This is a genomic window from Oceanobacillus longus, from assembly GCF_042650085.1.
GTDB classification, from domain to species: domain Bacteria; phylum Bacillota; class Bacilli; order Bacillales; family Amphibacillaceae; genus Oceanobacillus; species Oceanobacillus longus.
In genome coordinates, this window is the sequence record NZ_JBHSAO010000011.1 from 97,975 (window position 1) to 213,317 (window position 115,343).

The 115,343-nt window shown below is 37.6% G+C and carries 89 protein-coding genes (2 of these 89 only partly in view); 80 read left to right on the forward strand and 9 right to left on the reverse strand.

From position 1 onward, the window contains the following. The 3 genes from ACFOUV_RS14540 to ACFOUV_RS14550 form a co-directional block, all read left to right on the forward strand. Nucleotides 1-329, forward strand: the final stretch of a protein-coding gene (locus ACFOUV_RS14540; protein ID WP_379497509.1) for a S8 family serine peptidase. Its footprint begins 2,791 nt before the window's first position; 329 of the gene's 3,120 nt are visible here — the last part of the coding sequence; its start codon lies beyond the left edge, outside the window; it ends in the stop codon at nt 327-329. A gap of 143 nt (nt 330-472) precedes the next feature. Then, complete coding sequence (locus ACFOUV_RS14545) at nt 473-2,161, forward strand: choice-of-anchor I family protein (protein ID WP_379497510.1); 1,689 nt, start codon at nt 473-475, stop codon at nt 2,159-2,161. Nucleotides 2,162-2,713: 552 nt separating this feature from the next. Beyond that, a complete protein-coding gene (locus ACFOUV_RS14550) occupies nt 2,714-3,445 on the forward strand; it encodes a glycerophosphodiester phosphodiesterase (protein WP_379497511.1) in 732 nt (243 codons plus the stop codon). A gap of 167 nt (nt 3,446-3,612) precedes the next feature. On the opposite strand, the gene ACFOUV_RS14555 is transcribed toward ACFOUV_RS14550, so the two are convergent. Continuing rightward, nucleotides 3,613-3,975, reverse strand: coding sequence for a hypothetical protein (locus tag ACFOUV_RS14555; protein ID WP_379497512.1), 363 nt, complete (start codon nt 3,973-3,975; stop codon nt 3,613-3,615). A 195-nt stretch (nt 3,976-4,170) separates the two neighbouring features. Continuing rightward, nucleotides 4,171-5,484: a nucleotide sugar dehydrogenase gene (locus tag ACFOUV_RS14560; RefSeq protein ID WP_379497513.1), complete on the reverse strand. Its 1,314-nt coding sequence runs from the start codon at nt 5,482-5,484 to the stop codon at nt 4,171-4,173. 197 nt (nt 5,485-5,681) lie between these two features. Here ACFOUV_RS14560 and galU point away from each other — a divergent pair, with 197 nt between their 5' ends. The 22 genes from galU to ACFOUV_RS14670 all read left to right on the forward strand — a co-directional run bounded on the left by galU (nt 5,682) and on the right by ACFOUV_RS14670 (nt 40,371). Next, a complete protein-coding gene (gene galU, locus ACFOUV_RS14565; protein ID WP_379497514.1) occupies nt 5,682-6,566 on the forward strand; it encodes a UTP--glucose-1-phosphate uridylyltransferase GalU in 885 nt (294 codons plus the stop codon). Nucleotides 6,567-6,584: 18 nt separating this feature from the next. After that, nucleotides 6,585-7,892, forward strand: a complete 1,308-nt coding sequence (locus tag ACFOUV_RS14570) for a UDP-glucose dehydrogenase family protein (RefSeq protein ID WP_379497515.1) — start codon at nt 6,585-6,587, stop codon at nt 7,890-7,892. Between the two features lie 148 nt (nt 7,893-8,040). Next, nucleotides 8,041-9,159 (forward strand): glycosyltransferase, encoded by a 1,119-nt coding sequence (locus tag ACFOUV_RS14575; RefSeq protein WP_379497516.1) that lies wholly within the window; start codon nt 8,041-8,043, stop codon nt 9,157-9,159. A 29-nt stretch (nt 9,160-9,188) separates the two neighbouring features. Beyond that, nucleotides 9,189-10,349, forward strand: a complete 1,161-nt coding sequence (locus ACFOUV_RS14580; protein ID WP_379497517.1) for a glycosyltransferase — start codon at nt 9,189-9,191, stop codon at nt 10,347-10,349. Beyond that, nucleotides 10,350-11,123 carry a glycosyltransferase family 2 protein gene (locus tag ACFOUV_RS14585; RefSeq protein WP_379497518.1) on the forward strand — a complete coding sequence of 258 codons (774 nt, stop codon included), beginning with the start codon at nt 10,350-10,352 and terminating at the stop codon, nt 11,121-11,123. Between the two features lie 109 nt (nt 11,124-11,232). Further along, nucleotides 11,233-12,027 (forward strand): ABC transporter permease, encoded by a 795-nt coding sequence (locus ACFOUV_RS14590; RefSeq protein ID WP_379497519.1) that lies wholly within the window; start codon nt 11,233-11,235, stop codon nt 12,025-12,027. Nucleotides 12,028-12,359: 332 nt separating this feature from the next. Further along, a complete protein-coding gene (locus ACFOUV_RS14595) occupies nt 12,360-13,928 on the forward strand; it encodes an ABC transporter ATP-binding protein (protein ID WP_379497520.1) in 1,569 nt (522 codons plus the stop codon). 24 nt (nt 13,929-13,952) lie between these two features. Next, the gene (locus ACFOUV_RS14600; protein ID WP_379497521.1) at nt 13,953-15,908 is read left to right on the forward strand and encodes a glycosyltransferase family 2 protein; all 1,956 of its coding nucleotides are present in this window, start codon (nt 13,953-13,955) and stop codon (nt 15,906-15,908) included. Further along, nucleotides 15,898-18,057, forward strand: coding sequence for a glycosyltransferase family 2 protein (locus tag ACFOUV_RS14605; RefSeq protein WP_379497522.1), 2,160 nt, complete (start codon nt 15,898-15,900; stop codon nt 18,055-18,057). Before ACFOUV_RS14600 ends, ACFOUV_RS14605 begins: the two co-directional genes overlap by 11 nt. Before the next feature lie 52 nt (nt 18,058-18,109). After that, on the forward strand, nt 18,110-19,504 hold the full coding sequence (locus ACFOUV_RS14610) for an ATP-grasp fold amidoligase family protein (RefSeq protein ID WP_379497523.1): 1,395 nt from the start codon (nt 18,110-18,112) through the stop codon (nt 19,502-19,504). A 36-nt stretch (nt 19,505-19,540) separates the two neighbouring features. Beyond that, nucleotides 19,541-21,157, forward strand: coding sequence for an acylphosphatase (locus ACFOUV_RS14615; RefSeq protein ID WP_379497524.1), 1,617 nt, complete (start codon nt 19,541-19,543; stop codon nt 21,155-21,157). Between the two features lie 38 nt (nt 21,158-21,195). Then, the gene (locus ACFOUV_RS14620) at nt 21,196-22,839 is read left to right on the forward strand and encodes an acylphosphatase (protein WP_379497800.1); all 1,644 of its coding nucleotides are present in this window, start codon (nt 21,196-21,198) and stop codon (nt 22,837-22,839) included. Between the two features lie 39 nt (nt 22,840-22,878). Then, a complete protein-coding gene (locus ACFOUV_RS14625) occupies nt 22,879-24,309 on the forward strand; it encodes an acylphosphatase (protein ID WP_379497525.1) in 1,431 nt (476 codons plus the stop codon). A 52-nt stretch (nt 24,310-24,361) separates the two neighbouring features. Beyond that, complete coding sequence (locus ACFOUV_RS14630; RefSeq protein WP_379497526.1) at nt 24,362-25,411, forward strand: CapA family protein; 1,050 nt, start codon at nt 24,362-24,364, stop codon at nt 25,409-25,411. A 108-nt stretch (nt 25,412-25,519) separates the two neighbouring features. Next, the gene (locus tag ACFOUV_RS14635; RefSeq protein WP_379497527.1) at nt 25,520-26,245 is read left to right on the forward strand and encodes an aspartate/glutamate racemase family protein; all 726 of its coding nucleotides are present in this window, start codon (nt 25,520-25,522) and stop codon (nt 26,243-26,245) included. Continuing rightward, entirely contained in the window at nt 26,226-27,902 is a 1,677-nt protein-coding gene (locus tag ACFOUV_RS14640) for an acylphosphatase (protein ID WP_379497528.1), read from the forward strand. Before ACFOUV_RS14635 ends, ACFOUV_RS14640 begins: the two co-directional genes overlap by 20 nt. Nucleotides 27,903-28,047: 145 nt before the next feature. After that, nucleotides 28,048-29,586, forward strand: coding sequence for a hypothetical protein (locus ACFOUV_RS14645; protein ID WP_379497529.1), 1,539 nt, complete (start codon nt 28,048-28,050; stop codon nt 29,584-29,586). A 22-nt stretch (nt 29,587-29,608) separates the two neighbouring features. Then, nucleotides 29,609-30,712 (forward strand): UDP-N-acetylmuramoyl-tripeptide--D-alanyl-D-alanine ligase, encoded by a 1,104-nt coding sequence (locus ACFOUV_RS14650; protein WP_379497530.1) that lies wholly within the window; start codon nt 29,609-29,611, stop codon nt 30,710-30,712. A 311-nt stretch (nt 30,713-31,023) separates the two neighbouring features. Further along, on the forward strand, nt 31,024-31,962 hold the full coding sequence (locus ACFOUV_RS14655) for a D-alanine--D-alanine ligase family protein (protein WP_379497531.1): 939 nt from the start codon (nt 31,024-31,026) through the stop codon (nt 31,960-31,962). 32 nt (nt 31,963-31,994) lie between these two features. Beyond that, nucleotides 31,995-35,126: a peptidoglycan-binding protein gene (locus ACFOUV_RS14660; protein ID WP_379497532.1), complete on the forward strand. Its 3,132-nt coding sequence runs from the start codon at nt 31,995-31,997 to the stop codon at nt 35,124-35,126. Nucleotides 35,127-35,311: 185 nt separating this feature from the next. Continuing rightward, nucleotides 35,312-38,860, forward strand: a complete 3,549-nt coding sequence (locus tag ACFOUV_RS14665) for a peptidoglycan-binding protein (protein ID WP_379497533.1) — start codon at nt 35,312-35,314, stop codon at nt 38,858-38,860. 422 nt (nt 38,861-39,282) lie between these two features. Beyond that, complete coding sequence (locus ACFOUV_RS14670; RefSeq protein ID WP_379497534.1) at nt 39,283-40,371, forward strand: glycosyltransferase family 4 protein; 1,089 nt, start codon at nt 39,283-39,285, stop codon at nt 40,369-40,371. 44 nt (nt 40,372-40,415) lie between these two features. Here ACFOUV_RS14670 and ACFOUV_RS14675 read toward each other — a convergent pair whose 3' ends face one another. The 3 genes from ACFOUV_RS14675 to ACFOUV_RS14685 all read right to left on the reverse strand — a co-directional run bounded on the left by ACFOUV_RS14675 (nt 40,416) and on the right by ACFOUV_RS14685 (nt 43,160). Then, nucleotides 40,416-41,456, reverse strand: coding sequence for an LCP family protein (locus tag ACFOUV_RS14675; RefSeq protein WP_379497535.1), 1,041 nt, complete (start codon nt 41,454-41,456; stop codon nt 40,416-40,418). Between the two features lie 175 nt (nt 41,457-41,631). Beyond that, complete coding sequence (gene tagD, locus ACFOUV_RS14680; protein ID WP_379497801.1) at nt 41,632-42,027, reverse strand: glycerol-3-phosphate cytidylyltransferase; 396 nt, start codon at nt 42,025-42,027, stop codon at nt 41,632-41,634. 119 nt (nt 42,028-42,146) lie between these two features. Further along, complete coding sequence (locus ACFOUV_RS14685; protein WP_379497536.1) at nt 42,147-43,160, reverse strand: LCP family protein; 1,014 nt, start codon at nt 43,158-43,160, stop codon at nt 42,147-42,149. Nucleotides 43,161-43,449: 289 nt separating this feature from the next. On the opposite strand from ACFOUV_RS14685, the gene ACFOUV_RS14690 reads away from it, so the two are divergent. The 23 genes from ACFOUV_RS14690 to ACFOUV_RS14800 all read left to right on the forward strand — a co-directional run bounded on the left by ACFOUV_RS14690 (nt 43,450) and on the right by ACFOUV_RS14800 (nt 69,045). Continuing rightward, nucleotides 43,450-43,674, forward strand: a complete 225-nt coding sequence (locus ACFOUV_RS14690; protein ID WP_379497537.1) for a DUF1659 domain-containing protein — start codon at nt 43,450-43,452, stop codon at nt 43,672-43,674. A gap of 42 nt (nt 43,675-43,716) precedes the next feature. After that, entirely contained in the window at nt 43,717-43,932 is a 216-nt protein-coding gene (locus ACFOUV_RS14695) for a DUF2922 domain-containing protein (protein WP_379497538.1), read from the forward strand. Between the two features lie 284 nt (nt 43,933-44,216). Next, entirely contained in the window at nt 44,217-45,515 is a 1,299-nt protein-coding gene (locus ACFOUV_RS14700) for a hypothetical protein (RefSeq protein ID WP_379497539.1), read from the forward strand. Nucleotides 45,516-45,824: 309 nt separating this feature from the next. After that, on the forward strand, nt 45,825-45,959 hold the full coding sequence (locus tag ACFOUV_RS14705; RefSeq protein ID WP_379497540.1) for a YvrJ family protein: 135 nt from the start codon (nt 45,825-45,827) through the stop codon (nt 45,957-45,959). 288 nt (nt 45,960-46,247) lie between these two features. Continuing rightward, a complete protein-coding gene (locus ACFOUV_RS14710; protein ID WP_379497802.1) occupies nt 46,248-48,512 on the forward strand; it encodes a helix-turn-helix domain-containing protein in 2,265 nt (754 codons plus the stop codon). A 439-nt stretch (nt 48,513-48,951) separates the two neighbouring features. Continuing rightward, on the forward strand, nt 48,952-50,580 hold the full coding sequence (locus ACFOUV_RS14715; RefSeq protein WP_379497541.1) for an extracellular solute-binding protein: 1,629 nt from the start codon (nt 48,952-48,954) through the stop codon (nt 50,578-50,580). Nucleotides 50,581-50,721: 141 nt separating this feature from the next. Then, nucleotides 50,722-51,654 (forward strand): ABC transporter permease, encoded by a 933-nt coding sequence (locus ACFOUV_RS14720; RefSeq protein WP_379497803.1) that lies wholly within the window; start codon nt 50,722-50,724, stop codon nt 51,652-51,654. 11 nt (nt 51,655-51,665) lie between these two features. Further along, a complete protein-coding gene (locus ACFOUV_RS14725; RefSeq protein ID WP_379497542.1) occupies nt 51,666-52,556 on the forward strand; it encodes a carbohydrate ABC transporter permease in 891 nt (296 codons plus the stop codon). A 33-nt stretch (nt 52,557-52,589) separates the two neighbouring features. After that, a complete protein-coding gene (locus ACFOUV_RS14730; RefSeq protein ID WP_379497543.1) occupies nt 52,590-53,237 on the forward strand; it encodes a YesL family protein in 648 nt (215 codons plus the stop codon). Next, nucleotides 53,215-53,964 carry a glycerophosphodiester phosphodiesterase gene (locus ACFOUV_RS14735; RefSeq protein WP_379497544.1) on the forward strand — a complete coding sequence of 250 codons (750 nt, stop codon included), beginning with the start codon at nt 53,215-53,217 and terminating at the stop codon, nt 53,962-53,964. The genes ACFOUV_RS14730 and ACFOUV_RS14735 overlap by 23 nt, the downstream gene beginning before the upstream one ends. Next, nucleotides 53,958-55,013, forward strand: coding sequence for a Gfo/Idh/MocA family protein (locus tag ACFOUV_RS14740; protein WP_379497545.1), 1,056 nt, complete (start codon nt 53,958-53,960; stop codon nt 55,011-55,013). Before ACFOUV_RS14735 ends, ACFOUV_RS14740 begins: the two co-directional genes overlap by 7 nt. Before the next feature lie 12 nt (nt 55,014-55,025). Continuing rightward, the gene (locus ACFOUV_RS14745; RefSeq protein ID WP_379497546.1) at nt 55,026-55,676 is read left to right on the forward strand and encodes a hypothetical protein; all 651 of its coding nucleotides are present in this window, start codon (nt 55,026-55,028) and stop codon (nt 55,674-55,676) included. Then, nucleotides 55,673-56,647, forward strand: coding sequence for a Gfo/Idh/MocA family protein (locus tag ACFOUV_RS14750; RefSeq protein WP_379497547.1), 975 nt, complete (start codon nt 55,673-55,675; stop codon nt 56,645-56,647). Before ACFOUV_RS14745 ends, ACFOUV_RS14750 begins: the two co-directional genes overlap by 4 nt. 543 nt (nt 56,648-57,190) lie before the next feature. Then, nucleotides 57,191-58,039, forward strand: coding sequence for a MurR/RpiR family transcriptional regulator (locus tag ACFOUV_RS14755; RefSeq protein ID WP_379497548.1), 849 nt, complete (start codon nt 57,191-57,193; stop codon nt 58,037-58,039). Between the two features lie 28 nt (nt 58,040-58,067). Beyond that, nucleotides 58,068-59,102 (forward strand): serine hydrolase domain-containing protein, encoded by a 1,035-nt coding sequence (locus ACFOUV_RS14760; protein WP_379497804.1) that lies wholly within the window; start codon nt 58,068-58,070, stop codon nt 59,100-59,102. 20 nt (nt 59,103-59,122) lie between these two features. Beyond that, a complete protein-coding gene (locus ACFOUV_RS14765) occupies nt 59,123-60,691 on the forward strand; it encodes an ABC transporter substrate-binding protein (protein WP_379497549.1) in 1,569 nt (522 codons plus the stop codon). Nucleotides 60,692-60,751: 60 nt separating this feature from the next. Next, nucleotides 60,752-61,696 (forward strand): ABC transporter permease, encoded by a 945-nt coding sequence (locus ACFOUV_RS14770; protein ID WP_379497550.1) that lies wholly within the window; start codon nt 60,752-60,754, stop codon nt 61,694-61,696. Between the two features lie 34 nt (nt 61,697-61,730). Next, on the forward strand, nt 61,731-62,558 hold the full coding sequence (locus ACFOUV_RS14775; protein ID WP_379497551.1) for an ABC transporter permease: 828 nt from the start codon (nt 61,731-61,733) through the stop codon (nt 62,556-62,558). Nucleotides 62,559-62,579: 21 nt separating this feature from the next. Beyond that, nucleotides 62,580-63,788, forward strand: a complete 1,209-nt coding sequence (locus ACFOUV_RS14780) for an anhydro-N-acetylmuramic acid kinase (RefSeq protein ID WP_379497552.1) — start codon at nt 62,580-62,582, stop codon at nt 63,786-63,788. Further along, complete coding sequence (locus ACFOUV_RS14785) at nt 63,785-64,780, forward strand: ABC transporter ATP-binding protein (RefSeq protein WP_379497553.1); 996 nt, start codon at nt 63,785-63,787, stop codon at nt 64,778-64,780. The genes ACFOUV_RS14780 and ACFOUV_RS14785 overlap by 4 nt, the downstream gene beginning before the upstream one ends. Then, nucleotides 64,767-65,789: an ABC transporter ATP-binding protein gene (locus tag ACFOUV_RS14790; protein WP_379497554.1), complete on the forward strand. Its 1,023-nt coding sequence runs from the start codon at nt 64,767-64,769 to the stop codon at nt 65,787-65,789. The genes ACFOUV_RS14785 and ACFOUV_RS14790 overlap by 14 nt, the downstream gene beginning before the upstream one ends. A gap of 29 nt (nt 65,790-65,818) precedes the next feature. Next, nucleotides 65,819-66,727: an N-acetylmuramic acid 6-phosphate etherase gene (gene murQ / locus ACFOUV_RS14795; protein WP_379497555.1), complete on the forward strand. Its 909-nt coding sequence runs from the start codon at nt 65,819-65,821 to the stop codon at nt 66,725-66,727. A 728-nt stretch (nt 66,728-67,455) separates the two neighbouring features. After that, nucleotides 67,456-69,045 (forward strand): FAD-dependent oxidoreductase, encoded by a 1,590-nt coding sequence (locus ACFOUV_RS14800; protein ID WP_379497556.1) that lies wholly within the window; start codon nt 67,456-67,458, stop codon nt 69,043-69,045. Between the two features lie 247 nt (nt 69,046-69,292). On the opposite strand, the gene ACFOUV_RS14805 is transcribed toward ACFOUV_RS14800, so the two are convergent. From ACFOUV_RS14805 to ACFOUV_RS14815, 3 genes are all read right to left on the reverse strand, one after another. Beyond that, complete coding sequence (locus ACFOUV_RS14805; protein WP_379497557.1) at nt 69,293-72,346, reverse strand: FIMAH domain-containing protein; 3,054 nt, start codon at nt 72,344-72,346, stop codon at nt 69,293-69,295. A 58-nt stretch (nt 72,347-72,404) separates the two neighbouring features. Further along, nucleotides 72,405-74,645, reverse strand: coding sequence for an FIMAH domain-containing protein (locus tag ACFOUV_RS14810; protein WP_379497558.1), 2,241 nt, complete (start codon nt 74,643-74,645; stop codon nt 72,405-72,407). A 320-nt stretch (nt 74,646-74,965) separates the two neighbouring features. Continuing rightward, nucleotides 74,966-75,577: a YesL family protein gene (locus tag ACFOUV_RS14815; RefSeq protein ID WP_379497805.1), complete on the reverse strand. Its 612-nt coding sequence runs from the start codon at nt 75,575-75,577 to the stop codon at nt 74,966-74,968. A gap of 321 nt (nt 75,578-75,898) precedes the next feature. Here ACFOUV_RS14815 and ACFOUV_RS14820 point away from each other — a divergent pair, with 321 nt between their 5' ends. The 6 genes from ACFOUV_RS14820 (at nt 75,899) to ACFOUV_RS14845 (ending at nt 82,220) form a co-directional block, all read left to right on the forward strand. Continuing rightward, nucleotides 75,899-77,164, forward strand: coding sequence for a sugar ABC transporter substrate-binding protein (locus tag ACFOUV_RS14820; protein ID WP_379497559.1), 1,266 nt, complete (start codon nt 75,899-75,901; stop codon nt 77,162-77,164). 150 nt (nt 77,165-77,314) lie between these two features. Then, nucleotides 77,315-78,211: a carbohydrate ABC transporter permease gene (locus ACFOUV_RS14825; RefSeq protein WP_379497560.1), complete on the forward strand. Its 897-nt coding sequence runs from the start codon at nt 77,315-77,317 to the stop codon at nt 78,209-78,211. 33 nt (nt 78,212-78,244) lie between these two features. Continuing rightward, the gene (locus ACFOUV_RS14830; protein WP_379497561.1) at nt 78,245-79,051 is read left to right on the forward strand and encodes a carbohydrate ABC transporter permease; all 807 of its coding nucleotides are present in this window, start codon (nt 78,245-78,247) and stop codon (nt 79,049-79,051) included. A 19-nt stretch (nt 79,052-79,070) separates the two neighbouring features. Beyond that, complete coding sequence (locus tag ACFOUV_RS14835; RefSeq protein ID WP_379497562.1) at nt 79,071-79,976, forward strand: Gfo/Idh/MocA family protein; 906 nt, start codon at nt 79,071-79,073, stop codon at nt 79,974-79,976. Nucleotides 79,977-80,001: 25 nt separating this feature from the next. Beyond that, on the forward strand, nt 80,002-81,039 hold the full coding sequence (locus ACFOUV_RS14840) for a Gfo/Idh/MocA family protein (protein ID WP_379497563.1): 1,038 nt from the start codon (nt 80,002-80,004) through the stop codon (nt 81,037-81,039). A gap of 56 nt (nt 81,040-81,095) precedes the next feature. Then, nucleotides 81,096-82,220: a mandelate racemase/muconate lactonizing enzyme family protein gene (locus ACFOUV_RS14845; RefSeq protein WP_379497564.1), complete on the forward strand. Its 1,125-nt coding sequence runs from the start codon at nt 81,096-81,098 to the stop codon at nt 82,218-82,220. A 69-nt stretch (nt 82,221-82,289) separates the two neighbouring features. Here the strand turns inward: ACFOUV_RS14845 and ACFOUV_RS14850 are convergent, their stop codons facing one another. Further along, on the reverse strand, nt 82,290-83,645 hold the full coding sequence (locus ACFOUV_RS14850; RefSeq protein WP_379497565.1) for a hypothetical protein: 1,356 nt from the start codon (nt 83,643-83,645) through the stop codon (nt 82,290-82,292). Nucleotides 83,646-83,905: 260 nt separating this feature from the next. Between ACFOUV_RS14850 and ACFOUV_RS14855 the strand changes: the two genes are divergently transcribed. The 26 genes from ACFOUV_RS14855 to ACFOUV_RS14980 form a co-directional block, all read left to right on the forward strand. Further along, nucleotides 83,906-84,922, forward strand: coding sequence for an NAD-dependent epimerase/dehydratase family protein (locus ACFOUV_RS14855; protein WP_379497566.1), 1,017 nt, complete (start codon nt 83,906-83,908; stop codon nt 84,920-84,922). Further along, nucleotides 84,923-85,984: a dihydrodipicolinate synthase family protein gene (locus ACFOUV_RS14860; RefSeq protein WP_379497567.1), complete on the forward strand. Its 1,062-nt coding sequence runs from the start codon at nt 84,923-84,925 to the stop codon at nt 85,982-85,984. Between the two features lie 17 nt (nt 85,985-86,001). Further along, the gene (locus tag ACFOUV_RS14865) at nt 86,002-87,000 is read left to right on the forward strand and encodes a zinc-dependent alcohol dehydrogenase (RefSeq protein WP_379497568.1); all 999 of its coding nucleotides are present in this window, start codon (nt 86,002-86,004) and stop codon (nt 86,998-87,000) included. Nucleotides 87,001-87,086: 86 nt separating this feature from the next. Next, a complete protein-coding gene (locus ACFOUV_RS14870; protein WP_379497569.1) occupies nt 87,087-88,145 on the forward strand; it encodes a Gfo/Idh/MocA family protein in 1,059 nt (352 codons plus the stop codon). A gap of 16 nt (nt 88,146-88,161) precedes the next feature. Beyond that, nucleotides 88,162-89,214 (forward strand): Gfo/Idh/MocA family protein, encoded by a 1,053-nt coding sequence (locus ACFOUV_RS14875; protein ID WP_379497570.1) that lies wholly within the window; start codon nt 88,162-88,164, stop codon nt 89,212-89,214. After that, complete coding sequence (locus tag ACFOUV_RS14880) at nt 89,215-90,774, forward strand: FAD-dependent oxidoreductase (RefSeq protein WP_379497571.1); 1,560 nt, start codon at nt 89,215-89,217, stop codon at nt 90,772-90,774. A gap of 23 nt (nt 90,775-90,797) precedes the next feature. Further along, nucleotides 90,798-91,778, forward strand: coding sequence for an acetylxylan esterase (locus ACFOUV_RS14885; protein WP_379497572.1), 981 nt, complete (start codon nt 90,798-90,800; stop codon nt 91,776-91,778). 13 nt (nt 91,779-91,791) lie between these two features. Then, nucleotides 91,792-92,631, forward strand: a complete 840-nt coding sequence (locus tag ACFOUV_RS14890) for a sugar phosphate isomerase/epimerase family protein (RefSeq protein ID WP_379497573.1) — start codon at nt 91,792-91,794, stop codon at nt 92,629-92,631. 916 nt (nt 92,632-93,547) lie between these two features. Further along, complete coding sequence (locus ACFOUV_RS14895; RefSeq protein WP_379497574.1) at nt 93,548-94,255, forward strand: hypothetical protein; 708 nt, start codon at nt 93,548-93,550, stop codon at nt 94,253-94,255. Next, nucleotides 94,252-95,229: a Gfo/Idh/MocA family protein gene (locus tag ACFOUV_RS14900; protein WP_379497575.1), complete on the forward strand. Its 978-nt coding sequence runs from the start codon at nt 94,252-94,254 to the stop codon at nt 95,227-95,229. Before ACFOUV_RS14895 ends, ACFOUV_RS14900 begins: the two co-directional genes overlap by 4 nt. Before the next feature lie 52 nt (nt 95,230-95,281). Next, nucleotides 95,282-96,154, forward strand: coding sequence for an ROK family protein (locus ACFOUV_RS14905; protein ID WP_379497576.1), 873 nt, complete (start codon nt 95,282-95,284; stop codon nt 96,152-96,154). 9 nt (nt 96,155-96,163) lie between these two features. Continuing rightward, the gene (gene nagA / locus ACFOUV_RS14910) at nt 96,164-97,300 is read left to right on the forward strand and encodes an N-acetylglucosamine-6-phosphate deacetylase (protein ID WP_379497577.1); all 1,137 of its coding nucleotides are present in this window, start codon (nt 96,164-96,166) and stop codon (nt 97,298-97,300) included. 4 nt (nt 97,301-97,304) lie between these two features. After that, a complete protein-coding gene (locus ACFOUV_RS14915) occupies nt 97,305-97,466 on the forward strand; it encodes a hypothetical protein (RefSeq protein ID WP_379497578.1) in 162 nt (53 codons plus the stop codon). 29 nt (nt 97,467-97,495) lie between these two features. After that, nucleotides 97,496-98,278 carry a GNAT family N-acetyltransferase gene (locus tag ACFOUV_RS14920; protein ID WP_379497806.1) on the forward strand — a complete coding sequence of 261 codons (783 nt, stop codon included), beginning with the start codon at nt 97,496-97,498 and terminating at the stop codon, nt 98,276-98,278. 288 nt (nt 98,279-98,566) lie between these two features. Next, complete coding sequence (locus ACFOUV_RS14925) at nt 98,567-101,449, forward strand: family 10 glycosylhydrolase (protein ID WP_379497579.1); 2,883 nt, start codon at nt 98,567-98,569, stop codon at nt 101,447-101,449. 128 nt (nt 101,450-101,577) lie between these two features. Further along, nucleotides 101,578-104,226, forward strand: a complete 2,649-nt coding sequence (locus ACFOUV_RS14930) for a beta-N-acetylglucosaminidase domain-containing protein (RefSeq protein WP_379497580.1) — start codon at nt 101,578-101,580, stop codon at nt 104,224-104,226. Between the two features lie 276 nt (nt 104,227-104,502). Beyond that, nucleotides 104,503-105,462, forward strand: a complete 960-nt coding sequence (locus ACFOUV_RS14935; protein ID WP_379497581.1) for an ROK family protein — start codon at nt 104,503-104,505, stop codon at nt 105,460-105,462. Between the two features lie 16 nt (nt 105,463-105,478). Further along, entirely contained in the window at nt 105,479-106,693 is a 1,215-nt protein-coding gene (locus tag ACFOUV_RS14940; RefSeq protein ID WP_379497582.1) for an alpha amylase family protein, read from the forward strand. Nucleotides 106,694-106,705: 12 nt separating this feature from the next. Next, nucleotides 106,706-108,229: a DUF4127 family protein gene (locus ACFOUV_RS14945; protein WP_379497583.1), complete on the forward strand. Its 1,524-nt coding sequence runs from the start codon at nt 106,706-106,708 to the stop codon at nt 108,227-108,229. Next, nucleotides 108,226-109,788 (forward strand): FAD-dependent oxidoreductase, encoded by a 1,563-nt coding sequence (locus ACFOUV_RS14950; protein WP_379497584.1) that lies wholly within the window; start codon nt 108,226-108,228, stop codon nt 109,786-109,788. The genes ACFOUV_RS14945 and ACFOUV_RS14950 overlap by 4 nt, the downstream gene beginning before the upstream one ends. 175 nt (nt 109,789-109,963) lie before the next feature. Beyond that, on the forward strand, nt 109,964-111,298 hold the full coding sequence (locus tag ACFOUV_RS14955) for an ABC transporter substrate-binding protein (protein ID WP_379497585.1): 1,335 nt from the start codon (nt 109,964-109,966) through the stop codon (nt 111,296-111,298). A 54-nt stretch (nt 111,299-111,352) separates the two neighbouring features. Further along, nucleotides 111,353-112,210, forward strand: a complete 858-nt coding sequence (locus ACFOUV_RS14960) for a carbohydrate ABC transporter permease (RefSeq protein ID WP_379497586.1) — start codon at nt 111,353-111,355, stop codon at nt 112,208-112,210. Nucleotides 112,211-112,224: 14 nt separating this feature from the next. Further along, entirely contained in the window at nt 112,225-113,145 is a 921-nt protein-coding gene (locus ACFOUV_RS14965) for a carbohydrate ABC transporter permease (protein WP_379497587.1), read from the forward strand. 7 nt (nt 113,146-113,152) lie between these two features. After that, a complete protein-coding gene (locus ACFOUV_RS14970; protein ID WP_379497588.1) occupies nt 113,153-113,812 on the forward strand; it encodes a YesL family protein in 660 nt (219 codons plus the stop codon). Between the two features lie 13 nt (nt 113,813-113,825). Further along, the gene (locus ACFOUV_RS14975) at nt 113,826-114,635 is read left to right on the forward strand and encodes an MBL fold metallo-hydrolase (RefSeq protein WP_379497589.1); all 810 of its coding nucleotides are present in this window, start codon (nt 113,826-113,828) and stop codon (nt 114,633-114,635) included. Between the two features lie 46 nt (nt 114,636-114,681). Beyond that, nucleotides 114,682-115,343: the 5' portion of an N-acetylmannosamine-6-phosphate 2-epimerase gene (locus tag ACFOUV_RS14980; RefSeq protein ID WP_379497590.1), read on the forward strand. Its footprint extends 34 nt past the window's final position; the window shows 662 of its 696 coding nt (coding positions 1-662); it begins with the start codon at nt 114,682-114,684; its stop codon lies beyond the right edge, outside the window.

Sequence of the window (115,343 nt, forward strand, 5' to 3'; positions counted from 1 at the left end):
AGTGGCAATCGTTCCAACTACCGGTATTCGTAGATAAGACGGCACCGGAAGTAGAAGCAGATATCAACCGTGGTCAAAGAGAAGTTTCATTACAAGTAATCGATGAAGACGGAAGTGGTGTTGCATCATGGGAAGTTTCCGTCGATGGCGAACCAGTATCTGAAGAACCAATTATTGGTGAAACAGAGCTGGAATTAACGGATATCCACCCAAGCCAAGTGGTAAAGGTAACCGTTATCGACTACGCTGGTAATGTAACGGAAGATGTCGTGATGGGACCTCAAGGAAAAGCAAAAGGAAAGAATAAAAATAAAAATAAAAATAAATAAGTCATAGAAAGATAGTCGGTACCCATACTAATGGTGCCGGCTATTTTTAAGTTAGTTTACTGAAAAATCACAGAAAAGCAACAGACAGTTTACATCCATCACGTATGATTGCCTTAAGGATAAAATTGGGGAGGTTATACATAATGACGATGAAGAAAAAATTTGTAGCAGGTGCAGCAGCAACGATGTTATTTACGAGTGCAGTACCTTTCAATGTATTTGCAGAACAAGCATCTTTATTCCAGTATGGAGCAGAGGACTTGACCGTTTCGCAAGTAGGTCAATATGACAGCGGATTAGGAGAAGGCGGCACGGAAATCATGACATATGATTCTGAACTCGAACGTGCATTTGTTACAAATGGCGTAGCAGCCGGGTTTGATATTCTTTCTTTTAAGAAACTCAAGTCAGGTAAATTTTCAGATGTTAAAACGGAGAAACGTATTTTATTAGCTGATTATGGAATTGAAAATGTAGAAGATATTACAAGTATTGCTTCCCATCCAACAAAAGACTTAATTGCCATATCTGTAGTAAGTAATCCAAAGACAGATCCTGGATACATCGTATTTACTACAAAAGCTGGTGACTATATGAATCATGTACAAGTTGGCTCTTTACCGGATATGGTTACATTTACTCCAGACGGCACAAAAGCAGTAGTAGCAAATGAAGGGGAGCCCAATGATGATTATTCTGTCGACCCTGAAGGATCTATCTCGATTATTGATGTAACAGGTAATCCAGATGGCTTTAGAGCAAACACGCTTTCTTTTGATGGTGTAGAACTGGATGAGAAAGTTCGTGTTCAGTCAAAAGGTACAACCTTACAACAGCTTGAACCGGAATTTGTAGCAGTCTCTGAAGACAGCTCTCAAGCATTTGTATCCATGCAGGAAAACAATGCAATCGCAACGGTTGATCTGGAAACAGAGGAAATTTTGAATGTGAAAGGTTTGGGAATGAAAGATCACTCTGTAACGGCTAATGAAATCGATGCAAAAGATAACAATGAAACAACTATTGAAAAACAACCGCTCCTCGGATTTTATATGCCTGATGCCATTGATACGTTTACAGCAGATGGAAAAACGTATATTCTAACTCCGAATGAAGGCGATGCACGGGATTATGATGCTTATTCGGAAGAAGCGAGCATTAAAGATATCAAGAATCAAATCCAACTCAACGCAGATTACTATGAAGGATACACACAGGAAGAGCTTGATCAGGCAGTAGAAGATGGACTGCTTGATGAATTGGGTAAAACAAACATAACGCTTGAATCAGGGAAAAATGAAGAAGGAATCTATGAATCGTTGCATACTTATGGAGCACGCAGCTTTTCTATTTTCGATGCAGAAACAATGGAACTTATCTATGACAGCGGGAGTGAATTTGAAAGAATTACAGCGGAAGCATTACCGGAACATTTTAATACAAATAATGACGAACTTAAATATGATGGGCGCAGTGATGCAAAAGGTCCAGAGCCAGAAACAATTGTGAGCGGAGAGATTGATGGAACAACTTACGCATTTATTGCGCTGGAACGGTTTAGTGGAATAATGATGTATGATTTATCCAATCCATTACAGCCGGAGTTCACTAAATTAATCTCCAGCCGTGATTTTAGTGAAGATGTTAAAGGAGATGTTTCTCCAGAAGGCCTGCAGTTTATCCCAGCGGCACAAAGCCCAACAGGATATGACCTGCTAGCAGCAACGCATGAGGTTTCAGGGACAGTCGCAGTCTATGAATTTAATGGGAAAATAAAAGGATCAAAAGAATGGAACCAAAGCGATAATAAGTATAAAAATAAGCAAAGATAAATAAATTTTCCAGATAAAGGTCCAGCCAATTAGGTATGGATCTTTATTATTTCCTAGACTTCATAGCTTTAAGTTAATTTATAAAGATTTGCGCTACTGCCGCCGTCCGGGATTGCTCTGGGCGGATGCTTTCCGCGGGCACGGCCTCAGCCCCGAAGAGAAAATCGCTCTTCAGGTCTTCGGACGCGTGCTTTTCCCGCAGGAGTCACCGCCCTCCGCTCACCCGGACTGGTGAGTTATAGGATGCTATTTCAGCTACCCGTGATTGTAATAATAGTCAGCAACCCTTCTAACAAGCTCTGGGAAATACACGTAGACTTCTGCGGGAGGCTCACCAGCCGCCCGCGAAAAGCGCAGTGTATTTCCCAGAGCGATCGCCGAAGTTCCCTATAGTAGTTCGCATTTTATATCTAATGCGGCACAGACAATAAACTTTTGAAACCAGACTAACTTTACAAACAATATACATTGCATTCACAGGTCGTTAATAATAATCCATTATAATAAATATAAAGTAGAAGTTCTAAAGTAGAAAAAAGAAGGGATGATTGAATGACGATACGAGGTATAGCCCATCAAGGTTATTCACTTAAACTTCCGGAAAACACATTATCTTCTTTTCAGGCAGCAATCGACTTAGGATTCACACATACAAAACTGGATGTGCATTTGAGTAAAGATGGCGTTCCAATTGTTATGCACGATTCTACCATCGACCGAATGACAGACGGGTACGGGGAAATAAAGGATTTTACCTACCTGGAACTTCAGCAATTTACGATTAATTACGAGGAAAAAATCCCATCGCTTGAAGAAGTATTGCAATTGACGAAGGATCGTATCAAGGTCTTTATCGAATTAAAACAGACCGGATTTTATCATGGCCTCGAAGAAAAAGTATATGAAATTATCGGAAAGATAGATGTCTTTAATCAGGTATATCTCATATCGGTTAATCACTTTTCCCTCGCACGACTTCGAATTATCTCAAGGAAATTGCAAATAGGACCATTGGCAAATGAATTACTACCGAAAGAATGTGAACATCTTAAACAGTTAGATTTATCCTTTTACGCAGTTCAATGCAGTAAATTGAATAAAGATCATGTGAAACGGTTTGAAGAAATGGGTGTCCCAATTGCAGTCTGGCCGGTAAATACGATGGAAGAAATGAAATATATGCAGCAGTTTACAAATGTATTAATTGGTACCGACGAACTGGAAAAATACCAGGCCATTTATTATCCGGAGACGGTTACGAACTGGCAGAGGGTGGGAATGTAGATGAGGAAGTACAGATGGATATATATGTTCTTTCCAGCTGTTGCATTTTTAGCTGTTAAGCTACTTCGGGCAGAAGAGAAGTATGTGCGAATTGCTTAAAAGGTCATTATAAACCCCTAATCTGTAAGGCTATGGACCACCATAGATTAAGGGTTTATATAAAAGAGTTATTCTTCAAATAGTTGATCAATTTCAATTTTAAGCTCCTCTAGGATGCGGTCGGCTTCAGCTTGAATTTCAGCAGTATGTTCATTCATACGACCTTGTTGTTGCTCGTTTAATTTTTGATTCAAATAGCTTTCCGCTTCCTCCATGATGCGTTGTCTTTCCGTTTCGACTACCATCACCATATCATGTTGAATCTGTTCTCCCATTTCGGCTTGACGGACCTCGTAAACTTCCTCTACTTCTTGCTTTATTTGCTCCTTCTGACCAGCAAGCAGGTCTGCATAATAATTCGTACCTGCAAACGTAACGGTTGCTCCAGCAAGGAAAGTAAGAATGGTTAAAGTGATTGTTTTCTTTTTCATTGGAAATCACTCCTTATAGCATTTTATGAATGCGCTTACAATTTTGTTCTTATAAATATGTTTTTCACCTCCTTAGAGGGTGTTTCTTTACTTATAGTATACATGGTTTTATATGAAACAGATAATATACAAAGCAATAAAAGGTGGAATTTCCATAAAAAAAGATCCCTTCCTAGCTGGAAAGGATCGACAGCTTTATAAACTCCAATAGTTGTAACCTTTGGATTCATAATCTTTTTTATTTAATATGCTCTTAATATCAATGATAACTTTTGTGTCATTTTTGTACATTTCATCAAGCATTTCAATCGTGTAGTCTTCTTTGAATACTTTATGAGGGACAGCTAAAACAATAGCATCAAGATTCGTTAAGTCTTCTCTTTCAGATAATGTAATACCAAATACGTTTGATACTTCATCTTTCTCAGCAAGAGGGTCATGGACAATAACTTCTACACCATACTCTTCCAATTCATTAATAATATCGATTACTTTTGTGTTTCTCACGTCGGATACATTTTCTTTGAAGGTAAGGCCCATAATGGCTACTCTTGCTCCATCAATTTCCTGCTTTGCTTTAATCATTTTCTTGATAATGTTACTTGCAATATATTTTCCCATATCATCATTGATTTTTCTTCCTGAGAGAATGATTTGTGAATGATATCCAAGTTGTTCTGCTTTATAGGTGAAATAATACGGATCTACTCCTATACAGTGACCCCCTACTAATCCAGGTGTGAAATTAAGGAAATTCCATTTTGTGCCCGCAGCTTCAAGAACTGCCTTTGTATCAATATCCATCTTATTAAAGACCATGGAAAGTTCATTCATAAATGCGATATTGATATCCCGTTGCGAATTCTCAATCACTTTTGCTGCTTCAGCAACTTTAATCGATTCAGCTTCAAATACTCCTGCTTCAATAATAGAAGCATACACTTCTGATATTTCCTTGAGTGATTCCTCATCAGAGCCTGATACGATTTTTGTGATTTTTGTTAACGTATTAACTTTATCACCCGGGTTAATTCTTTCAGGTGAATAACCTACTTTAAAATCTACTCCGTACTCAAGGCCGGATACTTTCTCGAGAATAGGAATACATATCTCTTCTGTTGTTCCTGGATAAACGGTTGATTCATATACAACGATAGAGCCCTTTGTTAAGTTACGGCCCACAGTCTCACTTGCGCCGATTACTGGATTTAGATTCGGTGTTTTATCCGAATTAATTGGGGTAGGTACTGCTACGATATGAAATTTACAGTTTTTCAATTCACTTTCATCATCTGTGAACATCATGGTCGTATTTTTGACCATTTCATCTCCGACTTCACTTGTAACATCTACACCGCTCATATATTGATTTAACTTCTGATTATTTAAGTCATAGCCAACGACATCATATTTTTTTGCGAATTCTACAGCGAGTGGAAGACCAACATAGCCAAGTCCAATAACAGCAATTCTTTCTTCCTTCGCTTGAATTTTACTAAATAAACTCATGTTTTTTGCCTGCCTTTTGTTAGTTAGTTTATTTTTATCTATGCTCAATATTATACAATTATATGTTTCGCTTGTATAGCAGATCAATTTCGATAGGATAGTTAGGTACTCTATTCTTCATGATTTTATTGGATATATGGTAAAATTAAACGTATAATCACCCTCATAACCATTAGCATTTAAGGAGAGCAGAGTAGATGAAAGTAAAAAAAGCGATAATACCAGCAGCGGGCTTAGGGACGCGTTTTTTGCCGGCTACAAAAGCCCAGCCGAAAGAAATGCTCCCAATTGTAGATAAACCGACAATTCAATATATAGTAGAAGAAGCAGTTGCATCAGGAATAGAGGACATCATCATTATTTCAGGTCGCGGGAAAAGAGCGATAGAAGATCATTTCGATAAATCCTATGAACTTGAAGAAAAACTGACTGCAAAGGGTAAACTGGAGATGCTCGAAATGGTCCAGTCCATTTCCAATCTGGCTAATATCCATTATATCAGACAGAAAGAACCTAAGGGTCTTGGACATGCTATTGCATGTGCACACAGCTTTATCGGTAATGAACCGTTTGCAGTTTTATTGGGTGACGATATTGTCGTTTCCGAGGAACCTTGTTTGAAACAATTGATCAATGTGTATGATAACTATAATCATTCCGTAATCGGTGTTCACGATGTACCCTGGGATGATGTTTCCAAATACGGGATTATCAATCCTTCGGCAAACGAACAGTATGGCAATTCTATTCAAGCTATTGAGTCCTTGGTGGAAAAGCCATCCAATGCTGAAGCTCCTTCCAATTTGGCAATTATGGGTCGCTACGTGCTTTCACCTGAAATATTTGCTATTCTGGAAAATCAACAACCTGGAAAAGACGGCGAGATCCAGTTAACAGATGCTTTAACCCAATTAAATGAACAGGAGCAGATCCTAGCTTATAACTTTGATGGCCAACGTTATGATATTGGCGGTAAACTTGGGTTTGTGCAGGCAACCATTGATTTTGCATTAAATCGTCCAGACTTGCATGAAGATATTAAAGCATATATGGAAAAGAAATTGGATAGCTTAAGAAGTTAATAGGAGTGAAATACATCTATGGAAATTTCAGTTATTGGAACAGGCTATGTCGGTCTTGTAACAGGGGTCTGTCTAGCTCATATAGGAAATAAAGTAACCTGTATCGATATTGATGAAGAAAAAATAAATACCCTGAAAAGCGGTATTAGTCCCATATATGAAGAGGGACTAACAGAACTTCTTCAAGAAAATATAAATAATGGAAATCTTGACTTTACATCGGATTATAAAGAAGGTCTTGCTGGCAAGAAATTTGTCTACATCGCAGTGGGTACTCCACAGGGCGAGGATGGATCAGCTGACTTAACGTATATCGATAAAGCTTGTGAATCCATTGCCCAACATCTTGAGGAAAATACAGTAATTGTGACGAAAAGCACAGTACCTGTTGGCACCAACGAGTATATTAAGGGAAAAATAGAATCAAATCTTATAAACGAAGTAACCATTAAAATAGCTTCCAACCCTGAATTTCTTCGTCAGGGATCAGCAGTGTACGACACCTTTAACGGTGACAGAATTGTTGTTGGATCTGATGATGAAGAAACATTGAATCTATTGGAAAAAATAAATGAGGGCTTTAAACTTCCTATTGTAAGAACAGACCTTCGAAGTGCGGAAATGATTAAGTATGCATCCAATGCATTTTTAGCAACGAAGATTAGTTTTATCAATGAAATGGCAAATCTTTCTGAAAAAATAGGAGCAAACATTGATCACGTAGCTAAAGGGATGGGAATGGACAAGCGGATCGGAAATAGTTTTCTAAATGCAGGAATAGGCTATGGCGGATCCTGTTTTCCAAAAGATACAAGAGCTATTATCTCCATCGGCAAGAAGGCTCAATATGACATGCCGATATTGGAAAATGTCGTCGATGCAAATGAACGCCAAAGGGACATTCTCGTTGATAAAGTACTAAAAAAATATAAAGATATAAGTGGTAAGAAAGTTGCCGTATTAGGGCTTGCTTTTAAACCGAACACGGATGATATGCGTGAAGCGCCATCCATATCTGTTACGAATAAGCTTCTTGCCAATGGAGCAATTGTTACTGCATACGATCCAGTAGCAACAGACAACGCAAAAGAAGTCCTATCAAGTCAGGTGAAATTTGCAAAAAGTATAGAGGATGCTATCGATGGGGCAGATATAGCAATGATTCTCACGGAATGGGCAGAAATTAAAGCTTATCCATTGGAAAGTTATAAGAACTATATGAATCAAGCCGTAATTTTCGATGGAAGAAACTGTCATTCTCTGGAATTAGCCAAGGAAAGTGGCGCAGTTTATCATTCGATAGGAAGACCATCGATGAACGATTAATGAAGCAATGAAAAGGGATCTGAATGACACGTCAGGTCCCTTTTGTAATCATATCGAAATTTATTTATTGAATATGCTGTGGTATAATTCGTTCAGTATATTTTTGATTTGTTACGAAGGAATGCTTAAAAAGAAGGATGACTATTTAGTGAAAAAAAAGCGTGTACTATTTTTTATTTACCAAATGGGTGCAGGTGGAGCAGCTCGAACATTGCTGAACATCTTAAATAATATGGATCAATCGAAGTTCACTCCTGTTTTGGTTACATTAGATTATAATGGGAACTATGAACAATATCTGAATCCTGAAATAAAATTCATTAAACTAAAGACAAAGCGACTGAGGTCTGCTATTTTCCCATTAGCAAAGGTGATCAGAGAGGAAAAAGCAGATATTGTGTTTAGTACGATTCCAAACTATAATACAATCGCTATCCTCGGGAATCTTTTTTCGTTTACTGGTGCGAAAAATATTGTTCGTGAAGCAGCCTATTTAGGTGGGACCACTTCTGCAGACCTGAAATTAAGGTTATATGGTTTGCTATATAAATTCTCTAGTAAAGTAATCGCACTTTCCAATGGGGTTAAAGGAAATATCGTACATCGTTATAAAGTAAAACCTGAGAAAATAGAGGTAATCTACAATCCAGTAGATATCGAGAGTATACAGCGAAATATAAATGAAGGAACGATACCTGAAGAACACGCCGTAATTTTTACCGGGGCTGAAAAAGTTATGATAACAGCTGGTAGACTTGTGAATGATAAAGATCAAAAGACATTAATTAAAGCCTTTGCCGAAGTAAATCGTCGGATAGATACCAAACTTGTTATTCTTGGCGAAGGGAAACTAGAAAAAGAATTAAAGAGCCTGGCTGAAGAATTGAATATTGTAGAGCAAGTTTACTTTCTTGGATTTCAGGAAAATCCTTATATTTATTTCACTAAGGCGGATGTTTTTGTCCTGTCCTCGAAACGTGAAGGCTTTGGGCATGTACTTGCAGAAGCTTTGGCTACAGGTACACCTGTCGTTTCAACGAATGCACAGCCTGGAGCACAAGAGGTATTAAATAATGGTGAATACGGTCTAATGTGTGAGGTAGGGGATGTAAAAGCATTGGCCGAAAAAATATATGAAACTCTAACATGGGATGAAAAGCAAATCAATCACGCAATTCAAAAAGGATTGGAACGTGCGAACACATTCCATGCCAAAACGATTGTTAAACAATACGAGAATATATTTGATCAAACGTTTGATCAATAGAATAAAATGTGAACGGGAGATGAAGGAGTATGGCTACTCCAAAGCGTGTTGTTCAGTTAACAACTGTCCATCATCCATACGATCCACGGATCTATCATAAAGAATGCAAGTCACTTCAACAAGCTGGTTTTGATGTGACGTTAATTGCGCAGGAAAGCGTTAAAGAAGGAACAAAAGAAAAGCCGATTAAACATATACCGTTAAAAACGTATAAAAGCAGATTAAAGAGGATGACTCTAGGGGCATTTGCTGCATATAAAGAAGCAAAAAAATTAAATGCAGATGTGTATCATTTTCATGACCCGGAACTATTACCAGTTGCTTGGCTATTGAAAAATAAAAAGAATGTCGTCATATATGATATTCATGAAGATTACATCACCAGTATTTTACAAAAGGATTATATGCCTATGCCCGTTAGAAAAATAATTGCTTCAACGTATAAGTTTACAGAGAAGTTTTTTACGCGTCATTTCGAATTATGTCTTGCAGAAAAATACTATAAAGATATCTATCCAAGCGGGAAATGCATTCTAAACTACCCTACAATAAATGAGAACTTCCTAAATAGTAAACGTCATGGACCTGTAGAAAGTAAATTATTGTATACTGGAAATGTATCTGTTGTACGAGGTGCAATGCTTCACTCCAAAATTCCGTTAATCGATGAAAATATTCAAATGCATTTTGTAGGTAAATGTCCAAGTGATTTGGCGGAAAAAATGTATGCTGTTGCAGGCGATAAGAAAGATAATCTTGTGATTGAAGGAATAGATCAGTTTATTGAGAAGGAAGTCATTGAAGATAGATACTTGAACACGAACTGGTTAGCAGGAATCGCCCTCTTTCCACCTACAGAACATTATATGAAAAAGGAACTCACGAAATTTTTTGAGTATATGAATGCTGGACTTCCAGTTATATGCTCTGATTTTCCTGTATGGAAAAATTTTATCGAAACTTATAAATGTGGAATTGCAGTAGACCCTAACAATGATTATGAAATCAATCAGGCAATTTCCTATCTCCGTAATCATCCCGAAGAAGCAAGGGAAATGGGAGAAAACGGAAAAAGAGCGGTAACGGAAGAATTGAATTGGCATACCGAGGAACAAAAATTGGTTTCCTGGTACCGTGAACTGCTAAAACTTGGGAAAACTGGTAATATACAAGAAGGAATGGGTGTTTAAATGGAACATAACCCACTTATTTCAGTAATTACTCCTTCGTATAATGCAGAGAAATTTATTGGGAACACGATCGAGTCCGTTTTGAATCAGACCTACCCAACTTGGGAAATGGTCATTGTGGATGATCGCTCCACTGATAATACGCCCTCTATTGTGAAAGAATATATGAAGCGGGATAATAGAATTAAGTTGATTATCTTAGAAGAAAATAGTGGTTCCGCAGTAGCTCGGAATACGGCAATGGAAAATGCAAAAGGGCAATATATTGCCTTTCTGGATAGTGATGACCTCTGGTTACCGGAAAAGCTGGACAAGCAATTACAGTTTATGAGGGAGAAAGATATCGCGTTTTCCTTTACAAAATATGTTCGCATATTGGAAGACGGCACAAAAACAAACGCGGTAAGTGATGCTCCGGAATCCGTCAATTATGATGATTTAATGAAAAGATGTGTGATTGGTTGCCTGACAGTGATGCTTGATCGGGATAAAATCGGTGATTTGAAAATGGTTAACATACGAACAAGGCAAGATTATGTATATTGGCTTACCATAACTAAAAATGGATTCCTTGCTTATGGAATTCCTGAGGTTTTGGCCGAGTACAGGCTTGTTGATAACTCCATCTCTAGCAACAAGTGGAAAGCGGCAAAACGGAACTGGTATGTATTCAGGCATATAGAAAAACAGAGCCTGATGAAAAGCATCTGGTACTTTTCCAATTATGTAGTAAGGTCGTTGAGGGATCTTGTTAAATGGAGAACAAAGCGTTAATTTTTTAATGAATAAAATTATAATAATGTTTTTTTATAATAAAAGTTTTTACTAAATGAACATAATTTCTATTGGTTCATGTTTATAAATTAGGCGGTGTCATTGTATTATGAAAAATTACATTCAGGAAATGTTGAAAAGGAAAGATTTATTATTTTATCTGGTGAAATCCGGATTAAAAGCCGAACACCGAAACAGTTATCTAGGTTATTTCTGGTGGCTGCTTGATCCATTACTAAATGTAATGGTCTATTATTTCTTGGTTGTTATTGTACTCGGGCGTGGTGGAGAAAACTATCCGCTCTTTCTCGTAGTCGGACTAGTCGTTTGGCGTTGGATCAGCACAAGTATCAACTCTTCATCAAAGTCAATTTTAAGATATAGCTCCATCATTAATCAGGTTTACTTGCCAAAGTCTTTATTTCCAATATCTTTTACACTTACGCAACTGTTTAATTTTTCTTTTGGGTTAATTGTAATCGCATTGTTCCTAGCGATTTATGGTGTCATGCCTGACTGGCATATTATTTATTTGCCACTGATTATCTTTATCCAAATAATAGCTCATCTGGCGTTGGGATTGTTCCTCGCCTATATTACGATATTTGTAAGAGACATCGAGAATTTGCTTACTTATGTAACGCGTATCTTTTTCTATGCATCACCAATTATATGGGAAGGTGCAAGGTTATTGAGAAGTGATCGCATTCCCGATGGCCTTAAAGCATTAATAGAACTTAATCCTGTTGCCATTTTGGTGACATCCTATAGAGATATCTTAATCGATCATCAGGCTCCGAACTTGATGGCATTATTCGCTATTTTCATCATTTCACTTGCTCTAGGTATATTCATGCTCTATTACTACAGTAAAAATGAACATAAGATCATTAAGGCTTTATAATAAAGGCTGCTTTCTAAAAGTAAGGGACTGCGGTTACGCGTCCCACTGAAAAGCTTTGTTGTTTATAACAATCACTAATGCAGTTAATTGTTTGTAAGCTTAAAACCAGCTCTGGGAAATACACGGAGACTCCTGCGGGAGGAAAGGCATAGGTGAGACTCTGAAATGCGTCAGCATCAAGAGGCTCACCAGCCGCCTTAGGATGCGCGCAGTGTATTTCCCAGAGCGGTCGCCGAAGTTACTTATATTATGTCACTTCACTTATCAATTGAAGGTTTAAGTCTGAAAAGCAACAAAACTTACGAAAGAGCCATAACAAAAGAGGTTTTAATATGTCGAATAAAAACAATCAAACAGAAGCTTCAGTGGAAAATGACGTTATCAGGGCCGAAAATATAGGCGTATCCTTCGAAGATAGTAAATACCGTGATGATATTAAATCACTTGCTTTTAGTATATTTAAAGGAAGAAAAGAAAAGAAAGAAAAGGTCTGGCCACTAAAAGACATAGAATTTACAGGTCACCAAGGTGAAATTCTGGGAATTATCGGTTCAAACGGAGCCGGAAAAACAACATTAAGTAAAATCATTGCAGGTATCCTCCAACAAGATAAAGGGAATATAAAAGTCGACGGAAAAGTGACTGCATTGTTTTCGTTTGGTATGGGGTTTAATAAAGAACTGACTGGACGGGAGAATGTATACCTGAACGGAATGATGCTTGGAATCAATAAAGAACTGATTAATCACTATATTAATGATATCCATGAGTTCTCTGATATTGGTGACTTTATGGATCAGCCAATGAAGTACTATTCAAGTGGTATGAAGGCAAGGCTTGGATTCAGTGTTGCTTCCCATTTGCAGCCGGAAGTGCTCATTCTGGACGAAGCACTCAATACTGGAGATGCGAAATTCAGTAGAAAAGCAGCGGAGAAAATGAAAGAATTGGTCAAACAAGCGAAAATGGTTATTATTGTGACCCATAGCCTTCGATATGCAGAACGAAATTGTGACAGACTGATGTGGATTGACGGGGGACATGTAAGAGAAATCGGAGATCCAAAAGAAGTTGTGAATAATTATAAAGCAACCGTTCCTCCAGCCCCACCAAGGAAAAAGAGAAGTCTAGAACTGAAGAAAACCGAAACAATTGTCAAAAATAAAACAATCGTTCATGCTCAAAATATTGGCGTTTCATATGAACTGAATACCGGCACATTTTGGGCATTAAAGGATGTCAGCTTTGAAATAAAAGAAGGAGAAGTTGTCGGGATTATCGGTCATAATGGCGCAGGAAAAAGTACCATTTGTAAAGTATTAACCAATATATTAAAACCTGATGAGGGACAGATTGAATTAAATGGTGAAACCTCTTCACTGCTTGGGTATGGTACGGGGTTTAATGCGCAGTTGTCAGGGACAGATAATATTTTTCTTAATGCAATGCTACTAGGAATTCCTAAAAGAAGAGTTCAAGATAAATATGATGAAATTGTAGAATTCTCTGGTTTAAGAAAATCGATTGATAAACCGGTTAAGCAATACTCATCTGGTATGAAATCCAGACTTGGCTTCAGCATCGCAGCCATTCTGAAGCCGGATATATTTATTATTGATGAAGCACTGTCAACCGGTGATATGGCTTTTCAGCAAAAGGCAAGTGAACGAATACAGGACATGATGGAACATGCGAAGGCAGTAATCATTGTTTCTCATAGCATGAGTTTCGTCGAAAAAATATGTACAAGAGGAATCTGGATGGAAAGAGGCCAGGTCCGATTTGATGGGACAGCAGAAGAGGCTGTCGCAAAGTATAGGGAATCCCTTGGTATAAATAAAAAAGGGAAAAATCCCAGAAGTAAAGTGATCAATAAAGGAAAAGTAAATGAAAAAAACTAATGGACATGACGGTGGTGTCGATAAATGAGTAGCAATCTAAAAAAATTAATTACAGGTCCTGTTGATTGGTTATTGTATACGGTTTTGAATGAAAAACAAAGAAAGGCTCTAGTCGATATTCTTACTGATGAACAGAAGAAAAAAATAAAGCAACGGTTATCAGGAAGAAAGCAGGAGCAAAGACAGCAGCTGAAACAAATCAAGTACCACCTGTACAATTTGGGTTTTACGGAAAGAGCACTTGTGGAGCTGGAACACTTTTTTGAGACTACCAAGGATCCCCAACTCAGAAGACTTGCTGCATGGGAGCTGACATTATGGCACACCAATCAATATACAAAAGCTAGCGCAGAGAAAGCGTTACAATATATTGATGCAGCAGGACATGGTGAAAAGGAAGCCAACCAGCTGAGGCGGATTGCAATTATTCGTGCCGAGCTGTATGACACTTGTGGTGTACAAGACAAAGCCAAAAAAATAATCGATGAGATGCTAAGTCGTCAGGAACATGCTGATTTATATCTTGCAGCAGCTAATCTGGAAGATGATATAGAAAAACGCGTACATTGGATTAATCGTGCGATGGATTACTATCATCTTCAGTCTATAGAGTTTTCATCATCGGACCGAAATCCAGAGTATGACGATCTAAGGACGGTTTCGATGAGTAGAAAAGTGACGGAAGGTCCGAAAGTTTCTGTGATTCTTCCTGCCTTTAAAGCTGAAGAGGGAATCAGGGTTGCAATCGAATCCATCCTTTCGCAAACGTGGGCGAATATTGAACTGTTAGCGGTAGATGATTGTAGTCCCGATAATACGGCAGCAGTTATCAAGGAATATGTGGAGAAGGACTCCAGAGTTAAATTACTGTCTACTCCTGTAAATAGTGGTCCATATGTTGCCCGAAATATTGCGTTACGAGAAGCAACAGGCGAGTTTGTGACGATTAATGATTCAGACGACTGGTCTCATGCAGAAAAAATAGAGATCCAGGTTAACCATTTGATGAAAAATGAGCATGTTATTGCCAATACATCTGAACATGCACGATTGACGGAAAGCTTAAAACTGTATCGTCGTGGCACACCAGGAAGATATATTTTCTCGAATATGTCATCGATTATGTTCAGACGCAAACCGATACTTGAGAAGGTTGGGTATTGGGATAGTGTTCGATTTGCTGCAGACGGCGAGTTTAAGCGGCGTCTTATTAAAGTTTTCGGAAAAAACAGCTATGTTGATTTGAAGTCAGGTCCCTTATCATTGCCAAGGCAATCTGTTACGTCGCTTACTGGTAGTTCTGCATTTGGTTATGATGGGTTTTTCATGGGGGTCCGTAAAGAGTACGTGGAAAGCTTGGAATATCATCACAAAATAGCAGAAACACTTCGCTATCCTTTTCCAATGGAGGTCAGGCCGTTTCAAGTACCTGAACCAATGTGGCCAATGAGAGAAGAAAAGGTATCAGGGAAACGTGTGTTTGACGTAGTAATTGCAACAGATTTCAGAACAATAGATGAGACGGAGACACGTATTATTAAGGAATTGTCCATGAATAGGCATATCCGGATAGGTTTCGTTCAAATAAACCAGTATAAATTAACAGCAGAAAAGCAAATGAAACCAACGATTAGACAGATGCTGGACGGCAACCGAGTACAAATGCTTGTATACGGTGAACAGGTCCAAACAGATAAACTCATTATTGTTAATCCAATTGTGCTCGAGGAATATCAACGTTATATTCCGGAAGTTATCACGGATTCGGTACACATAATTATGAGTCAATCACCTGATAGCGAAGGATACAATGTGGCAAATTCTCAAAGAAACTTGATCGACTATTTTAATCACACTGGAGAATGGTATCCGGCTACACGGGAGATAAAGAATCACTTGAGTGAAAATTATTCATCTATGAAAAGTGAAGTCAATTATCATGATCAAGTCTGGGAGAAAAGATGGGTCTATGATGAATAAACAGACTGAAATAAAAGAACAACAAAAAATAAATTCCGAATTAAAGGCTCAGCTTTTAGAACTCGATCGTGTCCTCGAGGAAAAAAAGATAGAGAGGGAAAAAATGAAAAGAAGTCTTGATTTCTATAAAAAGGAATTTATTAAAGTGCAGGATACGATAGAGAAACTATCTAAATCGAAAAAGGAAGGAATAGCCACGATAAAGGCTATTCCTGCTTATGCTTTAGGTAGAAGAAATGTAAAACAGCTTTACAGTAGGAAATATAAACAAAAGAATGCTGCAAATAAAATAAAAAAGTATAAATTATATTTATATAACTTAGGTTTTACAGATAAAGCTTTATCTGATTTGCAGTCTATGTTTCTTGATACAAAGGATCTGTATGTGAAAAGAGCAATAGCTTGGGAACTTGGGTTGTGGTATGCCAATAAGCTGACAAAAGATGCAGCAAGGATGGCACTTGTATATATGGATATATCGATATATAAGGAGAAAGAGCCCGTTGCCCTTCGAAAAGCAGCAATATTAAAAGCAGAGGCATATGAACTCTTAAACGAACCGGTAAAAGGTATGGAAGTTATTACCGATGTAATGGAGAACCAAACACATGCAGACCTTTATTTAGCTGCTGCAAATCTAGAGGCCACGGTTGAAGGTAGAGTAAAATGGATTAATAAAGCACTGAGGCTATATGATTTGCAAGAGATAATGTTGGCTTCATCGGAAAACGTGGATGCCTACTATAATCTGAAATGCAAACCTGTTAAAAAACAGATAACAAACGGGCCAAAAGTATCGGTCATTATCCCTGCGTATAATTCAGAACTGGGGATTCGTGTGGCAATAGACTCTATTCTGTCTCAAACATGGAATAATCTTGAGGTTCTAGTAGTGGATGATTGCAGTACAGATGATACGGCGCAAATAATAGCACAATACACGTACAATGACACTAGAGTTAGATTATTAAAAACGCCCGTAAACAGTGGACCATATATAGCACGTAATATTGCTTTAAAAGAAGCAACTGGTGAATTTGTAACCATTAATGATGCAGATGACTGGTCACATCCTGAAAAGATTGAAAAGCAGGTTAACAATTTAATAGAACAACAAGATATTATAGCAAACACATCGGAACATGCAAGACTGACAGAAGCGCTTAAACTTTACCGAAGAGGCATGCCAGGTGAATATATATTTTCAAATATGTCATCCATAATGTTCAGACGAGAGCAAGTACTAGAAAAAATAGGGTATTGGGACAGTATACGATTCGCAGCTGATAGCGAATTTAAAAGACGTATCGAAGCTGTTTTTGGGAAGGATAAGATAACAGATTTAAAAACCGGTCCATTATCATTCCCGATGCAATCATCCGGTTCACTTACTGGAAATGCTGTTTTTGGGTACAGTGGATTTTTAATGGGGATACGTAAAGAATATGCAGAAACATATCGACGCTACCATCAAAAAGCAAAATCTTTATATGTTCCATTCCCACAGAACAAAAGGCCTTTTCCAGTTCCCGAACCAATGTGGCCGAAAAGAGAAGAGAAAAAATCTGGCAAGCGTCAATTTGATATTGTTTTGATTTCCGATTTTCGAAAAAAAGCAGATGATCATCTACTGAAGCAAATCAGTACTTTTAAGAAAATGGGAATGCGTACAGGACTGATTCAAATGGGGCAATATGATTTTCGAATAAAGAAGGAAATTAACCCCACTATCAGACAGGTTATCAATGGAGAAAGTGTGCAAATGCTTGTATATGGGGAGTCAATTACTTGTGATGTCTTAATCATAAACAATCCTGGTATATTCCAGGAAAGGCAAAAGTATGTACCGACAGTGAGTCCTAGAGTTGTCAGGGTGATTATAAATCAGCTTCCTAAATCTGATATCAAAAAGGCTTATAATCTAAGGCAATGTTCAAGAAGAATAGAGGAATACGTGAATCAGAAAGCAAAATGGTATCCAATTAACCAGCAAATACGTGACGATCTAATGGAAAATCATCGCCAGGAATTGAAGTCCATTCCATTATCCACCCAAAACTGGGTTGGTGCAGAGCAATGGAACGAAGCGTCATTTGTCTCTTTTATTGAGAATTGGTTGGTGGATGATAATCCATTAAAACTGAAATAACTCAAGAAGGGGGATGGTTACCATTAACGAAAATAACGATAAACATAGAAATGTGGAAGAATCTTCAGATAAAGGTACACTCCAGGTGGAGCAGCAAGAGGCAGACAAATTAATCCGAGAATTAATTAAAAAAGAAGCAGAAATTAAAAAGACCGATATGGAGATTAAAAATAGCGAAAAGCTAATAAAAAAAATAAAAAAGAGTAAAACATGGCAACGTTCTAATTCAGTTCGTAAATGGATCCCAAGTGGTAAAGCACAAAAAAAGTATATCTCACAATTGGAAAAGGAAATAACAAACACCAAAAATGAGTTAGTTGCTGCGCAAGAAATGATAAATGAGCTACGACTTGAAAATTCAACAATAGATTATAACAGTGTATGGAGAATGGCAAAAGAGCAGAAGGATGAAAGCAAGTTAGTCGACTTATTGGACAAGATAATCCAAAAGAAAAAAAGGAACGATGAGAACTATAATCATTTATTAAAATCCTCAGCCAGATTATTTGAAAAGGAAAAATTGGAATACAAACAATATGTATATTTAAAAATCCTATCAGGGCTAAAAGTGGAGGATATTCCAGAATTTATGATTAGATCTGGTCTTTCTGAGGAAAATATATCCTTAAAGCAAGCCTCTTCTTATCGTGCGAGTTTGAATATGAGAATGAGACAAAATCAGCTACTGGGAACGTTACCAGAAATGCTGTTGGATGATAAAAAAATGGCTTACAGCTTCATGAATAAGTTAAACATAAGAATCCCGCGCTTATCTGATCAAACTTATCGCCTCCAGGACATTCCTGAAAAAGAAGGGATTGTAATAAAACCTGTAGATGGAGCGGGGGGGCGCGGCGTTTATCTCGTTTATAGTAATCGTGATATAATAGACATAAAAAATGCAAAGACGCTTGCAAATTGGCAACTACTCCGAAAAAGTTTGGAGAGAGATATCACTTCAGGTCAAGTCAGCACCAATGAATGGTTTGTAGAAGAGTTTATTTTGGAGAATAAGCAGGAAAGAACGCCGGCACGTGATCTAAAATTTTATTGTTTTTACGGTAAAGTAAGCCTTATATTAGAAATAGTGCGTTACCCAGAATTGAAATACTGTTGGTGGACAACCACTGGTGAAAGAGTAGCAACCGGAAAATACGACTATAGTTCATTCAAAGGCATAGGTGTAACAAGGAATGAAATAGAAATGGCTGCTGCTATTAGCGCTGAAATACCAGCACCATTTATAAGGATTGATTTTTTAAGGTCTGAAGATGGGTTGGTGTTTGGTGAATTCACCCCAAAACCAGGGAACTATGATGATTTCGATGATGAAACCGATAAATGGCTTGGGGACTATTTTATAGAAGCGCAAGGACGGCTTGAGAATGATTTGATAGATGGTAAGCGATTTACGCATTATAAGGAATTGAAGGAAAATAGTAATTAATAAGCTTGTAATGGTGGAATCATAGGAGGATATTTGATGGAAGAGAATAACGCAGAATGGTTACCGCATCTTTCCAATGGAATCGTTTCTAATGCACATGGAAACTTACTGGATGCATATGTTGTTTCCCTTGAAGGTTGGAGAAGAGGACTTACACTTCGGTGGCATGTAAAGGACTCGGAGAAATTCAGTGAGATGAGAACTTGGTTTGTGGATAAACCAGGGCAATTATTCTCTCTAAGTTCTAAGGAAAGAACCCATTATTTTTTCAGAACCAGAGGAGATAAAGTAACGAATGAAGCTGTGGATATTGGCCGTGATAAGGAGAAAACAAAGCAGGCACTTCTGGAAAAAGGTGTTGCAGTACCAGAAGGCAAACAATTTACAGCAGAAGTATCGAATGAAGAAATTTTAGACTTCGCATCGAAATTAGGTTTTCCGGTTGTGTTGAAGCCAACTGATGGCAGCTTTGGGCGCGGTGTCGTATCCAACATTACAGGAGTTGGAGAACTAAAATTTTCACTCGAATATGTACGTGCCAATCTAAATTACCGCGATGTCATTGTTGAACAGTACATACCTGGCAATGAATATCGTTTGTATGTTGTTGGAGATGAGGTAGTAGGGGCAATGAATCGCATTCCTCCTAATGTAATAGGTGATGGAGTTCATTCCATTCAGGCATTGATTGAAAGAAAGAATGAAGAACGAAACCTTAACCCAAGGCTAGTAAGCTGCCCGATTCTTGTTAATGAGGAAGTAACAGATTTTATTGGACGAAGAGGATATACCTTGGATACCGTTCCGGAAAAAGGGGAAAAGATCGTTCTTAGTGATAAAACGAATATATCAATAGGCGGGGATCCTATAGATGTACTTGACACGTTGTCGGAGAATGTAAAGGAACAGGCAGTCAAAGCAATACAGGCTGTTCCCGGACTTTACCATGGTGCAGTGGATTTAATCGTACATGGAATCAGTTCCAACGTATATGTAATTGAGCTTAATCCAACAGCACAACTAGGTGGCCTACTCTATCCGATCAAGGGTAAATCAAGAGATATTCCAAAAGCGATTATTGATTATTACTTCCCGGAAACAATAGGTATTAATACAGCTGATGCAAACACATATTTTGATTTTCATGATGTGCTTGATCCATTGCAATCAAGGGATGCATCCGCTACTACGGTAACACCATGTCCACAGGAAAAACTATATACTAAAAAATATATTGTAAGTGGGAATGTGCAGGATATCGGCTACCATCGAGGACTTCGAAAACATGCTTTTGAACGTTATCTTCATGGATATATTATGACACTTGAAGATGGCGATATTGAAATCGTAGTCGGTGGTACGGATCCAGAGATGGTAGAGGATTTTAAGAATGGAATCTGGGAAGATGTAGAAAGAGCTCAAGTTATTGAAGTACAGGAAAAAAACTATGATGAACCGATTAAAGTTGGTTTTGAAATAAAAACAGATTTAAAGACGCAAATAGAGGAACTAAAATTAATGAAACAGGAAATGGAAGTTACCGAGCTTGCGATGAAGAAAGCTGAAGTCCAACGCAGGAAATTTCATGAAAGCATGTCATGGAAAGCGACAAAACCAATTAGAGTAGTTGGATCTATCTTTAAAAATAAATAAACTGAAAACTGGACGGTATTTATAGGAGGCAACAGATGATGAAAGAAGATCAGGGAATCAGTCTTCCTCAACTCACAAACGATATTGTAAGAAATGCTAGAAAGACAAGATTGGATGCTTTTGCGGTTGCGTTGGAAGGTTGGCGTAGGGGACTTAAGTTAAAGTGGTATACAAGGGATTCCGAACATTTTCAGGATATGATTATTTTTGGTGTTAATCCTCCAGGAAGATTGTTTTCTCTTACCTCTGATGAAAGAACACATTATTTCTTCAGAACAAGGGGAGATATTGTAGAAAATAAAGCTGTTGAAATCGCATCGGAAAAAGACGATACGAAGATGGTCCTGGACAATGCAGGAGTACCGGTACCAAAAGGAAAAGGTTTCGATGAAGAAGCAACGAATGAGGAAATTATAGCGTACAGTAAAACATTGGATTACCCATTAGTGTTAAAGCCAACAAATGCAAGCCTCGGTAATGGCGTGGTTACGAATATTAATAGTGACGGGGAGTTTATAAAGGCTCTTCATTATGTTCGTCATGAATTGGATTATAAAGAAGTCGTTGTTGAACAGCATGTTTCTGGAAAAGAATATCGTATATATGTTGTCAATGATAAAGTAATTGCAGCGTATAACAGAGTACCGGCAAATATCATCGGGGATGGTATGAGCGATATTGAACAATTGATTAGCATGAAAAATCATCAACGAAAGAAAAATGCTCGCTTGAACAGTTGCCTGATTCATATAGATAATGAGATTTTAGAATTTATTCAATCAGCAGGTTATACGTTAACTAGCATTCCTAAAAAAGGGGAACAAATATATTTAAGAGAAAAAACGAATGTATCTTCTGGTGGAGATCCAATTGATGTAACGGATACATTACCCGAAGTGTATAAAAAAATTGCAATTGATGCTACGAAGGCTGTCACAGGATTACATCATTGCGGTGTCGATATAATCATTAATGAAAATAGAGCCATCAAAGCACCTGCTGTTGTGATTGAATTAAACCCAACAGCACAAATAGGTGGAGCATTATTTCCACTTAAAGGAAAGTCACGTAATATTCCAGGTGCAATTATTGACTATTACTTCCCGGAAACGAAGGGAATGGACACAGCGCATTCTAAAGTATATTTCGATTTAATAAATATTCTTGAACCATTGGAAAATCGGTCTGCAGTTGAAGTTGAAGTAACACCTGCTCCAATGGGTGAATTATATGCCAAACAATTTATCGTTACTGGTCAAGTTCAACGCCATAGTTACCATCAATGGCTCAAAAAACAAGCATTGGACAGAAACTTGCACGGTTACGTAAAAAATATGGTATTTGATGAAATTGAAATTGTTGTGGCTGGGACGGGTAAAGCGGCTATAGCAGAATTTAAAAAGTTAATAGACAAATATCCGCAAGCTTCTAAAGTTGAAAAAATTAAAGAGGAAAACTGTAATGAACCAATTACTGTTGGATTTGAGATTACAGAAAGATATAATACATCGAGTAAAAAGTCTGTACAACATGCTTTAAGAAAAATGGACAAGGATTTAAAGTATATGACAAAACAAAAGAACAGAATAGAGAAAGACAATCAGCATATTCTGAACAGTACTTCTTGGAAGTATACAATGCCTCTTAGGAGAGTAAGAGCTATTGTCAAGAATAGAAAATGAGGATCTATCAAATTACAGAAATCCTGGGGAGGGAAATTCATGAACGAAGATTACCCTTATTGGTTGTCCAAACAAATGCTTAGCGGGGTACGTGGATTCAATTTATGCGCTAATTTAGTCGCATTAGAGGGTTGGAGACGCGGACTGAATCTCAATTGGTATTATAATGCTTCAGAGTTTACAGATTTAAAAACAATTGGATTTCAACCCATTGGAAAAACATTTTCTCTCAGCTCAACAGATGACACACATTTTTTCTTCAGATCTCGAGGAGATAAAGTTTCGAATGAAGCTGTAGATATAGGAACTAGTAAAGAGGAGACAAAAAAATATCTCTCAAAAGCTGGCGTGCCTACCCCAGAGGGTTTTAGATTTACAAGCGAAGAAAAAGAGGATGAAATTATTAATGTTGCCTTAAAAATAGGTTATCCGCTAGTGCTTAAACCGACATATGGTAGCCTTGGAAAGGGTGTTATAACAGACATTCAAACGGAAGAAGAATTACGACGTAGTTTAAAATATGTGCTTGAAGAATTCGATTATAGTGATTTCTTAATAGAGCGTTATATATTCGGTGAGGATTATCGTGTTTATGTAATAGAGGACAAGGTAATTGGAGCAATCAAGAGGATACCTGCAAATGTAGTTGGTAATGGAAAAAATACTGTGCAAGAACTTATAAATATTAAAAATCAGGCTAGAAAAGCTAATCCTCATCTATCAACAAGGTTAATAAAAATAGATCCGGAGGTAGAAGAGTTTCTTAAGAATCAACAATTATCACTTGATGACATACTAAAAAATGGTGATGTTATCTATCTGAAAGGTAAGAGTAATATTTCTTCAGGTGGTGATTCTATTGATTTCACCGAAGAGATAACTCCAGAGATGAAAAGTGTTGCAATTAATGCAGTTAAGGCTGTACCTGGATTAAATCACGCAGGTATAGATTTAATTGCTAACGATAACGAAATTGTGGTTATAGAGATAAACGCAACAGCAGTTATAGCATCACACTTATTCCCAATGTATGGAAAACCTCGAAATATACCTGAAGCTATTATTGATTATTATTTTCCAGAAACCATAGGAAAAGGTTCACAGAGCACAAAAATATATTTTGATTTTAAAAGCATATTTAATCTATTAAGAAGTAGTTCAATCACTCAAATAGAAGTTGCAGATGCTCCAGTGGGGGAACTATATGCTAAACGATATGTTATTTCCGGAAAAGTTCAAAATGTAGGATATAGAAACTGGATTCGAAACCAGGCGCTACAAAGGAATTTGCATGGTTATACTAGAAATTTAAAGAATGGAAAGGTAGTAGTTGTTGTTGGGAGTCAAGATAGGAAAATGGTTGAAGAATTCAAAGAAGTTTGCATGAAAGGTCCTTTGAAATCTAATGTTGTGGATGTTCAAGAGTATATTTGGGAAAGTCAGGTAAACATTGGGTTTGAAATTAGGTGAATTAATCCCACAGAACACAAATAGTTGTAAGCGAAATGAAGGAGATAAAATTATGGACAATAATACCAGAAAAGTTACGCTAGGCGCAACCGGCGATGTTTTACTTCACGAAAGACTTTATAATAAAGCAAAATTAAAAAACGGTGGTTATGATTTTACAGAAATGTTAGCTGAAGCAAAACCACTATTTAAAAAGGAACATTTAATTATAGTTAATCAGGAGTCTCTTATTGGTGGGGAAGAAATTGGGTTGTCAGATTTCCCTCATTTTAACAGTCCAATGGAAATTGGTTATACGTTTAAAGAGATGAACGTCGATATTGCAAATATGGCTAATAACCATATAATGGATCAAGGGGAAAAAGGTATCTTAAAAGCAATCGAGAATTGGGAAAAGATTGGGATACCTTATATAGGTGCTTATAAATCTCAGGAAGATAAAGAAACACTACGTATCTTCAATAGAAATGGATTGAAAATATGCTTTTTAGCTTTCACTAAGTCTATGGGAACTAAAGCAAGACCAAAAGGCAAAGAATATTTAGCGGGAAGTTTCAGCGATTTAGGTGTAAAGTGGGTAAGAAGATTAATTGCTCGCATTAAAAGTAGTGGAATAGCTGATGTAGTTGTACTATCCATGCATTACGGGAAAGAGTACCAGATGTTACCTACCTCATACCAATTGGAAACTTCGAATAGTTTATCAGATACAGGGGCAGACGTTATTATTGGTCACCATCCACATGTGCTCCAACCACCTGCTTATATAACAAATTCAAAAGGCGAAGAAACCTTTGCCGCTTATTCTTTAGGGAATTTTTTCTCTGGACAAAAAGGAATTTATCGACAAATTGGGGCTTATATGACAATTGATATTGAGAAGCCAGAAGGTAGTAAAATGGTTAAACTATCCAATCCAACTTATACTCTAACATACGTGGATAGTGCGGAAAAAGGAGACTATAAACTTCACCTATTAAAGGATGTAGTAGAGAGACAGGAAACGATAAAAACACATGTAGGTGAGTTTAGTTCCGCAGAAGTTTATGAGAGAATGATTACTCATATGAGAACTTATATCCCCGATTTGAAGATAACATAAAAAAATTAAAAATATTATTTTATAGTTCTCCATCTTAGGATTACATCTGAGGTGGAAAATATAATCAGTTAACCAGTCGAATTTTTATAAAGAAGGGTTTGAATTGTTTTGCCTCAAGAAGTAATTGGCATATTAGGTGGGATGGGGCCAGCGGCAACAGTAGAATTATTTAACCGAATAGTTAATAATACTGCGGCAAAATATGATAAAGAACATGTAAATACTATCATTATCAACGACCCACAGATTCCTGATAGAACAGAATACATTTTAGGTGAAGGAGAAAGTCCTATACCAAAACTAAAAGAGAATATTATGAAATTACACCTAGCTGGAGCTGAATATATAGCAATACCGTGTATGACAGCTCATACTTTTATAAGCGAACTTCAACAAAGCTCACCTATACCAATAATTAATGCTATAGAATTAATTGATAGGTATCTTGAGGAGACTTACCCTAATGTTCATACAGTTGGTCTTTTGGCAACTACAGGATCCATAAAATCTGGTGTATACGGAAAGCATTTAACTAAAACGAACATAATAACTCCTGATGGGATGCAACAGAGTAGATTAATGGATATTATTTACTCAAAAAACGGTATTAAAGCCGGGAATACTTCCCCAGAAATAGTTAATGAAATCAATAAGATTTTATACGAATTGCGAAAAGAAAACATTCAAGCGGTAATAGCAGGTTGTACAGAATTAGGCATTGTCATGAACAATACAAATATGGATATGCCGGTAATTGATCCAATAACACTTCTCGCTAAAGAAACAGTTAAATTAGGAAATAATTATATAAAGGATGAAAATAATGACTCATAATCGTGAATGGCTACCACATATTGAAAACTCTATCCCAGAAGAAGCAAGAGGCTATTCCGTATCAATGTATTCTATTGCCTTAGAAGGTTGGCGACGAGGACTAACATTAAAGTTTATTAATAAGAATAGAAGAAAGTCGGAATTATATTATTCATTGAGCAATCAAGAGAAAGAGCATATCTTCACAGTTTCTAGAGGAGATAAAATCTCGCAGGAAGCAATGAGGATTTGTAAAAATAAGCATTTAACGAAAGAATATTTAATAAAAGCTGGAGTTCCAACCCCCGAAGGCGAATTATTTGAAAAAAATGTTACTGCTGATGAAATGCTTAATTATGCAAAGAAGCTGGGCTATCCAGTTGTTGTTAAACCATTAGATGGGACAGGTGGAACGGGAGTAATTGCGAATATTAGAAGCGATAAGGAATTCAAAGAAGCGTTATCGTTTGTGAGAGATGACCTTAAATTTACTAAAGTGATTGTAGAAAAGCACTATGAAGGAAGAGGCTATCGTGTTTTTGCAATAGGAGATAAAGTGGTTGGTGCCTTTGATCGAATTCCTGCAAATGTAATAGGCGATGGAAAAAATACAGTAAGGGAACTATTAAGGTTGAAACTAGTAGAAAGAGACAAGAACCCAGCTCTCTTCAAACGCCCAATTAAAGAGGATAAAGAAATGTATGGACTCCTACGCCAAAAAGGGTATACGATGGATAGTGTCCCAAAAACTGGAGAAAGAGTATTTTTAAAAACAAGTAACAATGTATCATCTGGTGGAGATTCAATAGATGTAACAGATAAAATAACAGATGAAGTAAAAGATATAGCTGTAAGAGCTCTTAAGGCTATTCCAAATCTAGCGCATGCAGGAATAGATTTTATGGTAGACGAAGAAAATAATACAAGTGTAATACTTGAAATTAACACCACCGCTAGCATACGAAATCATTTGTTTCCTAATGAAGGAATAGCAAGGGATATACCAAAAGCAATTATCGATTACTATTTCCCTGAAACTAAAAATTATCAGTATGACCCTAATACGCTCTATTATTTTGATTTTGGAAGGGTATTTGAATTATTTAGTAGTGGCTATGCTAAAGAGGTCGTGGTACCAGAGCATCCTAAAGGTGAAGGAGAAGCAGTACGATTTGAAGTTTCTGGCGAAAATCTAAACAATGGATACTTTAGATGGATACGTCAACGTGCATTGAAATTACGGTTAAACGGCTATGTTAAAAAGATGAAAAATGGTAATGCACTAATAGTAATTTCAGGAAATACAGATAATGTTAATTTATTTAGAATGGTTATTAAAAAAGAAATGCCTAGTACAACAACTATATCAAATGTAGTAGAGAAAGAAAGAAAAACTCCTGTGAAAGTTGGTTTTGAAGTGCAAACTACAAACTCCAGTAGCTCTGTACCTAATAAAGCTACAAAGCCTGATGGCTACGCTCCAGTTTATTTAGAAAATTACCCTGGTAAAAAAAGCAGCAGCACAAGAAAAAGAAGAACAACGGGGACTTCTACATTAAGAAAAGAGAGAGACTTATATCGCAAAAAGTATAATGACATGATAAATAGTCGGAGTTGGAAAATAACGAAGCCAATTCGAAAAATAGGAAGCTTGATCAAGAACTCAAAAAATAATTAAAACTTTTAACAGTAGGTTAAGATTCATTTGATATAGTAGTATCAACCTTTGATGTTGGCTTAATTTTGCTTTTAAAAATAGCAATTTTTGTCTTTTTTGAAAGAATAATCAAGGGGAGAACGAAAAAAGTATAGGAGAAGATTATATGGGCAAAGAATATAACTGGTTACCAGAGCTAGAGAGCATTGTTCCATTTGAAGCTTACGGTTATGATGTTAGTATCTATTCTATTGCATATGAAGCATGGCGTAGAGGTCTGAATCTAAAGTTTGAACACATCTATCAAGGAACAAAATACTTGCTTCGTTATACAATTTATAACAAAGATAATAGAGTTAAGTTTAATCATACTAGACCCAATATCGTAACAAACGAAGCAGTGAAAATATGCAATAATAGTCAAACCACGAGAGAGATACTTGAAAAGGAAAGTATTCCTGTGCCAAGAGGGAAAGTTCTTAAAAATTTTCAAGCAGATAGTATTAGAAGAAATATTAAAGACTTAACATTCCCTTTATTGATTAAGCCTCTTAATGGAAAAAGCGGGAAAGACCTTATAGCAGGAATTTCGGATGTTGATGAATTAATAGAAAAAGTTGGGTATTTAAATAAAAAAATAAACAGCACCCCAATCGTAGTTGAAGAATATATCGCAGGAGAAAATTACAGTGCTTTTGTTATAGGAGATAAAGTCGTTGGTACGTTAAAGTGGTTACCATCCTATGTAATTGGAGATGGAAACAAAACAATCAGAAGGTTAATTAGAGAAAAGAATAGTGTCAGGATGAAAAATCCAGGAACATTTGATGAAAAAATAAAAATTAACAGGTCGTTAAATAAAGAACTTAAGGAACAAGGATATGATGTTCAATCTGTTCCAGCTGAAGGGAAAGTTATTGGATTACAAGCTAAAAATAGTTCCTTTTCTAAAGGAGATGCGATCGATGCAACAGATGAACTACCTGATCACTTAAATAACGACTTAGTTAAAGCGGTAAAAGCTATACCTGGATTGACACAGGCAGGAGTAGAGGTCGTTTACAACAAAGAAAAAGGAGATTATTTAATTTTAGGAATAAACACTAATCCTTCAATTAAAAACCATCTATTCCCTATAAAAGGTAATGCGCATCTAATACCAAAAGCCATAATTGATTACTATTTCCCTGAAACAAAAGATAACTACCTAAATCAAACTACGCCTAAGTATTATTTTGACTTTCACTTTGTAAAAGATTACTTATTAAACAATCGGTTAGAAATGTTCACTATACCGAGTTATCCTTATGAACCTAACTTGAATTCTAAAAAAATCAAATTCAATTCAGAAATAGATTTGTTAAAAATTGATCGAATGATACAGAATGTCTTTCATCAATACAATTTCAATGGAGAATTATCTTTAGTTAGTTTTAATGAATATGAACTTTCGGTGGCTGGGAATTACCAAGATATTGCTAACTTTATTGATGATTTAAGTTCAAAACAAGAAATAAGTAATCTTGCAAGTGAAGATTACAATGGGCCAATACGTATTGGATATACGTTTAATAATGAAGTAACTGATTCGAAAGATTTAGCTAAAGAGATTGCCAATTTAAAAAGAGAAAAAGAGATGCTTATCAATAGCAAATCCTGGAAGATCACTGCACCATTAAGAAAAATATTTAATAAGATTAAATAAGATAAAGAAAGGGATTTTTATTATGGAAAAAACTCTTTATCTTAGTATACCTACAATAGGCGTTACAGGTAGCTTTGGTAAAACAACTGTAAAAGAAATCACAGCAAAAATTTTATCAGTGAAATATGAAACTTTTAAATCATCTAAGAACTTTAACTTGGTAGGTGCAACTAAAAATCATATTAAAAAGATTAATGATTCACATGAAGCAGTCGTTATTGAAATGGCTATGAGCAAAAAAGGAAGAGGAAAAGGGCATTGTACTGTTATTCAACCTAATATTGGAGTAATAACTGCAGTAGGCCATGCTCACTTTGAACGTTTTTCTTCTATTAATGATGTAGCTTTGTCGAAGTCAGAGATGATGAGGTACATGAAACCAGAAGGAACATTATATTTAAGCAATGATGACGAAAATTCTAAGTTAATTGATACACAGTATTTCCCTGGCGAAATTATAAAGGTAGGATTGTCAGAAGGGTCGGATTACAGAGCCACTAACATTAGGTTCAATAAAAAGGGAATGGAATTTGAGGTAGTGCTGAATGGTAAGAGTGAAGCCATGTTTGTACCGCTTCTAGGTGAGCACAGTGTAGTGAATTCCTTATTTGCTATTGGAATAGCTGATAAGCTCGGCCTTACACCAGATGAAATTAGGGAAGGACTTGGGAGTGTAGAACTTCCGCGTGGGAGATTAACACTAGATTATTTAGAAGGGAATCGTACGATAATTGACGATTCTTATAATGCCAACCCAGTTTCAATGGTTTCTGGATTGAAGGTACTGAATAAGTATATAAACAGTCCAAAGAAAATTGCTTTGTTAGGCGACATGGTGGAAATGGGTTCATATACCCAAGAGGGGCATGGGAAAGTCGGTAAGTCATTAATAGATTTTAACTTGGATAAAGTCTTTTTATATGGCGACAGCAGTAAGTGGATATTAAAAGAGGCAGAAGAAACCGGATTCCCAAAGGAGAAATTGTTCCACTTTAGCGATATGGATCAATTAATTGAGGAAGTCGAGAAGTCATTTACTTCTGATACTGCGTTATTAATAAAGGCTTCTAGAGCTACGAAACTTGATCTTGTGGTTAAACACTTACTGTCTAAGTTTAGTAACTAATTGAACGCATTGAATGATGTAGGCGGTTTTGTCTCTGATTTTTAAACACATAGCTCTTCATAATCACGCTTCTTTTATCATAGTTCATCCATTGTATAGAAGTGTTCCAGTTAGCAATAAAATTGGGGATTGAAGGCCTCCTGCCCTCATGGTATCGTCAAACAGGCGGTATCAGAGGGCTTCATCACTAAATTAGTGATGATCACCAAACATTCATAGTAGTAATTATATTACCGAAAAAAGTCATGTGGTATACAACAAGCAGGTAATAAATTTGAAGTTTATTAAATCACAAGAGGTAGGTTAGACATATGAAAGTATTAGTAATATATGGTGGAGAATCAAGTGAGCGAGAAGTATCTTTAAAGACAGGACAAGGTGTACATGACGCTTTAAAGAGAAAAGGATATAACACGGAGCTGTTTGATTATAGCAGAGAGCGGATTTTAGAATTAGTAGATGAAATAAATAAGACGGATGCTATCTATATCGCACTCCATGGTAAGGACGGAGAGGATGGAAAACTCCAGGCACTCATTCACTTGTTGAATAAACCATATGTAGGATCAGATTTATCAGCTTCAAGTTTGGCTATGAATAAGTTTCTTACAAAACAAGTGGTAAGTACAGTTGGTATACCTACTGCGAAAAGTATAAAAATCTCAAGTGATGACAATATCACTGAAAAGATAAGTGGAATCGTTCATGATTTTACTTTCCCTTTGATCGTCAAACCAAATAGAGAAGGTTCGAGTTTTGGCTTTTCGCTGGTAAAGGGTTCATCAGAATTGGAAGAGGCAATTGGTACCGCACTTCGTTATGATAATGAAATCTTAGTAGAAGATTACCTCAAAGGCAGAGAGTTTACTGTTTCTATTATTGAGAAAGATGGGGAAACTGTGGCGCTTCCAGTCATAGAAATTATCCCGAAAAATGAGTATTATGATTATGAATCTAAATATTCAAAAGGCGGAAGTCTTCACGTTTGTCCTGCAGAAATAAGTGAAACCCTGGAACAAGAAATGAAAGATTATGCGGTACGTGCTTATCGTTTAATTGGTTGTAAGGACTATTCTAGAGTTGACTTTATTGTTGATGAAACTAGAGGTGCTTTCTTACTAGAAGTAAATACCTTACCAGGTATGACTCCAACAAGTCTCCTTCCAGATGCGGCCAAAGTATTTGGATATGATTATGACACCTTAGTAGAGCATTTGATTAAATTAGCGATGAGTAATCAAACGAAATAATAAAGACAAAGACAGTATTAGGGAGTCGGAAAATGAAAAAATATATACATGCAACAGTATTGCTTCTTTTGTTTCTTGCCATTCCAGTTGATGGTATAAATGCCGAAACTTCGAATGAGCCGGCGGAAATTCAAAAGAATGTATTAATGGTAAAGGAAGAGTTGCATAAGCTTGGGTTCTATCATGGAAATATAGACGATGTTTTTGGGGAAGAACTGCAATCTACAATCAAAGAATTTCAAGCGTATCACGGGTTATCGATTTCCGGAATGGTAGATGAGGAAACAGAGAAGAAGATTGAGTACGAATTACAGGAATCTTACTTTTTCGGTGATAGCGATCCAGAAATTTTAGAACTTCAACAAACTCTAATTACGTTAGGTTATGGAGAGTGGGAACCGTCTACTGAATTTGAACTTTCCACAGAGAGAGCCGTTCTCGTATTTCAAGAGGACTATACAGATTTAATAGTGACTGGGGTACTCGATACAAAAACAAAATCAAAAATTAAGTTAGAAATTGAAAAAACAACAGAGACTGCAGCGCCATTAGAACCTGAAGAAGAGGGTGAACCAGCTGCAGACTCGGTAGAACAAGCGGAAGAAACAGCTGCAACTAAAGATTCCACAGAACAGGAAGAAGCGGTAGAACAGGAAGAAACAGTAGAAACTTCAGGAGCAGCTGTACAAGAAGCAAGAGCAACTGCAGCTTTTGTGTTAATGGCAGAACCGGAAGACACACTACAAAGAGGTATGCGTTCCCAGGCAGTTAAGGAGCTTCAAGAAAACTTAGTGCGTCTAGGGTTCGGAGATTGGGATACAACTACCTATTTCGGATCAACAACTGAAGGTGCAGTTAAAGACTTCCAAAGCTATCATGGTTTAACTGTAAATGGAATCTATGACATTAATACGCAGGAAAAGCTAGAGTTCGAATTACAGAATACCTACTTTTACGGTAACAGGAGTACGGAAATCCTAGACCTCCAAAACCGTTTAATCATGTTAGGTTATGGAGATTGGAATCCGACCGTCCGATTCGGTCCGACCACAGAAAATGCTGTTCTCGCATTTCAAGAATCTTACTCCGATTTTGAAGTTACTGGAGTGCTTGACACAAAAACACAGGCTAAATTGAAACTGGAAACAGAAGTACTGAAAAAGGGTTTGCGCTCTCATGAAGTGAAAGAACTCCAAGAGAATTTAATTCGTCTAGGATTCGGAAACTGGAATCCAACAACCTATTTTGGCTCCACCACAGAAGGTGCACTCAAGGACTTCCAGGAGTATCACGGACTGTCTGTGACCGGAACTTTCGATGAATCCACAGAGAACAAACTAGAGTCCGAATTACAAGACTCCTATTTTTACGGTAATAGAGACAATGAAATCATCGAAATTCAAAACCGTTTAATCATGGTGGGCTTTGGAAATTGGGATCCGACTGTTCGGTTTGGACCAACTACTGAGAGAGCAATCCTAACGTTTCAAAAGTATCACGCAGACTTAAAGGTCACCGGAGTAATAGATACAAAAACACAAGCAAAATTGAATCAAGAAACAGAAGACTTACTACATAAAGGTGTACGTTCAGATGCGGTGAAAGAACTTCAACAGGAGTTGATTCGTTTAGGTTTTGGAAATTGGAACCCAACAACTTACTTTGGTTCTACAACCGAAAAGGCTGTTAAAGCATTTCAAAAATATTATGGCTTAAACGTAAATGGAATCTTCAATAGGATAACGCAAGACAGATTAGAGGAAATTGGAAGTTTACCTTTAGGTTCGGGTCTCAAGAGGCCGGATGTTAAAGGGTATCAGGAAACATTGATGCAGCTGGGCTTTGCTACCTGGACAAATGCGACAGAGTGCTTTTGCGCAAAAACGGAAAAAGCGACTAAAGAATTTCAGAAATACCACGGACTGCCGGTTACTGGAATTGTAGATGAAAATACAGAGAAAAAGCTAGAGTCCGAGTTACGAGATTCCTATTTTTACGATGATCGGGATGCGGAAATCGTTGAGCTTCAAAACAGTTTAATTGCGTTAGGGTTCGGAAATTGGAATTCTACTGTTCGGTTTGGGCCTACGACTGAGAGAGCAGTTATTGCATTTCAAAAGTACTATTCCGGTTTAAAGGTTACTGGAGTACTTGATACAAAAACGCAAGAAAGAATAAAGTTTGAAACAGAAAATGTTTTACACAAAGGTGTCCGTTCAAATGCGGTTAAAGAACTGCAAGAGAAGTTAATACACCTAGGATTAGGAAGTTGGAATCCAACTGCTTATTATGGATCTACGACTGAAGGTGCAGTAGAACGATTCCAAATGCATTACGGTTTAAATGTAAATGGAATTTATGATACTAGAACAGAAGAAAAGCTAGAGGAAGTTTTAAATAGTCCTTATCAGTATGGAAATAGAAGCAGTAATATTCGGGTTCTTCAGGAACAATTAATTGAGCTTGATTTTGGAAATTGGAACCCGACAACATTTTTTGGCAGTCAAACCGAACGTGCAGTTAAAGCATTTCAAAAACTATCTGGCCTTCCTGTCAGTGGAATAGCAGATGAGATTACGTTAAGAGAAATCGAAAAAGCAGTCAAAAATAAGGTAGTAAAGATTTTTCTGGATCCAGGCCATGGCGGTTCCCAGCCGGGTGCAACTGCGTATTTACTTCAAGAAAAGACGGTAGTGCTAGATATAGTATTGAAAACGAGAAATATATTAACAGCCAACTATCGCGGAGTAGAAGTTAAATTATCAAGAACGACTGACAAAGTTGTTTCATTAAGCGAAAGAGCGGAAATGGCAAATGAATGGGGTGCAGATTACTTTGTGAGCTTCCATGCTAATGCCTTTAACGGAAGTGCAAATGGTTTTGAAACTTTTATTTCCAATGGAAGTGTATCCAATGAAACAAAACAAAGACAGCGAGATATTCATAATTACCTTATTAACAGAATTAATGTAAATGATAGAGGGATGAAAAGTGCTGGCTTCGTTGTATTATTAGAAACTGATATGCCTGCTATATTATTAGAGTATATGTTTATAGATAATATTATAGAAAATAATCTATTAAAAAGTGCTAGTTACCGAACAACACTTGCACAGTATACTGCGGATGCAATAGCGCATTCATTTAATTTAAAGAGAAAATAAATAATATAATACTACATTAGCCGTATCACTTTCAAAAGGTGGTACGGCTAATTTTTCATTTCTAAACAAAACTTTTACAGTAATTTAACGAAAAGAATGGATTTTTTTGGCACATAACCTTGAAACATGATGATTTTTGTCCGATAATGTAATAGGAAAGAAATAATAAACTAAGGAGATGAAAAATGGGGAAATATGCAAAGGTAGTGCTGTTTTTTCTATTGTTTTTAATAATACCAGTTGGAGCTATGAATGCTGAGCCTTCGAATGAACCAGTAGAAGCGCCGGAAAACGTATTGATAGTTAAGGAGGATTTACATAAGCTAGGGTTCTATCATGGAAATCCTGATGATGTTATTGAGGAAGATCTACAATCTGCTATCAAACAATTTCAAAAGTATCATGGATTAGTAGATACCGGAATTGTAGATGAGGATACAGCGAAAAAACTAGAGTCCGAATTACAAGGATCCTATTTTTATGGTGACCAGGATGTAGAAATGGTAGAAATCCAACAAGATCTAATGACCTTAGGGTTTGGAGAATGGGTCCCGTCTGATGAATTTGAATCTTCCACAGAGGAAGCAGTTCTTGCATTTCAGGAATACCATTCTGATTTAAAAGTCACTGGGGTACTTGATACAAAAACTCAGGCTAAAATTAAAGTAGAAACAGAGAAGACAGAACAAACAGACGTCGTGGAAGAAACAAAGCCGAAGGAACAGGAAGAATCAGTAGAGACTTCCGAATTAACTGAACAGGAAGAATCAGTAGAAACTTCCGAATTAGCCGAGCAGGAAGAATCAGTAGAAACTTCCGAATTAGCTGAGCAGGAAGAATCAGTAGAAACTTCAGAAGCAGCTGTACAAGAAGCAAGAGCAACTACAGCTTTTGTGTTTATGGCAGAAACGGAAAACACACTACAAAAAGGTATGCGTTCAAATGCAGTTAAGGAACTTCAAGAAATTTTAATACGCCTAGGATTTGGAAATTGGAAAACAACTACCTATTTCGGTTCTACAACTGAAGGTGCGGTTGAAGACTTCCAAAGCTATCATGGTTTAACTGTAAATGGAATCTATGATACCAATACGCAGGAAAAGCTAGAGTCCGAATTACAGAATACCTACTTTTACGGTAACAGGAGTACAGAAATCTTAGAACTTCAAAACCGTTTAATCATGTTAGGTTATGGAAAATGGAATCCGACCGTCCGATTCGGTCCAACCACAGAGAGTGCTGTTCTAGCATTTCAAGAAACTTACTCCGATTTAAAAGTTACTGGGGTGCTTGATACAAAGACACAAGCAAAACTGAAACAGGAAACAGAAGTACTGAAAAAGGGTTTGCGTTCTGATGAAGTGAAAGAACTTCAAGAGGATTTAATCCGCCTAGGATTCGGAAACTGGAATCCAACAACTTATTTTGGTTCTACGACAGAAGGTGCACTCAAGGAATTCCAGGAGTATCATGGTCTGTCTGTGAACGGGACTTTCGATGAAAATACCAAGAGAAAGCTAGAGTCTGAATTAAAAGAAACTTACTTTTACGGTGATCGGGATTCGGAAATTGTAGATCTCCAAAACCGATTAATCATTTTAGGATTTGGAAATTGGGATCCGACTGTCCGCTTTGGACCAACCACTGAGAGAGCAGTTTTAGCACTCCAAGAGGCTTACTCTGATTTAAAGGTTACTGGAGTGCTAGACTCAAAAACGCAAGCAAAATTAAGACTTGAAACAGAAGGATTACTGCAAAAAGGTATGCGTTCAGATGCAGTGAAAGAACTTCAACAGGAGTTAATACGTCTAGGATTCGGAAACTGGGATCCAACAACCTACTATGGTTCTACAACCGAACGTGCAGTCAAAGATTTCCAGAAATATTATGGTTTAAACGTAAATGGAATCTATGACAAGAGAACGAAGGAGAAGCTTGAGGAAGTTGGAAATTTACCTCTTGGCCCAGGTTTAAAGAGGCCAGATGTAAAAACCTATCAGGAAAAACTGATGCGCCTAGGTTTTGCAACATGGACAAATGCTACAGATTGTTTCTGTACACAGACGACAAATGCAACTAGAGAATTTCAAGCGTATCACGGGCTGCAGGATACTGGAATTGTAGATCAGAATACAGCGAAAAAGCTAGAGTCCGAATTACAGGAATCTTACTTTTACAATGATCGGGATGAAGAAATTGTCGATCTTCAAAACCGTTTAATTAAGTTAGGGTTTGGGAATTGGGATCCGACCGTCCGCTTTGGACCTACGACTGAGAGAGCAGTTCTATCATTTCAAGAGTACTACTCTGGTCTAAAAGTTACGGGGGTACTTGATACAAGAACGCAAGCTAGAATTATACATGAAACAGAAGAAACACTGCAGAAAGAAATGCGTTCCGATGCGGTGAAAGAACTTCAGCAGAACTTAATACGTCTAGGTTTCGGAAGTTGGAGTCCAACTACTTATTATGGACCTACAACTGAGAATGCAGTCAAAGAATTTCAAGCGTATTTTAATTTAAATGTAAATGGAATCTTCGACACGAGAACACAGGAGAAGCTAGAAGAAGTTTTAAACAGTCCATATCAATATGGGAAAACTAGTGACGAGATTCGGGTTCTTCAAGAACAATTAATTGAACTAGGTTTTGGTAATTGGAGTCCAACAAACTTCTTTGGTAGCATAACCGAAGAAGCAGTAAGAACATTTCAAGAACATTACGGTCTTCCTGTCAGCGGAATAGCAGATGAGATAACGTTATCCAGAATAGCTAGTGCGCTTAAGGGAATTGATTACACAAGTTATGACTTATCACTTGAACAAGCAGCACAACTTCAACTTCAGTTGACAAATCCGCCACCTCAAACAGACAAGCATTATGCATATGTTTCTAAAGCATATATCGAAAATAATAAGGTCACTGCAGGTGTTTTAAATGTAAGAACAGGTGCCGGGACAGCTTATAAGGTAATAGGACAGCTTAGTGAAGGAACAAATGTAAATATATTAGAAGAAGTAAATGACTGGTATCGAATTGAATTTAGAAGTTCAGAATTTGTTAATGCTAGTAAAGATGATGTCTTGTACTACTTAGATCCAACAAACTTCTTGGATGAAGCTCAACAAAGATTTCAATTCCTTAATCTTTCAAGAGTGAGCAGTGCTTCAGAAATATTGCTGAATGAATACCTTCAAGGCAAAGGAATTCTTAGAGGACATGGACAAACGTTCATTGAAGCTAGTCTTCTGCATGGTGTAAATGATATTTACTTACTATCCCATGCGCTATTGGAAACGGGTCATGGACAATCTGAATTAGCTAATGGTGTGGAAGTTGGTAAGGATAAAAATGGTAACCTAGTCCTTGTCACATCTAGTAACAGAAGCAGCTTAACAGATATTAAAACCACATACAATATGTTTGGAATAGGGGCTAATGATGGAGTAGCTCTTCGAAACGGAGCAATACGCGCATATGAAGAAGGATGGTTCTCTCCAAGGGATGCAATAATTGGCGGAGCCGGATTCATAGGCAATAATTATGTAAAAGCGGGACAGAATACATTATACAAAATGCGTTGGAATCCAGCAGCGATGGCACTGAATAATAGAGCGAGTCATCAATATGCAACGGATATTGGCTGGGCCTCGAAGCAGACAAGAAATATGTATAATTTATACCAAGAAATAGGGATTACCGCTTTTTATTTGGATATTCCGGTATATAAATAAATTGAAATAAAAAAGCATCTAATCTCATGATTGATAGATTAGATGCTTTTTTTTGTGCATGCGTCCACGTTGGTCTAGGAATAAAATTGATAACATCTTCTTTTAATGCGTTGGTACTTGATGTTTATAAACTATTAGGGTCCGATCATTAGTATTGTGATATCACTTATTTTATTAGATGTTCCAAAATGAATCATAACTGCTTTAATTGCAAGGCTTTATAACAAGTTGTTTAGATTGAATCCGTTAATATGGTCTCAGAGTTTTTGTTTCGTAAAACTGGAACATATTGAGTGACCAAATGCTAGAGTAGAATAGAGGCTAGCAATTACTTTTTTAATACTAAATGGCGAGGAGCACTTTTTAATATTTTATGGTAGAATATATATGAATATATAAAACTACTAAGTAGGTGCACACTTATGTGGAACATAAGCGAATTGCTAATAGCATTTCTAATTTCCTGCGGGACAGCATTACTTGTCACACCTTTAATAATAAAACTATCATTTAAATTTAATATCGTTGACAAACCCGACAATAACAGAAAAATGCACAAACAAGCAAAACCTAGCATGGGTGGACTTGCTATATTTATAGGTGCTGCTGCGGGATTCATCTATTTACAGCCTGTATCTCCAGAAATGAATGCAATCATTCTAGGGGCGCTTATTATACTAATTACGGGCCTCATCGATGATATGTTTGAAATAAGGGCGTTGTACAAACTTTTTGGACAAATTGCTGCTGCAATTGTCGTTGTTTCATCTGGTTTGGTGATCGAGAAACTAACGATACCATTTATGGGAACTGTATATTTGGATGATTTTGTTGGAATTGCGCTTACCATATTTTGGATTCTAGCAGCGACTAATGCAATTAATCTGATAGATGGATTGGACGGACTGGCTGCTGGTGTTTCAGTAATCGCGCTTTCTAGTATTCTAGTAATGGCGGTCATGGATTATCGGGTAGTGGTAGTAGGTTTATGTATTATTTTAATTGGAAGCTCAGTTGGATTTCTGTTCCACAACTTTCATCCTTCAAAAATCTTTATGGGAGATACAGGGGCGCTATTTTTAGGTTACTCCATTGCAGTTGTATCGATGTTAGGTCTGTTTAAAAATGTAGCTTTCTTTAGTTTTATTATCCCTGTTATTGTATTAGCGATTCCTGTTTTCGATACGCTCCTTGCCATTATACGCCGGGCAGCAAATCATCAGGGGATAGCTACCGCTGATAAAAAGCATATTCATTACCGTTTAATGGATATGGGATACTCGCATCGGGCATCCGTGCTTATTATATATGCCTTTAGTCTCTTTTTCGGTATTATGGCCATCATCTTTAACAGTGTAACCTTATTAACATCTTTAGCTATTTTAGGTGTCATTATACTAGGAATTCAATTAATAGCCGAATTGGCAGGAATTACGCTTTATAATAGACAACCATTATTATCTGGATTCAGATGGCTACTAGGAACCAATAAAGATAAAATGATGAAATGAAAAAAAAGCTGCTAACCTAATTAAATTGGTTAGCAGCTTTTTTGTTAATATGGATTTGTTGAGTCGTCTTCAACTGCGTTTTGGCCGCCAGTATTAACTATCGGATTAGTAATCTCAAGATGATCTTTTAACAATATTTTCGTATCATTAAGTGCTACTTCATCTAATTGCCAATAATAGGTTCCTGCAGGTTGATAATCATAGCCTTCTAGAGTATAAGATTCAATATCCAGTCCACTAGTTCCATATGATATGAATGTTTTCATATCACTAAACGTCATGTTCGTTGTCATATTATCTCCAACTGCGGTGAGAATATCATCATAGTTTAAAATAGAATTTACAGAAGCAGCTTTCTTTGCTACGGATTTTATAATATCCATCTGTCTTTTTCCTCGCTGAATATCATTATCTAGTTTCCTAGTACGTGCCAATGCAAGTGCTTCCTCTCCATCTACTTCCTGCTCACCAGCATATAAGTGAATCGCATCACGTTGATCCATCGAATTTGATTCCTTGAATTCATATGGGACATCTACAGTGATTCCATTTAAAGCATCTACGACATCTACAAATGCATGAAAGTTAAGTTTTACATAGTAATCTACTGGTATATCGAGTAGATTTTCTACCGTGTCAATGGTAGCTTTTGGTCCGCCATATGCATGTGCATGGGTTATTTTATCTTCATATCCTACTTCAGGAATGTGAACATATGAATCCCGCGGAATACTAACTAAGTTGACAGTTTTTTCGTCTTTATTGAATGTTGCCAACATAAGAGCATCTGACCTTGCATTACTACCATTATCTCGATGCTTGTTTTCATCTACTCCAATAATTAATACCGAAACATTGTCTATTGAAGGATCTACTTCTGCATCTCTAAGTGGAGATTTCTCTCTTCCGCCATCTTCATAGGATTCAGACAACACGGTATCTGCTTTTGTATACAAGTAAGCTCCATAACCTAGTATACTTAGAAACGCAACTGCAATTGGGATTAAGATAAGATAAACTCTTTTACGCACTTTTCGTTTGCGTCTCTTGACGACCCGAGTTTGCGTAGTTTTATGATTACTCATTTTTATATCTCCTTTAGATGGGAAAAGGTAAATTTAAGGCTTTTCAGTTGACAAGCTATACTACATTGTACTATGAAATACATCATTCGTAAATCAAATTTTTATTACAAAGTTATTAAGCGGGTCTTACTTATATATTAGACGTATGACAATCAAAAAGGATTCACATTATTTATTACTCGTCTCTATTAGAAAAATTTCTCTTTATTAAGCTAGTTGAAATTCCTTCTGTACGTGATAAGTAAACAACTTCACAGTAATCCTTCAAAAAATCGAACTTTCCCTTCCAATCATCACCCATTACAAACATATCAGCGTTGTATTTCTTGATATCTTCAATTTTCTGTTCCCAGGAGTATTCGGGTATAACCTGATCGACATAGCGAATGGATTCCAAAATCAATTTACGATCCTCGAATGAATAAAATGCTTCTTTATGCTTTAATTTATTAAATTCATCTGTAGAAATACCAACAATTAAATAGTCTCCCATTTCCTTGGCGCGACGTAATATTTGTATATGACCTGCATGAATTAAATCAAATGTGCCATATGTGATGATTGTTTTAATGGTATTCTCCTCCAGTAATAGCCGTAATTATTTACTTTAATATTACCATATATACGATGATGTTAGATATGAAGCTAACTTGGATGAGATAGTGAAATTATGATTAAGAAAGAATGTGATTAATAATAACTTGGGTCATCAGCAACATTATTAGATTCTTCTAGTAGTTCTACCTCCAAATGATTCCGAAGTTCATTCTGGATCTGGATTCTACTTTCTTCCTCAACCTGGTAATACCAGCCACCATTTTCCATATAACCACCATTGCCATCCAAATTAATATTTTCAATTTGAACCTTTTCATTTAAGCCATAGGAGAGGAATCCTCTAATCTCAGCTAATGTTAAATTCGTTCGCATATTTGATCCGACTGCAGTAAGTACATCTTCTAGTTTAAAGAGAGAAGATGCAGAGGTTGCTTTATTTGCTATTTCTTTCAGAATTTCTTGTTGCCTTTTTCCCCTCTCCACGTCGCTATCATATTTTCGAGTGCGAGCTAATGCTAATGCACCCTCTCCATCCAACAACTGGTAACCGGGGTTCAAATGGATGGCATCTCGTTTGTCATTTGAATCTGATTCTTCCATTTCATAGGGCACATCGAACCAGATTCCATCGAGCGCATCTACAACTTCAACAAATGCATTAAAATTCATTCGCACATAATAATCGACGGGTACATGTAAAAAGTTCTCGATTGTTTCGATGGTCGCCCGAGGGCCGCCATGTGCATGAGCATGGTTAATCTTAGTTGAATAATTTAATGGAGGTATAAAAACAAAGGAATCACGAGGAATACTCAGCAATTTTACAGAGCCTTTATTCTTATTAAACGTAGCTAGAATTAAGGCATCGGAGCGACTGTTCTCACTATCGCGAAATTCACTATCATCGACACCTATAAATAATACAGATACATTATCTTCGACTGGATCAACCTTGCCATCTCGCAATGGAGAGGATTCATTTTCTCTACCAACGTCCTCATGGGACTCCGTAACAATAGATGATGTTTTATTATAGAGATAACCGGCATAACCAATTCCTGAACCAACTAAAAGAAGGAACAGAATGAAAACAGAAACTAATATTTTTTTCCTCTTCGTATATCTTTTTGGTTTATCCGTGTTCATAGAACTAACTCCTCACGACTAATGTAATACCATTTTACCTATAAAAAGGTTCCATGTGTAGCTAAATGAAGAAATTTGTAATAATTTATCTAAGGAAGCACGGGGACGGTTCTTTTGCTTCCATTTTTTCTGGCTATTAAAGAGGAAATCTTCTTATAGAAGACTTCTTATAATTACAATCGAAAAATATCTCACAAAAGGGGCAAAAATTTTCTGGAAAAGTTTCTGACTCCGCACCCCCTAATCCAATCTCCGCTTCGATTGTAGTTATGAAAGGGAGGTGAGACACATGGCAGTAGCAGATATGACAAAATCCACATTGCAGTTAGTGCTTACAGATGGAATTGATTCTGACTCCGGTTTGCCAATCATCAAGTACAAAAGCTTTAACAATGTAAAACCAGATGCAACAGCAGATCAATTATATGCAATCGCAACAGCTGTAGCAGAACTCCAGGAGCGTCCATTATACGAAATTAACCGTAGGGACACCTCAGATATTCGGGAAGGGTAGTTAGTCATTTGAAATTATAAATTGAGAAAGGAGTAGTAGTTAATGAAAAAACTCGAAATGAAGTTTACGAATCAGGATGGGAAAATTGTAACGTATTCACTGGATAAGCCGGTGGAACCAGTCAATATAGCTTCCGTACATGCAGCGATGGATGAGATCATTGCACAGAATGCCTTCACATCCACTGGCGGTGACCTCGTTGCTAAGAAGAGTGCACGCTTAGTAGAACGTATTGTGGAAGATATTGATTTAGGCTAATTAGAGTTGTGGAGCGATAAGGTGAGAGCACGATTACTAAAATGGAGAATTTCAGAATGTGACCAGTGGCATTGCCTCTGGTCTGTTTTGATAGGGAAGCTAGGTGACGGAATGTAGAAATGATCTACTTTGGTTGAAGTTTCTAGGGATTTAGGAATTCACAAAAGAGAATTCTAATTGCAATACCATGATGAATGTAATTTGATAAAAATTTAGTCTAGCTAACCTTTAAACTTTTGATATAATTTGATTAGTATCGGTAGAAAAGGAAGAAGGTTTTTTCAATGCCAAAGTCAAAATTATTCTCAATGTACTTGTTTATACTATGCGTATTTGCGGCAACAATTATTATATCAATAATTGTTCATCCAATTGAAACACTTGCCGACTTAGTAAATTTTGGTGTCACTACCATGTCTCTTGTAATTTCATTTATTGCTTTTATTATTGCTATGAAGACGTATATATCAATTGATAGTGTTAATCGAGTTACGCAGATGACAGGGAACGTACTGGAAAATGAAAATTACACAACCTCTATACCAGCATTATTGAGAGAGTATACAATGTCCGATTTAGAGGACGTGGGAGAAGCTATATTTCTTGACTTGGAGAAGAGGTTTTCAAAAAAATCCAAAACAGCTATTGAATTTGCTAACAACCTTCAACACTTTATTGACTTAATTATTGTATTCCCTGCACTATTCAATTCGGATGAAGTTAGAAAAAAATATATAGCCCGAATGGATAAATTATTTATCTTAATTGAGAGAAGAAGGGACACATTATTGGCTATCAGCACTGGAAATCTTACTCTATTCGATGAAACAGTGAAATTAATTAAAAGCGTGATAAAGTATCAGAAATTAATCAGTTCTAATGATTTTGATATTTCTTCTTCGTTGCTAGAGGTTCGGGGTACGATGTTAAAAAATGCTGTAACTCAAACGGTTTATTACAACTATCTGGGTCTGTACTATAATAAAAAGGCTATGCAATTACTCCGTAAAAAACTTGAAATGGAGAATAAGGATCTATTAGAAATAGAGTCTTTAAAGCAATTAAAAGATAGACTACATAAGTTGAGCAGTGATGATTTTGAACTAATATCCATATACCTGAAGCAGTCACTTCGATACTTCCGGGATGCATCTGAGTGTTGCAAGGAAGATATAATGTGGGAAGGCTTTATTAAGTATAATGAAGCAAGGACACTTTATTTCTCAACGTTACTTTTTGCTGAAGAGTATCATGTGGATTGGGATGAAGTTATGAATGAAGCGATTAATGCTAGAAAGAAAATGAATCTGTTAATTCGAGATATTCTCCCTCGTGAAGGGAATACCTACCTGCAACGTTATTTTATCTATCAAGAATTTCTAGTTTGTCTTGTTAAAATAAATATTCAAATAGCTGAGCAAAAAGATATCACAGACAGCAGAAATAGTGTTAGATATTTTACTCCCAATTATGACGGGCTCTTAGAGGATAAATATATGAATGCGTCTTATGGTAGGTTCTTTAGTAGTATAAATAGGTATCATGGCGGTATTAAAGGTGAATTAGAAAAGGAAAGAATATGAAAGGAAGCATGGGGACGGTTCTCTTGCTTCCTTTTTTGTTCCTTACCTTGGAATCCAGTTGTTTATAAATGCCTATTTTAAACGACGATTATCTAGACCTCTTTTCAACTATAATCAATATTGATTATACTATAACGGCAAGAATTATTTAAAAAATCGTCAAACTACACACCCCCTCATACAATTTCATTTCGATTGTAGTTGTGAAAGGGAGGTGAACACATGGCAGTAGCAGACATGCTACCAAAGGATTTCTTAATGTCCCTACATAAGTATATGCAAAGACAAATAAATTAGGAGGTAATTCACATGGAAACCTGGATAGCATTCATTACGGAAGTCGGCTTCCCAATTGCGGTAACATTTTACTTGCTTCATCGTATTGAGGGAAAACTGAACCAATTGATTGAATCAATTCATGCATTGCCGGAGAAAATGAAATAACAAAAGAGAGTTTCGTTATGAATCCGAAGTTTCTTTTAAATTGAGTAGCAATCAGTCTTCAACAAATTCATACAATTATCGAAAATATGTATCATTTCCTGGGAAATATCGACATACTGTTGAAGGCATAATTTAGTGGAAATATATATTTCTTCATTAATGAAAAGAAGTCTTTTCTCAGCATAACTGCCTATAGAAATATATGTAAATTATCTTAACAAAAAGAATACAGAAAATTTACCTTATTGTGATATAATTTAGGGTAAAGGTGGGGTTATTGTGGGAAAAATGAAGAAAAAGTCTTCTCTCTTTTATAAGTATTTACTCTCTTATATCGCCATATTTTTAATACCATTTATTCTTACAAGTACCTTTTTTTATCAGTTATCAGTTAACAATCTGAGAGAGGAAATAATTCGAACAAATATAGAGAAAATAGAGCAGGTACGTGATTTCTCAGATTCGCGAATGACGGAATTGGAAAATATCGCAAGTCGAATCGCATTAGATCACCGTTTAACCCCGTATATGATGAAGCAGCCATATGAAAGTAAACAAGCAATTAGGGAATTGAATTCGTATAAGGTAAACAGCTCCATTATAGATGATATATTATTATATTATCACGATGAAAAACATATATATTCAACAATGGGCAGTGGATCCATGGAGAATTTTACGAACACTATCTATCCATTTGTAGAAGAAGATAAGCAAAAGATTAATCATGATTTACGAACGTTATCAGAATCTGAAGTTTATCCTTTAACAATGGAATCAAAAAACGAGCAAAAAAACGTTATATCTTATTTATTTCCGATTAACCCTAATGGAAATGCTTCCTATGGAACGATATTTTTTTTAGTAAGGGAAAGCACATTATCCGGACTTATGCAAAATGTGTTAGGAGATTTTAATGGAAGTATTTTTGTATTCAATGGGGACAAGGAATTACTAGCATCAAAGTCCACTGGAGATTCCATTAGTCAAAATTACATAAAAGAAAATATGTCTGAAAAATCAGGGGTTAGTGAGTTAAAGGTAGTGAATGAGGAGTACTCTTTGGTGACTGTTGATTCTGATGTTAGTGATTGGACATTTATTACTGCCGTCCCAACAGATCAATTTTACAGCAAAATGTCTAATTTGAAGCAAAGTACACTACTTATATTGTTTGTCACGCTCGTTATTGGAATAAGCTTATCCATTTATTTGTCGAATAAGCAATATAAACCAATAGAGAGTATAACGCAACTACTCCATTTAAAAGCTAAAAAAACGTCAGGTAAAATAAAATTAAGGGATGATTTTGATCATATACGTGACTCCATTCAAGGAATATACAAAGATAAGGATCAACTCCAGAAGAAAGTGGATGAAAATAAGCAATATGTTCGTGAACAGTTTTTGTTGCAATTACTAAAGGGGAAGTCTAGTCATCGAGAAGAATGGGTACAGCTAGCAGAAGATGTAACGATTCCAATCCATCTTCCGTTTTTTGTCATTATCATTTCTTTCACTGAAAAGATCGAAGGAGAAAAAGCTTTCCTGAACAGGGAGCGACTGTTACATGACCTAAAAGAAATATCATTTCAAAAATGTACAGGATATGGTGTAGAGCTGGTGTCCGATCATGCTGTGGCTTTGATCGTTATGTTAACTGAAGATCAAATCGACGAACAGAGAAGAAAATTTACGGAGGCCATTTCTAGTAAATTGCAGGTTGAAGATGAATATATGCCTGCTGTAGGAGTTGGCACAATCTACAAAAATATAAATTTTGTTAATCGATCGTTCATTGAAGCTACAGCTACAATTGAATACGGTGTCGTCAAGAAATCCGCAGAGCCCATTTACTTTGAAAATATTTCAGAACAACAGAAAAGTGACGAATGGTATGCCATGAATGATCATATGAAGTATGTTCAGAGTCTAAAGCAAGGGGATCAAACGGTTGCAATAGAAACGGTTTCATTCATTTTACAAAGATTAAAGGAAAAAGATATATCGGTTCATATGCTGAAGTGTATGTGCTTTGACATCATTAATGTTGTGTTAAAGCGTATTTCCGAATTGGGAATGATTCATAGCGTTAATTCGGTAAAGGACTTAATTGAATTTCAATCGCTAGAGGATTTGGAAGAAAGATTGCACATTTGGATAGAAAAAATATGTAATGAAGTAGAGAAAGTCACTGAAAGTAAAACAAAGGACGTTGGCGATCAAATTCTATCCTATATTCGCGATGTGTATACAGCAAATGAGTTAAGCTTAGAAGCTACGGCAAAGCATTTTCAGTTGTCTGTATCCTATTTAAGTAGGCTTATAAAAGAACAAACGGGTAGTACTTTTACTCAATACATCTGGAAATTAAGGGTAGAAGAATGTAAAAGGCTATTAGTCGAGACAGACGAACCGATTAAAAATATCGTACAAAACATTGGATATATAGATGTCGCGAATTTTAGCCGCAAATTTAAAAAGAATGAAGGAATTACGCCTGGTCATTATCGTGAACAATATCGTTATTTAGTAAAGAACGTCAATCCGTAATCATCGTTCTAACCCATCATGTATTAAACATTTATCAAGAGACTATCTCCTTAATAGGGAATAGTCTCTTTTTCATTTTTCATTAGCAAAGAGTGTAATATTCTCGACTGCTAACAAGCTTGTAAATTTAAAACAGGACATTAGAATGCTTCGGGAAAATAGCTTTACATTATCTTTGCAAAATTAACAATCAATCACAAACCCTTTGTATAAATTAGGTTAATGTAAACGGTTTAGATTCAACATACTGAAACAAAATCTACATATTTCATTTATTTATGAATGGTGCTAGCTTTAGGACAAGGCAAACAGAGAAAATGATTGAACAAAAAATTCGGGAGGTGATGAACAGAAAACGTAAATGTAGATATTGTATATTCATACTGGTCTAGTAGGAAAGCTCAAACTAAAATAATAGGTAGCAAAGGGGAAATGAAGCGTGAGAAAGAATTGGTTATTGGTATTATTCGTGTCTATCTTATTGATGCTTGCTGCATGTAGTGATGATTCCGGAGCAGAAGAAAACGAAGAAGCTTCTGCGGGAACTGAGGAGGCAAGTAGTAATGTGAATCAATCAGGGTTTCCGATCGTCGATGATCCCATCTCTCTCCATTTCTTAGCAGGAAAGCATCCGACGACTGCGGATGATTATAATGAAGTACTCGTTTGGGAAAATTATGCAGAAATGACCAATATTGATATTGAGTGGGAATTAGTGCAATCTGCTGGATTAGAAGAGAAACGTAATCTTGCACTTGCAAGTGGAAGTTTACCAGATGTTTTCTATACATCTTATATGCCGAATTCAGATTTACTAAAATATGGTGAACAAGAAGTTTTCATCGAGTTAAATGATTTAATTGAAGCACATATGCCGAACTTAACAGCGGTATTGGAAGAATATCCTGAAATCAGAAAAGGATTAACATTTCCAAATGGAAATATATACGCATTGCCAACGATTTACTCACCGGATTTTCCATCTGTTTTAATTGGTTCAAAGCCATGGGTTAAACAAGATTGGTTAGAGCAATTGGACATGGAAGTTCCGTCAACGACAGACGATTATTATGAATTCTTAAAAGCAGTAAAAGAAACAGATCTTAATGGGAACGGAGAAAATGATGAAATTGCCTTTGGTGCCACAAATATCAGTGGGCTAGTCGGTTGGATGAAAGGTTCATTCGGAGTTGGAAATAGAGGGATTAAACATCCATTTATTGATGCAGATCCGAACTCAGGAGATGCACGTTTCTTCCCAATTAATGAAGGCTATAAGAACATGCTTGAATATATCAACAAGCTGTATAGTGAAGGGTTAATTCAAGAAAATATTTACACCATCGAAACGAATCAGAGTTACGCAAATGGTTCGGAAGGTCTTTATGGAAGCACAGTCATTACAAGTCCAGAAACAATTTATGGTGAAGAAGGCAAAAACTATGTGGCAATGCCAGCATTAGAAGGTCCTAATGGAGAGAAATCGTTTAATAAAGTAGGTTCTCCATTAGCGCATATGGGTGGTTTTGTTGTAACGAGTGAAAATGAAAATCCAGCTGCAACACTAAGATGGATGGATCATTTCTATAGTGACGAAGGAGCAACATTATATTTCATGGGCGAAGAAGGAGTAACCTATGAAAAAACAGAAGACGGTAGTTTGGAATACGTTGATGAAATTCAAAACAGCCCTGATGGATTAACGTTGGAACAAGAATTATCAAAATATATTACATGGCTTGGTGGAGGGTATCCAGGAATCGTTAAATCGGATTACTTTAACGGAGCAGAAAGTCTTCCATCTTCCCTTGAGGCAACAGAAATCATTGAACCCGACCTAACGGAAGAAGCATGGTCTGTATTTACTTATACGGATGAAGAAAATAATCGATTAACTGCATTACAAGCAGATATTCACACCTATGTAAATGAAATGCAAGATCAATTTATTACAGGTGACGTTCCGTTTTCAGAATGGGATTCTTATGTAGAAACGATAGAAAGCATGGGACTTGAAGAATATATGGAAATTCAACAAGCAGCTTTAGATCGATACGAAAGTAATTAAAAAAAGAAAAGTATTCTAGGAGGGAGAAACTATCTTCTCCCTCTCTTTCATTTAAACAGTGAAACATGGAGGTGTACTTAGATGCTGGGTAGGAAAGCAAAAGATTCAGATGCACCTAAAGGGATGCAAAATACAGCTGCAATGCCTATAACAACGCAAAGTAAGTTTAATTTTAATAAAACGAAAAAAAGTTTTTTGAGAAATTGGCAGTTATATGTGTTTATCGCACCTGCCGTCCTCTTCTTTTTAATCTTCCATTACGTACCAATGTATGGAGTTCAAATTGCATTTAAAGACTTCTACGCAAACCTTGGTATATTAGGTAGCCCATGGGTAGGATTTGACCATTTCGAGCGTTTTTTTGAGTCGTATTATTTTGGAAGATTATTGAAGAATACACTCATCATTAGTGTGTACCAGTTGCTATTATTTCCATTACCTATCATCTTTGCACTTGCACTGAATGAATTAAAGAATGGGATGTATAAAAAATGGACACAAACCCTTACATATGCACCACATTTTATTTCGACGGTAGTTGTTGTCGGAATGCTTGTCGCTTTTTTGGATCCAATTACAGGATTAATTAATCATGCGATTGTCTCGATTGGCGGCGATTCCATCCCATTTCTAACAAGTCCAGATTGGTTTCGTCATATTTATGTTTGGTCTGGTGAGTGGCAAACGTTAGGCTGGAGTTCTATTATTTATCTTGCTGCTTTAGCAGGTGTTAATCCAGAACTTCATGAAGCAGCTAGAGTAGATGGAGCTAGTCGATTGCAACGAATTTTTTATATTAATATTCCATCCATTCTTCCTACCATCGTTATTCTATTCATTTTAAATGTAGGAAGTTTCATGTCGGTCGGATTTGAAAAAGTACTATTAATGCAGAACTCGCTTAATGCCGAGACCTCAGATATTATTCAAACGTTTGTTTATGAAACTGGTTTGTTGGAAGGGCAATATAGTTATTCAGCTGCAGTCGGTTTGTTTGACTCCGTTATTAATATTATTTTACTTGTTACAGTAAACTACATGGCACGAAGAATAAGTAACAACAGTTTGTGGTAGGGGGAATCTAAATGAAAAATCAGAGCTTATCGGATAAATCATTTGATATTAGTAACAAATTATTTGTTTTTATTATAACGGCTATTATTATTTACCCAGTAATCTTTGTCATTAGTGCTTCGATTAGTGACCCTGCCAAGGTGAGTTCAGGGGAAATGTGGTTATGGCCAGTAGACATTACGTTTGAAGGATTTAAGGCGGTATTCCAAAACGAAGCGATATGGACGGGATACAAAAATACAATTATTTATACGACGGTAGGGACACTTTTTCATTTAATCATCTTGTTACCGTGTGCCTATGCACTTTCCCGAAAAGAACTAATAGGAAAGAAAATTTTATTATGGTTTATTCTTTTTACGATGTTATTTAATGGTGGTTTAATTCCGACTTATTTAGTCATAAAATCATTAGGAATGGTAGATACGATGTGGGCGATTGTTATCCCAGATGTTGTTGGTGCCTGGTCTATTTTGGTAGCACGTACCTTTTTTGAATCTAGTATTCCCGATCAACTTGTTGAAGCGGCTAAAATTGATGGAGCCTCTGATTTTTATATTTTTGGAAAAATCGTATTACCCTTGGCCCTCCCATTAATTGCCGTTATGGCGCTGTTTCACGCAGTAAGTTTATGGAATCAGTACTTCACAGCGCTGATTTATCTTTCTGATGCAGATATGTTCCCATTGCAACTAGTCCTTAGAGAAATTTTAATTGTGAATGAAATTGGTGGAGACATGGGTGGGGCTGGTGTTGTAGAGTCACTTGTTGCGCAAGTAGAGACGGCAGCACTTGTAAAATATGCGGTTATCATTGTTTCCGCATTACCGTTATTAATCGTCTATCCATTCTTACAGCGCTATTTTGTAAAAGGTGTATTAATTGGATCGGTGAAAGAATAGTAAGCAAACGAAAGAACTGTAGGAGGAAAGAGAATGAAGACATTTGTTAATGGATACTATCTATTTTCTGTATGGGCGATGAGATTGGCTTATCTGAATCTTTTGTGGATTGCTTTCACATTGATAGGGCTTATTCTTTTTGGGATCATGCCAGCGACTGCAGCGATGTTTTCTGTTGTACGGAAATGGGTGTTGGAAGAGCAGGATATTCCAGTAGTTAAAACCTTTTGGAGGTCTTATAAAAAGGAATTTATGCAAGCAAATGCAGTCGGATTAATTCTTGCAGTCATTGGCTACTTGTTAATCATAGGGTTCCAGATTCTACGGGCTCAGGAAAGTATTACGTACTTTATTGCCAGTTACGGTGTCGTAGCGTTAATGCTTTTATTTTGTATTATTTTTCTTTATATTTTTCCGTTGTTTGCTCATTTTAATCTTAAACGTCTGCAATATTTTAGATGGTCCATTATGATCGGTGTCATTCACCCGTTACTAACTATTTTTCTTGTTATAACACTAATTATCATGCATGTGGTTACATTTTATGCATTTCCGGCAATGCTCTTCTTCTTTGGTGGAAGTGTGAGTGCATATATTACGATGTGGGGTGTTTCCCGTACATTTGGAAAATATGAGAAACCAAGGGAGGACGTTATTCATGACGCAAATAATTGGGCATAGAGGAAGTGCTGGAACCCATCCGGAGAACACAATTGCTTCTTACCAGGAGGCAAAGCGGGTTGGTGCAGATGGGATAGAAATAGATATCCAACTTTCCCGAGATGAAGAGCTCGTAGTCATCCATGATGCAACAGTCAATCGGACAACAGATGGAAAAGGGAAAGTAAATTCGTTTACTGTTGGGGAATTAAAGAAGTTGGATGCGGGGTCATGGTTTGATAAAAGATTTGCAAATGAACGGATTCCTACCCTGGATGAAGTATTGGATTTTTTATTAGGTAATGACTTATCAATTAACATAGAAATGAAAAATGCGACTATCCCATATAATGGGATGGAAGAAAAACTACTATCCAAAATTCAAGAATATAAATTGGAGGAACGTGTTATTATTTCATCTTTTAATCACCAATCCATTTATCATATGAGGCAAATGAACCCAGATTTGCAATATGCCATCATCACATTAGATAAACTTTTCGAACCATGGAATTACTTAAATTTAATTGGAGTCTCCGGGATCCATCCACATGGCCCAAAGACAGATCTAGAGATGATAGAAAAACTAATAAAAAGAAATCATCCTATCAGAGTATATACGATTAATAAAAAAGGAGATATGGAAAAATTCATAAAAGCAAAATGTACAGCAATGATAACAGATTATCCGGAAAAAGCAGTGGAAATAAGAAAAAGCTTAAATATAAAGGAGAATATATCATGTTGAAAATTGGAGTAATCGGTTTGGGGTCCATTTCATATCAGCATATTCAAGCCTATCTTAATCATAATGATGTTGAATTAATTGCATTGTGTGATAATGATGAACATCGATTAATTGAAAAGGGATCGGTCTATAAAGTGACAAAGCTTTACACCGACTACAGTGCGCTACTGGAAAATAAAGAAATTGACGCCGTAAGTATTTGTACGTGGAATAATACCCATGCTGAAATTGCTGTTGCTGCATTAGAAGCTGGGAAAAATGTTTTGGTGGAAAAGCCGTTAAGCATGACGGTGGAAGAAGCATTGGCAGTCGAAGCGGCGGTAGAGAGAACAGGTAAAATTTTGCAGGTAGGATTTGTGCGCAGACATGGAGATAATGCAAAAGTTCTTAAAAAATTCATTGCTCAGAATGAACTCGGTGAAATCTATTATGCAAAAGCCTCCTGTATGAGAAGGTTAGGTAATCCTGGTGGCTGGTTTAGTGATCGTACAAAGTCAGGTGGCGGGCCGCTTATCGACTTAGGTGTCCATATGATTGACATTTGCTGGTATTTAATGGGGAAGCCTCGTCCAGTGTCAGTTAGTGGAAATAGCTATTCTTTACTTGGAAACCGCAATCATATTGAAAACCTCTCCTTCTACAAAGCAGCAGACTATGATCCGGTATTGAATGATGTAGAAGATTTAACAAATGCAATGATCCGATTTGAAAATGGAGCATCCATTATCGTTGATGTAAGTTTTACAGCGCATGCCAAGCAGGATGAACTAGCAGTGAAGTTATTTGGGGATAAGGGTGGTGCCGAGATTGAACCCGAGCTAACTGTTGTCACAGAAAAACATCATACGATTTTAAATGTAACACCGCAAATGGATCAACTTGACTTTAATTTTGTGAAGGCTTTTTCTAATGAAATTAACCATTTTGTAGAATGTTGTCGGGAAGGAAAAGAAAATATTGCACCTGTGTCTGATGGCGTTGAGATGATGAAGATGCTGACGGCGATTTATGAATCGGCAAAAACCGGTAAAGAAATCTATCTCGTATAGGAGGTTAAACACATGAAGAATATTATTATCTCAGGTTCAAAAAGAGTTGTTGTAAATTCCAAAGAAACAGTAGTTTTTCCTACTTTAGCGGAGGTAGATATTGAGAAAGATATAGTAGTTATTCCTACTAAATTACTCGATAAAGTCTCATCTGGAAGGAATGTAAAGCTCTATTTTGAATTAGAAAACGATGCCTTTTTTCAAAAGTTAAAAGATTTGTTAAGCAAAACTGAAAAACCAAAAGGTGTGTTTCGTTATCGTAGAATAACTGCTTCAGATAAAAATGAATCGTTGCTAGTGGAGGATATAATTATGATCACCTCCTTATTTGGTGAACCAGAAGCCATCTTTGTAAAAAGAAGCAACGATGATTTCACACCGAAACATGTCATTGTCACATTGAATTTTGGGGGAGGAACGATGGCACATGTGGAATATACGCTACTAGATAAGGAGCAGATTGAATTTGACTGGTGTGGAATACAGCAAATCATCGAATTTAATAGTGATGAAATGAGTGCTCTAATATCTGAAACCACACCTAGCAGTGCTTTAACAATGAGGACTGATACCATCCTGGAAAATGCACATACAGTGGATGAGAATGTACTGGCAAAGCTAGCAAAATACCGCAATCTATTGGACGGAGGGATGGAATCGTGAAGATAGGTATGATGAGTTTTGCACATATGCATGCACATAGCTATATAAACGGACTGAAGCAGATCCCGGGTGTTGAGATAACGGGGATTTTTGATGATAACCCGAAACGTGGATTAGAAGTAGCGGAAAAATACAAGACAACCTTTTACGCTGATCAAGATGCATTTTTAAGTTTGGAAATGGATGCTGTCATTATTTGCAGTGAAAATAATAAACACAAGGAAATGGTCGTCCGTGCAGCAAAAGCCAAAAAGCACATTTTATGCGAAAAGCCAATCGCAACAACGATTGAGGATGCAGAAGAAATGATACAAGCATGCGCTGAAAATAGTGTTACATTGCAAATTGCCTTTCCAGTCAGATTCAGCAGTCCAATCCAAGAGTTAAAACAAATGATTGATCAAGGGGAACTCGGTGAAATTGTTGCTTTCCGTACTACCAATCGTGGTCAAAATCCAGGGGGGTGGTTTATCGATAAAGAACAATCTGGCGGTGGCGCTGTATTAGATCACACCGTACATATGGTTGATATTATGCGCTGGTATTTAGGGAAAGAAATTACAGAAGTTTATGCGATTGTCGATTCCTATTTTCATGATATACCAATAGACGATGCGGGAATCTTAACATTGGAATTTGAAGACGGTGTAATTGCAACACATGATGCAAGCTGGTCCAAATTTAAAGCCTATCCTACATGGGGTGATGTAACCATCGAAGTAATTGGTACAAAGCAAACCGTTCGCGTAGATACACTGCAAGAACATATTCGAATGTACACGGATGGGAAGAAGCCTTTACAACATTCATTTTTTGGGAATAATATGGACGTTGAATTAATCAAAGACTTTGTCGATTGTATAGCGAAAAAGAGACAACCATCAATTACCGGATACGATGGATTAAAAGCACTAGAAGCAGCCCTAGCAGCCTACAAATCAAACAAATCACGAAAAACCGTAAAATTATAAGGAAGCGTGGGGCAGGTTCTTTTGCTTCCTTTTGTGGCAAGATACTTTAAAGGAAATAAAAAAAACGATTGTCTAGATATCTTACATTATGAGCCACAGGGCGTTGAATACTTCCTTAACTTCGTGTGAAAATTGCTTATAGTTTTTATTAATTTTAGCTGTGTATAAGAAAGAACATCACGCAGAATCGCAGATGCAATTGTAAGTTATTTTGAAAAATAAACAGTAGTAAAAACCGCTATCTTTAATGCTTATGATTAATGATAGCGGTTTTTTGTATACTTTATTATTTTTGGGTAAGTTTTATGTGTGAAGCGAAGTTATATCAAAGTTAGACAAGTATCGAAAACAGTTTCCATTTCCCGGGAAATATCGACAAATTATAAAACCGCGGGTTGTTATTTTAGTAAACATCCTTATTTAAATTATTAGAAGATTGTTAAATTTTGTTGACATCAGAATATATTTAAAATAAAATGTAGTTTAACTACATAATTATTACTTATTTGTGGAGTAAAACTTCAAAAGGTAAAGGAGGCACTTATGTATAACGGGGGTATTGGGCGAATTAGGCAGGGATTGTCTACATTGAAACCTGCTGAAAAGAAAGTTGCCAAGTATATATTAAGTAATCCAGAGGCTATATTAAATTTGCCGATTGCTCAGTTAGCCAATAATACCAAGACGAGTGAAGCAACAGTCATACGTATGTGCCGTTCACTCCAAATTAAAGGTTTTAGAGAATTAAAATTAAGCATTTCCGCTTCTATTAATCAGGAGGTTGCTCCTACCGATCGGTATGAAGATATTTCTTCCGAAGCAAGTCTTTCTGAAATAATAAAATTTATCTCTAATAATAATATGCATTCCATTAGCAGCACACTAGCTTTAATCGATGAAACAAACATAAAAAAAGCTATCGATGTATTAAACAACGCAAGAAAAATTATTGTCATAGGAGTTGGCGCTTCTGCCATTGTAGCACTGGATTTGGAACAGAAATTTAAACGAATAAATAAATGTTGTGAAGCATTAACAGATAGTCATACACAACTTACATCTGCTGTTCATTTAACGACAGAAGATGTTGTCGTTGCCATTTCCTATTCTGGGGAAACGAAAGAAATCATTGATACGCTGAAAATCGCGACCAAAAATCAAGCGAACATTATTTCATTAACTGGTTATGGCAGTAATACAGTTCAAAAATTATCAACGATTAGCTTATACGCCTCCAATATTGAAAAGAGTATTCGAAGTGGTGCTACTGCTTCAAGAATCGCACAATTAAATATTGTTGATATTTTATTTACGGGAATAGCGTCTTTGGATTTTAAACAATCCGTAGATTACTTAGATAAGACGAGAGAGGTGATTCAGAATCGATTCTAATTATGAACTAAATAAAAGGATAGCTTCCATTTTTAATAGCTACATGGAAAATGATTATTTTTCTGGTGGCGTTTGTTATATAGCTGTTAATGATGAAAAGCTATTTCATCAAGCATATGGTAAAGCAAATTCAATTAAAAACACTTCATGTGAATTACATACCGTCTTCGATTTAGCAAGTGTTACCAAAATCATAACAACTACAATTATATTAAAAATCATCTCAGATACTTCATTAAAATTATCATCGACACTAAGTGAATGTTTACCAAACCTATCTGTAAATAAGGTTCTAGCACCAATCACATTGAAACAATTAATGACGCACAGCAGTGGCATCCGGGCATGGTACCCATTTTATTCGCAAAAAAAAGAGACTGTTTTTTCCGTTTTGGACACGATAGACGTTATGCACAATAAAAAGGAAGAAACAGTTTATAGTGATTTGAATTATATTTTGCTTGGTGAAGTTGCCAAACATCATTTTAATAAAAGTTTGCAGGAAATCGTCCAACAGGAGCTAGTCGCCCCTCTAGATCTCGAAACACTTACATATCATCCCTATGATGATGGAAATATAGCAGCCACAGAATTTGGAAATAAAATCGAAAAACAGATGTGTAAAGAAGGGAACTTTGAATTTTTTGATTGGCGTCAGGATGGCATTCCTATCGTCGGCGAAGCGAATGATGGGAACGCTTACTATTTCTTCAATGGTGAATCTGGTCATGCAGGATTGTTTTCAAATACAACAGATATAGTAAAGATTGGCCAACTATATTTGAAGGGGGGAGTCTACAAGGGAAAACAGTTCATACAAAAATCTTTAATTGACGAAGCATTAACATTGCAATTAGGGACTAGGGCGCTTGGCTGGGAACAGTCAGAAATTTATCCTGAAGGCTTTGGTCATACGGGTTTTACAGGGACATCCATTTGGATTGAACCGAAAAAGGGTATCTCTGTTGCTTTATTAACAAACCGACTTCATGTAGAACATCCAAGAAATATTAATGCGTTTAGAAAAGACATTTTCAGAGAAGTTCATCAGAGCTTTTCTTAATCAAAAAGGGGGAAAATTAGATGTTTAAAAAGCAGTTTTTATTTTTATTGTTCATTGCTTTAGCTTTTGTTATAGCAGCATGTTCCAATGATAGCAATGATAGTGGGGAAACTAGTGATGCAGAAGCAGAATCCGGTTCAGAGGAAGAAACACAGGCAGAACAAGTTTTAAAAATAGCCAATGATCAGGAACCAGCAGGACTAGATCCGCATAAAACACCAGCAGCTTCATCTGTACGTGTCTATTCCAAAGTATACGAGGGATTAGTAACTTTCGATGAGAACATGGAATTGGAAGGTCAATTGGCAGAAAGCTGGGACCAACCTGATGACTCCACCTATATATTTAACTTAGTGGAAGGGGCTCAATTCCACAATGGTCGTGAAATGACAGCTGAGGATGTCAAATACAGCTTTGAACGTATCTTAAATGAAGAAACTGCATCACATATTGCTTCCTATTTTGCGGATATTGAAACTATCGAAGTTTTAGGAGATTATCAAATTCAATTTAAATTGGCAAATCCAAATGCAACATTTTTAACAAATCTAACAAATTCAAGTGCTGCAATTGTAGCTCAGGAAGTTGTTGAGGAAAATGGTGATCTGCAACAAGTGGCCATCGGTACAGGTCCGTTCGTATTTGAAGAGTGGGTCCCTGATAACTCCGTAACGCTACTGAAAAATGAAGATTATTATGTTGATGGTATTCCTAAATTAGATAAGGTAGAGTATTATACCATGCTTGAAGAAGCTTCGAGATTGTCAGCAATTCGTACAGGTGAAATTGATATGACTACTGTCAATGCACAAAGCGCAGAGTTGCTTGATGGAGCGGATGGTTTATCTGTAATGGATTATCAATCGTTGGAATACAGTTATGTCGGTTTCAATGTTGATGTGGAACCATTAACTGATGAGAAAGTTAGACAGGCATTAAGTCTTGCAACCAATCGTCAGGAAATTGTAGATATAGCGTGGAATGGTCAGGGAGTTATTACCGGTCCAATTGCTCCAGCAATGGGAGATTGGTCATTAGATGTAGAAGCGCATGAACTTTATCAAAATGACTTGGATCAAGCGAAAGATTTACTTGCTGATGCTGGATATCCGGATGGATTTGAAATAACAATAACTACAGCCTCCACATACCCGGATATGGTAGATACAGCACAACTACTTCAACAACAATGGAAAGAAATTGGAGTGAATGCTGAAATCAGACAAGTTGAGTGGGGCGAATATATTGATATTTGGTCAAATAAATCTGCTGATATTTTAATAGGCAGAAATGGTTCAGGTTCAGATCCTGACCGTGCGATGAACTATTTCTTCCATACGGATGGTTCAGCTAACGTTTGGAATTTCTCGAATGCGGAATATGATGAGCTTGTCTTAAAAGGGAAGGGTACGGTTGACGTAGAGGAGCGTAAAGAAGTTTACAATCAATCTCAGGAACTATTACTCGAACTATCACCTAATCTATTCATGGTTTCTCCAATGAATTATGTCGCGGTTAGAGATGGTGTCGTAGATTATCAGCCATACGCGCATAGCAGTGAAGATATTGAAGAGGTTTCTAAAAAATAAAAATAGAAGTGCTGCATGTTTTGCAGCACTCCTCTATTTCTTTAGTAAGGGTGATGAAAGATGTTTACATATATCATGCGAAGGATCTTGATGCTGATCCCCGTGCTTTTTGGAGTTTCTATATTCATCTTTTTCGTGATGCGTATTATCCCTGGAGATGTGGCACAGACAATCCTTGGAACAGACGCAACCCCAGAAACACTGGCACAGCTGAGGAAAGATTTCGGTTTAAATTTACCGCTATACCAGCAGTATTTAAACTGGATGGGTGGCGTATTAACATTAGACTTTGGAGAGTCCATGCGAACAGGGGCTGAAGTGTTACCAGATATTCTAAGTCGCTTTAAAGTAACTTTTGAGTTAACGATATTATCTGCAATGATTGCTTGGATTATTGCTATACCATTAGGGATTCTTGCTGCAATGAAGCGTAATTCAAACATCGATTTTGGTGTGCGGATTGTATCGCTCTTTGGTGTATCGGTTCCAAATTTTGCTTTGGCGACAGTAATCATTCTTGTATTGGCGCTTGCCTTTTCTTACAGCCCTCCTGTTGGTTATGTTGGATTGTTTGAAGATCCACTGCGCAACTTGCAGATTATGATTATTCCGGCAATTGTAATGGGAACTTCAATGGCTGGTGCTGTCATGAGAATGACAAGGTCATCGATATTGGAAATTTTAATGCAAGACTTTATTCGCACCATACGAGCAAAGGGTGCGAAGGAAAAAGTGATTATCTTTCAACACGCACTTAAAAATGCAATGATTCCAATATTAACCATTATTGGATTACAGGTAGGATCTTTATTAGGTGGTGCAGTTATTATTGAACAAATTTTCTCATTACCTGGATTAGGGCAATTAGTACTTACAGCTATTAATCAAAGGGACTTCATGGTAGTACAAGGATCTGTACTGTTTATAGCTTTCGTATTCGTATTAGTAAATTTACTAGTTGATATTCTTTATGCGTACTTAGATCCAAGAATAAGTTACAAATAAATCCTGTGATAAAGAATATAGAAAGAGTGATGGTATGAGACCGTTTTTAAAGCGATTAAAGAAAGACAAGGTTGGATTGGTTGGTTGTATAGGTATTCTGCTAGTAATTTTAGTTGCCTTGTTTGCACCTGTTTTAGCACCATATGGTCCAGAACAAATGCATACACAAAATGCCTTGGAATCCCCAAGCAGTGAATTTATTTTTGGTACAGACGAATTTGGTAGGGATATTTTTTCGAGAATTATTTATGGGGCTCAAGTTTCCTTGCAGGTCGGTTTAATCTCCGTGGGGATTGGTGCAGGTTTAGGGTTGGTTTTTGGCCTTATTGCCGGCTATTTCCAAGGAAGAGTGGACCAGATTATTATGCGGATCATGGATGTATTCTTCGCATTCCCTGATATTCTTCTGGCACTAACTATTGTCGCCGTCCTCGGACCAAGTGTAACAAATACAATGATTGCAATCGGAATCGTTTTTACACCGGTCTTCACTAGGATTGTAAGAGGGGCAGTTATTGGAGTTAAACAAAATGAATATATTACAAATGCCGTTGCGATAGGCGTTTCTCCGTTTAAAATTATCTTTAAACATATTACACCGAATATAATGGCACCGTTTATTGTGCAAATCACACTCGGTCTCTCAGGTGCAATTCTGACAGAAGCCGCATTGAGTTTTCTTGGACTAGGAGTTCAACCTCCTGACCCATCATGGGGCAGTATGTTAGATGCAAGTCGTACGTATATGGAATTTGCGCCATGGACCATTCTCTTCCCAACAGCTGCAATCGTATTTACGATATTTTGTTTTAACTTATTCGGAGATAGTTTACGAGATATTTTGGATCCTAAACTGAAATAAATAATAAAAGGGTGGGATTGTATGGGTAAAGCAGTTGGAATTGGTCTGATGTCTGGTACATCACTGGATGGTGTTGATGCAGCTCTTGTTGAAATTGAAAAGAAGAACGGAAATATAGAAGTTAATTTAATCGAATCACTAGCCATCCAATACGATGATGTTATAAGACGAGAATTAATGGAAGTATGTTCGCCCCTTTCCGCTACAGTACAAAAGATATCTTCCATGAATATGTTTCTCGGAAAAGAGTTTGGAAATGCGGTAAACAAACTCTTAGTAAAATCAAATCGATCAAAGGAAGATATCCATTTCATCAGTTCACATGGTCAAACAATCTATCATCAACCACTTCAAGGTGAGACCGAAGTAGATATTCCTGGAACATTACAAATTGGAGATATTTCCGTGTTATCTGAAACAACTGGAATCGCTGTCGTTGGGGATTTCCGAACAGCGGATATGGCGGCAAATGGCCAAGGAGCACCATTGGTATCTTATGTTGACTATTTGTTATTTCATTCTACCGATAAGTCTATTGCGGTTCAAAATATTGGTGGGATAGGGAATGTAACCTATTTAGCGAAAAATGGACATAGCAACGATGTACAGTCCTTTGATACAGGACCAGGGAATATGGTGATTGATGAAGTAGTTTTTAGAATTACAAATGGAAAGTCCACGTATGATAAAAATGGACAAATAGCATATAAGGGAAAGATCAATCAAGCTTTACTAGATCAATTAGTAAACCATAATTATTTTTCAATGAATCCACCGAAAACAACGGGTAGAGAGTTATTTGGGAAATCTTTCGTTACAGCTATTTTTAACGATTTTGGTGACATCGATTCGGCCGATCTAGTTACGACGGTAACGGAGTGGACTGCTTTAACGATAGCTAATAGTTACAACGATTTTCTAACAGGAAAAGGTAATGCAATTGATGAAGTAATTGTTGGTGGAGGCGGAAGTTACAATCCGTATTTAATGGAACGCTTGGCCTATCATCTACCCGATATGAACGTTTACACACATGAAAAGTATAATATTTCAAGTGATTTTAAAGAAGCTATCGCCTTTGCAATATTAGGGTATCAATGCATTTGCGGAGAGTATAATCAAATCCCATCTGCAACGGGAGCGGATAAGCCTGTAATTATGGGGAAAACGGCATATACACACCCTGATGCGTTTAAACGGCTGGAAAGTTTAAGGAGCGTTTTGACATGACTACGGTATTGGATATTAAAAATCTATCAATAGATGTAAAAATTGAAAAAGAACACTTTAATATCGTAAAGAATTTAGATTTAATGATTAAGAAAAAACAAAAATATGGAATTGTTGGTGAATCAGGGAGTGGCAAAAGTTTAACGTCCCTGTCCATTCTGAATTTATTGCCGGACGGTATTGGTATAAGCAAAGGTAATATTTTCTTAAATGAAGAAACAGACTTAACCGCTGTATCGAAAAAAGAAATGCTGAATATCCGTGGCAATGAAGTATCGATGATTTTTCAGGAACCAATGACCGCGTTAGATCCTCTATTTACTATTGAACATCAGATTTCAGAAGTGTTGCGTTTCCATGGAAAATACAGCAACAAGGAAATGCGCCATATGATTATTGATATGTTTGAAAAGGTAGGGTTTTCAAGGCCTGAACAACTTTTAAATAGCTATCCACATCAGTTGTCAGGTGGAATGCGACAACGTGTGATGATTGCGATGGCTCTCATATGTAAACCGAAGCTCTTGATTGCGGATGAACCAACGACCGCATTAGATGTGACGATTCAAGCGCAAATTCTTGATTTAATGAATGAACTAACTGAATTCTATGATACATCGATTCTTCTAATTACGCATGACCTTGGTGTGATTGCGGAGACATGTGAACGAGTAGCGGTCATGTATGCAGGGACGGTTGTGGAGGAATCGAGCGTTATCGATCTATTTAAAAACCCAACACATCCATATACACAAGGGTTATTGGCATCCGTCCAATCTTTGGGGAAGCGTTCAAAGAAATTGTATGCGATTCCTGGAAATGTTCCTGCTCCGACTGACCTCAAAGAGACAGGCTGTCGATTTGCTTCCAGATGCCCTCATGTCATGGATATGTGTCACCAGCAGGAACCTGATTTATTCGCAATAAATGATGATCATAGTAGTAAGTGTTGGCTATATAAAGATGGGGGGAGAAGAAATGAAGACGGATAACGTTATTTTAAAAGTAAATCATTTAAAAAAACACTTCCCCCAGAAGGCAGGAATATTTAAACGTACGAAAAACTATGTACGTGCAGTCGATGGGATTAGTTTTGAAATAAATGAAGAAGAAACATTTTCCCTTGTGGGGGAGAGTGGCTGCGGGAAATCAACAACGGGAAGATCGATCCTACGTTTACATGAGCCAACTTCAGGTGAAATATTATATCAGGGAAAAGATATTCTTGATTACTCCAAGCGGGATTTCCGAGGACTCAGGAAGGATCTTCAAATGATTTTCCAAGATCCATATAGTTCTCTGAACCCAAGAATGACGGTGAAAAATCTTCTGTTGGAGCCCTTACTTACGCACAAAGTTTGCTCAAAAAAGGAAGCGTCAGCGCGCGTTTTTGATATAGCTGAAAAAGTTGGATTAACAAGACAGCAGGTAGACAAACATCCACATGAATTCAGTGGCGGGCAGCGTCAGCGTATTAGTATTGCAAGAGCCCTTATTTTAAATCCAAAGGTTGTTATATTGGATGAAGCGGTGTCTGCATTGGATGTTTCCATTCAAGCGCAAATCCTAAATTTACTCATTGATTTACAGGATGAATTAAAGCTCACCTATCTATTTATTTCTCATGATTTAAATGTCGTACGCCACGTTAGTGACCGAGTGGGAGTCATGTATCTTGGACAAATGATGGAAATGGCTGAAACGGATGATTTATATAATGAGCCGTTACACCCTTATACAAAATCCCTGTTATCTGCTATTCCTTCAACAGATCCAACAATAAAAAAAGAGAGAATTATCTTACAGGGAGATGTACCTGATCCGTCAAACCCACCATCAGGTTGCCCGTTTAGACTACGTTGTCCAAAGGCACTTGAACGGTGTAGTTTAGAAAAACCTACATATCAGGAAGTGAAAGCAAATCATTGGGTAGCATGTCATTTATATGATTCTCCTAAAGCAGACGTAAATGAAAGTGAAAAAGAGGAACAATATATATAATATGGAATTTTATTGTGAGGGATAAGAGAATGGAATTAGAATTATCTAAGCTGACCACGGAGATTAGAAATCAATATAGTATGAACTTGGATCAGATGTCTACATTGGAAGTACTGAAAACCATTAATAATGAAGACAAAAAAATAGCAGAAGCGGTGGAACAAGTATTGCCTGAAGTAGCGATTGCAATCGAAGCAACCTACCAATCTCTCAAAAATGGTGGAAGGCTGTTTTATGTCGGCGCAGGAACCAGCGGCAGAGTCGGAATCATTGATGCATCGGAATGTCCACCAACGTTCATGACAGATCCAGATATGGTCCAAACCGTCATGGCGGGAGGGACAGGCGCATTTTTTCAAGCCGTTGAAGGCTCTGAGGACAATGAGGCGCAAGGCGAGCAGGATTTAAAGGGCAGAAAGTTCACAAAGAATGATGTGGTAATCGGTATTACTGCAAGTGGAAGAACACCGTATCCTATTGGTGCGTTAAAATACGCAAATGACCTTGGTGCTTATACAATATCCTTAACATGTAATGAAAACTCTACCATATCAACTTTTGCTGATTGTGGGATTGAAGTTCTGGTTGGGCCTGAAGTATTAACGGGTTCCACAAGAATGAAAGCCGCTACCGCCCATAAAATGATTCTTAACATGATTAGCACCACGACAATGGTAAAGCTAGGAAAAGTATATGAAAACCTGATGGTCGATGTACATGCAAGTAATTATAAATTAAAGGAACGAGCAAAAAAGAATATGATGGAAGTAACACATATAACTTATGAAAAAGCAGAAGCGGCACTGGAAAAAACAAGTTATCAGGTGAAACCTGCAATTGTGATGATCGAGGCTGGTGTTGATTTGCAGAAAGCCAATCAAGCGATAGAAGAGAGTAACGGATATGTAAGGGAAGCAATTGCAAGTTTAGTCCAATAGCTTGAGTATAATAATAACAGGCATTCAATTATAAGAGAACGACGGCAACCAAACTAATATGTTTGATTGCCGTTTTTGATAAAATCTGCCAATAGGAAGCACGGGGACGGTTCTCTTGCTTCCTTTTTAGGTAAGATACTTTAAAGTGAATGATACAATGGGTTGTCTAGCATTCTTGCTTTCCTTGAGCTACTTGATGTTGCGGATTTCCATAACTTTGCTTGAAAGCCTATTTAGTTTTTATTGGTCCCTGGCGGTTTACAAGAAGAAGCGCATTCTCTTAACGCGAAGTTATAACGAATTTATACAATTATCTAAAATATGTATCATTTCCCGGGAAATATCGACAAAATAGGAATGACGATGCAGAGTAAAAATCAAATAAGAAGAGGAAAAATAACTCCCATTCGACAAAAATCGGGGAGTGACAGACGCCAAGAATGAAGCCAAAAGCAACGATACCCACATTGTTGCTTTTTTTGTTCGTTATTCAATAAAGCAAATTAACACAAACAGTCCTGACTCCCTTTTCCTTTCTCCGCTTTGGAAGCAAAAGAACCGTCCCCATGCTTCCACTGATGACTTTAATTGGGTAATAAGTACAGGATGTATTGCTTTTGGTGGCGTTTCATCATAGATTGGAATTAGAAGGGCTGATTTCTTGTATTCTATTATTTATTTTAGTAGCAATGCAAAAATGAGTGGGCTAGCAAAGTGGAGGCAATGTAATGAATATGGATAATCTTTATTATTATAAGAAGTCAAAAAGCAATCCCAATCCATTTACAGTGAAAAAGGATCTTATTGTCTATGGCGCAACGCCAGCTGGTATAACGGCTGCAATCCAGGCGAAAAAGATGGGACTAGAGGTTGCGATTGCTGAGTTCAGTAACCATATTGGTGGAATTACAGCGAATGGATTGGGTGCGACAGATCTTGGAGCGAAAGAAGCGATTGGTGGACTGTCGAGAGAGTTTTATCAAAAAATGGGATCTTATTATGGCAAAGAGGAGCAATGGACTTTTGAACCGAAAGCTGCAAAACATGTTTTTACAGAATGGTTAAAAGCATATAATATTCCGGTTTATTATGAACAACACCTGCACAAAGTTTTCAAAAAAGATACCGAAATACAATCAATCGTGATGGAAAACGGAAATACATTCAAGGGGGAATTCTTTATCGATGCCTCTTATGAAGGAGACTTAATGGCTAAAGCTGATATCACAAATATAGTTGGAAGAGAATCGAACAAAACCTATAACGAGACATATAACGGTGTCCAATTTGGGTATCCGCATCATAAGTTTGAAACCGATATCGATCCATATGTGGTCCCAGGAAGGGAGGAGAGTGGCCTCCTTCCAGGAATTACAGATGTGCTTAACGAGGAAGAACCACGGGGTGAAGGGGACAAGCTTATCCAGGCTTACAACTTTCGTATTTGCTTAACAAAAAATGTTGAAAATCAAGTGCCATTTCCGAAGCCATCTAATTATAATCCAGAAAGGTTCGAACTCTTACTTAGATATGCGCGTGCAGGGATTTGGGATGCAATGAATCTACACACCTTGCTTCCAAACGGCAAAACAGATTTAAATAATTACGGGGCAATCTCAACCGACAATATTAGTATGAATTATGAATGGCCAGAGGGGAGCTATGCAAAAAGAGAAGAAATATTCCAAGACCATGTGAATTACAACATGGGAATGCTTTATTTTCTAGCTAATGACCGAAGAGTTCCGATGGATATTCAAAAAGAAGTGAGATCATGGGGATTAGCAAAAGATGAATTTAAAGAGACGGCGCATTGGCCTGCCCAACTATATATTCGCGAAAGTAGAAGAATGATTTCTGATTATGTGATGACAGATAACAATTGTTTAGGAAAAACAGCGATTGACGATTCCATTGGTCTGGCGTCCTATCAAATGGATTCCCATCATGTAAGACGCGTTGTAGTTAATGGCGAATTGGTAAATGAAGGAGACGTAGAAATTCCTATTTCTCCATATCCAATATCCTACCGATCTGTTCGTCCAAAATCGGACGAATGTACGAATTTATTGGTACCAGTTTGCCTATCAAGCTCACATATTGCCTATGGATCGATACGAATGGAGCCAGTGTTTATGATTATTGGGCAATCTGTTGGGTTAGCTGCGAGTCTGGCATTTAAAAATAAATCTACCGTACAAGACATGGATTATAATGAGTTGAAAGAAGAACTTATTAAATGGAATCAGTTATTACATTGGGATAATACTATTGAGGATGATCCTATAGAAAGAATGAAACAGACATTTGGAAAATAAAAAAAGAGCCTGGGACATAACTAAAGTGTTTAACTCAAAGCCGAACATTTCGCCATAATAGCGAAGGAAATACACGGAGACTCCTGCGGGATGAAAAGCCTAGGTGAGACTACGTAGAGCGATAGCTCGGAGTAGGCTCAGCAGCGCCCGCGGAAAGCGTAGTGTATTTCCGTAGCGGTATATATGCACCAACTATGTTCGTATTTTACTTTGGTTAAAACACTTTTGTCCCAGTCTCCTTTTTTAGTTAATTCGTAAACGTTTCTTCAATTGCATTAACATTATCGATTAATAGTACCTTAATGGATTCTTCGGTATCACTTTTATTCAAATGTTTCCTGAAATTTTCTAAGTGCTTGATTGCCTGTGCGGTATCTCCTTTCTTATAGTGATGTTCAGCTTGTCTTAAATGATTCGTCAATTTTTTAGTTAATGAATGTTTGATTTTTCCAGTATCCTTTAACGCATTTATCTGGTCTGTTAATGAAGAAGTGGTAATTTCAACTGTGATTGTTAGTAAATTAGTTATAATCTCTTCTCCATTGTAGAAAATAGCCGCATGAACCTCTATACTCCCTGCGTTTTTTCCGGTAATTAACCCGTCTTCAATGGTTGCTATTTCAGAATCTGAAGGGATCCATTCAATAGTTGCTCCTGATACATCGATGGTATTCCCGTTTGCGAGAGTGACTTCGAGATTCAAATCCGACGTTTTTCCTTGCATGATGGATGTATCATCGATGGAAACGCGCGCTTCGTCTAATGGAACCGGTAATTTATATAAGTCAGCTCCAGATGCATAGTAGATATTTCCTTCATTATCTAAGTCCATCAGGTTTACGGTGTCACCTACTAGTTGTTTACTTGCCATTGTTTCTGGATCAATAACGGTAAGCTTTCGCCCAGCGGTTGTGTAGAGTAATCCATGGTCATCCCAGCGCATAAAGAATGGCCGCCATTGACTTCCTCGATGTACACCAGAATAGATCTCGGTGCTTTTAACAATTTCCTTTGTAACAGGATCCATTGCGAATATAACGGTATTATCTGTTCCTGTTTCATCAAAACCCCAGGCTACTCCCCAAAGATTACTATCAGGACCTATGGAAAGTTCACCAATCATTTCCGGTTTTTCCAAACCTTCTACTTCCAGGTCAAAAACATGATAGTCTTCTGTGCTCGTATCATAGGCAAACATTTTTGCTTTCTCTTCGGATGGCTCAATACCTAATCCTCCAGAGATTGTTGAACCTCCGTATAACATACCATCTTGATATGCCAATCCGATAATGCTTTGATTTTCAATTATATTACGGGTGCTTGTCCAATCATCGGTCACAGAATCATAGATAGTTAAAGAACCACCTAATCTTCCATAATCAGAGATTGTACCAACAAATAATTTATCCTCTCCTGAAGTTAAGGTGAATGGTCTGCTTTGATCGTCACCGATATCATAAACCATTTCAGGATTGTTTCCGTTTCCGCCTCCAGAATAATCAAAAGGAGTTTCAGGATCATATTTGTAGATTTGCGCACCACCATAAGTACCTAGATATACATTTCCATTGAGAAAGCCTATTCCTTCAATTTGGTGAGGATCACGTTCATTTAGAATATATTCTTCATTGGAAGTATCATACACTCCAAAGGATCCTTGGTACCCACCCATATAGATATTATTATCTTCGCCAATTTCAAGGCTTTGAATATTAAGACCCTGCATGTCCACTTCCGGATAGCTTATTTCCAACGTATTTGTCTGTGGATTATACTCGGAATACTCAATTTGGTGGTGCAATATTGCTAGGACATCCTCGCCTTCGTCATTTTTTACCCATTCAATGGCTTTTGCCGGTGTAGCAGGCAACTGGATAGTTGGTTCTACAGGTGCAGTTTCATGTGTTTCCATGTCATAGGTCCATAACTGTGTTGACTGTTTAGAAATGAAGTAAATAATATTTTCATCATATGGAGAAGGGGATGAAATCAACCCATCGAATGTATGCTCATCTTCCCAATTCATCTCATTTAAGACTTCGCCAGTTGTCACATCAATTGTTAAAAGGGATGTACCATAGGCAATAAAAAGATTGTTTCCATATTCCCAAATATTTGAAACGGATGTGGAAGAACCAGTGATTGGCAAGTCAATCTCTGTCCGTTCTCCTGAATTTCGATTCATTTTAATTAAGTGGGCAGTAGTACCTATCCCTACATAAATATTCTCATCGGTAACACCTAATCCTCTAGCATATAGTTGCCCCTCATAGAAAGTACCCAAATCGGTAAATTCATCAGCTACTATGTCGTATTCAAATGTTTTCGCATTTGGATAAGTGACACCATAAATTTTTCCATCATTGGTTGATTCGAGCTGCCAAACCCAATTATCGGATGGATTTTTCCCAACTTGCTCTAACCTTTGTTCATCCACGACATATCGGTATAAAATCCCGTTATACGTACCAGCAAAATAAACGTTTCCATCAGAACCAATTGTCATTCCCCAAACAACGTCACTACCGGGAAGGGACTCAGAGAAAATTACTTCACCGGTTTCTGAATCTGCAGCATAAAAGGTTGCAGGTGATCCGTTAGTTGCATAATACAGTTCGCCTTCACCAATTGCCGCGCCTTGTGTTTTAGCAGCAAGAGCTGCAGGCCCCATATTGATAGGCTCTCCGTATTGAAATGGTAATTCAAATTGACTGTTCGGTTTTTCAAAAAGTTTCACGTTATCATAATATCCCTTCATTACAGAAGTAGAAGATTGATAGATAAATATTTTAACGCCAGTAACACCAGGAGGAGCATCAGCCTCAATGACTACTTCTTGCCATTCTTCATAGGTGAGGTCCTCAAAGTATTCTGCGTTATTATGAATGATTTCACCTGAATCATTCAGCCAGCGAAGCCAGATGCCAGGGTTTCCTTCAAGCTCTTCCACATAAAGCTGAGCAGATAATTGGTAATGGTTCCCCTCTGTTACTGGGATTTCCTGACTAAAAAGACCGACTACGCCACCATTATCAACGGCAAGACTTTGATTTCCTTCATAAACTACTTCTTCGGATATAGCCATGCCTTCTTTAAAACCACCGCTCCAAAAATCCCAGGAAGGTAAATCCGTATCTGACGATGGTGGGGCTTCGAAATTTCCGTTCTCTACCGTGAGCTCTTGCCACTCATCAGTTGTTTCAGCAGATGAAGTTAAGCTGAATAAAGTAGGTGGGAACAGTGAAAATATTAGCAACATTGAGAGTAGAATGGATAGCGTTTTTGGAAACTTAAACTTCATATTATTTTTCCTCCTATTAAGTGAAGGTGGTGCCTGGCACCACCTTCTACCCTAGATATTATAATGTAACCAAAGAAAGTAAATTCTTTATCTCCGAGTAAGCATCCGGTGTAATATCGGATTCTTTAGCTTTTTCCAAGTGTTTCAATGCATCTTTTACGTGTTTTGCAGCCTGTGTTTCCCTTCCATCATCCCTGTGATGGATCGCCTGAGTAATAGAGTTGGATAATCTTTTACTTAAGGAGTGTGTAATAGTGCCATCCTCCGTATGCTGCTCAATCAGCTCCTGAGTCTTCTCAAGTGTCACTTTGTCCGTAACTTCTATTTTCATCAAATTGGTCTGCGATGAGTAATAAATATTTCCATCATCACCAAGTGTCATTAGCTCGGTTGGAGATGTATTCAATGTTTCATATTCCAATGTTTCGGGATCAATAGCTGTTACTTTTCCTGCCATCGTCGTATACAGGATACCATCTTCAGACCAGCGAATATGAACAGGACGCCACATACCTCTGTTCGTTACTTCTGGATAAATATTTTTACTCTTAACAATTTCTAACGTGTCTGGGTTCATTGCAAAGATGGTTCCGTCAGCAACTGACCATAATCGTCCATCTGGTCCGAGACTCATTCCACTAATCATCTTAGGCTGAAGTGTTGCACCAGGTATTTCTGGAACGAATTCTTCTATTTTTTCACCGTTTTCGATATCCCAAACAAAAATCTTCGCTGCTGTCTCTGTTGGGTCAATCCCAAGCCCTCCTGCAACGGTTGTAGAACCATACAATTTACCATCCTTTTCAGCAAGGCCAGCAATGGAATGATTATTGACCACATTCTCGTGAATGACGGTGTCTTCTACGGAATCAGGATCTAATATCGTTAATGATCCCCCCAAATGGCCGTATTCAGGAATGGTTCCAATATATAGTTTCTCATTTGCAGGAGTCATAACAAATGGTCTGTCTTGTTCTGGAATCTTGTATATCTGCTTTGGAGCAATTACGTCTTCGGTTGTATTCCATTCAAAGATGGAAGCACCGGGATATACACCAAAATACATATTATCTCCAATTGCGGCCATTCCTTCCGCTTGTCCTAATGCAAATGATTCAGTACTTCCTGTTTCAGGATTATAAACAGAAGCCTTTCCACCAGGGTAACCACTCATGTAGAGATTACTATCCGGGCCTTTTTCCAATGTCTGAATTGGTATAGGATTTCCAACGATAGGGTATTGGGTTGTCTTCACTTTTTTTGTTTCCAAATTCATGAAAGTAACACCACCACCGAATTGTACCGTTACGAGAGATAATCCTGGTAGTTCAGGGTCATTTGGCACCTCTACCCATGAAGTGTTACGCAGGAAAGTACCGAATACAACACCGGTATCGGTAGCTTCCAACGTTTCTAAGTCAATTTCCTGTAGACGGTTATTTTGCAGGAAATATACCTTATTACTTCCGGGCTGTCCTTGAACTAAACGTAACCCTTTATTATTCAGATAGTATGTGTCACTCCATTCATCCGTTTCGGTGTCATAGAATAATAAGGCATTGCTTCCACCACCAATTCCAGCTACGATATATTTCCCAGCAGCATCCATCTGCCATATACTGCTCCCCGGAGTGATACCGTCCGGAATATCAATTTGTTCATAGTTACCGGTCTCTAAGTCTAGTTTAGCGACATGATTGTCGACTCCGACACCTAAGTACAAGTAGCCATCATGATAGGCTGTGGAACGAGTATAACTCTGACCGGGTGCAACACTTCCGAAATCTGTCATTTCACCAGTATGAGGGTCATAGCGGCCTGCCTTTGCATTTGGATAGGAACCAAAATAGACGCGCCCTTCCTCATCATAAGATAAGCCATAAACAACACTTTCCCCAATGCCTCCGAGGTTTGTCACTTCTTTTGTTTCAGGTGAATATTCGTAAAGTGTTCCATTTCCGCCAATATAAACATTGCCATTTGGAACGGTAATATGTGTCCAGGAGCTTTCAGACCCCTCGAGTGGAAATGTTCTTAAAACTTCCTGGCTTACAAGATCAATAACCTGGAAAATGGCAGGATTTCCTGATGCTGTTGTGTACATAACATCTCTACCATCTTCCTTCCCATAAGTGGAATCATAAATGGCCACACTTTCAATTGGAGAACCAAGATTTTCTGGTTCACTAAATGACTTTTCAACTTGTGCGGAAGCAGACCCGATGTTTGTAAATAGAGAGCTTAGCACTAATAAAGAGGTGAAAAATACGAGAGTTAGCTTTTTAAATTTGCTTTTCATATAATATTCTCCCTTCCTATTCCTTCTTAAAATACTTGCATTTTCAAAATCGTTTTAAATTCTACAATATGTGTCATTACACCGCCTTTCAATCTAATTTGACCTACTACTTTCGATGGTTTTCATCATCAGGAAAATTGAATTTTGATTCTTTTGTCTATTACTAATATTTAAAACAATACTTGCTATTAAACAAGTCTTTAATCTGTCGAAAAGTTAGATGAAACTAAAGACCTATATCCCTAATAAAATAGAGAATTTGGAATAAAAAAAGGTTTGACCAATAAGGTCAAACCTTTTACACGCTGTCGAATTATCGCTTAGCTTAAACCTTTTCTTAGCCTAATCTTTCGGAATGCTCGGTAGCTAATCCACGTCATAGCAACTGCCAATACACTGCCTGTAAATAACGGAATAATACCAGGCAAGAAAGTCACGATAAAATATAAAGCGGCGATAGCAATCGCAATTTGTAATGTTTCCAATGGAGATGTTACTGCAACTAAAAAAGATTGCTTTATATATTGAAAGAATTTGAGATCAAATTGAACGTAAACCGGAAAGAAAAAGAGAAGTGTAATCACGTATGCCAATGATATTAAAACGAAGATAGGAAAAAGAAATTGTAATTTTCCACTGTTTAACTGTAAAAATAGAAAATCATAATACAGAATATAACCGATGATAAGAAATATAAAAGAGAATCCATTCAACTTGAGAAAATTACTTCGATAATTCACCCAAAAAGTATGAAAGATAGGTAGATGATGTTCTTTATGAAACCATTTATGTACAATCGTAAACATAGATGATGTTGCAGGAAATAAACCGAATAGTACGAAACCTAAGATTGTAAAAACAATCCAAAGTATATTTAAATACGCTATCTTTATCATCCATACTGCTATGCTATTAAACTTGTCCCAACCCATCACGTAAATTCACTCCTTCTAAAAAATAACTATACGTGAAGTTATATTTAAAAAGCAATCCCCTTCCTATTTTAAAAACTATTTAAATTAATTAAAGACACTTTAGAGACTTGTCACTTGTTAAAAAAGAAACTAATATAAAGTTAACAAATATTTTAAAAAGTGAAACAACACAAAGAGGTAGTGGAGAGTGTTTCCGATTAAATTTATTGTTAGCGTTTCCAATAAGTCTCATATTTTATGAGTTATTGTTGAAGGAGGTGGGGGAGTTAAATATTTTTTGGTTTTAATTTTATTTAAAATACGAGAGGGGTTAATTTTATGAAAAAGAAGTTTATGTTTCTAGTAATGTTGTTAACATTTGGTGTTTTATTAGCGGCATGTAACTCAGATGATGGTGGTGATGAGACAGAGGCAACTGGTGGAGATGGGGAAGTTGAAGGTGAAATCACTGTTTGGGCACATCCATACACTGGAGACGCAGAAGCAGAAGCGAAAATGTGGGAAGAAATAATTGCAAATTATAATGAAGAATTTCCTGATGTGACAGTAAATTATGAAACGATTCCATGGGCAAACCGTGATCAAAAAATTCTAACAGCACTTGCAGCAAATAATGGTCCGGACGTTTTCTATGCAATTCCTGACCAAATGCCGCAATACGCGGATGAAGGTATGTTACTTGAACTGGATCCATACTTAGAAGATTATGATATGGATGACTTTGTGGATACGGCTTTGGTTTCAACTACTTGGCAGGATAAAATGTATGGCCTTCCAATCCTTCAGGAAGCATACACATTTTTCTATAATGTAGACGTTATCGAAGCGATTGGAGAAGATCCAGGAAATCTACCAACAACATGGGAAGAATTTGAGGATTGGGCAGAAAAGGCTAAAGAACAAGACAAATTTGCTTTAAGTTATGCTGGTGGTGGATCGATGAATGGAACCATCTATCCATGGATATGGCAGGCTGGTGGAGATATTATTACACAAGAAGATGAGATTTTAATCAATAGCCCAGAAAGTGTAGAGGCATTTGAGTTTATTAATAACATGTATGAAAAAGGTTACATTCCTGAAGATTCAATAACTGCTATGGAGCATGATGCACTGTGGAATGGCGGAGAGATGCTAGCGGTATTAGGATCTGGAATTTCGTTAACTAACCTACTTGCTAATGAAGACTTTAATTTCGTAATTGCACCACCACTTGCGAAAGAGGAACAAGTAACCTATGGTACAACCGGAATGTTCGTCGTTCCTTCCAATAGTGATAATCCGGATGCAGCGGCAGAATTTGTAAAGGTAGTTACAAATGCTGATAACCAAAGAAATTTCAATACGGTAACACAGTATATTCCGACACGGGAATCGGCTAAAGATATTTTTGATGATCAGGAGTACTTAAGTCAACTTGCATCCTATACACAATATGCATTGCCGGGAGTTATTCATCCAATTGGACGTACAATCATGCCACTCATTCAGGCTGAAGTCCAAACGATGATGGAAGGCAAAAAGTCACCACAAGAAGCAGCAGATGCAGCAGCTACTTCTATTGAAGCAGAACTAGCTAAATAAGAAATAAATAACAGAGAGAATGGCTAAAAAGGATCACTCTCTCTGTTACTAACTTACATATGGAATAAGGTGATTACACTGGAGAATTTAAAAAAGGATAGTAATAATACCAATCAGAAAAAGTTTTCCAAAAAGAGTGGGAAAAACAAGTTGCCTTTTATTGAGAGGGTAAAGCGAGAATGGAATCGTAATGCAATTGTATATATCTTTCTTATACCTGCATTGATTCACTTCACTATTTTCCAGATCGTTCCGTTTGCATATAGTTTTATTTTAACTTTTCAGGATTGGAAAATAATCGGAAATTCGGAGTTTGTCGGACTAAAGAATTGGATTCAATTTTTCAATGATCCGATAGCATGGAAAGCGATATGGAATACAGTATTATTTTCCATCTATTATATTCTTCCAACAATGGCTTTAGGTTTGATTTTAGCTTTAATCATTAATTCAGGTATAAAGTTAACCGGATTATTTAAAGGAATATTCTTTCTCCCCGTTGTAACCTCTTTCGTCGTAATTGCAGGTATTTGGGGATGGTTATTTAGAGGAACGGATTCAGGTTTAATTAACTTCCTATTGAGTTTTATCGGAATGGATACTCAACTGTTTTTTTCAGATTCCAGTCAGGCACTGATTGTACTTGCAGGGTTGAGTATATTTAAAGTTGCTGGTAGTACGATGATCTATTACTTTGCAGGATTACAATCTGTACCGAATGAATTGTATGAAGCTGCACGAATGGATGGAGCGACACCTCTAAATATATTCTGGAAAATTACGTTTCCGCTATTAAAACCAATTCATTTTTATGTGCTAATTGTAACAACGATTGGTTCATTTCAAATCTTTGATTCTGCATATTTGCTCACTGGTGGTGGACCGAACTATGCTACTACAACGATTGTTTATTACTTGTATCAACAAGGGTTTGCCAGTCTTAACTTAAGCTATGCGGCTGTTTTATCCTATGTATTGTTCTTTATTATTTTGCTTATCTCGCTTGTACAGAGAAAGTATCTCGGGAAAGACTCGAATATTTATTGATTCGAAGATTTATTGGAAAGGAGTCTGAATACAATGGTTAAGAAGATAATATCGTATACAGCGGTATTTATATTAAGTTTCTCTTTTCTTTTACCGTTTATCATTATGATATTAGGATCATTAAAGGAAACCCAATTTGCACAGTTGGACCCGTTATTTTGGATACCAAATGATCCTACATTGAGTAACTATTACTATTTATTTAATGATGGAATTTTTCTAAGGTGGATTTTTAACTCTGTTGTAATAACAATCATACCTGTTTTTAGTCAAATGCTTTTTGCCGGAGTACTCGGTTATATTTTTGCTAAAAAGAAATTTCCGGGTAGAGAGATTATTTTCTGGATATTTATGGCGGTCATCATGATTCCACAGCAATTATTGATTATCCCTAAATATATCATGTTCTCTGATTTTGGCTGGATTAATACGTATTGGGCATTAATCATCCCAGAACTTTGGGGAATCATGGGTGTGTTTTTGGTAAGGCAGTTTATGCAGGGGCTTCCTAATGAATTGGAAGAGGCAGCACGCATTGATGGGGCAAGCGATATTAAAGTTTTCTTCAAAATTATTCTGCCACTTTCGCTACCTGTAGTAGCAACGGTGGGGACGTTTGCGTTTATTAGTAACTGGAATGATCTATTTCAGCCACTCATTTATATGACGCAAGAGAAAATGTTCCCTGTAACTGTGGGATTAGCCTCATTATTGGGTAAAGAGGGAGATTTTGGTATTGAAATGGCAGGTGCGACACTTTCGTTCATTCCTACATTCGTAATCTTCTTGTTCTTCCAGCGTTATTTTACAGAAGGAATTCAAATGTCCGGCTTAAAGTAAATAAGGAAGGAGGCTAATCATGGAAGATCTGAAAATCGGAATGATCGGATTAGATACCTCGCATGCGGTGGCTTTTACGAAGTTATTGAATGATTCAACCCAAGTTCATCATGTGAAGAAGGGGAAAGTCGTAATGGCTTTTCCCGGGGGTTCACCGGGTTTTCCGTTGAGTATGTCCCGATTAGAAGGTTTTACAAAGGAAATAAAGGAAAGTTACAGTGTACAAATTATGGACTCTATGGAAGAAGTTGCTTTTGCTTGTGATGCGATTTTATTGGAATCGGTAGATGGTACACAGCATTTCGAGCAGTTGAAAAGGATTATTCCATATAAGAAACCAATTTTCATAGATAAACCATTTTCATTAAGTTCAAAAGATGCTAAGGAAATGATTCAATTATCTCAAAACTACCAAACTCCGATTATGAGTTCCTCGGCACTTCGTTTTGCAGAAGGATTAAGATCGGTAATGGGAAATTCAATAAAAGGGAAGATAATTGGCGCTGATTGTTTTGGTCCAATGGAAATTTTGGAAAAGCAACCAGGCTTTTTTTGGTATGGAATTCATACCATTGAAATGCTTTTTACGATTTTGGGCGTAGGGTCAAAAGAAGTTTCAGTCAAAACAAATAATGACCATGATCTATTAACAGCGATATGGAAAGATGGGCGTATCGGAACGGTAAGAGGTAATCGTAAAGGAAATAATCAGTTCGGAGCAGCCATTCATTTCGAACACGGCACAGAATTTGTTTCCATTAAAGATAATCAAAAGCCTTTTTATGCTAGTTTGCTTGAGGAAATTGTCCTGTTTTTTCAGAATGGGGTTTCTCCAGTATCTATAAATGAAACATTGGAAATCGTTCGCTTTATTGAAACAGCTAATGAAAGCAGAAATTCTGGTAAGTCAATTGTTCTTCGTTGAAGATGATAAGAATAGGAGGGATTTGATGAAGCAAGTGAGTTTTGGAATTATAGGCGCTGGCGTTCTTGCTCCTCTTCATGCAAAAGCGATTGTTTCCAATTTGAATGCAAAACTAGTAGCTATTGCAGATCTTGATTTTGCAAAAGCAGGAAGATTTGCTCAAGAGTATGAGATTGAACAAATATTTACAGATTATGAAGAAATGCTACAGGAGCCAATTGATGTTGTCTGTCTATGTGTCCCAAGTGGGTTACATGCTAAGTTTGCGATACGATGTGCTGAAATGGGAAAGCATGTTCTAAGTGAAAAACCACTGGATATTACGTTTAAAAATATGGATGCCATGATAAATGCCTGTCATAAGGCAGATGTAAAATTAGGCGCAGTATTTCAGCGCCGGACATTGCCACACTTTATAGCAGCAAAAAAGGCTTTCGATTCGGGAGCACTTGGCAATATGATGATGATTCATGCTTACTTGAAATATTACCGTACGGATGCATATTACGCTAGCGCTGGTTGGCGGGGGCAATGGGAACTCGATGGCGGTGGAGCGCTCATGAATCAGGGTGTCCATGGGATTGATTTGCTGCAATGGATCGGTGGTGAAGTTGAAAGTGTAATTGCCTTTAGTGGGACATTGGCAAGAAAAGAAATTGAGGTAGAAGATACCGCAGTAGCAATTTTAAGGTTTAAGAATGGTGGACTCGGAACAATTCAAGGAGCTACTTCTATATACCCTGAGCAGGAAACAAGTATTGAAATTAACGGCGATAAAGGCACGATTAAAGTTTCAGATTCAGAAATAGAGATTTGGGAGTCTATGAATAATGATTTAATCGAACCCTCATTGCCAAAGCCAAATCATGATGGGCATGCCGTAATTATAGATGATCTGGTCGAGGCAATTATAGACGACAGGGACCCAATGATACCTGGAATAGAGGCACGAAAGTCTGTTGAAATTATACTTGCTATTTATGAATCAGCACGGATAGGTCGGGAAGTAGTGTTATCCGAATTTTACCCGTTTACTCATCCAACCAACATGTTTCCCGATTAATGGGTGGATGAACTTCAGAGTGTCACAATTGTTGTTAGAAAGGAGACTTCTAGTATATGTATATTTCAAAGGTCGAGGTATTTCCTGTAAATTTACCGATGCTTCAAAACTTTTCCATTTCAGGTGGCCAGGTAGGTAATCGTCAGGCTGGTGCACCCCATGTCTATGTTCGCTTAATAACCGAAGATGGAATAGAAGGCTGGGGAGAAGCTAGACCAAGTCATAGATGGAGTTATGAAACGATTGAATCGGTAGTCTCAACTATTAAATCCTACTTTGTTGATGTGTTAATAGGGCTCCCGATTTATGAGCTCGACGAGATACATCGCGTCATGGATAAGCAGATAGCATCAGGCATAACAAGAGGCCAGCCAATTGCAAAGGCAGCTATTGATATGGCAATCATGGATACAATAGCGAAGTCCAATCAACAGTCACTTGGACATCTTTGGTTTACAAAACCCGAAGAAGAGATAGCTTTATCCTATTTAATAAGTGTATCAAATAAAGGGGAAGCAGAAGAAAAAGCGAAGATTGCAAAGTCAGAGGGATATACGGGTGTCGATGTCAAAATTGGCATCGATACGGAAAAAGACATCGATATTTTGAAGTCTATTAAAGAAATTCTTCCTGATGCCTTTTTTCGTGTAGATGCGAATCAAGCCTATCAATTAAAAGATGCGATGCGTTTATGCAGAGCCATGGAGGATATTGGAGTGGATGTGTTTGAACAGCCACTTTCAGCTGGTGATCTAGCAGGTCATGCCAAGCTCAGAGAATTCACAACAATTCCAATCGCTTTGGATGAAAGTATATGGACACCCGAAGATGTAATTCGAGCTATACAGTTGCAGGCATGTGATGTGATTGTCATAAAGGCAACAAAAATGGGTGGTTTATCAATTGCAAAGCGATGTGGAGATATTGCCATAGCAGCAGGTCTCCGTTTACTTGGTGGAGGTTTAACCGAATCTTCATTAGGGCTGTACGCCAGTGCCCATCTATTTCACGCATTAGGTATCAAAACACCAGTTGACTTGAACGGACCCCTATTTCTAAAAGATGATCCGTCTAGGCAGATGGCTACGATCCAGGAGGGGAAAATTAAACTTCCGAATGGGCAAGGAATCGGATGGGAAGTGGATCAAGAAAAACTTCGACATTTTTCTATTGATCTTTAGAGATAATGGATGCTGAAGTAGAAACGAATCGGGTGCACTTGGAAGACATACCCGATTCGGTAGAAAGCTTTAATTTGCTTCATCAATGATAAAACTGAGTCTGTAAATCCTGCGGGGTCTGCCTTTGAGGGTTACTCTTTCCTCGCCGACGATTTCAACAATTTCAGCATCCATCCATTTCAGCAGAATCCGATGTGCGCTTCGGTTGGTGATGTTTAATGTCGCAGCTAGTTCCTGAGCAGTATAATCATATTTTTTATACCTTGCAACACGAGCCATTAATTTAGTCATATAAGCAGCAGACATTCCAGCTTTATCTGCTTTATCAAGTAACTTGGCATCGGTAATTGCAAGTTCATACCGCTCATATTGTGTGTTTGTTGTGATATCAACAGGACCTAGAACACTACGATCTTCTCGAACAATATAACAAACATTGCCACCTAATTCTTTTGATTGCCTTAGTGCTAAGCGAGCATGGCTTCCTGCCTCAGCGGCTGAACCGCCGAATCCAACACCGATGCTTAGGGTGATATTTAACTCATTTTTAGTATCCTGCAGTAAAGGAATAAATTTGTAGCCCCTCGTTTCACGTTCAAAGATACCTCGGGTGGTTATAAAGGAGAATTCTTCACCACCGGAATTGACCAAATGACCATCTAACTGTTTTGTGTAATCTAGTAGCATTTGTTGAATTTGGAGTTTTAAAAGTTGGACATCATGTTCAGAATTGTATTTTTCGATGACTTTATTAAAGTTATCGATATCAATTAGTCCAAAAACAATTTGTGACTCTTTATTCCTGCGAGTTTCTGAAGCTAATAGTGCTCGTTCAAAAGATACAATCATATCCTGTTGTGTTGGGGTAACCCATTCATTTGGAATATTCATCTCAGATAATTTCATAGACACATTCTGGATACCGGTAATTGCAATAGATCCATATTTTCTATAGTTTTGTGTATGGAAGTTTATAATTGCTTCAATGAGATCACCTTCAGACTGATTTTTAAAAATAATATATTCATAATTCGGATCTTCCAGTTCAAACAGAATTTGTTCCAAGTACTTTTTCTCAATCGAATCAATCGATAATTGTTTTAATCCAAAATTATTTTTTATAAGAAATAACGATCTGTAAAGACCAGTTCCCATGAGGGGTACATGATGAACAGGAATAGTAAAGTTAATAACTTCTTTTGCTTTTGTATACATATGATGCTCTGTAAACATCAGAACATCCACTTCATCCATTAGTTGTTTTGCAATATCAATAATTTCACTACAAGAAGTAATGATAGAAAAAACGGGACTAAAGTTTGGAAAGGCTTTCAAAACATCTTTTGATAAATTCATAAGTGCTTCAGGTCCAACAATTCCTATTCGAATTTCTGAATTACCGTTCATCGAATTCATGAGTTGCATTCGCTCATCTCCAATATAAAGACACATAAAAAGACTTGTCTTTTATTATTTGTTTTAATTATCATACTTTTTAAACATATATTTGTCAAAATATTTGAATAAAAAAATGGTGACAAAATTGTCATCTATTAAAAGACACTTTTAAGACTTGTCTTTTAATAACCGTGTCCATACAATATAAATAAATATTATTCTGAAATTTCCTAAAAGTGGTGGATTCCAAAATAATTTCATGAAGTAAAAACGAGGAGTGATTTTTAATGAAAACAATTGATGAGCTCGAACAATTTATGACAATTCCTTCTGAAGCATTAATAAATGACCTTAAAAAAATAGATGGAGATATCTTGATTTTAGGTATAGGGGGGAAAATGGGTCCTACCTTAGCGAAAATGACCAAAAGGGCTATTGACCAAGCTGGTTTGGATAAACAGGTAATCGGTGTATCGCGTTTTTCTTCAGGGAATTTAAGAGAAGATCTTGAGAAATATGGAATTAAAACAATCGCTGCTGATTTATTGGTTGAAGAAGAACTTCAGTCCCTCCCAGATGTTAAAAATATTATTTATATGGCAGGCAACAAATTTGGAACTGTCGGGAATGAGCATTTTACATGGGCAATGAATGCTTACTTGCCTGGTCAAATTGCTCAAAAGTATAAAAATTCAAGAATAATTGCCTTTTCTACAGGCAATGTCTATCCATTAACCAAAGTACTTAGCAGCAATTGTTCGGAGGATACACCTGTAAATCCAGTCGGGGAATATGCCCAGTCTTGCTTAGGCAGGGAACGTGTACTTACCTATTTCTCACATAAAAATTCGACACCGATGCTTATGTTCCGGTTGAATTATGCGATTGATATGCGTTATGGTGTGTTACTTGAAATTGCAAAGCAGGTTAGTCAAGAAAAACCGATTGATCTTACAATGGGAAATGTCAATGTGATTTGGCAAGGAGATGCAAATGAATATGCAGTCCGTTCCTTGTTACATACGGAGAACCCACCAAAAATTTTAAATATTACCGGACCGGAAACCCTATCGGTAAGGTGGTTAGCAAATGAGTTTGGCAAACGATTCAATAAAGATGCAAGATTTATAAATGACGAGAATCCACAAGCATTATTAAATAATTCATCGAAAGCGCATAAATTATTTGGATATCCTAAAGTTTCTGTACTTGAAATGATTGACATGATTGCGGATTGGCTTGAGCATGATGGTGAAACACATAATAAACCGACCCATTTCCAAGAACGAGAAGGTGCGTTTTAAATGTTAAAGGAAGCGGTTAAAAAGCAACTACATGAAGGCACAGTTATCCCCGCCCACCCACTCGCACTAACAAGTGAGAAAAAACTGGATGAAGCAGGACAGCGAGCATTAACACGTTATTATATCGATGCTGGAGTAGGTGGAATCGCTGTCGGTGTTCATACGACGCAATTCGAAATTAGGAATCCGGAGTTTAATTTATATGAAAAGGTATTGAAACTTGCCATCGAAGAAATGGAGAAGGGCAATACCCCAGATTCATTTATTAAAATAGCTGGAATTTGTGGACCTGTCGAGCAGGCTTTGGCGGAGGCGGAATTCAGTAAATCGATTGGCTACGATTTAGGTTTGCTTAGCATGGGAGGATTAAACCATTTAACAGAAGATGAATTGATTGATCGGACAGAGCAGGTGGCAGCAGTTATTCCTGTATTCGGATTTTACTTGCAGCCTGCTGTAGGTGGGAGAATATTCACCTTTGATTTTTGGAAGCGATTTGCGGATATTCCAAATGTGCAAGCAATCAAAATTGCACCATTTGACCGCTATCATTCCTTTGATGTGGTTCGGGCAGTCTGTCACTCCAAACGTAACGACGAAATAGCATTGTATACCGGCAATGACGACAATATTGTAAATGATTTGCTAACGACATATCACATTCGTTCCGGAGATGAAAAAATAGAAAAGAAGATTGTTGGTGGACTGCTTGGACATTGGTCAGTCTGGACAAAAAAAGTCGTAGAAATGTTTGCTAACATAAAGGATGTACAAGGGGAAGCACAGATCCCAAGCAATTTATTAACGCTAGGACAGGAAATAACAGATGCCAATGCAGCATTTTTTGATTCATCTAATAGCTTTAAAGGAAGTATCGCAGGAATAAATGAAGTGTTAAGACGACAAGGCTTATTACAAGGAAACTGGTGCTTACTGGAAAAAGAAAAATTAAGTCCGGGTCAAGCAGAGGAAATTGATCGTGTATATAGAAGCTATCCACATTTACATGATGATGAATTTGTGAAAGCTAATTTAACAAAGTGGTTTGACGAAAGACAGTAAACGGAGGAGGTAGCTTGATGCAAAAACTCATAGCATATAACAAACAAGTGAAAATAGTCGAAGATGAGATGCCAGTCGTCAAACCTTCTTATGTGCTAATTAAAACAATGTATTCCGCAATTTCACCCGGCACAGAGCTAATGGCGATTGAAGGAAGTGAGGGTAGAGAAACCGAATTTGGTTACAGTGCTGTTGGAATGGTTGTAGATTCTGGAGACGACATACAAGATGTGGCAAATGGGGATCTAGTTGCATGCTACGGAGCTCCATATGTCCATCATTCGGAATATTTACTCGTACCTAAAACATTATATTCAAAAATACCAACAACAATGGAACCAAGACAAGCAGCTCTTTCTGGCATTGGGGCGATCGCTATTCACGCCCTTCGAGTGGCAAAACTGCAATTTGGTGAGACAGTAATTGTTGTTGGATTAGGTCTGTTAGGTCAAATGATTGCCAAAATAGCAAATGCAGCGGCATATAATGTCATTGCATATGATCTTCACGAAAGTCGAGCAAATATGCTCTTGGAAGATACAGGAATAAAATCGTTTACGAGTATAGATGACATGGAAGTAGCCATAGGGAAAGCGACAAAAAATAACGGAGTCGATGCTGTACTACTATGTGCAGGTGGTAAACGGTCACCTCTGACAAACCAAAGTTTGAACTGGATACGAAACAAGGGAAAAGTTGTCATCGTTGGTGATGTGGAGCCAGAATTCCCTAGAGAGAAGATGTTTGCTAAAGAAGCAGAAATCTTAATCTCACGCGCCGGGGGCCCTGGGCGCTACGATAAAGTATATGAAGCAGAAGCAATCGACTACCCATATGGATTTGTTCGTTGGACAGAGGGTAGAAACATAGAAGAATATATCCGTTTAGTTAATGAGGGTCGAATTGATGTAAGTCCTTTCCTAACAGAAGAGATAAGCTTTACGGATGCACCTGGGGAATTTCAAGCGTTGTTAAATAAAAAGTCGAGCACATTGACAAAGATTATTCGGTATTAAATAAATATAGATTAGGTTTGGGACATCAGCAAAAAATCAACCAATACCCGTTTCAAAAACTATATTAACGTAAGGTGCGGATAAGAATGGAAAAAATAAATGTTGCTCTTATCGGAGTGGGAGCAATTGCCGAATCGACACATTTAGTTTATTTGCAACAGCACAAAAATGTAACCGTTTCAGCAATTGTTGATTTAGATATCGAACGTGTAAAAAAAGTAGCTGAGAAAAATAAGATTAAACATTGTTTTACTACCATCGATGAAATGTTAAACACTATAACCCTCGATGCGGTGATTATATGTACACCAAATGGTACCCATATTCCAATTGCGAAAAAAGCAGCGGAGCATGGGATACATGTTTTTATCGAAAAACCAATCGGTACGGATTTGGAAGAGGTAAAGGAATATTTGAAGGTATCAAAAGCCAAAAATGTGATGACGATGGTCGGGATGACCCATCGATTTCGACGAGATGTATCCATTGTAAAGGAATATGCAGACCGTAACACATTCGGCAATATTTATTATGCAAAGGCGAAGCTGTGCAGAAGAAGAGATACGCCTAAAGGTTGGTTTACGAATAAAGACCTATCTGGCGGTGGAGCAATGATGGATACGGGTGTGCACGTACTTGATCTAGCATGGTGGTTAATGGGTCAACCGAAAGTAGCATCCATTACAGGTAAAACGATTTCAGGACTAGGAAACTATCAAACAAAATATGTATCCAGTTGGGAATCGCAAAATAAACGTTTAAATGGAAACCATATTTTCGATGTTGAAGATTTTGGGGCTGCATGGATTCGCTTTGATAACGGTGCTGTTTTATCCCTTGAAATTGCATGGGCAATGAATGGTGAGCAGGATGAAGGTATTTCCATTGAACTATTAGGTGATAAAGGTGGAGCTACGTTAACACCGTTAGCGATTTATAAAGAGGAAGAAGGTACACTTGTAAAATCCAATCCATTATTTGAAACGAACGATGCATTTGAAAATGAAATCAATCACTTCATCCATTGTGTTCAAACAAAATCCACACCATTAATTGATGGAGACCAGGGATATGAAGTGTTAAAAATGTTGCAAGGAATCTATGAGTCCTCAGAGAAACAGGAAGAAATAAAGTTCAAAAATTGAAGGGAGAACGAAATATATGCTTAAAGTTGGAGTAATCGGAGTCGGTTCCATTTCAGAGTTTCATATAAAACCTTATCTTGAAAATGACCAGGTGGAATTACTGGCATTATGTGATTTGAATGAAGAGCGTCTTACAGAAAAAGGGGCATTATATGGAGTAAGTGAACTTTATAGTGATTACCATGAGCTATTAAAAAATAAAGAAATTGATGCGGTTAGTATTTGCACGTGGAATAATTCCCATGCAGAGATCGCAGTAGCTGCACTCGAGGCTGGGAAAAATGTGCTCGTGGAAAAGCCATTATCGATGACAGTGGATGAGGCTTTACAAGTTGAAGCAGCGGTTGAAAAGACAGGGAAAATAGTACAAGTTGGATTTGTTCGCAGACATGGAGATAATACAAAACTACTAAAAACATTTATCGATAATGGCGAGCTTGGTGAGATCTATTATGCCAAAACATCTTGTTTAAGAAGATTAGGTAATCCTGGTGGTTGGTTTAGTGACCGTACGAAATCAGGTGGAGGTCCATTAATCGACTTAGGTGTGCATATGATTGATATATGTTGGTATCTCATGGGCAAACCCCGCCCAGTTTCCGTTAGTGGGAACACCTATAACAAATTAGGGAATCGAAGTCATATTGAAAATCTATCCTTCTATCAAGCTGCAGATTATGATCCAACATTGAATGATGTGGAGGATTTAACCGTTGCATTAATCCGCTTTGAAAATGGGGCATCTATCCTTGTAGACGTGAGTTTCACATTGCAAGCCAAGAAGGATGAATTATATGTAAAGCTCTTTGGTGATAAAGGTGGAGCTGAGGTTGAGCCAGAACTGTCCTTAGTAACAGAGAAGCATAATACGATTTTAAACATTACTCCACAAGTAGACAATCTAGGCCTAGATATTAATCAAGCATTTCATAGTGAAATTAACCATTTCGTTTCATGCTGTCTGGATGGGACGGAAAATATCGCCCCTGTATCGGATGGAGTTCAAGTAATGAAAATGTTGAATGCGATTTATGAGTCTGCAAACACCGGGAAGGAAATTTACTTATAGATGACGAATATGAATGTAGATGTAGTTATTGTCGGAGGGGGATTCGGTGGCTGTGCAGCAGCACAAGCCGCCTGTGATCAAGGGCTTAGCGTATTATTAACAGAAGAAACGGAATGGATAGGTGGTCAGGTTACCTCCCAAGGTGTTCCGCCAGATGAGCATAAATGGATAGAGGAATTTGGCTCAACGAAGCGATATCGCAGTTATCGTAAGCAAGTAAGGGATACGTATTTGCGGACGATGGATGTAAAATCAAAGGACGAAAACTTTAATCCGGGCAACGGTTTAGTGAGTAATATATGTCATGACCCACGTGTAACGTTACATGTATTAAATGAAATGCTCATGCCTTATGTTTTAACAAATCAGCTGACGATTGCATTAAACACAAAAGTACATGCCATTGATAAACAAGCAAAGACGTTACAAAAAATGACTTTTAAAAACGTAAAAACCGATACGCAACTACACGTTTGGGCTCCTTATTTTATTGATGCGACAGAGGCTGGAGATGTATTGCCACTGGCAGATCTGCCATATGTGGTAGGTGCTGAAGCCAAATCGGAAACAGGGGAAGCCCATTCATTGGAGATGGCTAACCCAGAAGATATTCAGGCATTTACATATGTGCTTGGAATGGAATACCGGGAAGGCGAAGAACATACTATTGCTCAACCCGACATGTACGATTTTTGGAAAAATTTCCACCCCGACATTTGGCCTGATAAATATTTGAGTTTCTATGCACCACACCCAATTACGAAGGAAAAAAGAGAGTATACATTGTTTCGTCAAGAGACAGGGTTCCCTTTATGGGAGTATCGCCGAAGCTTTGATAAAGAACAATATAATACCCCTTTTCCAGCCGGTGATATTACATTGATGAATTGGCCGCAAAACGATTACTTTTTAGGCAATATTTATGATGTTTCAGATAGTGAAAAAAAGAAGAGTGAATACGAGGCAAAACAGCTAAGTCTTTCCTTATTATACTGGTTGCAAACTGAAGCACCACGACCTGACGGCGGCAAAGGCTATCCCGGTTTGAAGCTTCGAAAAGATATATTTGGAACAGAAGATGGGCTGGCAAAAGCACCTTATATTCGGGAATCAAGACGCATTAAAGCTGAATATACGATTGTAGAACAGGACGTCTCCCCAGATTTTAATGAGGGAAAAACAGGCAAGAAATACGATGACAGTGTCGGAGTTGGATCGTATAGCATAGATTTGCATCCAAGCATGTCCGGAAGAAATTATGTTGATATTCCCGCATTGCCATTTCATATTCCATTAGGAGCACTGATTCCTAACGATGCAGATAATCTCCTGGCAGGTTGTAAAAATATCGGAACGACGCATGTAACAAATGGTTGTTACCGGCTACACCCAACGGAATGGAATATTGGGGAAGCGTGCGGAGCATTAGTAGCTTTTTGTATCAACAATGATAGTAATCCGAAGCAGGTACGCAAAAATCAAATGCTACTGCGTTCTTTTCAAGAAGAATTAAGAAAAGATGGCTTTGAGCTTGAATGGCCTGAGGAATTTTACCAATAGCGTAAGGATGGAGGTGAACAGTAGTGGGGAGGCAGATAGGTGATTTACCATTGGATGAATTACGTAATTATCGCCCCGAGCTAGTGAACAAGCCTGAAAGCTTTGATGCATTTTGGGCGGAACAAAAGATGTCCCTCAATACTATCCATCCACAAGTGGAATTAACTTGGAGAGATTATCCAGTACCAAATGTGGAAGTTGCGGATATCGTGTTTACAACGTGGGATAAAACGCCACTTACAGGAATTCTAGTGAAGCCAAAAGATGTGCAGGTGCATGAATACCCAGTTATTCTGCATTTTCATGGGTATACAGGAAGCTGTGGTTTAGCTGCTGACTTTTTAAAATGGACGACATTGGGTGTAGCTGTCATTGCATTCGATGTTCGCGGGCAAGGAAGTTCACCGGATTTTGGAATCTACCCAAATGGCAGCAGAATCCAAGGATGGATGTTATTAGGAAATCAAGACCCAGATAACTACTACTTTACAAATGTATATCGGGATATTTTGATGCAACTAAAATGGATTCGTTCGGAAGATTCGCCCATTCATCCAACGAAATTAGGTGTCATGGGCGGATCCCAGGGGGGTGGCTTGGCGCTAGGTGCTGCGGGATTAGATATGACAGTTGATTTTGCTGTTGCAGATTGGCCGTTTCTTGCACACTTCGAACGTGCACTGGAAATTGCTTTAACCGGGCCATACTTGGAAATTGTGAACTATTTTAAATGGAATGACCCACAATATCAAACATACGATAACCTGTTGCAGACACTCGGCTACATTGATGCCGTTCATTTTTGTAATTTAATCACATGCCCGACGTTAATGGCAGTCGGTCTGGAGGATGCTACGACACCACCATCCACTGTGTTTGCGGCATTTAATCATCTGAAATCAGAAGATAAAACGATGGAAGTCTATCCACAGTTTTCTCATGAGATGAACCCCTTTCATGAAGAAAAGAAGTTGGCATTTATCGCCAAGCAATTACAAAATTAGGGAGGTTTTTATTTTGAAGATAAGTATTAGTATGTATAGCCTAAATGCTACGGTTCAAAAGGAAAAATGGACAACGATTGATTTTATAGAATATGCAAAAAGCATTTCATTGGATGGCGTTGAACTATTGGATATTTATTGGAAAGACAACGACAAAGATAACGAAATCAAACAAGTCACAGAAGCATTACGCAAATATAATTTATCTGTTTCTGCCTATGATGTAACAAATAACTTTGTCAAAGAATCAAGTGAAGAACGTGCACAGGAAGTTAAAAAAATCCAAGACGGTATTCAAGTGGCGAAACAGCTGGGAACCAATATTGTTCGCGTGTTCTGTGGAGACCTGCATGATGATTTAACCTATGAAGACGGACAAAAATGGATTGTCGAAGGGTTAAAGAATTGTGCTGAAACAGCAGAAAAAGAGCAAATTTATTTAGCAATAGAAAATCACGGATTGTTAGCAGGGAAAAGTGAGCAAGTGGAGGAGATTATACAAAAGGTGGGAAGTCCTTATGTGAAATCTACCTTTGATACAGGTAACTTTTTACTCGTTCATGAGAAACCGCAACAAGCATTTGATCGATTGAAAAAAGATATCGTACATGTCCACTTCAAAGATTTCCGTGAAAAAGATCCAAGCGAAACGGTGAATGGATTCCGTTCTACCGAGGGAGTCGAATTAATCGGCACGGTCCCTGGGGATGGGCAAGTGGATTTAGCTTATATTGTTGAAGGATTAAAAGCCATTAACTATGATGGATGGCTCTCCATTGAATATGAAGGATTTGAAGATGCGAAAGTTTCTAATGAAGAAGCAGTGCAGCGTCTAAGGAATCTGTTGAAGTAACGACGGAAGTACAGTTTTTGCTGAAGTTGAGCAACTCCAGCCCAAAGTCGCGCGATCTGGTCGCGAAGTTGAGCGATTCTAGCCGAAAGTCGCGCGAAGTGGTGTCGAAGTTGAGCGATTCCAATCGAAAGTCGCGCGAAGTGTTGCCGAAGTTGAGCGACTCCACCGAAATTCGCGCGATGCGTTGCCGAAGTTGAGCGACTCCACCGAAAGTCGCGCGAAGTGGTGCGAAGTTGAGCGATTCCAGCTGAAAGTCGCGCGATGATGTGCCGAAGTTGAACGACTCCAACCGAAAGTTGCGCGATGCGTTGCCGAAGTTGAGAGATCAATCGAAATTCGCGCGATGCGTTGCCGAAGTTGAGCGACTCCACCGAAAGTCGCGCGAAGTGGTGCGAAGTTGAGCGATTCCAGCCGAAATTCGCGCGATGCGTTGCCGAAGTTGAGCGATTCCAACCGAAAGTCGCGCAATGCGTTGCCGAAGTTGAGCGACTCCAATCGAAAGTCGCGCGATGCGTTGCCGAAGTTGAGCGACTCCGACCGAAAGTCGCGCAATCTGGTCGCGAAGTTGAGCGACTCCAACCGAAAGTCGCGCGAAGTGGTGCGAAGTTGAGCGATTCCAGCCGAAAGTCGCGCGATGCGGCCCCGAAGTTGAGCGATTCCAGCCGAAAGTCGCGCGATGCGTTGCCGAAGTTGAGCGAACCAAACTGAAATTCGCGCGATGCGTTGCCGAAGTTGAGAGACTCCACCGAAAGTCGCGCGATGATGTGCCGAAGTTGAGCGACTCCAACCGAAAGTCGCGCGATCCAGTCCCAAAGTTAACTAAACCCAATCGAAAGTTAATCAAAACAAAATCACAAATCAACGACTAATTGTCTAAATTTGTGACTCACCATTCAATCCTAAGGAGGTTAAACAAATGCGTACGATTCTATTCACGAAGCTAAATAAAATAGATTCCGATACAACTACTAAGAAAATAAATTTTGTTGAATCGGCAGATCAGCTTACAAAAGAAAATGAAATATTTATCGTCGATGATAATGAGGCGAATATCGAAGCATTCATGGATGAAACCGATCAGGTATATATTCCCTTCAAGCTGCTTGATAGGGCTACAGCGAAGGGAAATGTACATGTGTATTTCGAATTGGAACAATATCCATTTTTCCAAAAAATAAAAGATGCAATTACGGTTCCAAAAGGGGTGCTACACTTTAAACGCACCATTTCCACAGCGGAGAGTACGCAATTAATTGCTAGTGATTTAATCGTATTTTCCGCCATCCTTGGTGAACCGGTAGATGTAAAAGTAAAACAAACAAATCCGACAGTAGCTCCCCATCATCAAATTGTAACAGTGAATTTTGGAGAAGGGACGATGGCGCATTTGGAATATACGATTGGAAAAGCAGACGAAAAGATTGAGTTGGAGTGGAGTGGGATCAAGCAAATCATTGAATTTGATAGTGAAGAAATGAAGCCATTGGTTCCAGGAGGTTATACGTCTCTTCCGTTAACCTTTTCAGTAGATTCCATATTAACAACTGCAGTAAAAGCGGACGAAAAACTCCTAGAACGTCTTCAAAAATTCACGCAGCTTATCACGGGAGGTGCGAAAGTATGAAAATTGGAATGATGAGTTTCGCCCATATGCATGCCATGAGTTATGCAGATAGCTTAATGAAATTACCGAATGTGGAATTGGTCGGTATTTTTGATGATGATGTGGAACGTGGTAAGGAAGTTTCGGAAAAATTTAATACAAAACACTACATAAACCAGGAAACGTTCCTCAACGAAGAAATGGATGCTGTTATCATATGCAGTGAGAATATTCGCCACAAGGAAATGGTGATAAATGCGGCAAAAGCCAAGAAGCATATTTTATGTGAAAAACCGATTGCAACAACAGTTGAAGATGCAGAAGCAATGATCCAAGCATGTGCGGAACATGAAGTGATTTTGCAAATCGCTTTTCCTGTTCGTTTTAGCTCCCCAATCGCGCAACTGAAAAAGATGATTGATGACAAGGAACTTGGTGATATTGTTGCTTTCCGTACAACGAATCGTGGACAAAATCCAGGGGGATGGTTTATTGATGAGAAGCAATCTGGCGGTGGGGCGGTATTAGATCATACGGTACATATGGTTGATATTATGCGCTGGTATTTAGGAAAGGAAATCACCGAAGTACATGCCATCGTTGATTCCTATTTTCATGATATACCGATTGATGATGCCGGACTTTTGACAGTTGAATTTGAAAACGGAGTTATCGCTTCCCATGATGCGAGCTGGTCAAAATTCACTGAATATCCGATGTGGGGCGATGCGACAATTGAGGTGATCGGTACCAAGCAGACCGTTAAAGTAGATGCATTCAAGGAACATTTTAGAATGTTTACAAGTGGTGCAAAGTCATTAGATCATGTTTTTTACGGCAATGATATGGACTTTGGACTAATTCAGGATTTTGTGGCATGTGTCGAACAAGGAAGAGAGCCATCCATCACAGGTTTTGATGGATTAAAAGCATTGGAAGTCGCACTTGCAGCATATGTATCAAGTGATAAAAAGAAAACTGTAAATTTATCGTAATGGAATGGGCACCTACAGAAGGGTGTCCATTTTTAGAAACGGAGGAAAATCCATGTACACGATTGGAATCGATATCGGAGGTACGAAAATAAAATTTGGGATGTTTGATGAACAGAATAAGATTGTAAAAGTAGAAGTAATTAAAACGCCAAAAGAAGCAGTTTTAGAAACGATGATCGAGACCATAAGCGCTATGGGGAATGAAGGGGAAATACAAGGGATTGGAATTGCCACTGCAGGAATTATTGATATTGAAAAAGGAGTAATAACAAGTGCTGCCAATATCCCAGCCTTCGTTAATTTGCCTTTAAAAACATCGTTAGAAATGGAATTCCATGTTCCGGTAATGATTGCTAATGATGCAAACAGCGCTGCTCTTGCTGAAGGGAATGAAGGGGTAGCAAAAAAGGTCAGTAACTTTATTTCTTTAACCATTGGTACGGGGATTGGCGGAGGAATAATCCAAGATAATAAATTGGTTCATGGCACGTCCGGTTTTGGGGGTGAAGCTGGTCATATGGTAATTGTACACAATGGAAGAACTTGTGGCTGTGGCAGGAAAGGATGTTGGGAAACATACGCATCTGGTAGGGCGCTTGAGCGAATGATTCAGGAAAACCCAGCCTTAGCATCAAAGAAAATGCAACCAAAGGATCTATTCCTAAATTACAATAGTAATGATGCATGCAAAGAAATCATTGATACGTTTGTTGATTATTTGTCTGTTGGGATCCTCAATCTTCAATATACGATGGACCCGGAAATGATTGTCGTTGGTGGAGGGGTGATTGACTCCAGTGACCATTGGTGGCATCTGCTACAAGAAAAGATCACAGCTACCTCAACGATTCCAATAAATATAAGGCAGGCACAATTAAAAAATGATGCAAGCATGATTGGTGCAGGTTATTTAACAAAGAAGTGAGGGATGTACATGTTTGTTCTGAAAGGGGATATCGTTACAAATGGAAGTATTCTGAACGATGCTTTTGTACAAATAACGGATAGTAAGATTACGTATGTAGGGGACGCTCAGCCAAAAAGTGATGCCCCATTATATGAAGTGAATGGGTTTATTTGTCCTGGGTTTACCGATATTCATATTCATGGTGTTGATGGCTTTGACTTTATGGACAAAGGAGCTTTTCAAGACATTTCAGCTCTTTTGCCGAAGTATGGTGTCACATCCTATTTGGCGACTTCCCGTACGGCACCGATTTCAGATATTAGACAGTTTCTTGAAGAAGCAAAACTACATAGTAACACATTCAATAAAGCGAAGATGCTTGGTGTTCATTTGGAAGGACCTTGGATTAGTCCGAGTTATAGCGGCGCACAAAGTAAAGATTATATCCGTAAATTTTCAAAAACTGATTTGGAAGAGCTTATTATGCCATACGCTGAAATAATAAATAAAATTACGCTTGCTCCTGAAGAATTGGATGACTTCTCTAACATCAAAGCATTGGAGGACCTTGACATACAGGCTTCTGCAGGCCACACCAATGCAACAATAGAAGAGATTGGAGAAGCGATAGCGTACGGACTTCGGAGCCTGACCCACACGTTTAATGCAATGAGTCCGATTCATCATCGCACACCAGGAACTGCAGCGGCAGCACTTTATTATGATGACTTATTTTGTGAAATCATTACAGATGGGGTACATATTCATCCGATGATGATTGAGCTTTTATACCGAACAAAAAGAAAAGAGAAAATGATACTTATTTCCGATTGTACCGGTTATAACAAGTTGCCGGATGGTGCGTATGATTTAAGGGGCAAGGAGCTTAAGAGGACCGGGAATCAAGTTACATTAAAAAACGGAACATTGGCAGGGAGTGCAATCACTTTAGATAAAGGTATCAAATATGTCGTGGAAAATTGCCATATCCCTTTGGCAGATGCTGTATTTATGGCAACGGAGACCCCCATTTCTGTAGTCGGTACGGAAAAAAAACTTGGAAGAATTGAAGCCGGATATGAAGCAGATCTAGTCATTTTAGATAGGGAACTAGAGGTGGAAAAAACGATAATAAATGGAAAATTAATTTATGAAGGAGTGTAAGTGAATGAAAATTAGAAGACTCAAATCACATGAATATGCAGAAGCAATAAAACTGGCTGACGTGACCTTTCGTGATGGAACACATACGTCTATGGGAGATGCATTTCCCCAAGTGTTTTCTCCGGCATTCGTTTATCCTACGGAGCTTTTGAAGCTGAAAAGTTAGTTTCTTTTATTGGTCTTGCTCCATCAACAATTAAAGTTGGGAATGCCGTCTTGAATATCTTCTTCATCGGTGCAGTTTGTACGGACGTGGACTATCGTAATCGAGGGATCTCCAGTGCCATATTAAAAGAGATTTATACATATATCGATCAGGCGGAAGCTTCCTTACTGTTCATATCAGGAACAAGGGGGCTTTATCGCAGGAATAATTGTCATCCCTTTGGCAAAGTGCATGTTGAAAGCAGTATATGGGAATGGACGATGCTGTTAGATGCTGGAGGATATACAAGTGTCTTTAAAATGAAACAAGCTTTGTACGTCGCAACAACTGACGGAGCACTGGATGGTTATGTTGTAATCGGCTTACCGACCGAAGCGAGTACCTATGAACAAGGAATTGTCACTGACTGGGGAGGAAATCCAAAGGCAGTTTATGCAATTTTAATGGATTTACTTAAGACATCTACCATAGAAAAAATCGAAATAAATATTCCTTGGCAAGATAAATTGAACGATGAATGTAAGGGCTATACATCGGATACGAAGAAAAATGGGGGAACGATAAATATTGTAAATGCGAAGAGATTATTGGATCAGCTCATGCCTTATTTGAAAGAAAAAGAATTGGCCCAGAACTTAGAAGTCGTGCAGCAAAACGATGATGGTGTATTACTCAAATATGGAGAGTTTGAGAAGGCATTTTCCAATGAAGAATTAGTAGATTTGATATTCGGAAATGGACAGGTTGATCGTTCATTTGAGCAATTATTTCCGGTTCCATTGCCTAGTACGGAGGGTTTCTTTTACGTGTAAGTTGCTCCCGAGTATCATGCATGACCTTTAACCTGTATACAAATAGGGTATGAGACTTAATGACTAAATATTTAGAAATTTAATATTATTACATTGACTCAACAAATTTGATAGTGTAATTTTATATATGAAGGATTTATCCGGTAATTAAAAATATTACGGTGATAATATCCTTCTTGTTGTTTCTATCAACTTGTAATTTACATCAGGATAAAAAATAGGAAAGGGGTAAGGATTCGCAGAGTAAACTTATAAATAAGTGAATTAGTAGAGGAGATGAAGGAAAGTATGAAATTTTACCGACAATTAGGTTTATTCGTTTCAATGTTACTTATCATTGCATTACTCCCTGCTCTAGCATCAGCAGAGATTTCAGACGACGATCTTGTAGAAGTGGAAGCTGCACCAGTAGACCCAACGATTAGCGTAGAAGGGCCAAGGCATGAGATAGACTTTGTAGATGAGAGTATAGAAGGAAAAGCTGATTTTATTGCACTTTATACCGAAGAGTTTGCTAGTGAGATACTCGTGAAAAAGTTTTGGGTTGCTGTCCAAGTGGACGAGAACAATCAAGTTTTAAAAGTTGTAAGTCAATCCAATGGTGGATCTGTACCAACATGGGAAGAGGAACAAACGCTTTCGGTTCCTGAAGGGGGATACGTTTTATTAGCACATGATGATTCCTGGGTAACAAAGGATTTCAGAAAATATTTGGCAACTAATTTTAATGCCGATGACATCATTAAATTAAGGAAGAATGGAGAAGTTGTACCAATTTCTGAATTTATGACAGGGGACGGTTTACTCGCTGGGATTCAGTTAGATAATGAGCTAATGTATACTGTTACTGAACAGGAGACCGACATATCTGGGTCAATTAGAAACTTTGAGGTTGATCAAACATACCAGTTATTAGCGAATGGAGAAGAAGTAAATGTATCAGAAGATGGCACATTTAATTATTCACAAACCGTTGATCCAGGTTCGAACTATATTGATTTGGAAATCTATAAAAATGATAGCTTACATGAGACCCAATCGTTAATTGTTTACTATAAAGAATCACAAGCAGAAGAAAAGGAAGTATTCTTATGGGTCGAACAAGGACCAAACGCACGTCGATTCCAATCATCGGAGGATGTTTATAATATGCTTGTCGATGCAAAGGATGCAGGTGTAACTGCGATAGCATTGGATGTAAAGGGTGTAGAGGGCTTCGCCGCTTATCAGGAAAACGACTTGACTGGCAGGCCGTATATTAGTGAAATGACTTCACCTGCCAGGGCAGGATCAAATCCGGATCTTGACCTACTAGAAGAGTTTATCTCACATGCTCATAGCCTGGGACTAGAAGTTCATGCAGCTATTAACGTATTTGCAGAAGGTTCCATTGCTCATGATGAGTATGCAGTACTTAACGATCATTTGGATTGGGAAGAGGAAGTATATCGCTATGAAGATGATGGTGAGATCCTAAGATTGCGTGAGAGTGATTATGGACAAGGTGGTGCTCTCGTTGCTTTTGTCAACCCTGCAAACCGTGAAGCACGTGAATATCAGTTAGATACGTTTGAAGAGATAATCAAGAACTATGATGTTGACGGGGTGCTTTTAGATCGGGGAAGATATGATAACTTTTTTGCTGATTTCAGTGATGTATCTAGAGAACAATTTGAGACATATCTGGATGGACAAGGCAAGGAGCTAACAAATTGGCCGGAGGATGTTTTCACTTATGATGGCAGCACCCGGATCGATGGTCCATTGATCAACGAGTGGTATACGTATCGGTCCAGTGTAATAAAAAGCTTTACAAGTGAAGTAAGGGAATTAGTAGATTCATACAATGTAACAGAAAATAGGGACGTTTTACTATCTTCCTATGTTGGTTCCTGGTACGAATCCTATTACTTAAATGGAGTAAACTGGGCAAGTCCGACATTTGAGTATGATGAAAGACTGGAATTCCCACAAGAAAGCCTATACACAGAGGAATATTCTAATACAGGGTATACAGATGATTTGGACTTTCTTATGATTGGAACATACCAAACTACAGCAAATGAAGTGAAAAAGTATATTACACAAGGAAATATTCTAACCGATGGGAAAATACCATTATATGCGGGAATGGCATTGGTGAACGTTCAAGATCCTGCTGTACAAAGAGATGTTTTCCAAGCAGGGTTAGCAAATACGGATGGCCTTATGCTTTTCGACTATTCACAAGCTAATTTCCCAGTTATAAAAGCGTCAATTAATGATGAAGTATACGTGAAAGATTATCAGTTAGGCATCAGTAATCCAAAAGAAAGCTCGAACTTTATTGAGGGAGATTTCCTGAATATCAACCGAAATGATGGAAATATTAATGTCTACTCCGAAGCCTTTGGACCTTCAACTGCCACAAATAAATGGGGTGTGGAAGCGGTCGTAGATGCCTCAGGTCAAGTCGTGGAAATGGTTAATAAACGACAGGCAATGGAGTGGAGCTGGGGGACTCAGGAAGATAATAATAGCCTGATTCCTGATGGTGGATTTGTTGTTTCGGCGCAAGACCCATCTGGTTCACGTGAGAAGCGACAAACCGTTGCATTTACGTATGACATTGGTGATGAAGTGAGAGCAGCATTGTTAAGTGGATTTTTAGACTATGAGGGACAAACAGTTAACAGTCTCAACCTTGATTTCAACGGCAATGTTCAAGTGGTTGGTCCGGGAGAAGTAGATGTGACAGTAAATGGGGTAGAGGCAGATATAGAAGGCAATGGTGATTTTTTAACACAGGTTGAACTGGAGCCTGGGACAAATGAAATTGAGGTAGTTGTCCATGTCGATGGATATAAAACCCACCATAAAATAGTAGAAGTTATTGCTGAGGAAGTAACGCTTGATACGGTCAAGGAAGCAGTAGATGCTACTGAAATAAATCCAGACGGTATCCGAAATTCAATTCTAGTTCAATTAAGAAATGTGGAGAGTGACTTTAACAAATCAAGAGATTTTAAAGAACAAGGAAAAGAAGAACAAGCAGAGGAATTTAAAGACAGAGGGCTTGATAAGCTCGAAAAAATAAAAGTTCGAATCGGGGAGCATAGCGGTAAGCATATTAATGAGGAAGATGCAGTAGAAATCGTCCGTATGCTTGAGATAATTCTTTTAAACCGTTAGTCAAAAATATTTAATTTAAGAAGAGTGAATAAGGTTTGAGGGTACACCAAGCAAAATGGGTACCCTCGCTAATCATTGCTTTTTAGTCTTTCGGTATAGAGTAGTAAAATACAAGGAGGGTGTAAAAAATGAAGGATATTCCAAAACACAGGTTTACATTTGTTTCAGTACTATTTTTGACATGGTTAGTCTTAAGTAGTGTAGGTATAAATTCTAAAGTGTTGGCGGAAGAAGACAATTCAAATATTACTGTTTACCCTAATCCACAGAGCATGGAGACAAGAGGTGGGGAGTTTCCATTAACACCAAAAGTTGGGATTGTTCTGCCTGCTGAATATGACCAAACTGTTTTAAATGAATTAGAAAGAACATTAACATCTTTTAACGTAAAGAATATACAGATATTTCTTCCTTCAGATCATCCAACTACACCAGTTACAATATATTTAACAAACAATCCAGAGGACACATCAATTATTTCTCAATTAAATTCTTTAGATGTAGAGCTTGAAAGTGCTCTTCCTAATGAGGGATATATACTAGCATCGGGTCATGCCAATGGTGGGAAGAAAAAAATTATTATTGCTGGGTCAGATTGGGAAGGTGCATATTATGGAGTGAAAACACTTAAACAAATTATTAACTCTCATACTGGTCGAGCTAAAGTGCCTGAGATAGTAATAAAGGATTATCCAGAAATGCCAATTAGGGGCGTTATAGAGGGCTTTTATGGTATACCATGGTCACAAGAAGAACGGATAGACCAAATAAAATTTTATGCGGATAATAAAATGAATACGTATGTCTACGCTCCAAAAGATGATCCTTATCATCGGGATGAATGGAGAGAACCCTATCCAATTGAAAAGCTTAATCAACTTGGAGAATTAGTACAAACTGCGGAGGATAATCATGTGAATTTTGTCTTCACAATTTCCCCAGGTCTGGATATTTGTTATGCAGATAATAGTGATTTTGATTTGCTTTTAGATAAAGCTGATGAATTATGGGATTTAGGAGTTCGAGATTTTGCTATATTGCTTGATGACATATTTTTGGAAATGAATTGTGAGATAGATGAGGATATGTTCGGAGATGAGCCTAGTCCATCCGCCTCTGCGCAAGCGTATTTGTTAAACAAGTTTCAGGAAGAATTTATTGAAACACATGAAGGTGCAAATCGTCTAATTACAGTTCCTACAGAATATTATCAAGAAGGTACAAGCGTTTATAGAGAACAGTTTGCTGAGCTGGTTGATCCAAGTGTTCTAGTATATTGGACAGGCATTGGAATTACAACGGATACTATTACTAATGAGGATGCTGAGAGAATTTCTAATATCTTTCAACATGATTTGTTGATATGGGATAATCACCCTGTTAATGATTTTTCCAGTCATAGGTTATTTTTAGGACCGCTAACTGGTAGGGATGCTGATCTAACAGAACACGGAGTTAATGGGTTAACAGCAAACCCAATGGAACATGCGGAGGCTTCTAAAATTCCTTTGTTTACAATAGCTGATTATACTTGGAATCCAGACGACTATGATGCTCAGAAGTCATGGGAAGCGAGTATTGATAATTTTGCAGGTCCCTTTGTAGAAGAAGTCACTACTTTTGCAGAAAATGCATTGTCTTCCCATCTTAGTCAAGATGAATCACCAACATTGACCTTATTGATAGAATTGTTCTGGCGTTCATATGAACAAGCTAATGTAGGAGAAGATGGAAATGATTTGTTAAATGAGTTTATTAATCTCGAAAATACTGCAGATGAACTACAAAATAATTATAGTAACAAGGAATTTGTAGAAGAGATGAATCCATGGATAGATAAAATGAGGCATTTCGGTAAAGCAGGACAATTGGCGGTTCAAATGTTACTTGCCCAACAAGAAGGAGATAAAGAGCTAACTGCACAATATAGAAGCCAATTGGATAATGTTCTAGCTAATGATACAACGGACGTAGAGTATGAGGAGAACCAATCAGCATCTCGGCACTTGGATGGAGTTAATCAGGCTAGAGGGTGGGCTGAATTGGTAATGTATACACCCGAACATGGGAAGACTACAGGTACTAATGAATGGGGCTATGAAATTACGGTCATAGACGGTAAGGTAACGTCTGTGGATGGTAACAATTCAGTAATCCCGGAAAATGGTTACGTACTAAGTGTCCATTCAGGCGGTGATGGAGATTGGCTGGAAAATAACTCAATAGTTGGTGCCAATGTCTCTGTAGAAGATAATACGGTTATGATTATAATTGAAAAAGGTTTATATCAAATACCAAATATAAAATCGTATGCACACAATGTAATAGAACCGTTTATTAATCAAGCACTAACTGAAAATGATACGTGGCTTGGTGGCAGAGCTGAAGCTGGACCATTCTCTACCATTGGAGAATATAGCAGTTATTCTCTTGATCATATTGTAGATGGAAATATGGAAACCCTTTATTGGACACTTGGCTCTCCTAAAGAGGGGGATTATGTTGGGGTCGATCTAGGTGAATTAAAAACGATAAGTAAAATACAAGTTTATATGGCCTCAACAAGTGGTGTTGTTCCAAGACCAAGTGATTATATTAAACATGGTGCTATAGAAATTTCAAATGATGGAAGTAATTGGAAGGTATTAGGTGAGTTTCGTGATCAAGCCGAAATATCTATCGATTTAAATGACGAAGAGGCAAGATTTGTTAGGTTTAAAGTGCTTACAGATCAATCGTCTTGGGCACAAATAAGAGAGTTTGTCGTAGAGTATTAGTTAAAGTTATATAGGGGAGCACTCTTTCAAATATACTCTCTTGCTGGAGAGGAATAGAAAGAGTGCATTTCTTATATTACTCCAAATATTCTAACCCTAAAAAAATTATAAATGAGGGATATTACCTCACTACTTTTAAATAATAGTTAATTTTCTGTTAACGATTGATTAATAGTTCAGAATAATTTATAATCTAAATTGGAGGAATTATCCACCTGAAATAAATATAGTGAAATTATTCTTCTTAAATACATAATAAAGCCGGGAGAGAATGGAATGGAATATAGTATCGGAATAGATATAGGAGGTACGAAGATTGCTACTGGAATTGTAGGGCAGCAAGGCAATGTACGATATAAAAGAATTCATCCAACTCCTAACTCCACAAATCGAGAAATAGTAGATCTATTAAAACAAACCGTATCCGAGTATATGAAGCTTGCAACCGAAGAAAATATTAATCTAGTAAGCGTGGGGATAGGTTCTGCAGGGCAAATCGATTATAAGAACGGAAGAATTCTTTCAGGTACTGTAAATATTAAAGACTGGAACAATATTGATATACGAGAATCACTTTCACATACAACGAACCTTCCAATCTATCTCGATAATGATGCAAATACGTTCGCAATCGCAGAACATCAACTTGGAAGCGGTAAAGGAGTAGATGACCTCGTTTGTCTGACACTAGGAACAGGGATTGGTGGTGGAATTGTATCTGATGGAAATGTGATTCGTGGTAAATGGGGAGGAGCGGCCGAATTAGGTCATATGTCCGTAAATTTCAATGGACCAGATTGTAACTGTGGTTCCAAAGGATGTATCGAAACCTATGCATCCGGGACTGGTATCGCCAATCGAATGAGAGAAAAATTAAATAGCATAGATGCAGGAAAACGAATTTCTTATACAGAACACCCTGATATGCTCACAAGTAAGGAGGTTTTCGAGTGGAATAAAACGGGACTGCCTGAAGCAAAAGAGGTCATCGATCAAGCAATTACTGCACTATCTTTTGGCATTGTAAATATGATCCATACGTTCAATCCATCGTTAATTATCTTTGGAGGAGGGCTTGCAGAGGCAAATCGTTGGTTGATTGAGGAAGTGCAAAACAAGGTGAATGCAATCGGGATGCCATCGTTAGTGAAAGGTGTCGAGATGAAGGTATCAAAATTAGGTTATGATACTGGACTTATTGGAGCGGCCTATCAAGTATGGGCTACAAGTAAATAATTGGAGGGTGATTGTAATGAAAGAGATGTTTACCGAAAGTCCTACTATTCTATGGGTGGATTTTTTAGCGAATGGGGAGCGTTTGGCAGATGAGGAGGAACAAGTAAAGTTAATTAATCATGCAGTTAAGTCAGGAATCACACATATGATCATTGATGCGAAAGTGCCTTTTGGTCAAACTACTTTTCCGAGTAAGTATGCGTATCATATTAGTAGCTGGTCGGATGGTACGTTTAACGCATGGAAGGGTCGTGATTTTCTTAAAGAATTTTTAAGCAAAATGAAGGATATCAAGGATATTAAAGTTCTGGCAAATGTTGATATCTTTTCAGAAGGAATCACATCTTCTCGAGATGGCATGGCATATGATAAGCCGGAGTGGCAAGTTACATTTTATAATGAAGCCGCTTCCAATGAATCAAATGCTGCTGAATATTCCGATGCAGCAACCATTTTTGTTAATCCAATCCATCCGGAAGTAAGAGAGTATGAACTTAATATTATAAAAGAAATATGTACCTATGAACTAGATGGCATTGTGGTGGACAGATGCCGTTATCCAAATATCTATGGTGATTTCAGTGACCTTAGCAGAAATAACTTCGAATCGTATATCGATAAGAAAGTGACAAATTGGCCAGAGGATATTTTTACGATTGACAAGGAAACAAAGGAAGTTAGATTTGCAAGCTTGTTCCCTAAATGGGCAGAGTGGCGTGCGCTTAATATTAAGAAATTTATTAGTATGGCAAGAGATACTGTAAAGGCAGTAAGTCCCGATCTTATATTTTCTGATTATGTAGGCTCATGGTATCCGCTTTATTACAGTGAAGGCGTCAATTGGGGCAGTGAAACATACCATCCAGACCTTGATTGGACTTCCGAAACGTACCATGTTTCCGGATTAGCAGAACAGCTCGATTTCATCATGACGGGCTGCTACTATCCAGAGGTAGAGGTCCAGGAATCGGAACAAAATGGGCGCCCTGCCACGTGGTACAGTGTGGAAGGTGCAATTGACAAAAGCCTGGAAGTTATTAATGGCAGTATACCTGTAGTCGGAAGCTTGTTTCTCAAAGACTATACAAACAATCCAGATCAATTTAGAAAAGCGATTAAAATGTGTAAGGAAAAATCAGCCGGCGTGATGCTCTTTGATACGGTTTACTTAGAGGATTACAATTGGTGGGATATCCTTGCAGAGGAATTGAACACATCTAATAAAAGCTAAAGAGGGATGTAAATGAGTAGAAAGTTAGCTTTAATACCAGTAGATGCAAGGCCTGTAACCTATGATTTACCGAAGGACCTTGCACAGCTTGCAGATTGGGAATTAATCACCCCGCCAAAAGCAGCACTTGGGTTTTTGAAAAAAGCTGCTGACTTTTCCGCCTTGTTTCAGTGGATGAAAGATACTGCAGCAATGGTGGAAGGGTTCGTTGTATCCATTGACATGATACTGTACGGTGGCTTGGTTCCTTCCAGAATCAACAGCGATAGTGAAACGATCATAAAGGAGAGATTGGAAAGGTTTTTAAAAATAAAACAAGAATATCCGCATATCCAAATAATGGCCTTCAGTTCAACGATGCGTCTGTCCAATAGTTATGTGAATCAAGAAGAAAAGGATTACTGGAAAGAGTATGGAAAAGAAATATGGTCCTATTCCTATCATCACCACCTTTTTCAAAAATATGGGTTGAGTGAAGACATGGCCATTGTTACGGATCTGAAAAATAAAATACCAGACAGCATCCTAAACGACTATCTTGTGAGTCGGGATCGGAACTTTGTAATCAATCTTTCATTAATTGATTATGTTGAACAAGGGGTTATCGATATATTAATATTTCCTCAAGATGATACGAGTGAGTACGGGTTAAATATTATGGAGCAAGAACAATTAAAGGAGAAAGTGTTTGAAAAAAACCTGTATGAAAGAATCTATATTTATCCTGGAGCAGATGAAGTGGCAAGTGTGCTCACAGCGAGAATAATCTATCAACTGGAAGAGGAAGAACTCCCAACTTTTTATCCGATATACAGTGGGATGAAGGGTGCATTATCGATTGCAATGTATGAAGACCGGCCACTTCTTGAGTCTGTAAAGGGACAGGTCTATGCATTTGGAAGTCATACAGTTGAACACCCGGAAGAAGCACATATCATACTTGGTGTTAATGTGCCAGGAAGGAAACAAGGTGATTTGGCAATACAAGTGAATTTAAATGAAGTTGATACAAATGATAGAAATTTGGGCGAATGGGTAAGAAAACTTCATTATTATTATAAAAACGATAAACGGGTCGCAATAGCGGATGTTGCCTATGCAAATGGAGCAGATCCAGCTATGATTCCCCAATTATTATCCATTTTTTCAATCCAACAACTTTCTGGATTCGCTGCATGGAATACAGCTGGCAATACAATAGGAACCGCAGTGGCACAGGCAGCATTGGTTTATTTAGCTGATAAACAAGGCAGATCAACCAATCAGGTAAAGGATAAGCAATTTCTAGTACGCTTACTTGATGATTACTTATATCAAACGATTGTAAGACAGGAAGTCCGAAAAATAGTAAATGAAGAAGAAGGACAAAGGGAAGTGCTTCTGGAAAAGGTGAAGGAATTATTCCACCATCAGTCAATCCAACTGATTAATAAAACGAACATGAGGTACCATATCGATTCCATTTATCTTCCGTGGGATCGAACATTTGAGATTGGTATCCAGTTAAAATCCAATGAACAGGAGGGTTTCTCTTGAAAAAAGATATAGCAATTATAGGTGGGGGCATCGGAGGGTGTATGGCGGCGCTGTCAGCTGCGAAGCTTGGAAAGAAAGTTGTGCTGACAGAGGAAACGAAATGGATTGGCGGACAGCTTACAAGTCAGGCAGTCCCACCAGATGAGCATCCTTGGATAGAAGAATTTGGCTGCACAGAAACGTATCGGAAGTTCAGAAATGAAATCAGAGATTATTATAAAAAGAATTATCCATTAAATGAAAATGCTCAAAAAAACAATCGTTTAAATCCTGGAAACGGTTGGGTAAGCAGAATTGCACACGAACCAAAAGTTGCACTAAAAATCATCTACGACTTTCTACAGCCTTATCTATCAAATGGCCAAATTCAATTATTGCTGGAACATAAGATTAAGAGAGTTGACGTCAGGAATGATGAAATTAAACAAGTAGTTGTACAAAACCTACTAACGGATGACGAAATAGAAATTGAAGCAGAATTTTTCCTTGATGCTACAGAACTTGGGGATGTATTGCCACTAGCCGGTGCGGAATATTCCATCGGGGCAGAGTCGAGAAGTGAAACAGGGGAGTCCCATGCTTTAGACGAAAGTAACCCACAAGATATTCAATCGATCACACATGTATTTGCTCTTGAGTTTGCAAAGGGTGAGAATCATACGATTGAGAAACCGGAGCAGTATGAATTTTGGCGGAACTATCGTGCACCGTTTTTAAACCATGACCAATTAAGTGTATTTATTCCAGATGCCCATACAGGGGAATCAAGGAAATTACCGCTATTTAAAGACGATAGTAACAAACTGCCATTATGGGATTACCGTAGAATTATAGATGCAAGCCAATTCGCAACTAATTTCTTTAACGGTGATATTTCTCTGATAAATTGGCCACAAAATGATTATTGGTTAGGGTCCATTATCGATGTTAGTGAAGAAGAAAAGGCAACACATTTAGAAGGTGCCAAACAGTTAAGCCTATCATTACTATATTGGTTACAAACGGAAGCACCAAGAGATGACGGTGGTCAAGGTTATCCAGAACTAAAGCTTCGCCCGGACATTACAGGAACAGATGATGGTTTTGCAATGCACCCGTACATCCGTGAGTCCCGTAGAATCAAAGCTTTACAGACGGTTGTAGAGGAACATATTAATGCAGAAATACGTGGGGATTCAGGAATTAAAAAATTAGAAGATTCCGTCGGTATTGGTGCGTATCGAATCGATTTACATCCTACCACTGAAAGCAATCGCTTATTTTATGCAAAAAGTTATCCATTTGAAATACCATTGGGAAGCTTAATTCCAGTAAGAATAAAGAATTTGATTCCTGCATGTAAAAATATTGGATCGACCCAGATCACGAATGGTTGTTTTAGGGTACATCCTGTGGAATGGAATATCGGGGAAGCAGCTGGAACGTTAGCTGTATTTTCTATTCATTCGGATACGGGTTTACATGATATATACAATAACTCAAAACAAATTAAGCGATTACAAAATTTACTGGAAGATGGAGGAGTCAGCCTTCATTGGCCCGAAGTTCATGCATTTTGATAAAAAAATATAAAACAGAATAAATATGTCTTAGTTTTCAAAAAATTCAATTGACATATATAAACCGTATGTTTATAATTGGTTAAGAAGAAGTTATTCACTTTTATTACATAAAAAGGAGGTTTATTCCATTACGTAGTTTAAAAATAAAAAAGATAACAGGGAGGTAATTGGTTTGAAGAGTTTAAAGATGAGAGAAAAATTATTAATGATGCTTGTGTTAGGAGCTATCTTAGTATTTATTACTGCATGTTCAGGTGATGACGCAGAAGAGACAGATGCTACTGATAATGACGCAGAAGAAACAAGTGAAGATACATCTGCTGATGAAGGTAGCTCGGATGCATTATCCGGAGAAATTGAATTTATGACAATCTCGTTAAGCCCAACGTTTGATGAATATTTGAATGACTTAAAAGTAGACTTTGAAGCGGAACATCCAGAAGTAACAGTTACTGTTCGAGACGTTCCTTATGACCAAGTTGAACAAATCATCCTAACATCAGCCTCCAGTGGAGATATGCCGGATGTAATGAATCTAAATACAGAATTTGTGAAAAAAATAGCTGCAAATGGAGCACTTGTTAACATGGACGAGGCTGCAGCAGATGTTAAAGATACTTTCTTTGAAGGGCTTTGGGAAACTGGTGGCGTAAACGGTTCTGTTTATGCACTACCTTGGTATACAACGACGAGTGGCATGATTTATAATCCAGATCTTCTTGAAGAAGCAGGCTTTGAGGAACCACCTGCAACTTATGAGGAAGCTTGGGAAATGTCTGCAACGATTCTTGAAAAAACTGGAGCATATGGAGAAATTATTGCGCCAGATATGCATTTGTTATTCCCGAAAAATAATATTAATATCTTGAATGAAGATTATACAGCAGCGGCTTTTAATACACCGGAAGCTGTAGAACTATGGGCAAGCTTTAAAAAATATCACGAGGAAGGCTTATTCCCATTAGATATTATGCTTAATCAAGTAGCAATGGCAGAACTATACGCACAAGAAAAAGTAGCTTGGTGGTCAACAGGACCTCAGCTTTTCCGTCAGGTTAACGACCTTTCACCGGAAGTCTATGAAAAATCCGTAGCTGCTCCAGCACTTGAAGGAAAAGCAGGAAAACAACATGCGAATCCAATGAATATCGCAGTGGCAGAAACTAGTGAATCAAAAGAAGCGGCTGTTGCGTTTGCAAAATTTGTTACAAATGCAGAGAACCAATTGGAATTTGGCAAACTTGCATCTGTATTACCTCCAGTTGAAGAAGCAGCGAATGATGCATTCTTTGAAGAGGGAGCAGATTCAGAAGATGCAACGGAACGAGGAAGATATTATGCAGCGCAATCACTGGCTATTGCTGAGAATATGACTCCTGCTACAGAGAATGTAGCTGAAATCAATGACATCATTCATACCGCTTTCCAACAAGTGATTTTGGAAGATAAGGATCCAGCTGAAGCACTTGAAGAAGCGGAAGCAGCAGTTAATAATAGTCTTCAATAATTTTTGCAGGACCTCCGTTTCGGAGGTCCAATACGCTTTAAAGGAGGTTATCCAATGTATAAAGCAAGACATGCTTGGGGATTTTTAACCCTACCACTACTACTACTGCTTCTTTTTACATTTATTCCAGGTATCGCAGCTTTCGTATTGAGTTTTACAAACTACAATGTGTTTCGTCCATTGGAATTTATCGGTTTATCGAATTATATTGAGGCATTTAAAGATGCAACATTTAGAAAGGCCATGTTTAACACGGTTTATTACTGGTTACTGGTTACACCAGCATTGGTAGTATTACCTATTTTTGTAGCCATATTAGTAAACCAGAAAATTAGAGGTGTTAAGATTTTTAGGCTTATTTTTTATTTTCCGACATTAGTTTCTGTCGTTGTAACTGCGATTCTTTTCAGTTGGATGTTTGCTGAACAGGGAATCATTAATTATTTGTTAAGTCTTGTAGGAATCGATCCAATTGGCTGGTTAACAAATACATTAACGGTTATGCCTGCACTGGCAATTGTAACAATATGGCAGGGGTTTGGTTACTATATGCTTTTCTATTTAGCAGCTTTGCAAGGTGTTCCAAAAGACTTATATGAGGCAGCTGAATTAGATGGAGCAGGTTTTTGGAGGAAACACTTACATATTACAATACCGATGATTAAACCAATGATTTTCTTTGTAGCTGTTATATCAACGATGGGAGCATTTAAGGAATTTACGTTAATGTTAACCATGACAGACGGTGGACCATTAAATGCATCTAAAACAGCGGTATATCTCGTGTTTGAAGAAGCATTTACAAATCTTGAGATGGGGTATGCAAGTGCAATTTCGTTTATTTTATTTGTGGTTATCCTATTTATCACACTGATAAACCAAAAATTGTTGGATAATAACCCCAATAAATAATGGAGGTGAATACGTTGGAACAACCGGTAGTGATTGAAGAAAATAAAAAAAAGATGGCAAACAATAAAGGCAAAAAACCAAGATCAGGCAATTCCCGAAAAGGGTTAAATAAACGAAATTTATTTAGTGGATCAATATCTTACTTATTCTTGATTATCATCACTTGTATTACGATTGTACCCTTTTTGTTTGCACTTTCGACTTCTTTAAAGGGAGCAAATGATGTTCTATTTTCCATTCCACCACAATTAATACCAAACAATATTACATTAGATAACTTTATCACGGTATGGAATACATTACCGATACCGAGATATTTATTGAATAGTGTCATACTTACTGTGTTTGGTGTCGTACTTCCCTTAATATTATGTTCCTTTGCAGCTTTCCCGCTAGCAAGAATGCGTTTTAAGGGCCGGAATTTTGTATTTATGCTAGTTATTGCAACAATGATGATTCCGGGAGAAGTTACCATGATTCCGACCTACTTAATTATCGATAAGTTAGGGTTAATGGGCTCATATACAGGTGTGATACTTCCGGGAGCAATTAGTGTTATGGGTATTTTTCTAATGCGACAAGGCTTTATGGGGATTCCTAAAGAAGTTGAAGAATCTGCCATCATTGACGGGGCTAACGTGTGGCAAGTGTTTTGGAAAATCATGTTTCCGATGGTTAAGCCAATGTTGGGTGTTCTCGCCATACTTAGTTTTATGGGAGCATGGAATAGTTTTCTTTGGCCGTTACTTATCCTTAATAATCCGGAAACATATCCGATCACACTTGGTTTGTATCAACTCCAAGGAGCATTTTCTGCTAATACAAGACTCGTTGCTGCTGGAGCGATGATTGCATTAATTCCGATAATCATCGTATTTGTTGCATTCCAACGCTACTTTATCGAAGCTGCTTATTCCAGCTCCGTGAAGGGATAAAAATGGAATGAAGAAGGAGGGTGTCTATTTGGATACGGTAACTTCTGGTATCTTTGCTGGATTTGATTGGTTTATACGAATTGTAAAGCTTAATGTGTTATGGGTATTAGCCTCAGTGGCTGGGTTGTTCCTATTTAGTGTTTTTCCAGCTACATCAGCTGCTTTTACGGTAACAAATGAATGGACAAAAGGGAATAAGGATGTACCGGTTTGGAATACATTTAAAACCGCTTTTCAAAATAATTTTTGGAAATCGCAAGCAATGGGTTATTTGTTAGGGGTGACCTTTTTTATCCTTTTTATAGATATTCGATTATTTCTTTCTTTTGAGAGTCATCTGATGTGGAATGTACTAATCATTACCCTGTCCATTTTCTTGTTTCTATTATTCGTTGTAAGTTTTTATGGCTTTCCGATGATTATAGAATTAGAAGGTAGTGTAAAGGAAATTATGAAGGCAGCTTTTTTCAGAGGATTTTCCTATATGCATTGGACGTTCATCAATATTTTAGGGGTAGTGGCGATTGGGTTGGTTACGTTTATCTATCCTGTTGCATTCCTCTTTTTATCAGGTGCCGTAACCTTTTTATGGATAACATGTATGAACCAAATCGTAAAAGCTAAAATTGAAACAAAGTATGAAAGTTTACAAAGAATCGCTGAATAATGGGAGGGTAAGGATGGAAATTCAATTACTAGGTACGAGTGCTGCGGAAGGTTTTCCAGGTATATTCTGCAATTGTGATACGTGTCAAGATGCTAGAAAGTTAGGTGGGAAAGATATACGAACGCGCACGTCGGCTCTAATTGATGGCAATATCAAAATCGATTTTCCACCCGATTCATTTTTACATGTTTTACGTGATGGAAAACCTATTACCAATTTCGAACATCTGATAATTACCCATACGCATCACGATCATTTCTACTTGGACGATTTGAGGATGCGCACTCCAGGTTTCGCAACAGACTTTGGGAATCCCCTTACCATTTATGGGAATCAAACGGTTGTAAATAGGTGTAAAGAGAAGTTTAGTAGTCTTAAAGCGTATTTTAATATCGTTTTACTTCATGCTTTTGAGACATACGAAATCGATGGGTCAAAAGTCACCCCATTACCTGCAGACCATAAACCTGACGAGGAAAGCTTTATCTATTTTATTGAAAAGGATAACAGGGCCTGTCTTTATGGGCATGACACAGGAATGTTTCCGGAAGAAACGTTTCACTGGTTATCCGAACAAAAAATCGATGTTGCTATTTTAGATTGTACAAACGGATTAATCGATGAAAAAGCGAATCATATGAATATCGCTGCAATAAAGGAAATTAATTCGCTCTTTATGGAAAAAGGTGTTTTCCATAAAGATTCTCAAATTATTGCAACCCATTTCTCGCACAATACGGGATTATTGCACAAAGATTTAAAAGCATTATTGGAACCGAATGGAATTGGTGTTGCTTATGATGGAATGGTGTTAACGGTATAGAACAAAAATAATAATCTTATAGATTAGTATAAACAGTGGTGATGAAATGGAAAAGTCGGAAATGTTGAATAAAGTTAAAGGGAAATTGATTGTCTCTTGTCAAGCTCTGGAGGATGAACCGCTACATGGTTCACAAGTAATGGCTAAGATGGCAGTCGCAGCAGAACAAGGTGGCGCTGCCGGGATAAGGGCAAATGGAAGTGACGATATCAAGGCAATCAAAAAGGTTACAAATTTGCCAATTATTGGCCTTGTCAAGCGGAATTACGAGGACAGTGAAGTTTATATCACAGCAACCAAAAAGGAAATAGATGAGTTGCTACATGCTGGAGTCGATATGATTGCACTCGATGCAACACGGAGAAAGCGTCCAAATGATGAAAATCTTTATGACTTAATCAATTATATTAAACAACAAGGCGTATTAGTGCTAGCGGATATTTCAACAGTAGAAGAAGGATTGAGAGCATTGGAAGATGGGGCAGATTGTGTTTCTACCACATTATCAGGTTACACCTCGTACACAAAAAGTGAGGCCTGTGGTCCCGATATAGGATTAGTAGAGGAGCTTTGTAGGTTAACAAGTCAACCGGTAATTGCAGAGGGAAGGGTCAATAAGCCTGAAGAAGTAAGTATGCTCCTGGAAAAAGGAGCACATGCAGTTGTAGTAGGATCAGCAATAACAAGGCCACAACATATTACAGAAAA

Coding starts and splice junctions, on each gene's coding strand:
- ACFOUV_RS14545 (WP_379497510.1), top strand. CDS start 473: ATGACGATGAAGAAAAAATTTGTAGCAGGTGCAGCAGCAACGATGTTA.
- ACFOUV_RS14550 (WP_379497511.1), top strand. CDS start 2,714: ATGACGATACGAGGTATAGCCCATCAAGGTTATTCACTTAAACTTCCG.
- ACFOUV_RS14555 (WP_379497512.1), bottom strand. CDS start 3,975: ATGAAAAAGAAAACAATCACTTTAACCATTCTTACTTTCCTTGCTGGA.
- ACFOUV_RS14560 (WP_379497513.1), bottom strand. CDS start 5,484: ATGAGTTTATTTAGTAAAATTCAAGCGAAGGAAGAAAGAATTGCTGTT.
- galU (WP_379497514.1), top strand. CDS start 5,682: ATGAAAGTAAAAAAAGCGATAATACCAGCAGCGGGCTTAGGGACGCGT.
- ACFOUV_RS14570 (WP_379497515.1), top strand. CDS start 6,585: ATGGAAATTTCAGTTATTGGAACAGGCTATGTCGGTCTTGTAACAGGG.
- ACFOUV_RS14580 (WP_379497517.1), top strand. CDS start 9,189: ATGGCTACTCCAAAGCGTGTTGTTCAGTTAACAACTGTCCATCATCCA.
- ACFOUV_RS14585 (WP_379497518.1), top strand. CDS start 10,350: ATGGAACATAACCCACTTATTTCAGTAATTACTCCTTCGTATAATGCA.
- ACFOUV_RS14590 (WP_379497519.1), top strand. CDS start 11,233: ATGAAAAATTACATTCAGGAAATGTTGAAAAGGAAAGATTTATTATTT.
- ACFOUV_RS14595 (WP_379497520.1), top strand. CDS start 12,360: ATGTCGAATAAAAACAATCAAACAGAAGCTTCAGTGGAAAATGACGTT.
- ACFOUV_RS14600 (WP_379497521.1), top strand. CDS start 13,953: ATGAGTAGCAATCTAAAAAAATTAATTACAGGTCCTGTTGATTGGTTA.
- ACFOUV_RS14605 (WP_379497522.1), top strand. CDS start 15,898: ATGATGAATAAACAGACTGAAATAAAAGAACAACAAAAAATAAATTCC.
- ACFOUV_RS14615 (WP_379497524.1), top strand. CDS start 19,541: ATGGAAGAGAATAACGCAGAATGGTTACCGCATCTTTCCAATGGAATC.
- ACFOUV_RS14620 (WP_379497800.1), top strand. CDS start 21,196: ATGAAAGAAGATCAGGGAATCAGTCTTCCTCAACTCACAAACGATATT.
- ACFOUV_RS14625 (WP_379497525.1), top strand. CDS start 22,879: ATGAACGAAGATTACCCTTATTGGTTGTCCAAACAAATGCTTAGCGGG.
- ACFOUV_RS14630 (WP_379497526.1), top strand. CDS start 24,362: ATGGACAATAATACCAGAAAAGTTACGCTAGGCGCAACCGGCGATGTT.
- ACFOUV_RS14640 (WP_379497528.1), top strand. CDS start 26,226: ATGAAAATAATGACTCATAATCGTGAATGGCTACCACATATTGAAAAC.
- ACFOUV_RS14645 (WP_379497529.1), top strand. CDS start 28,048: ATGGGCAAAGAATATAACTGGTTACCAGAGCTAGAGAGCATTGTTCCA.
- ACFOUV_RS14650 (WP_379497530.1), top strand. CDS start 29,609: ATGGAAAAAACTCTTTATCTTAGTATACCTACAATAGGCGTTACAGGT.
- ACFOUV_RS14655 (WP_379497531.1), top strand. CDS start 31,024: ATGAAAGTATTAGTAATATATGGTGGAGAATCAAGTGAGCGAGAAGTA.
- ACFOUV_RS14660 (WP_379497532.1), top strand. CDS start 31,995: ATGAAAAAATATATACATGCAACAGTATTGCTTCTTTTGTTTCTTGCC.
- ACFOUV_RS14665 (WP_379497533.1), top strand. CDS start 35,312: ATGGGGAAATATGCAAAGGTAGTGCTGTTTTTTCTATTGTTTTTAATA.
- ACFOUV_RS14670 (WP_379497534.1), top strand. CDS start 39,283: ATGTGGAACATAAGCGAATTGCTAATAGCATTTCTAATTTCCTGCGGG.
- ACFOUV_RS14675 (WP_379497535.1), bottom strand. CDS start 41,456: ATGAGTAATCATAAAACTACGCAAACTCGGGTCGTCAAGAGACGCAAA.
- ACFOUV_RS14685 (WP_379497536.1), bottom strand. CDS start 43,160: ATGAACACGGATAAACCAAAAAGATATACGAAGAGGAAAAAAATATTA.
- ACFOUV_RS14690 (WP_379497537.1), top strand. CDS start 43,450: ATGGCAGTAGCAGATATGACAAAATCCACATTGCAGTTAGTGCTTACA.
- ACFOUV_RS14695 (WP_379497538.1), top strand. CDS start 43,717: ATGAAAAAACTCGAAATGAAGTTTACGAATCAGGATGGGAAAATTGTA.
- ACFOUV_RS14700 (WP_379497539.1), top strand. CDS start 44,217: ATGCCAAAGTCAAAATTATTCTCAATGTACTTGTTTATACTATGCGTA.
- ACFOUV_RS14705 (WP_379497540.1), top strand. CDS start 45,825: ATGGAAACCTGGATAGCATTCATTACGGAAGTCGGCTTCCCAATTGCG.
- ACFOUV_RS14710 (WP_379497802.1), top strand. CDS start 46,248: ATGAAGAAAAAGTCTTCTCTCTTTTATAAGTATTTACTCTCTTATATC.
- ACFOUV_RS14720 (WP_379497803.1), top strand. CDS start 50,722: ATGCCTATAACAACGCAAAGTAAGTTTAATTTTAATAAAACGAAAAAA.
- ACFOUV_RS14725 (WP_379497542.1), top strand. CDS start 51,666: ATGAAAAATCAGAGCTTATCGGATAAATCATTTGATATTAGTAACAAA.
- ACFOUV_RS14730 (WP_379497543.1), top strand. CDS start 52,590: ATGAAGACATTTGTTAATGGATACTATCTATTTTCTGTATGGGCGATG.
- ACFOUV_RS14735 (WP_379497544.1), top strand. CDS start 53,215: ATGACGCAAATAATTGGGCATAGAGGAAGTGCTGGAACCCATCCGGAG.
- ACFOUV_RS14740 (WP_379497545.1), top strand. CDS start 53,958: ATGTTGAAAATTGGAGTAATCGGTTTGGGGTCCATTTCATATCAGCAT.
- ACFOUV_RS14745 (WP_379497546.1), top strand. CDS start 55,026: ATGAAGAATATTATTATCTCAGGTTCAAAAAGAGTTGTTGTAAATTCC.
- ACFOUV_RS14755 (WP_379497548.1), top strand. CDS start 57,191: ATGTATAACGGGGGTATTGGGCGAATTAGGCAGGGATTGTCTACATTG.
- ACFOUV_RS14765 (WP_379497549.1), top strand. CDS start 59,123: ATGTTTAAAAAGCAGTTTTTATTTTTATTGTTCATTGCTTTAGCTTTT.
- ACFOUV_RS14770 (WP_379497550.1), top strand. CDS start 60,752: ATGTTTACATATATCATGCGAAGGATCTTGATGCTGATCCCCGTGCTT.
- ACFOUV_RS14775 (WP_379497551.1), top strand. CDS start 61,731: ATGAGACCGTTTTTAAAGCGATTAAAGAAAGACAAGGTTGGATTGGTT.
- ACFOUV_RS14780 (WP_379497552.1), top strand. CDS start 62,580: ATGGGTAAAGCAGTTGGAATTGGTCTGATGTCTGGTACATCACTGGAT.
- ACFOUV_RS14785 (WP_379497553.1), top strand. CDS start 63,785: ATGACTACGGTATTGGATATTAAAAATCTATCAATAGATGTAAAAATT.
- ACFOUV_RS14790 (WP_379497554.1), top strand. CDS start 64,767: ATGAAGACGGATAACGTTATTTTAAAAGTAAATCATTTAAAAAAACAC.
- murQ (WP_379497555.1), top strand. CDS start 65,819: ATGGAATTAGAATTATCTAAGCTGACCACGGAGATTAGAAATCAATAT.
- ACFOUV_RS14800 (WP_379497556.1), top strand. CDS start 67,456: ATGAATATGGATAATCTTTATTATTATAAGAAGTCAAAAAGCAATCCC.
- ACFOUV_RS14805 (WP_379497557.1), bottom strand. CDS start 72,346: ATGAAGTTTAAGTTTCCAAAAACGCTATCCATTCTACTCTCAATGTTG.
- ACFOUV_RS14810 (WP_379497558.1), bottom strand. CDS start 74,645: ATGAAAAGCAAATTTAAAAAGCTAACTCTCGTATTTTTCACCTCTTTA.
- ACFOUV_RS14815 (WP_379497805.1), bottom strand. CDS start 75,577: ATGGGTTGGGACAAGTTTAATAGCATAGCAGTATGGATGATAAAGATA.
- ACFOUV_RS14820 (WP_379497559.1), top strand. CDS start 75,899: ATGAAAAAGAAGTTTATGTTTCTAGTAATGTTGTTAACATTTGGTGTT.
- ACFOUV_RS14830 (WP_379497561.1), top strand. CDS start 78,245: ATGGTTAAGAAGATAATATCGTATACAGCGGTATTTATATTAAGTTTC.
- ACFOUV_RS14835 (WP_379497562.1), top strand. CDS start 79,071: ATGGAAGATCTGAAAATCGGAATGATCGGATTAGATACCTCGCATGCG.
- ACFOUV_RS14840 (WP_379497563.1), top strand. CDS start 80,002: ATGAAGCAAGTGAGTTTTGGAATTATAGGCGCTGGCGTTCTTGCTCCT.
- ACFOUV_RS14845 (WP_379497564.1), top strand. CDS start 81,096: ATGTATATTTCAAAGGTCGAGGTATTTCCTGTAAATTTACCGATGCTT.
- ACFOUV_RS14850 (WP_379497565.1), bottom strand. CDS start 83,645: ATGCAACTCATGAATTCGATGAACGGTAATTCAGAAATTCGAATAGGA.
- ACFOUV_RS14855 (WP_379497566.1), top strand. CDS start 83,906: ATGAAAACAATTGATGAGCTCGAACAATTTATGACAATTCCTTCTGAA.
- ACFOUV_RS14860 (WP_379497567.1), top strand. CDS start 84,923: ATGTTAAAGGAAGCGGTTAAAAAGCAACTACATGAAGGCACAGTTATC.
- ACFOUV_RS14865 (WP_379497568.1), top strand. CDS start 86,002: ATGCAAAAACTCATAGCATATAACAAACAAGTGAAAATAGTCGAAGAT.
- ACFOUV_RS14870 (WP_379497569.1), top strand. CDS start 87,087: ATGGAAAAAATAAATGTTGCTCTTATCGGAGTGGGAGCAATTGCCGAA.
- ACFOUV_RS14875 (WP_379497570.1), top strand. CDS start 88,162: ATGCTTAAAGTTGGAGTAATCGGAGTCGGTTCCATTTCAGAGTTTCAT.
- ACFOUV_RS14880 (WP_379497571.1), top strand. CDS start 89,215: ATGACGAATATGAATGTAGATGTAGTTATTGTCGGAGGGGGATTCGGT.
- ACFOUV_RS14895 (WP_379497574.1), top strand. CDS start 93,548: ATGCGTACGATTCTATTCACGAAGCTAAATAAAATAGATTCCGATACA.
- ACFOUV_RS14900 (WP_379497575.1), top strand. CDS start 94,252: ATGAAAATTGGAATGATGAGTTTCGCCCATATGCATGCCATGAGTTAT.
- ACFOUV_RS14905 (WP_379497576.1), top strand. CDS start 95,282: ATGTACACGATTGGAATCGATATCGGAGGTACGAAAATAAAATTTGGG.
- nagA (WP_379497577.1), top strand. CDS start 96,164: ATGTTTGTTCTGAAAGGGGATATCGTTACAAATGGAAGTATTCTGAAC.
- ACFOUV_RS14915 (WP_379497578.1), top strand. CDS start 97,305: ATGAAAATTAGAAGACTCAAATCACATGAATATGCAGAAGCAATAAAA.
- ACFOUV_RS14925 (WP_379497579.1), top strand. CDS start 98,567: ATGAAATTTTACCGACAATTAGGTTTATTCGTTTCAATGTTACTTATC.
- ACFOUV_RS14930 (WP_379497580.1), top strand. CDS start 101,578: ATGAAGGATATTCCAAAACACAGGTTTACATTTGTTTCAGTACTATTT.
- ACFOUV_RS14935 (WP_379497581.1), top strand. CDS start 104,503: ATGGAATATAGTATCGGAATAGATATAGGAGGTACGAAGATTGCTACT.
- ACFOUV_RS14940 (WP_379497582.1), top strand. CDS start 105,479: ATGAAAGAGATGTTTACCGAAAGTCCTACTATTCTATGGGTGGATTTT.
- ACFOUV_RS14945 (WP_379497583.1), top strand. CDS start 106,706: ATGAGTAGAAAGTTAGCTTTAATACCAGTAGATGCAAGGCCTGTAACC.
- ACFOUV_RS14960 (WP_379497586.1), top strand. CDS start 111,353: ATGTATAAAGCAAGACATGCTTGGGGATTTTTAACCCTACCACTACTA.
- ACFOUV_RS14970 (WP_379497588.1), top strand. CDS start 113,153: ATGAAGAAGGAGGGTGTCTATTTGGATACGGTAACTTCTGGTATCTTT.
- ACFOUV_RS14975 (WP_379497589.1), top strand. CDS start 113,826: ATGGAAATTCAATTACTAGGTACGAGTGCTGCGGAAGGTTTTCCAGGT.